Consider the following 112,767-nt stretch of genomic DNA (forward strand, 5'->3'; position numbering starts at 1 on the left):
AGACGTGCCGCGCCCCGGCCCCCGGGACGCACCAATTTCTGAGGAGAGACCGTGATCGAAGAAACCTTGCTCGAAGCCGGGGACAAGATGGACAAGGCAGTTGAGGTAGCCAAGGAAGACTTCGCCTCGATCCGGACCGGCCGCGCGACGCCTGGCCTGTACAACAAGGTCATCGTCGAGTACTACGGCACGCCGACGCCGCTGCAGCAGCTGGCCTCCTTCGCGGTCCCGGATGCCCGCACCATCCTCGTCACCCCGTACGACAAGACGGCCCTGCGCGACATCGAACGCGCCCTCAGCGACTCCGAGGTGGGCGCCAACCCGTCCAACGACGGCAACGTCATCCGGATCACCATTCCCGAGCTGACGTCTGAACGGCGCAAGGAATACGTCAAGATCGTCAAGTCCAAGGGTGAGGACGCGAAGGTGTCCATCCGCAACATCCGCCGCAAGGCCAAGGAGACGCTGGACAAGCTCGTCAAGGACGGCGACGCCGGCGAAGACGAAGGCGCCCGCGGCGAGAAGGAACTGGACGCCATGACCAAGGCACACGTGGACGGGATCGACGAGCTGCTCAAGCGCAAGGAAGCTGAGTTGCTCGAGGTCTGATGAGTCAGGCACAGGAGGCCTCCGGGCCGCGCGCCCGGAGGCGGGGGAAGCAGCGCGAGAACCCGACGCCCAAAGCGGGCCGGAACCTGCCCGCCGCCACCGTGGTGGGCGTTGGCATGCTGGTGTGCGTCCTCGGCGGCCTGCTGTTCCTCCCGCTGGGCTTCGTCCTGGTGACCGCTACCTTTGCGATCTTCGGCGTCTGGGAGATCTTCCGTGCGCTGGAGGCCGCAGGCACGCGCCTGCCGATCGTGCCGGTGATGGTCGGCACGGTCGCCATGCCGATCGCCGCCTACTTCGGCGGCCTCGAAAGCCTGCTCTTCGCGATGCTCGTCAGCAGCGTGGCTGTGCTGTTGTGGCGGACCCTGGAAGGCGCCGCCGGTTCGGCGCGGAGCATCTTCGCGGGGGTCTTCACCCTGTCCTGGGTGCCGTTCCTGATCAGCTTTGCGACGCTGCTGCTGCACACCGCCGACGGCGAGACACCGGTAGGCCTGTGGCCTGACGGCGTGATTCCGGCCGGTGCGTGGCAGATCGCCACCCTGCTGCTCCTGGTGGTGGCCAACGACACCTTCGGCTACCTCGTGGGCGCCTCCCTGGGCAAGCATCCGATGGCCCCCAAGATCAGCCCCAAGAAGACCTGGGAGGGCTTCGCCGGCTCGATCGCCGGCGCCGTCGTCGTGGGCGTGCTCGCCATGATCTTCGTGCTCGGCGAGCCGTGGTGGTTCGGCGTCGTGCTCGCGGTGGGCATGGTGGCAGCCGCCACCGCCGGCGACCTGGCCGAATCGATGGTCAAGCGCGAGCTCGGCATCAAGGACATGAGCAGCATCCTCCCCGGACACGGAGGCGTCATGGACCGGCTGGACTCGATTGTCTTCGCCTCGCCGGTGGCGTTCATTCTGTTCTCGGCCCTCACGGCCGCCTAGAAGCACACCGGACCAGCACTTCCGGCGCCTAGAATGGTGCCGAGCAAACCAGCCGAACGGCATCAAAGGAACAAAGTAACAGTGGACATTCAACGGCAGATTCCTGCGTCTTTTGACCGCGTGCAGCGGAACCAGTATGGCTACAACGCCAGGCAGGTCGACGATTTCCTGCAGCGCGCACGGGTGTCATTCGAAGCTCCGTCCTCGGCCTCCCGCGCCATCAAGAGCTCGGACGTCCGCGCAGTGTCGTTCGATCCCGTGAAGGGCGGCTACGCCGCGGCCGGCGTGGATGCCGCGCTGGACCGGCTCGAGGACGCCCTCGCCCGGCGCGAGCGCGATGAGCTGGTTGCCGAACGCGGCGAGGAAGCCTGGTTGCGCGAAATCGGCAGGCTCGCGGGCGTCCTGCGCGGGCGCCTGCACCGCCCGGACGGCCAGCGCTTCCGGCGCCCGTCCAAGCCCAAGGCCCGCAGCTACAACACCACCGACGTCGACGACCTCTGCCACGAGCTGATCGGCTACCTCGAGGAGGACCAGCCGCTGAGCGTGGACAACGTCCGGCGCGCCGTGTTCCGCCCCGCGGTGGGCCGGGAAGGCTACGAGGAAAGCCAGGTCGACGCATTCCTCGAGCGCGCCGTCGAGCTCATGGCGGCCATCGACTAGTAACGCCCCCACCCGGAGCCCACCGGCCCGGAACCCCGCTGCCGGGAACCTCACCCCGAGCCACCGACGCCGGATCCCCACCGCCCGGGTCGCCGACGCCGGGTCACCGTTCCGTCGCGAGCGGCCGTTCAGGGGTGTGCAGCCGGGTCATGAGGCGCGTCATCGTCCGCGGCACCCGGCCCCGCGTGGCCCGCGACACCAGGATCGTGACGGCGAACGCGGCCGGCACCGTCCACGCGGCCGGCTGCGCCAGCCACGACGGTGTCTGTGCCGCCCCCAGCACCGAACCGGCCACCATCGCGCTGCCGCAGAGCACGCCCCCGGTCGCCATGCCCGCGATTGCCCCGGCGTCCGTCAGTCCCCGCCACCAGATGCCCAGCAGCAGGACCGGGCAGATCGTGGACGCGGTAAAGGCAAACACGAGTCCCACGCTGCCGGCCAGTGCCAGCGATTCGGTCATCGACGCGATTCCCAGAGGCACCAGCGCCGAGATCAGCGCTGCCAGCCGGAAGCCCCGCACGCTGCCGCCGAACACGTCCTGGCTGATCACGCCGGCCAGCGAGACCACCAGGCCCGACGTCGTCGACAGGAACGCCCCAAACGCCCCGGCCACCACAAGCGCAGAAAGCAGGTCGCCGGCCGCCCCGCCCACCAGGCGGCCAGGCAGCAGCAGCACCAGGGCGTCGGCCGGCCCGCTTTGGGCGAGGTCGGGGGCGTAGGCCCGGCCGATCATGCCGTAGGCCGTGGGGAACAGATAGAAGACCGAGAGCAGGCCCAGGACAATCAGGGTGGTGCGGCGGGCCGACTGTCCGTCCGGATTTGTGTAGAACCGGACCAGCACGTGCGGGAGGCCGAGGGTACCGAAGAGCAGGGCCACGAGCAGCGAAATGACCTGATAGAGGCCCGAGGGTGCCAGCGCCGTCGGATTCACCGCGGGGGCTGCCTCCGCCGGGGAGGTGTTGCCGCCCAGCACCAGCAGCATGAACACGATGGGCACCGCCACCGCGGTCAGCTTCAGCCAGTACTGGAACGCCTGGACGAACGTGATGGAGCGCATCCCGCCCGCCACCACGGTGATGCAGACGACGGCGACCACCGCCACCGGGCCCACCCACGCCGGCAGCCCGGTGGTGATCCGGATGGCCAGTGCGGCGCCGTGGAGTTGCGGGACGATGTAGAGCCAGCCGACCAGGACCACCACCAGGCTTGTGACGCGGCGGACGGCACGCGAATCGAGGCGCGCCTCGGTGAAGTCCGGGATCGTGTAGGCGCCCGAGCGGCGCAGGGGAGCGGCGACGAACAAGAGCAGCATCAGGTATCCGGCCGTGTACCCCACCGGATACCACAGGGCGTCGGTGCCGGAGAGCAGGATGAGCCCGGCGACACCCAGGAAGCTCGCGGCCGAGAGGTACTCCCCGCCGATTGCTGAGGCGTTCCACCACGGCTTGACCGTCCGGGACGCCACGTAGAAGTCCCCGGTGGTGCGCGAGATCCGCAACCCGTAGAAACCGATCACAGCCGTGGCGAGGGAGACGGCGGCGAACGCCGCGACGCCGACGACGGGGTTCACTGTCCGTTCACCCGGCCGCGTGGGTGGCCGCCCGCCGGGCCCCGTACCTGGCCGCCCGCCGAGCCGTTCACGGGGGCCCTCACCTGTTCGGTCATTTGTCGCCGGCGAGGTCCCGGTAGCGGGCCTCGTTCCTGGCCGCGGTCCGCACGTACAGCCAGGCACTGAGGCCGATCACGGGATAGATCCCGGCCCCCAGCAGGACCCAGTCGAAGGGAAGGCCGGCAATCGTGGAGTCCGCCAGGCCCGGGACCAGCCCCAGCATCAGCGGGAAGGCGAGCATGATCAGCAGGAATCCCAGGGCCACTACCAGGCCCAGCCGGAGCTGGGACCGGATGAGCGAACGGACGAACAGCTGCCCGGCGTCGGTCTCCTCCTCCGCTTCGAGGGAGGCTGCCGCGGAGCGCCCGCCGTTCAGGGCGGTGCCGTTTGGTGTGACGCTGTTTGGTGTGACGCTGCGCGGCGCCGTGACCCGGACCCTTGTCATGCCTGCGGCCGGATACGGGTTGCGCCAAGCTTTTCCCGGACAGCTGGCAGGTGCCGGCGGCTGATAGGCAGTTCGGCTCCAGCCACCGTGACGCTGGGCCGGGCTGCGGCGAGCTTCAAGTGGCTGACGTGGCTCAGCGCGATCAGGTAGGAGCGGTGGATGCGAAGGAACCCGGCGTCGGCCCACTGCTGTTCGAGGTCCGCCAGCGGAACCCTGATGAGGTAGCTGGCATCGGCGGTGTGCAGCCGGGCGTAATCACCCTGGGCCTGGACGTAGGTCACGTCTTCGCGACGGATCATTTTCGTGGTCCCGCCCAGGTCCACGGTGATCATTTCGGGTGCAGGGGCACCGTCCTTGAGCAGTTCACTGATGCGTCCGATCGACTTGGCCAGCCTTTCGGCCCGCACGGGCTTGAGCAGGTAGTCCACGGCCGCGAGCTCGAAGGCCTCCAGCGCGCAGTCCTCGTCCGCGGTGACGAAAACGACGGCGGGCGGGCGGGCGCTGCGGGCGATGGCCCGGGCAATGTCCAGCCCGGACAGCGCCGGCATGTGGATGTCGAGGAACACGGCGTCGACGTCTTCGGCTTCGAGGGCACGCAAGGCCTCGGCGCCCGAGGAGGCCCGGTGGATGGCGCCGATCCGGTCATCCCGGCCGAGCAGGAAGGCCAGTTCCTCAACGGCGGGGAGCTCGTCGTCGGCGACGAGGACGTTAATCATGGCTCTAGCGTACTGCCGCGGACATTCTTGCCCGACCGGAATCAGGCGTCGTGCCGGGGCTGGGACTTGGGAACGCGCATCGTGATCAGGGTGCCTTCGCCGGGCGCGGTCTCGATCACGAGGCCGTTGTCGTCGCCGTAGACCTGGCGCAGGCGGGCGTCGACGTTGCGCAGCCCGACGTGGTCGCCGTCGCTGTGCCCGGCAAGGACAGAGCGCAGCTGGTCCGGGTCCATGCCCACGCCGTCGTCCTCGATCGTCACTTCCGCGAAGGCGCCGGAGTCGTTCGCCGTGATGGAGATGTGGCCCGGGCCCTCCTTGGCCTCCAGCCCGTGCCGGACCGCGTTTTCCACGAGCGGCTGCAGGCTCAGGAAGGGGATCACGGTGCTGAGCACCTCGGGAGCGATCCGCAGGCTGACCTGGACGCGGTCCCCGAACCGGGCCCGCTCCAGGAGCAGGTAGCGGTCGATGCAGCGCAGTTCCTCGGCCAGGGTGGTGAAGTCGCCGTGGCGGCGGAAGGAGTAACGGGTGAAATCGGCGAACTCCACCACGAGCTCCCGCGCCCGGACCGGATCCGTGTTGATGAAGGATGCGATCGCGTTGAGCGAGTTGTAAATGAAGTGCGGACTGATCTGGGCGCGGAGGGCGCGGACCTCGGCTTCCATCAGGAGCGTGCGGGAAGCGTCGAGCTCGGCCAGTTCCACCTGCGTGGCCACCCAGTCAGCCACCTCGCCGGTGGCACGGACCAGTCCCGCCCCGGCGGCCGGCGCGAAGGCGGCCACCACACCCACCACCCGCGTGCCGGTTTTGATCGGGGCGATCACGACGGCGCGCTCCACCTCCGGCGCCAGCATCACGCCGCCGTCGCCAGCGGCCAGGAGCTCGAGTTCGCCTGCCGGAATGACGGCGAGGTGGCCGCCGTCGAACACTTTTGACGCGAGCCCCATCAGGGCAGGCTTGAGCTCCTCGGCGGCGCCGTCCCACGCGAGCACGCCGGTTGTGTCGGTGATGGCGAGGGCATCGCAGCCCAGGATGCTGCGCAGCTGCCGGCTGGCCTTGGCCGCGCCGGCAGGGTTCAGCCCGGTCCGCAGGTACTGGCCGGCCCGGGAGGCGGCGTGGAGCGTTTTGTACGTGGCGCGCTCCGCATCGGTGCCGAGGTCGCGGAAGGAGCGGAGGACCTGGAGCCCGACGGCGACGACCACCGCGATCGCCATGGCGATCACCGCGACAGCGGCGGCGGTGAACAGGGGAGAGTCCGGCATGATGCCCAGCCTACCGCCGGTGCCGGGCTGACGGCTCTGGCACGTGCCCGGACCCCGATGGCCGCGAAACAGGTGTATCGGTCGCCGTTTGGCGCAACGCCGGGACCGCTGAGCGACGCAGCTCGCCCCGGCTGTAGTAGGCAACCCACGCCACGGTGCACAGTGATTGCAGTCACATCGGCAGATTGGGTTGTAGGGCGCGTCCCGCGCAGACCACGGCAACCGGTGTGGGCTCACCAGTCTCAATGAGGAGGAACCGATGGGTCACGACGCCCAAGAAACGGACGCTGCGGCGGCCGTGGACTTCAAGGAAGTCCAGTCGACGGAGCAGTTCCAGGAACTGCGCACACGTCACCGCAGCTTTGTCTTCCCGCTGTCCATTGCCTTTCTGCTCTGGTACTTCGCCTATGTCCTGCTGGCCGACTACGCGGTGGGATTCATGTCGATCAAGGTCTGGGGCAACATCACCGTTGGCCTGATCCTGGGCCTGCTGCAGTTTGTCTCCACGTTCGCGATCACCGGCTGGTACGTCAGCTATTCGAACCGCAAGCTGGACCCCATTGCCTCCGAGATCCGCCAGGAAATCGAGGGGCACGAATTCGACAAGCACGGCAACCCGGTTGGGGGGACAGCAAAATGACACTCATGGTTCCCGCAGTCAACGTTGCGGATCTCAAGGACACCACCCTGCTGAACATGGGCATCTTCGCCCTCTTCGTCGCGATCACCATGGTCATTGTGATCAGGGCCAGCCGCAACAACAAGACGGCGGCCGACTACTACGCGGCCGGACGTTCCTTCACGGGCCCGCAGAACGGCACCGCCATCGCCGGCGACTACCTCTCCGCAGCGTCCTTCCTCGGCATCACCGGCGCCATCGCCATCAACGGCTACGACGGCTTCATGTACTCCATCGGCTTCCTCGTCGCCTGGCTCGTCGCCCTGCTGCTCGTCGCCGAACTGCTCCGCAACACTGGCAAGTTCACCATGGCCGATGTCCTCTCCTTCCGGCTCAAGCAGCGCCCCGTGCGCATCGCGGCAGCCATCTCCACGCTGGCCGTCTGCTTCTTCTACCTGCTGGCCCAGATGGCCGGTGCCGGCAGCCTCATCTCACTGCTCCTGGGCATCAGCGACTGGGGCGGACAAGCCCTGGTGATCATCGTCGTCGGCGCCCTGATGATCATGTACGTCCTGATCGGCGGCATGAAGGGCACCACCTGGGTGCAGATCATCAAGGCCATGCTCCTGATCGCCGGAGCCGCCGTCATGACCTTCTGGGTCCTCGCGATCTACGGCTTCAACCTCTCCGACCTGCTGGGCGGCGCGGTGGAAACCTCGGGCAACCCGAACCTGCTCAACCCGGGACTGCAGTATGGCAAGACCGAGACCTCCAAGGTCGACTTCCTGTCCCTCGGCCTGGCTCTGGTGCTCGGCACCGCAGCCCTGCCACACGTGCTCATGCGCTTCTACACGGTTCCGACCGCAAAGGAAGCCCGCAAGTCGGTGGTGTGGTCCATCTGGCTCATCGGCATCTTCTACCTGTTCACCCTGGTCCTGGGCTACGGCGCAGCTGCGCTGGTGGGCGCCGACACCATCAAGGCAGCCCCCGGCGGCGTCAACTCGGCCGCGCCGCTGCTCGCCTTCCACCTCGGCGGTCCGCTGCTCCTGGGCTTCATCTCGGCGGTGGCCTTCGCGACCATCCTGGCCGTCGTCGCCGGCCTCACCATCACCGCGGCAGCATCCTTCGCACACGACATCTACGCCAGCGTGATCGCCAAGGGGAAGGCAGACGCCGCCACCGAGGTCAAGGTTGCCCGCCGCACCGTGGTGGTGATCGGCCTGCTGGCCATCGCCGGCGGCATCTTCGCCAACGGACAGAATGTCGCGTTCCTCGTGGCGCTCGCCTTCGCCGTGGCTGCCTCCGCCAACCTTCCGACCATCCTCTATTCACTGTTCTGGCGCCGGTTCACCACCCAGGGAGCCCTGTGGAGCATGTACGGCGGATTGTCCGCGGCCATCATCCTGATTGCGCTCTCTCCGGTGGTTTCCGGGGCCAAGACGTCGATGATTCCCGGCGCCAACTTCGCGATCTTCCCGCTGAGCAACCCCGGCATCGTCTCCATCCCGCTCGCGTTCTTCCTGGGCTGGCTGGGCACCGTGCTGGACAAGCGGAAGGAAGACGCCACGAAGCAGGCCGAAATGGAGGTCCGTTCCCTGACGGGTGTGGGCGCCGAAAAGGCTACCAACCACTAGAAAGGCCGCACCACCAGAGAGGCTCCCGTGCAGCAGCACGGGAGCCTCTCCCGTGGAAGGGCGTCCGATGCGAAGGTGTTTTCCTGGATCAGCGCTGAGGCCTCAGCCGAATGTTCACCATCTTCAGCTCGTCGTGGCCCTCGAAGCGGTAGGCCAGCTCCACACTCTTCGTGTCACAGTCGATCGTTCCGGCGACGTCGGCGGCGTTGGCGCCGTTGTTGGAGCTGACGTTGAGGGTTGAAAAGTTTGGTTTACAGCTGCCGTCAAGCTCCAGGCTCTGCACCCCCGCGGCGAACTCCTCCGGGGAAATCTTCCGCATGAGGGCCGGATCCAGGTACTTCTCGTAGGCGGTGCTGACCTCGCCCGCGATCAGCAGCCTGGTGAAATCGTCCGCGATGCCCCGGGCCTGGTTGGTGGCTCCGCCCAGCACGTTGAGGAGGACAACGACGCCGGCACTCACCAGCAGGAGCACACCGCCGACGATCCCGAGGACAATCCACAGGGCCTTGCGGCTCCTTTTCGGGGGCGGCTGGGCGCCGCCGCCGTAGTAGGGCGGCGGCTGACCCGGGCCTCCGTAGTACGGAGGCGCGCCGTTGGCCGGTGGCGGGTAGTTGGGTGCCGCGCCGTTGGCGGGTGGCGGGTAGTTGGGTGCCGCGCCGTCGGCGGGTGGCGGGTAGTTGGGTGCCGCGGCGTCGGCGGGTGGCGGGTAGTTGGGTGCCGCGGCGTCGGCGGGTGGCCCGGGCGTGGGCGCGTAGTACGGAACGGGCGGCTGGCCGGGCGCCGGGTGGCCGGCTGCAGGCTCATGCCCGGGCTGCGGCGGCACCGGGCGGTGTGGTTCCTCGGGACTGCTCACGGTTCAAGCCTTTCCGGCAGTCCAGACAAGCCACTGCCTGTTGCACTGGGCCGCGTGCGCGGACCCAAGGACTCAGGGGGACCCAACGGACACAGCCTAGCGCCGCGGCCGCCCACGGCACAGATGAAAAGCGGATCAGTTATCCGCGGATCCGCGCTCCAGCAGGGGCTGGATCCGGAACGGGATCAGCTCGCCCATCGCCAGTGCCGTATCGGTCCGGTCCACGCCGTCGCAGGCCAGGATCTTGCCGTTGATCCGGAACAGGTCCTCGGCGTCCAGCGCCACCACCCGCAGGAGCAGATCGGCCGAGCCCGTCAGGCCGTAGCCCTCCAGGATTTCCGGAATCCCGGCGAGCTCGACGGCGAGGGGACCGAGCTTCTGTTGCTGGACGTGGACGGAGATGAAAGCCATCAGCGGGTACCCCAGGGACACCGGATTGATCCGCCGCTCGAAGGAGAGGAACACGTGCTTCTTCTCCAGCTGGGCCATCCTGGCCTGCACCGTATTGCGCGAGAGCCCGAGCTTCTGGGCGAGGGCAACCACGGTCCGCCGGGGGTCCCGCGCCATGGCCGAAAGCAGGCGGGTGTCAGTGCCATCCAAGGTTTGCATAATGCGCAAGATTAGCACGGTTGGCGGATGCCAAACAGTGCATAATGCTCAACTTTTTTGCGGGTGGTTGTACCCGATGAGCATTGTGAGTAGGGTCACAATTATCCGGGGCAACGGCGCCCGGGCGGCTGGCGCGCCGCGGGATCACGAGTCCTGCGCGTTCCGGTCAGACGACGTCAGAAGGTGCGGACAACAGTGTTTACCGACGACGCGGGCAAGGGCGGCATTGCCGCCGGGGGCCCCGGAAACAGTGAAAATTCTATGCGGCGGACGGGCGGCGACCTCGTCCAGCTCATCACCCCGGCGGGCGAGCGCATCAGCCATCCCGAGTTCGATCCCTGGCTCCAGGACGTCAGCGATGAGCAGCTTTGCGCGCTCTATGAGGACATGGTGGTCATCCGCCGGATCGATGCTGAAGCCACCGCCCTCCAGCGGCAGGGCGAACTGGCACTGTGGCCGCCGCTGCTCGGCCAGGAAGCATCCCAGATCGGCTCGGCCCGCGCCCTGCGCGAGGACGACTTTGTCTTCCCGAGCTACCGCGACAACGGCGTCGCCTACTGCCGGGGAGTGAAGCCGGAGGACCTCGTCCGCGCGTGGCGTGGCAACGCGTCCGCCGGCTGGGACCCGTTCACCGTCAACGTTGCCACCCAGCAGATCATCATCGGTGCGCAGAGCCTGCACGCCACGGGCTACGCCATGGGCATCCAGAACGACGGCGCCGATTGCGTCGCCGTGGCCTACTTCGGCGACGGCGCCACGAGCGAAGGCGACGTCAATGAGGCCATGGTCTTTGCCGCGAGCTTCCAGGCGCCGGTCGTCTTCATCTGCCAGAACAACCACTGGGCGATCTCCGAGCCCGTCCGGCTGCAGTCCCACATCCAGCTTGCGGACAGGGCATCCGGCTTCGGCATCCCCAGCATGCGGGTCGATGGAAACGATGTCCTCGCCGTCATGGCAGCCACCCGCATCGCCCTGGACCGCGCCCGGCGCGGGGGCGGCCCCACCTTCATCGAGGCCGTGACCTACCGGATGGGCCCGCACACGACGGCGGATGACCCCACCCGCTACCGGGATGCCAACGAGCTCGAGGACTGGGCCGCCAAGGACCCGATCAGCCGGGTGAAATCGCTGCTGGAGCGCAAGGGGCTGCTGACCGCGGACCTCGAGGCCGCCGTCGCCGCGCAGGCCGACGCCGTGGCCAAGGACCTCCGGGCCGGCACCATCAACATGCCCGAGCCGCAGCCGCTGGATATCTTCAAGCACGTGTACAGCACGCCTCACTCCTGGCTGGACCGCCAGCAGGAGCACTACTCCCGTTACCTGGCTTCCTTCGGCGATCCCGCAGAAGCCGCTTCTGAAGAAGGTGCACGCTGATGACGCAGATGACCTTTGCCCGAGCCATCAATTCGGGCCTGCGCAAGTCCCTCGAAAACGATCCCAAGGTGGTCCTGATGGGGGAGGACATCGGCGCCCTTGGCGGTGTCTTCCGTGTCACGGACGGGCTGCAGAAAGACTTTGGGAAGCACCGCGTCGTGGACACCCCGCTCGCCGAGTCCGGCATCATGGGCACCGCCGTCGGCCTGGCATACCGCGGCTACCGTCCGGTGGTGGAGATCCAGTTCGACGGGTTTATCTACCCGGCGTTCGACCAGATCGTCAGCCAGGTCGCCAAGATGCACTACCGCACCCAGGGCGCGGTCAAGATGCCCATCACCATCCGCGTGCCGTTCGGCGGCGGCATCGGCTCGCCGGAGCACCACTCGGAATCGCCCGAGGCCTACTTCACCCACACCTCGGGGCTGCGCGTGATCAGCGTGTCCAACCCCCAGGACGCCTACACCATGATCCAGCAGGCCATCGCCTCCGATGATCCCGTCCTGTACTTCGAGCCCAAGCGGCGCTACCACGACAAGGGCGAGGTGGACGAGAGCGTCGACCTGAGCACTGCCCTGTCCATGGAAAAGGCCCGCGTGGTCACGGAGGGGACGGACGTCACCCTCGTGGCCTACGGCCCGCTGGTCAAGACCGCCCGCGACGCCGCCCTGGCGGCCGCCGACGAAGGCATCTCGGTCGAGGTCATCGACCTCCGCTCACTGGCACCACTGGACTTCGCCACCCTTGAGGCCTCGGTCCGCAAGACCGGCCGGCTGGTCATCACCCACGAGGCCAGCCAGTCCGGCGGCCTCGGCGCCGAAGTCGCCGCGAGCATCACCGAGCGTTGCTTCTACCACCTCGAGGCCGCTCCCGTCCGCGTGACCGGCTTCGACGTTCCCTACCCCTACTCCAAGCTGGAAATGCACCACCTGCCGGGCCTTGACAGGATTCTCGACGGCGTCGACCGTGCCCTCGGCCGCCCCAACTCCCTCAGCGGGCTGGAAGGATGAGCGCCACCATGATCAAGGAATTCAGGCTCCCGGACCTCGGCGAAGGACTGACGGAATCGGAAATCGTGGCCTGGAAGGTCGCGGTGGGGGACACCGTCACCCTCAACCAGATCATCGCCGAGGTGGAGACGGCCAAGGCCGTCGTCGAGCTGCCCTCGCCGTTCGCCGGCGTTGTTGCGGCCCTGCACGAACAGCCCGGCACCGTCGTGGAGGTCGGGAAGCCGATCGTCTCCTTCGAAATTGAGGGTGACGACGGTGCCGACGGCTCAGGCGGCGGCGCTGAGGCCGGCGGCAAACGTGAGCCGAACCTCGTGGGCTACGGCGCCGTCCTCGAAGCCTCCGGCCGGCCCGCCCGCCGGGCCCGCACGTTCGCTGCCCCGGCAGCTTCTCCAGCCGCGGCCGAGCCGGTGGCACCGGTCCGCGTAGTCGAGCCGGTCGCACCTTTCCGCGCACCAGAGCCGGTCGAAACCAAGCCGGCCGCTTCCGCACCGGGGGAGCGCCCGCGGTCCACGCCGCCGGTGCGCAAGCTGGCCAAGGATCTCGGCGTCGACCTCGAGGCCGTGACCGGTTCGGGGGAGCACGGGCTCATCACCCGCGACGATGTGCTGAACTTCGTCGGCGGCGGGGACCTGCCCTCGGCGGTGCAGGGACTTGGGGCCGAGGAAGCCGCCGGCGCGACAGCGCAGGCCGCAGGGCTTGTCCAGGCCCGGGGCGAGCGGGAGACCCGCACGCCCATCAAGGGGGTGCGGAAGTTCACGGCCGCCGCCATGGTGGCCAGTGCCTTCACCGCACCGCACGTCACCGAGTTCCTGACCGTCGACGTTACGCCCACCATGGAGCTGCTGGCACGGCTCAAGGCCAGCCGCGCGTTCGCCGGGTACAAGCTCACCCCGCTGACGCTCGTGTCCAAGGCGGTGCTGATTGCGCTGCGCAACCACCCGACGCTCAACGCCCGGTGGGACGAGGCCAACCAGGAGATCGTCCAGTTCAACTACGTGAACCTGGGCATCGCGGCCGCGACCCCGCGGGGGCTGACGGTTCCGAACATCAAGGACGCGGACCGGATGTCCCTCATGGATCTCTCCACCGCCCTGACGGAACTGACGGACACGGCCCGGGCCGGGAAGACGAGCCCCGAGGCGCTCTCCGGCGGCACGATCTCCATCACGAACATCGGCGTCTTCGGCATCGACGCCGGCACGCCCATCCTGAACCCGGGCGAGGCAGCCATCCTGGCCCTCGGCGCGGTGAAGAAGATGCCGTGGGAGTACCAGGACGAGGTCGCCCTGCGCCAGGTCATGACCCTCAGCCTCTCCTTCGACCACCGGCTGGTCGACGGCGAACAGGGCTCGCGGTTCCTCCAGGATCTCGGGGCCATGCTGGCCGATCCGGGCATGGTCCTCGCGATGGTCTAGGCCCCCTCTAGACAGCTGCCGGCTGCTCCGTCCGAAAGGAAGGGGCAGCCGGCAGTTTTTTGTGGGCGGGTGCTTCCGTCCGGGGGCACTTTGGGGATAATTTTCGACGGCGGCGGCCCAGTTGGCGGCGTGTCCGTGCCAAAGTCCCCCCGGGGCGCAGGCTGGATGGAGCGTGGTGGGCGGGTTCCGCGGCCCCGGAAGGGGTGCAGTCCGGCGGGGCGTCAGTCTTCCGGCAGCGTCGCCGGTGCCAGGAGCGCGGCCAGCGCCATGCTTTCCAGCAGCGGCCTGGCGCGTCGGACGCCGATCCGGCGCCCGTGGCTGCGCACGGAGTGCGGGGTCGAGTTGATCAGGCCGAAGGTGGCGTGCGCGCGCATCCGCAGTTCGGCGGCCTCCGTGCCCTCGTGCAGTCCGGCCAGCACGTCCACCCAGAGTTCAACGTAGTTGCGCTGGAGCGTGCGGACCTCGGCCTGGTCCTCGCCGGCCAGGTTGCTGAAGTCCTGGTCCTGGACCCGGATGACGTCCGGGTTGCTGAGGGCAAAATCGACGTGGAAGGCCACCAGCCCGCCCAGCGCCGCCAGGTCGCCGTCGGAATCGGCCACCACCTTGCGTCCGCCGTCGAGCAAGTCCTGGCTGACACTGAGCAGCAGGGCGCCGAGGACGGCCTGTTTGCCGGCGAAATGACGGTAGACGGCCGGCCCGCTGACGCCGGCAGCGGCGCCGAGATCCTCCAGGGAAACGCGGTTAAAGCCCTCCAAGGCAAAGAGCGCGGCGGCGGCGGACAGGAGGGCCTGCCGCCTGTTGGCCTTGGCCTGGCTGCGCTGGGTCGAGGCTGCGTGCGTTGAGGCTGCCTGGGCTGACGGAAGCTGGGCAGTCTGGCTGGGCTCGGTCACCGGAGCATCCCCTCGTTGCAAATGATCCCTGTGTTGGACATCACAGTTAATAGAGACTAACCTAAATCTCAGTTATGCGGTACTAACCGAAATAGCCGGGGCGGCCTGAGCTGCCGGTCCGGCGCGCAGGTCCGCGCAGGTCAGGGAACGGAAGCAGTCAATGGAGACAATCGCCAGCCGGGTGGATGCGACGAGCACCGCCTACGCCGCGAACCGGGAAGCCCAACTGGGGCTGGCCGGAGAGCTGAGGGATCGGCTCGCCACCGCCGCACTGGGCGGGCCGGCAAAGTCCCGGGAACGCCACGTGGCGCGCGGCAAGCTTCTTCCGCGCGAGCGCATTGACCAGCTGCTCGATGACGGCAGCCCCTTCCTGGAGATCGCCCCGCTGGCGGCGGACGGCATGTACGACGGCGACTCGCCCGGCGCCGGCGTCATTGCCGGCATCGGGCTGGTGCACGGCCGCCAGGTGCTGGTCATTTCCAACGACGCCACGGTCAAGGGCGGCACCTATTATCCGATGACGGTGAAGAAGCACCTCCGCGCACAGGAAATCGCGCTGGAAAACCGGCTTCCGTGCATCTACCTCGTGGACTCGGGCGGGGCGTTCCTGCCCAAGCAGGACGAGGTCTTCCCGGACAAGGAACATTTCGGCCGGATCTTCTTCAACCAGGCGAGGATGTCCGCGGCGAAGATCCCGCAGATCGCCTCCGTCATGGGCTCCTGCACCGCCGGCGGCGCGTACGTTCCCGCGATGAGCGACGAGACGGTGATTGTCCGCAACCAAGGCACCATCTTCCTGGGCGGCCCGCCGCTGGTGAAGGCCGCGATCGGCGAGATCGTCACGGCGGAGGAACTCGGCGGCGGCGACGTGCACTCGAAAATCTCCGGCGTCACCGACCACCTGGCCGAGAACGACGAGCACGCCCTCCAGATCGTCCGCGACATCGTCTCCACCCTGCCGAAGCCCGCCCCGCCCGTCTGGGACGTGGACACCGTCGTCGAGCCCGTTGCCGACCCGGACGAGCTCTACGGTGCCGTTCCCACGGACGTCAACGCCCAGTACGACGTGCGCGAGGTCATCGCCCGGCTGGTCGACGGCAGCCGGTTCCATGAGTTCAAGAAGAACTACGGCACCACCCTGGTCACGGGCTTCGCCAATCTGCACGGCCACCCGGTGGGCATCGTGGCGAACAACGGCGTGCTGTTCAGCGAGTCCTCCCTCAAGGGCGCGCACTTCATCGAACTCTGCGACCAGCGCGGCATCCCGCTGATCTTCCTGCAGAACCTCTCCGGCTTCATGGTCGGCAAGGACTACGAGCAGGGCGGCATCGCCAAGAACGGCGCCAAGATGGTCACCGCCGTCGCCACCGCCAGGGTTCCCAAGCTCACGGTGGTGATTGGCGGCTCCTTCGGCGCCGGCAACTATTCGATGTGCGGGCGGGCCTACTCGCCGCGCTTCCTGTGGATGTGGCCGGCGTCGCGGATCTCCGTGATGGGCGGCAACCAGGCCTCCAGCGTGCTCGCGACCGTGAAGCGGGACCAGTACGAGGCCCGCGGCGAGGAATGGTCCGCCGCGGACGAGGAAGCGTTCAAGGCCCCCATCAAGGCCCAGTACGAGGACCAGGGCAGCCCCTACTACTCCACCGCCCGGCTCTGGGACGACGGCGTGATCGACCCCGCGGACACCCGCACCGTCCTGGGACTGGCGCTCGACGTCGTCTCCCGCACCCCACTGCCGGAGACCTCCTTCGGCCTGTTCCGGATGTGAGCCAGCAATGACCATTTCTTCGCCCACCACGCCTTCCGTGGCCACCCCGCCAGCCGCCCCCACCACCGGCACCCCGCTGTTCGGCAGCGTGCTCGTCGCCAATCGCGGCGAAATCGCCTGCCGCGTCATCCGGACCCTGCGCGCCCTCGGGATCCGTTCGGTGGCCGTCTATTCCGACGCCGACGCCGGTGCCCGGCACGTGCGGGAGGCGGACGTCGCGGTGCGGATCGGCCCCGCCGCCGCCACCGAGAGCTACCTGAAGATTGACGCCATCCTGCAGGCCTGCCGCGACACCGGCGCCGAAGCCGTGCACCCGGGCTACGGCTTCCTGAGCGAAAACGTCGACTTCGCCCGCGCCCTGGAAGCAGCCGGGATCACGTTCATCGGCCCCGGCGTCGAATCCCTGAACGTCATGGGCGACAAGATCCGCTCCAAGAACCACGTCACCGGCTACGGTGTCCCGGTGGTCCCGGGCATCGCCGAACCCGGCATGACCGACGCCCAGCTGATCGAGGCCGCGGCCGGCGTCGGCTTCCCGCTGCTGATCAAGCCCTCCGCCGGCGGCGGCGGCAAGGGCATGCACATCGTCGAACGCGCCGAGGACCTTGAAGCCACGCTGGCCACCGCCCGCCGGGTCGCGGCGAGCGCCTTCGGCGACGACACCTTGTTCCTGGAACGGCTCGTGCTCACCCCGCGGCACATCGAGGTCCAGGTGCTGGCGGACAACCACGGCAACGTCATCCATCTGGGGGAGCGCGAGTGCTCGCTGCAGCGCCGCCACCAGAAGGTCATCGAGGAAGCCCCGTCCCCGCTGCTGGAGTCCCTCCCCGACGGGGCGGCTATCCGGGCCCGGATCGGCGAGGCTGCCTGCAACGCCGCGCGCAGCGTGAAGTACAGCGGCGGCGGCACCGTGGAATTCCTGGTTTCGGACGCCGCCCCGGACGAGTTCTTCTTCATGGAGATGAACACCCGCCTGCAGGTAGAGCACCCGGTCACCGAGATGGTCACCGGCGTGGACCTCGTCGAATGGCAGGTCCGCATCGCCGCCGGCGAGGAACTCACGGTGACCCAGGCCGACGTCGTGCTCACCGGCCACTCGGTGGAGGCACGCGTCTACGCCGAGGTGCCGGAGAAGAACTTCCTGCCCTCAGGCGGTGAAGTGCTGCTACTGGACGAATTGCCCGGCCCGGCCCAGCGCCCGAGCGCTCCGGCGCGCAACGAAGTCGAAACGGCCCGCGGCCGCGTCCGGGTGGACTCCGCCCTCGTCCACGGACTCGAGATCTCCTCCAGCTACGATCCGATGATTTCCAAGGTCATCGCCTGGGGCGAGGACCGGGCGGCGGCTTTGGATACCCTGGACGAGGCGCTCGCCGGGTACACAGTGCTGGGCGTCGACACCAATGTTGAGTATCTCAGGTTGCTGGTCAACGACGCCGACGTCCGCGCCGGCCGGCTCGACACCGGCCTGATCGAACGCAAGATGCCGGACTTCAGCTTCCGGCGGGTGGGCGACAGCGAACTTGTGGTCGCCGCACTGTACGCCTTGGCCTTGACGGAGGAAGCCAAGCAGGAGGAGCGTGAAGGCAGCCCGTGGCAGCGCCGCGACGGCTGGCGGATCGGTGCGCCGGCGCCGCGCCGGATCAGCCTGGGAACTCCCGATGGCGGTGTCGCCACAGTGGAGGTGAGGGGCCCGGCCGCGGGGGAGCAGGTCACTGTAAGCGTTAACGGAGGGCCGCAGCTCACCGCCTTCCTGGAGTACACCGCGCGGGATCGCCCGGTGCTCACCCTCGATGGCGGGGCCAGCAGCTATGCACTTGCCCCCGTTCGCACCGGTCCTGCCGCCCAGAGATGGATGGCTCCCGATCCCCGCGCCCTATCGGCACTCTTCCTCGGCAACGAGGGCTGGTCGTGCCGCCTCGAGGTGCTCACCCGCGAGGCGCGGCTGGCCAGGGTGCTGGCCGCGATCGAACGCGAGGAAGGCGCGGCTGACCCGGCCGTGCGCTCGCCGATGCCCGGCACCGTGGTATCCGTGTCCGTCGGCAACGGCGACACCGTGGAGGCCGGCCAGGTCCTGCTCTCCGTGGAGGCGATGAAGATGGAGCACCAGCTCGTGGCGCCCCTGGACGGAACCGTCCACATCAGCGTCGGCTCCGGCGACCTCGTCAAGGCAGACCAGGTGCTGGCGACGATCCACCCCGCCGTCCCGACTGAACCCTCGAAGGCGGAGGACACGATCGAGGAAGCCGTCATCGCGATGGGTGCGGCCGAATGACTGCACCGTACTGATCCACCGCGGGCTGGCCAGTCCCAGCCCAGCCAACACCCATTTTCAACAGACCACAGATGCACCTCAGACAAAGGAGTCACCCCATGCCAGATTTTGAACTCAGCGAGGACTACCAGATCCTTAGCGACACCGTCCGCGAATTCGCCGACGAGGTGGTGGCCCCGGTCTCCGCCAAGCACGACGAAGAGCACAGCTTCCCCTACGAAGTGGTCTCCCAGATGGCGGACATGGGCCTCTTCGGCCTGCCGTTCCCGGAAGAGTTCGGCGGCATGGGCGGGGACTACTTCGCCCTGGCCCTGGCCCTGGAGCAGCTCGGCCGGGTGGACCAGTCCGTCGCCATCACCCTCGAGGCCGGCGTCTCGCTCGGCGCGATGCCGATCCACCGCTTCGGCAACGAGGCGCAGAAACAGGGGTGGCTGCCGCTGCTGGCCTCCGGCAAGGCGCTCGCCGGCTTCGGCCTGACCGAGCCGGAAGCCGGCTCCGATGCCGGCGGCACCAAGACCACAGCCAAGCTGGGCGGCGGAGAGTGGGTCATCAACGGCAACAAGGAGTTCATCACCAACTCCGGCACGGACATCACCAGGCTCGTCACCGTCACCGCCGTCACCGGCCAGGAGGAGCGTGCGGACGGCAGCACCAAGAAGGAAATCTCCACCATCCTGGTGCCCACCAACACCCCGGGCTTCACAGCGGAAAAGGCCTACAACAAGGTTGGCTGGAACGCCTCCGACACCCACCCGCTGACCCTCGACAACGTCCACGTCCCCGAGGAGAACCTGCTCGGCACCCGGGGCCGCGGTTACGCGAACTTCCTCTCCATCCTCGATGAAGGCCGGATCGCGATCGCGGCACTCGCCGTCGGAGCCGCCCAGGGCTGTGTGGACCAGTCGGTGAAATACGCCAAGGAACGCAGCGCGTTCGGGCAGAACATCGGCAAGTACCAGGCCATCGCCTTCAAGATCGCCCGGATGGAAGCCCGCGCCCACACGGCCCGCCTGGCCTACTACGACGCGGCCGCCCGGATGCTTGCCGGCAAGCCGTTCAAGACGCAGGCGGCCATCGCTAAGATGGTCGCAGGCGAGGCAGCCATGGACAACGCGCGGGACGCCACCCAGGTGTTCGGCGGCTATGGCTTCATCAACGAATTCACCGTGGCACGCCACTACCGCGACTCCAAGATCCTTGAAGTCGGCGAGGGCACCACGGAGGTCCAGCTGATGCTGATCGCCCGCGAACTGGGACTGTAGCCGGCCGGAAGGATCACCGATGATCAACAAAGTTGTTGCCAGCGCCGCCGAGGCCGTCGCGGACATCCACGACGGCGCCTCCCTCGCCGTCGGCGGGTTCGGGCTGTGCGGCATCCCCGTGACGCTGATCGAGGCCCTGCATGAGCGAGGTGCCACGGACCTGGAAACCGTCAGCAACAACTGCGGCGTCGACGACTGGGGCCTCGGGATCCTGCTCAAGGACGGCCGGATCCGGCGCACCATCAGCTCCTACGTAGGCGAGAACAAGGAGTTCGCCCGGCAGTACCTTTCCGGCGAGCTGGAGGTGGTGCTCACCCCGCAGGGCACGCTGGCGGAAAAGCTGCGCGCCGGCGGCGCGGGCATCCCCGCGTTCTATACCCCGGCCGGCGTCGGGACCCAGGTCTCCGACGGCGGCCTGCCGCAGAAGTACGACGCCGAGGGCAACGTCGCGATTGCCTCCGCCGCCAAGGAAGTCCGCAGCTTCCACGGCGCCGACTACGTGCTGGAAGAATCGCTGACGCCCGACTTCGGCCTGGTGCACGCCTGGAAGGGTGACCGCCACGGCAACCTCGTCTTCCACGCCACGGCCATGAATTTCAACCCGCTGTGCGCCATGGCCGGGAAGATCACCATCGCCGAGGTCGAGGAACTCGTGCAGCCGGGGGAGCTGGACCCGGAGCACGTCCACGTCCCGGGGATCTTCGTCCAGCGCGTGGTCCTGGCCCCGCAGGGCGAGAAACGCATTGAGAAGCGGACGGTTGCGGTGGCCACCGGCGCCTCCGGCACACCAATTCTGTCGCCGGAGCAGGCAGGAGCATAGCCGTGGAAACGAACAAAGCCCCCGAGGCCCCACCCCGTCCCGAGGCCGTGCGCCACGAATACCGCCGCTCCGCCGTCGTACACGCCGCCGGCATTGACGGCAAGGGCTGGACCCGCAATGAACTCGCGGCCCGGGTGGCGCAGGAACTGCACAACGGCCAGTACGTCAATCTCGGCATCGGCATGCCGACGCTGATACCGAACTACATTCCGGCCGGCGTCGAGGTGGTGCTGCATTCGGAAAACGGCATCCTGGGCGTCGGGCCGTACCCGGCCGAGGATGAGGTCGATCCGGACCTGATCAATGCCGGCAAGGAAACCGTCACGGTCAACAAGGGTGCGGCGTTCTTCGATTCCGCCGTCTCCTTCGGCATGATCCGGGGCGGCCACGTCGATGTGGCCGTGCTAGGCGCCATGGAGGTCGCCGCCAACGGCGACCTCGCCAACTGGATGATCCCGGGCAAGATGGTCAAGGGCATGGGCGGCGCGATGGACCTGGTGTTCGGGGCCAAGAAGGTGATCGTGATGATGGATCACGTGGACCGCAACGGCAAACCGAAAATCGTGGAAACCTGCACGCTGCCGTTGACCGGCAAGGGCTGCGTGGACCGGATCATCACCGACCTCGCCGTGATCGACGTCGTGACCGAGGGCGGGAAGTCCCGGCTGGTGCTGCGGGAGCTGGCGCCGAACGTGTCCGTGGAGGACGTGGTGGCCGCCACCGGAGCCGAACTCTTTGAGGAAGACCAGGAACTGACCGTATGAGCGACGCAGACACGACTTCACCGGGCACAGGCGCACACCCGGGTACCGGCACCCCCCGGGTGATCGAGCAGCGCGGCCTCTATTTCGATGAGCTTCAGGAGGGCGTGGTCTACGCCCACCGGCCGGGCCGGACGGTCACGGAGACGGATAACGTCCTGTTCACCACCATGACCATGAACACCCAGGCCCTGCACCTCGACGCGGCCTGGAGCGCAGGGCAGCCCTTCGGCCAGCGGCTGATGAATTCGATGTTCACCCTTGCCACGGTGGTGGGCCAGTCCGTGCCGCAGCTGACCCAGGGCACCATCATCGCCCAGCTGGGCCTGACGGATGTGTCCTTTCCGCGCCCGCTGTACCACGGGGACACCCTGTACACGGAGACGGTGGTGACCGGGAAGAGACTGTCCGCGTCCCGCCCCGGCCAGGGCATCGTGACCATGCAGCACACCGGACGGAACCAGCGCGGGGACGTAGTGGCGCTCGCCGTCCGCAGCTGCCTGATGTGGACACGCGAGGCCCACGCCGCTGCCGAGCTGGAAGCGGCGCAAAAGGGGAGAATAGAGACATGAGTTTCCTGATGGGCCCTGCCCTGCTGTTCTGCCCCGCCGACCGCCCCGAGCGGTACCAGAAAGCCGCCGAACGCTCCGACACCGTGATCGTGGACCTCGAGGACGCCGTCGCCCCCGCCGACAAGCAGCGGGCCCGGGGCGCCATCCTCGCCCAACTCGGCGCCACCGGCGACGTCCCGGAACTGGATCCGTCCCGCACGATCGTCCGGGTCAACCCGGCGGGCACGGACGAGTTCGAGAAGGACCTGCACTGCCTCAAGCACACGCCCTACCGGCACATCATGCTGGCCAAGGCGGAGAGCGCGGCCCAGCTGAGGGTACTCGAGGGCTACAGCGTGATTGCCCTCTGCGAGACGGCCGCCGGCGTGCTCAACGCCGCCGCCATCGCCGCCGAGCCCAATGTGGTGGCCCTGATGTGGGGTGCGGAGGACCTGCTGGCGTCGCTCGGCGGAACCTCCAGCCGATCGGAGGACGGCAGCTACCGGGCCGTCGCGCTGCACGCCCGTTCCAGTGTCCTGCTGGCCGCCGGCGCCTTCGGCAAGGACGCGATCGACGCCGTGTACGTCAACATCCCGGATCTGGCCGGGCTGGCCCTCGAATCCCGTGACGCCGTGGCATCCGGATTCTCGTCCAAGGCCTGCATCCACCCGGACCAGGTGGCCGTGGTCCGCGAAGCCTACGCGCCCACCGAGGCCGACGTCTCAGCGGCCGCCGAGCTGCTCGACGCCGCCTCTGCCGCAGGCTCGGGCGTCTTCCAGTTCAAGGGCAAGATGATCGACGGGCCCATCCTCAAGCACGCCGCGTCCACACTGCGCCGCGCGGGCCGCGTCGGGTCCTGACCGCCGGGTCCTGGACGCCGTCACGTGCCCGCCGGGTCCTGGACGCCGTCACGTGCCCATCGGGTCCTGGACGGTCACGTGCCCATCGGGTCCTGGACGCGGTCACGTGCCCATCGGGTCCTGGACGCAGTCACGTGCCCACCAACGTGTGCCCGGGTGAAGCTCTGCCGTGTGAAACTCGTCGATTCGCCACAGATGGCCGGAATGGCTGGTCCTATTGCGGCCATCTGCGTCGAATGGGTGCCCTGTGGCTCTGAATCCTCGACCAGTCTCCGAGGCCCGTGCCCCGCATTTGTGCCACGTGTCTCTGGGTGGCTGCCGGCGTCCCGGGGCTGGCCGGGCATCTTCGCGGGTGCCGAGGTGGGACCCTGCCGGGCTGGGCTTCGTTGATTCGCCACAGATGGCCGGATTGGCTGGTCCTATTGCGGCCATCTGCGTCGAATGGGTGCCCTGTGGCTCTGAATCCTCGACCAGTCTCCGAGGCCCTGTCCCCGCATTGGTGCCATGTGTCCCGGGCTGCCCCATGAACTGGACATGCTCAGTGCTGCCTTCATGAGCTGGACATGCTCCGTGCGGCCTTCATGAACTGGGCATGCTCAGTGCTGCCTTGAAGAACTGGGCATGCTCAGTGCTGCCTTGAAGAACTGGACATGCTCAGTGCGGCCTTGAAGAACTGGACATGCTCAGTGCGGCCTTCAAGAACCAGACATGTTCAGCGGCGCCAGAGGTAGCGGTTCTCGGGCCGGCCCGCCGCTCCGTAGCGGGGCGTCAGCCGGGCATGGCCGTGAACCACGAGGTACTCGAGGTAGCGGCGGGCACTGACCCGGGACAGGCCCAGCTGCAGCGCCAGGCCGGCCGCGGAGACGTCCTCCGGACTGGCCTTCAGTGCCTCGACCACAGCGTCCAGGGTGGGCCGGGAGAGTCCCTTGGGCAGCCGCAGGACAGCCTGGCCCGGTTCCGGCTGGGCTGACTGTCCCGCCGGGGTGCGCGCCGGAGTTTCCGCCAGCGCGGACCGGCGGGAGGGAGCCACCAGGCGGTCGATGCTTGCCTGGTCCAGCTCTCCGGTGCCGCCGGAGGCCAGTTCCTCCCGCAGCATGACGTACTCGTCCAGCCGTTCGATCAATGCCTGCGAGGAGAAAGGCTTGACCAGGTAGTGCAGCACCCCGCCGGCCATCGCGCCCCGGACGGTGTCAAGTTCCCTGGACGCGGTGATCACGAGGACATCCACCGGCCGCCGGCGCCCGCGCAGCCGTTGCAGGACATCCAGGCCGGACATGTCCGGCAAGTGGATGTCCAGCAATACCAGCTCCGGCCCCAGCTCCGCGGCCAGATCGAGGCCCTGCTGCCCGGTGTGGGCCATGGCCACGACGTCGAATCCGCCGCGTGCCAGCAGGAACCCGTGATGGATCCCGGCCACTGCTACGTCATCGTCGATGATGAGGGTGCGTATGGCGCTCATTGCTTCTGTAGTTCCGCCTCTTTTGTCCTGAGCTCTACCGAGAAGCAGGCTCCACCCAACGCCGATGAGGATACCGCCGCCCGGCCTCCGCGCCGGAGGGCAACCCGCTGGACCAGGGCCAGCCCAAACCCGCGGCTGTTGATTCCCTCGGCCTCCTTGCTGGTCACGCCGGGCTCGAACACTTTAGCGCGTTCAGGAACCGGGACGCCGGGTCCGTCGTCTTCCACCACGATGGTCCGCCCGCCGTCGGCGCTCTCGCCCAGCCGGATGGCAACAGTGCTGTCGTAACCAACAGCGTCCACAGCGTTGTCGATCAGGTTGCCCAGCACCGTGATGACGTCGCCCGAGTCATCGGCCGAGCACAGCGAATCCGGGCTGACGATGATCTCGATGCCGCGCTCGGCGCAGACCGTGGACTTGGCGATCAACAGAGCCTGGACCCCGTGATCGGTGATTCCGGGCGCCAGCGGCCGGTTCGCGAAGACGGCGTCGTTGTGGCTGCGGCCCAGGTATTCGATGGCCTTGTCCTGCTTTCCGAGCTCCAGCAGCCCGGAAATGACGTGCAGTTTGTTGGCGAATTCGTGCGCCTGGGCACGGAGTGCCTGCGTCACGTCCACGGCGCCGTCGCGGTCACGCAGGACGGTGTGCAGTTCCGTGCGGTCACGCAGGATCAGCACCTTGCCGACCTCGCGGCCGTCGACGGTGGCCGCATTGACCTTGCCCAGCAGGATCCGCTCACCCGAGAGCACCAGTTCCTCCGTGGCGGACCCGGCCGAGAGCAAGCGGAGGACCGCCGGTTCCAGGCTTGCCGCTGCAGGGGTTCCGGTGATGTCCCCTGCCAGGGCTAGCAGGCGGCGTGCCTCATCATTGACCAGCGCGATCCTGCCGTCGGCGTCCACCGCCACCAGTCCTTCACCCAGGCCGTGGAGCATGGCGTCGCGCGTCTCCAGCAGGGCAGCAATGTCCTCCGGCTCGAGTTTGTAGATCCGCCGCCACACCAGTTTCGAGACATACATCGCGCCCAGCGAACTCAGCAGCGCCGCCCCGAGCAGCCAGCCGAACAGCTGCGGCATGTCCTCATGGAGGTCGGCGGCCAGGGTGCTCTCCAGCACCCCGACGGATGCGGAGCCGATCACCGCGCCGGCCGCATCGAAGATGGGAACCTTCACCCGCCAGGACTCACCGAGCGTGCCCGTCTGGGTACCCACGTAGATCTCCCCGGACAGGGGCACGGAAGGATCGGTGGAGACCGGCCGGCCGATTTCCGCCGGATTGGGGTGCGACTGCCGGACCCCGTGCCGGTCTGTCACCACCACATAGGTGACATTGGATGCCTGCCGGATGACTTCCGCGATCGGCTGGATGGTCTGGGCCGGCGACGGCGTTCCGAACGCGTTGATGACCGAGGGCAGCTGGGCAACACTTTCGGCCACGCCGATCAGCCGGCCCTTGTAGGCGTCCCGGAGCTGTTGTTCCTGCATCCGGATGGTCACGGCCCCCACCGCCGTGAGGACGGCCAGCACGATGCCCAGCTGCAACGCGACCAGCTGGTACCGAAGGGGAATCCTGTGAAACATGTCACAAGTTTCCCATTGGCAACGCAGTCCGCCCGCCAAAAAGGCGGCCGGGGCCGTGACCAATATGACCACTACTACCTCTAAGGCCAAATGCTGTTGCCCTTCTCCGGGCGCTCCTAGGGTCGGTGACGTGATTCCAATGATGTGCATCACATTCGCTCAAGGAGAAACCATGACTGCCCAGAACTTTTTCACCCGGCCCACCCACACCCGCCGCGCCGCCCTCATTGCCGGCGCCGCCGGAGTCGTCCTGGCCATGTCCGCCTGCGCAGGAAGCGGGACCGGCACGGCTGTCGGCGCGTCCGCGGGCGCCGACCCCATCAAGAAGCTCAGCATCATCGTCCCGGCCAACCCCGGCGGCGGATGGGACCAGACCGGACGCGCCATGCAGCAGGACCTGCAGACGAATAAGCTCGTCTCCTCCGCCCAGGTCACCAACATCGGCGGCGGCGGCGGGACCAATGGCCTCGCCAAGCTCGCCACCGAGAAGGACGTCAACACCCTCATGGTGATGGGCTACGTCATGGTGGGTGCGGTCGAGACCAACGGCGCCAAGACCCGGCTCGAAGACACCACCCCGATCGCGCGGCTGACCGAAGAGCCGCTGGTCCTCGTGGTGCCGGCGTCGTCGAAGTACCAGTCCGTCGCCGACCTCGTCGCGGACATCAAGGCCAACGGCAAGGGCGTGGCCATCACCGGTGGCTCGGCCGGCGGCGCGGACCACATCCTGGCCGGGCAGATCCTGAAATCCCAGGGCGTGGAGGCGGACAAGCTGAACTACATCGGCTACTCCGGCGGCGGCGAGTCCATCGCGGCGCTGCTCGGCAACAAGGTCCAGGCCGGTATCTCCGGCGTGGGCGAGTACGCCGAACAGGTCAAGGCCGGCAAGGTCCGGGCGCTCGCCGTCTCCGGAAAGGCCGAGGCCCCGGCCCTTCCCGGGATCAAGCCGCTCAAGGACCAGGGGATCGATGTCGTGCTGACCAACTGGCGCGGCGTGGTGGCTCCCGGGTCCATCGACGACGCCCAGCGCGCGAAGCTGACCGACGTCGTCACCAAGCTGCACGCGTCCGAGGCCTGGAAGTCCACCCTGACCAAGAACAACTGGGACGACGCGTTCCTGGCCGGTGACGGCTTCAAGACCTTCCTGACCGAGGACATCGCCAAGGTCAAGACCACCCTGACCCAGATCGGCCTGGTCAAGTAGCAGTGTCGTCCCTCGCATCACAGTCGTCTTCCGCCGCGGCGCCCGCCAAACGGCCGACCGGGGAGATCCTGTTCGCCCTGGTGTTCGTCAGCGTGGGCGTCGCGGGCCTGGCGACGGCGGGATCCATTCCGATTCCGCCGTCGGAGACCGGCATCGGCCCGCGCGCCTTTCCCTACATCGTGTGCGGCCTGCTGGTGCTGTGCGGCGCCGGCGTGGTCCTGCAGGTCCTCCGCGGCAAGGTCGGGCAGGCCGAGGACAGCGAAGACCTGGACGTGACCGCCAAGACCGACTGGGTGGCGCTGGCCAAACTGGTGGGCTTCGTGGTGCTGCACATCTTCCTGATCGAGCCGGCCGGCTGGCCGGTGGCCGCCGCCGTGCTCTTCAGCGGTGCCGCCTGGTCCCTGGACGCCAAACCCCTCTGGAAGGCGATCACCGTGTCCGTGATCCTGGCGCTGGTGCTGCAGTACGTCTTCGGTGGCCTGCTGGGCGTGTCCCTGCCGCCGGGGCCGCTGCTCGAGGGGGTGCCGTTCTTCCATGGATAGCTTCATGCTCCTGCTCGAAGGATTCAGCACCGCGCTGCAGCCCGTCTACCTGCTCTACGCGCTGGGCGGGGTCTTCGTCGGCACCGCCGTCGGAGTGCTGCCCGGCATTGGCCCCGCCATGACCGTGGCTCTGCTCATGCCTATCACCTATGCCCTGGACCCCGCGGCCGCGTTGATCGTGTTCGCCGGGATCTACTACGGCGGCATGTACGGCGGTTCCACCACCTCCATCCTGCTGAACACGCCGGGTGAGTCCTCCTCGATCGTCACGGCGCTCGAGGGAAACAAGATGGCCAAGGCCGGCAGGGGAGCGGCAGCCCTGGCGACGGCGGCGATCGGATCCTTCATCGCGGGCACTATCGCCACGGTCCTGTTGACCTTCCTGGCGCCCGTCGTGGCCGACTTCGCCGTCGGCCTCGGCCCCGTGGACTATGTGGCCCTCATGGTGGTGGCCTTCCTGACCGTCGGTGCGCTGCTGGGCGCCTCCGTCCTGCGCGGCCTGGCATCCCTGGCCCTCGGGCTGTTCATCGGCCTGATCGGCATCGATGACAGCACGGCGCAGCAGCGTTTCACGTTCGACAACCCCACCCTGGTGGACGGCGTCGACATGGTCCTCGTTGCCGTAGGCCTCTTTGCCCTCGGCGAGGCGCTTTATGTCGCTTCCAAGCTGCGGCACGGCCCCGTGGAGCTCATCCCGGTCAGCAAGGGCAAGAACGCCTGGCTGTCCAAGGAGGACTGGAAGCGGTCCTGGAAGCCGTGGCTGCGCGGAACTTTCATCGGGTTCCCGATCGGCACCGTCCCGGCAGGCGGCGCGGACGTCTCCACGTTCCTGTCCTACGCGGCCGAGCGGAAGCTGGCCAAGGGCGCCAACAAGGCCCAGTTCGGCAAGGGCGCGATCGAAGGCGTCGCCGGACCGGAAGCGGCCAACAACGCCGCGGCCGCCGGTGTCCTGGTGCCGTTGCTGACCCTCGGAATCCCGACGACGGCGACGGCGGCCATGATGCTCACGGCGTTCCAGCGCTACCAGATCCAGCCCGGCCCGCTCCTGTTTGAAAACCAGGGGGCGCTTGTCTGGACCCTGATCGCGTCGCTGTATGTCGGCAACCTCATGCTGCTGGTGCTGAACCTGCCGCTGGTGGGCCTGTGGGTGAAGATCCTGCAGATCCCGCGGCCCTACCTCTACGCGGGCATCCTGGTCTTCGCCGCCCTGGGCGCCTTCTCGGTGAACTTCTCCCCGAGCGACGTCGGCATCCTGCTGGTGGTGGGCATCCTGGGCTACTTCATGCGCCGCTACGGCTACCCTGTGGCGCCCATGGTGGTGGCGATGATCCTGGGACCGATGTTCGAGGTGCAGTTGCGGCGTTCGCTGCAGCTCTCGCAGAACGACCCCATGGCCCTGTTCTCCTCGCCGTTCGCCCTGGTGGTGTACGTCTCCATGGCGCTGATCTTCGTTGCCTCGTGGTGGCTGCGCCGCCGCCAGGCAACGTTGGAGGCTACGCCGGCGAAGGAAGAGGTGTCCGTCTAGGCGCGGGCGTTCCACTGAATTGCCGCAAATGGCCGGAATGACGACCCTCATTCCGGCCATTCGCGGCAAACGGGCCCAGGAGAACGCACCGCGGTCACTGGGTTGCCCGGGACAGTCCTCAGCCCTCCGACGTCGGGCGCGCAGCCGGAAGCCGCGACGGCGGGATGACGACATACAGCGGGGTCCGGATCCAGCGCTGGCCCGTCGCGCGGAACTCGGCCCGGGTGGAGAAACGGTAGAGGTAGCTGCTGGCACGCACCCAGTGCGGCCGTCCGCCGTCGAACGGGTCATGGCGCAGCAGCCGCAGCGTGGGCCGGTCCGCCGCCAGCAGTTTGGCCAGGAACGCGTAGAACCACTCCTCATGCACGGTACGCAGCGGCAGGAACCACATCAGCCAGTCCAGCCGCAGGTGGTATGGGGCGAACTGGCGCGGGATGCGCCGGACGTCGCCGGGCTTGCCCCTGAACCCGTACTCCCGCCAGTCCGCGTCGTCGCCGGGATCCGAGTCGAGCGTCCCCTCCACCACGATCTCGATCCGCCGCTTCGTGACGGTGCCGAACGCGCCGTAGGTGTTCACCAGCTGCCAGCGGTTGAAGGACGCGTTCATCAACTGGTGGTGGGAGAAGAGGTTCTCGATGGGCCGGTAGCTGAGCACCACCAGCAGCACGGTGGCAACCAGGACCACCACGAGCCACGCAACCGGCGCCTGGCTGCCCGCCCCGGCCCCTTCTGCTCCGGTTCCTGCGGACGCGGCTGCGGCATGCCAGTCCAGCGGGATCGCCGGGATCACGGCGTGCGCCACGGGATCGCTGACCGCAGCGAAGGCCAGGATGATCGCCAGCCAGTTCAGCCAGGCGAAGTTTCCGCTCGCCACCAGCCACAGCTGGGTGAAAATGATGATCCCGGCGGCGGCGCTGGCCAAGGGCTGCGGGGCGAAGAGGAAGAAGGGCACCACCAGCTGGGCGAAGTGGTTGCCCAGGACCTCCAGCCGGTGCCAGGCCTTGGGGAGCAGGTGCGCTTGCCGGCTCAGCGGCCCCGGCATCGGCTGGGTCTCGTGGTGGTAATACAGGGCCGTCAGGTCCCGCCATTCCGGGCCGCCCCGGATCTTGATCAGGCCGGCGCCGAACTCCAGCCGGAACACCAGCCAGACCAGCAGGATCAGGATGGTCCGCGGCGGGGGAGTCTGGTCGGAGCCGAGGAAGGCCACCGTGAACCCTGCCTCGAGCAGCAGCATCTCCCAACCGAAGCCGTAGAACGTCTGCCCCACGTTCACGATCGACATGTACAGCAGCCACAGGGCCAGGAACGCGATGAGCGGAACCCAGGGCGGCCCGAGCTGCGGCAGCCCGGCGACCAGCGTGGCGGCAATGGCCATGCCGCTCCAGCACGCTGTCCGCAACAGCCGGTCCGAGTATCGCCAGCGGAACAGGCTCGGCCGGCCCAAACGGTTGAAGCCCTCGAAGTACTCCGGCACCGGCAACAGGCCGCGCTCGCCGAGGAGGGCCGGGAACTGGTTGAGCGAGGAGAGGAAGGCCACGAAATACAGGGTGGCGGTGCTGCGCTGCAGCACCTGCCGGGCGAACTCGTACTCCGGCGCGTCGAACCACGCGGTCCACTCCACGTTTTCCACGTTACGCCTCCGCCCTGCTGCGTCAACGAGTGGCGGCAACCCGCCAGCGCGAGGAAAGCGGCAACCCGAGCACAGAACGCCGTGCGGGATACTTGAATCATGCAGCCGCGCAAAATCGTCCTCCTCGGGTCCACCGGTTCCATCGGCACACAGGCGATCGACGTCGTCGACGGCGCCCCGCACCTTTTTGAGGTCGTCGCGCTCAGCGCCGGCGGCGGCAACCTCGAACTTCTGGCCCGGCAGGCCGTCCACACCCGGGCCTGGGCCGTCGGCGTCGCCTCCGGGGAGGCCGCCGCCCTCCGGGACATGATCGACGACGCCGCCCGCGCGGCTTCAGTGACGGGCTACCGTCCCGAGATCATCACCGGCCCCGACGCCTCCACCCGGATCGCGGAAATCAGTGCCGACGTCGTCCTCAACGGCATCACCGGATCCATCGGACTTGCCCCCACCCTGGCCGCGCTCCGATCCGGTGCCACGCTGGCCCTGGCCAACAAGGAGTCCCTGATCGTCGGCGGTGCCCTGGTCAAGGCCGCGGCCCGCGAAGGGCAGATCGTACCTGTGGATTCGGAGCACTCGGCCATTGCCCAATGCCTGCGCTCCGGCTCAGCCGCGGAAGTGGACCGGCTGATCCTGACGGCATCGGGCGGGCCGTTCCGCGGCAAGTCCCGGGACGAACTGCACGATGTCTCGCCGCAGGACGCCCTCGCCCACCCCACGTGGGACATGGGCCTGATGGTCACCACCAACTCCGCCAGCCTGGTCAACAAGGGCCTGGAGGTGATCGAGGCGCACCTGCTCTTCGACATCCCCCTGGAGAAGATCGACGTCGTGGTCCACCCGCAGTCCGTGGTGCACTCCATGGTCCAGTTCGTCGACGGCTCCACGATCGCCCAGGCCTCGCCGCCGGACATGCGCCTGCCCATTGCCCTCGGCCTCGGCTGGCCGGACCGCGTGCCCGGCTCCGCCAGCGCCTGTGACTGGAGCAAGGCCACCAGTTGGACGTTCGAGCCGCTGGATGCCGTGGCATTCCCCGCCGTCGCCCTCGCCAAGGCTGCCGCCATGCAGGGCAGCACCTTCCCGGCCGTGTTCAACGCCGCGAACGAGGAAGCGGTGATGGCCTTCCACGCCGGGCAGATCCGGTTCACCGACATCGTGGACACCATCGATGCCGTCCTCAGCGAACACACAGGCTCCTCCGGGCTGACGGTGGAGTCAGTGCTGGATGCTGAAAGATGGGCACGCGCCCGCACCCACGAACGTTTAGCCGTCAGAAGCGTCTAGGAAGCAGCAGATCACAGTATGAGCCCCGTCCTCCTCTTTGTCCTCGGTGTCGTCTTCGTGGCGATCGGCATCGCCGCGTCCATTGCCCTGCATGAAGTCGGGCACCTGCTCCCGGCCAAGCTGTTCAAGGTCCGCGTGACCAAGTACATGATCGGTTTCGGACCCACCGTCTGGTCCAAGAGGAGGGGCGAAACCGAGTACGGACTCAAGGCCATCCCGCTGGGCGGCTACGTGTCCATGATCGGGATGTACCCGCCCAACAAGGAAGACGGCACCGTCCGCACCTCCAGCACCGGAATGTTCCAGTCGCTGGCATCCGATGCCCGCTCTCTGGCCCACGAGGAAATCGGCCCGGACGACGAAAACCGGGTCTTCTACCGGCTGCCGGTCTGGAAGAAGATCATCATCATGCTCGGCGGCCCCGCGATGAACCTGCTGATCGGCGTCGTGTTGACCGCGGTGCTGCTGATGGGATTCGGCACCGCCAGCCAAACCACCACCATCGCGGACGTCTCCAAGTGCCAGGTCAAGGCCGGCGAGACCGTGGACCCGGACTCCGCAGACTGCAAGCCCACCCCCGCCGCGGCCGCGGGCCTGTTGCCGAATGACACCATCACCTCCTTCGACGGCAAGGCCGTCACCAGTTGGGACGAACTCACCGGCTGGATCCGCGCCTCGGCGGGCCGGCAGGTCAGCATCACTGTGGAGCGCGGCGGTGCCGCCGTCTCCACCACTGTCACGCCCGTGCTCTCCGCCCGCCCGGTCCTCGGCCCCGACGGCCGGCAGGCCAAGGCCGCTGACGGCAGCCTCCAGTACCAGGACGTCGGCTTCCTGGGCATCGGCGCCCAGACGGCACTCGTGCAGCAGCCGTCGTCGTCCGTTCTGCCTATGGCGGGGGAGAACATCAAGCAGGTTGCCGGCGTCGTGGTGAACCTGCCGGAGCGCGTGGCCGGCGTGGCCAAGGCGGCCTTCAGCGAGGAACCCCGGGATCCCAACGGCCCCATCAGCGTGGTGGGCGTGGGCCGGGTGGCCGGCGAGGTCGCCGCGATGGAGGAGGTCCCGCTGCAGTCCCGCTTCGCCGCCCTGGTGGGTTTGCTGGCCGGACTCAACTTCGCCCTGGCCGTCTTCAACCTCATTCCGCTGCTGCCGCTCGACGGCGGCCACATCGCGGGCGCGCTGTACGAAGGGGCCCGCCGCCAGATCGCCAAGCTGTTCGGCCGCCCGGATCCCGGCGCCTTCGATATCGCCAAGCTGCTCCCGGTGACATATGTGGTGGCGGTGCTGCTGATGGGCATGGGTGCGCTGCTGATCTACGCCGACATCGTCAAGCCGGTCAACCTCTTCGGATAGTGCCGGCCGGCATTCCAGCCAAATCCCGCTGACTATCATTCATAAGCCTATTTCGGCTGATTTTAAATAATCAGTTGAAAATGATTGATTATCCATGATCACCTCCCTAGGCTGGGGTCATGTACGTCATGACAATCGACCAGCGCGGCAGCACGGGCGACATCGACCGGGTCCCCGGCCTCCTGAAGGGGCTCAGCGCACTCTCCACCGCCGGGCGCTTTGAGCGATCGGTCGGCGACGAGGTCCAGGGCGTCGTTGAACGGGCCGACGAGGTGGTGGAGATCGCCCTGCACGCCCTGCGCAGCGGCCGCTGGTATGTCGGCATCGGGGTGGGGGAGGTGGACCTGCCGCTGCCCGCCAGCCCGCGCGAAGGCTCCGGTCCCGCCTTCGTGGCGGCCCGGGCCGCCGTTGACCGGGCCAAGGGGGCGGCCGCCCATGTGCCCCTCGCCGTGGTCGCCGGCCGCGACCGCCGTCGGGCAAATGCAGCGAATGCGGCCGCGGACGCCGCTAACGGGTCCCAGGGGGCCAGGGCCTGCGCCAACGCGGAGGCGGTGCTCCGGCTGATTGGTCGCCTGGTCCAGGACCGGACCGCGGCGCAATGGAAGGTGGTGGACGTGCTGCGCTCGGTGCGGCAAGACACCCACGGAACCCACGGCAGCCAAAAAATAGCGGCACAGAAACTCGGAATCACGGAGCAGTCGGTGAGCCGCGCAGTCCTTCGCTCGGGCTGGCAGGAAGAATGGGCCGCGAGGCCGGCCGCAGAATTGTTGCTGACCCTCGCCCACGACAGCACCGAAGGAGAGAAGTGAACGCCCTCTGGATCACGCTGGCCCTGCTCACCGCAGGATTCGTCGGCTGGCCGGTCACCGCCTGGGTGTTCCGCCTCGCCCGGACCATTGATGACCGGGCCGACGCAAGCGGCACCGCCGACGCCGGAAGCGGCACCGCTGCCGGCGGGGACGCGGCTGAGGACCCCTCCGCGGACTCCACCACGGACCCCGACATCCAGCCGGCCGCGGAGCCGGCCGGGCCGGACACCGCAACGCCCACCCCGGCAGCGGCGGCCGCCGCGGAGTCCGCCGAGACCGTCAGCAGCGTGCGCATCCTGCGCGGCGGCGCCATTATCGGCATCCTGGAACGGTTCGCCGTGTGCCTGGCAATCCTGGCCGGCCAGCCCGTCGCCATCGCTTATGTCGTGGCCATCAAGGGCCTCGGCCGGTTTGCCGAGTTGAAAGCCACGCCGGTGGCCGCCGAGCGGTTCATCATCGGAACCCTCACCTCCATGCTCTGGGCAGCCGGTGTCGCCGCACTGGCCAAGGTCCTCTTCCTCGGCTGACCGCGTGCCCCGGCGCCTCCGGATGGGAACCGGGCAAACAGGGCGATAGTGTATCCATATGACTGTTTTTGCTGTGGAGTACGTGTACGACGCCGAATCATCCGAGGTCCGCGATGCCAGCCGCCCGGCACACCGCGAATGGACGGCGGGACTTGCCCGCGAGGGCGCCCTGCTGGCCAGCGGCCCCTACGGCGACGGCGCAGGCGCGCTGCTCATCTTCAAGGCGGCCGATGAGGCGGCCTTGAATGACCTTCTGCGGCAGGATCCCTTCGCAGCCGCCGGTGCCATCTCGGGCACCCGCACCACCGTGTGGGCGCCGCTGACCGGTCTTCTGGCCGGGCACGCCTAGCCCGTCCCGCCCGCACCTTCGCAACTTCGAATTCTACAAGGGAGTCCATGTGACCTCGGTCAGCCTGGGAATGCCGTCAGCACCGCCCCCCGTCCTTGCCCCCCGCCGGAAGACGCGCCAGATCAAGGTGGGATCAGTGGGCGTCGGCTCCGATTCGCCCATCAGCGTCCAGTCCATGACCACGACGCCGACGACCGACATCAACGCCACCCTGCAGCAGATCGCGGAACTCACGGCCTCCGGCTGTGACATCGTACGCGTCGCCTGCCCGTCCGCCGATGACGCCGAGGCGCTGCCGATCATCGCCAGGAAGTCCCAGATCCCGGTGATCGCGGACATCCACTTCCAGCCGAAGTACGTCTTCGCCGCGATCGAGGCCGGCTGTGCCGCCGTGCGCGTGAACCCTGGCAACATCCGCAAGTTCGATGACCAGGTCAAGGAGATCGCCCGGGCCGCAAAGGACCACGGCACCTCCATCCGGATCGGCGTCAACGCCGGATCCCTGGAACCGGGCATCATGAAGAAATACGGCAAGGCCACCCCGGAAGCCCTCGTGGAATCCGCCGTCTGGGAGGCCTCGCTCTTCGAAGAGCACGGTTTCCACGACTTCAAGATCTCCGTCAAGCACAACGACCCGGTCATCATGGTTGCTGCCTACGAGATGCTGGCTGAAAAGGGCGACTGGCCCCTGCACCTCGGCGTCACCGAGGCCGGACCGGCCTTCCAGGGCACCATCAAGTCCGCCACGGCGTTTGGCGCCCTGCTCTCCCGCGGGATCGGCGACACCATCCGCGTCTCCCTCTCGGCGCCGCCGGTCGAGGAAATCAAGGTGGGCAACCAGATCCTGCAGTCGCTCAACCTGCGCCCCCGCAAGCTGGAAATCGTCTCCTGCCCGTCCTGCGGCCGCGCCCAGGTGGACGTCTACACGCTCGCCGAGCAGGTCACCGCTGGCCTGGAAGGCATGGAGGTGCCGCTGCGGGTGGCAGTCATGGGCTGTGTAGTCAATGGTCCCGGCGAGGCCCGCGAGGCCGATCTCGGCGTTGCCTCCGGCAATGGCAAGGGCCAGATCTTTGTCAGGGGCGAAGTCATCAAGACTGTCCCGGAGGATCAGATTGTTGAGACACTGATCGAAGAAGCCATGCGTATCGCGGAAGAGATGGGGGACGCCGATGGCGAAGATGCTGTCAAGGGTAGCCCCGTGGTTAGCGTCTCGTAGGGACGACGCCGCTCCCGGCGTCGTCGTCCGCGTCCTTGGCGGCGCGGACACCGGACAACTGCTGGCGCTGGCGCACCGGGACGCCGTCGCCAACGTCTTCATCCTCTCGCACCTGGAGGCCGCCGGCACGGCGTCTCCCACGGCCGGGGGCGCCAGCATTCTTGGCGTGTTCGACGGCGGCACGCTCCTCGGTGCCTGCTGGGCCGGCGCCAACCTGGTGCCGATCGAGCTGGCGCCGGAACTCGCCGGCCTCATTGCCATGGCCGCGCACCGCTCCGGGCGCCGCTACGCCTCGATCTTTGGCCCCGCCGAAACTGTCCTGGCCATATACGCGGCACTGGAGCAGCTCGGCCAGACCGCCCACGAAGTCCGGGACCACCAGCCCTTGCTGACGATCTCGGGCCCGCCCGCTGTCCGGCCCGAACCCGCACTGGGCTTTGGCCAGCTGGCCGACTTCGACAAGATCCTGCCCGCCTGCGCCGCGATGTTCGAGGAAGAGGTGGGCTATTCGCCCTACCTCGGCGGCAGGGAGTATTACAGCCGGCGCGTCAAGAGCCTCATCCGCCAGGGCCATTCCCTCGTGCACGTGAACGCCGCCGGCGATGTGGTCTTCAAGGCCGAACTCGGCGCCGTCACGCCGGAAGTGACCCAGGTCCAGGGTGTCTGGATGAATCCCGAGTTCCGCGGACTGGGACTGAGCGCGGGCTACATGGCCGCCGTCGTCGTCCTCGCCCAGACCCTCGCACCGGTGACCAGCCTGTACGTCAACGGGTTCAACGCCAAGGCGCGCGCCACCTACGATCGGGTGGGCTTTCGCCAGGTGGGCACCTTCGCTACAGTGCTCTTCTAGCGGGCAAATGCCGGCTGCCGGTCTAGTTTATTGGGGGAAACATGAAGACATCAGTGCTGCGCATTTTCGGGGCCTCGGCGCTCCTCGCCTGGGGCGCCGTGGGATTGGCCGCATGTGGCACCCCCACCGGCTCGCCGGACACAGCCAAGAGTGCGCAAGCCCAGGCCGCAACCACGGTTCCCAGCGCGACCACGACGCCCACTCCCAGCCCGACGCAAGCCAAGGCTTACACGAGCGATGAACTGACGGCCCTCGTGACACAGTTGAAAGATGCGCAGGGCAAGCCGCTCACCGTGATGCGGCTTGCCGATCTCAAGAAGTCGGTCGAACAGGCAAAGTCCTTGCTGGCATCGATCTCGGTGGAACCCGCGGAGTGCGCGGCTCTGGCCCTTGGCGGCCAGGCAGCCTCGACCGAGGGCACGGCGGTTGCGGCGGGGGTGGCCCAGGATGCCGCGACGGGCGCTTCCACGGGGGTCTCCCTGGCTTTCCGGGCTGACGCCAAGCTCCTCGAGAAGGGACTCGCCCAGGGCGAGGACTTCAAGAAGTGCTCAGCCCTGTCATTCACGACCAATGGCACCAAAGTGGACCTCAAACTGACCAAGCTGGCCGGATTCGGCTCAACACCGGGCACCGTCGCGTACCGGACAGACACCGCTCTGCCGGGCGGCCGGAAGCAGTCCGCGATCACCGGACAGGTGATCCAGGACGGCGTTCTCATCACCGTCAGCGCGGCAGGTGGCGGCAGCGAGGCCGATGCCGTCTCCCGGGCCGGAAAACTGCTGGATCAGGCCGCCGCGCTCGTCGGGAAGTAGTCCGATTGCTGCCCCGCAGCGGATCTGTAACGACATGACCAAAATATCCGGTTGCAGACTATTGATTCCGGACCCCATGTCACATAGGTTCGACCTAGCCGTGTCGCACAGTCGAGCACATTCCCCAGCGCAGTGTCCGGGGAAGGCGACGCCTGGAGGCGACACCAAGTAGCTCGCAGCCTGAGATCTGGGGGTGCTGGGGCCACGGGAGCCACGCCATGACGGGATGACCAGCCGGAAACGGCCAGGGGCTTCCATCAGTTATGGCGTGGCTCTTCCATATGCTGCGCATCGCCCGCGCCTCACCGCAGCGGGGCCGCGGCAGGGCCGGCGCGGCAAACGGGTGCCCTCTGGACGGTAGATTAGTACCTAGATGCTTTTCTTAGGCTTTGCCCGCACTTCCCCAGAAACGGATACCCCACCTGTGGTCCTTCGACTCTCCAAGCTGTTCCTGCGCACCCTGCGCGAAGATCCCGCCGACGCCGAGGTGGCCAGCCACCGGCTCCTGGTCCGCGCCGGCTACATCCGGCGGGCCGCGCCCGGCATCTACACCTGGCTGCCGCTGGGGCTCAGTGTGCTGCGCAAGGTGGAGCAGGTCATCCGCGAGGAAATGACCGCCATCGGCGCCCAGGAAGTCCACTTCCCGGCTCTGCTGCCCAAGGAACCCTACGAGGCCACGAACCGCTGGACCGAATACGGTGAGGGCATCTTCCGGCTCAAGGACCGCAAGGGCAACGACTACCTGCTGGCCCCCACGCACGAGGAAATGTTCACCCTGCTGGTCAAGGACCTGTACTCCTCGTACAAGGACCTGCCCCTGAGCATCTACCAGATCCAGAACAAGTACCGCGACGAGGCGCGCCCCCGCGCGGGCCTGCTGCGCGGCCGCGAATTCATCATGAAGGATTCCTACTCCTTCGACGTCGACGACGCCGGCCTGGACGACAGCTACGCCGCCCACCGCGGCGCGTACCTGAAGATCTTCGAGCGCCTCGGCCTCGAAGTGATTCCGGTTGCTGCCACCGCCGGCGCCATGGGCGGGTCCAAGAGCGAGGAATTCCTGCACCCCACCGAGATCGGCGAGGACACTTTCGTGCGCTCGGCCGGCGGCTACGCCGCCAACGTCGAGGCCGTCACCACCGTCGTCCCCGCGGACATCGACTTCAGCAACGCCCCGGCCGCCGAAGTCCGGGACACCCCGGACACCCCCACCATCGAAACCCTCGTCGACGCCGCCAACGTCCTGGTTCCGCGCACAGAAGCCGACGGCGGTCCCTGGACCGCGGCCGACACGCTCAAGAACGTCGTCCTCGCCGTCACGCTGCCTACCGGCGAACGCCAGATCGTCGTCATCGGCCTCCCCGGCGACCGCGGCGTCGACCTCAAGCGCGTCGAAGCGAACATCGGGTCCTTCCTGCCGATTGCCGGCGAGATCACGCTCGAAGCCGCCAATGAGGACGACCTCAAGAAGCAGCCCCTGATCGTCAAGGGCTACCTCGGCCCCGGCATGTCCCTGGACGCGCCGCTGCTGGGCAGCGAGGGCGCCGCGAAGCTGCTCTACCTCGTGGATCCCCGCGTCGTCAGCGGCTCCGCCTGGGTCACCGGCGCCAACGAGGCCGGCAAACACGTCTTCGGCCTCGTCGCCGGACGCGACTTCGGCTGGGACGGTGTCATCGAGTGCACCGAGGTGCGCGCCGGCGACGAGGCTCCCGACGGTTCCGGTCCCCTCGAAACCGCCCGCGGCATCGAAATGGGCCACATCTTCCAGCTGGGCCGGAAGTACGCCGCTGCCCTGGACCTGAAGGTCCTGGACCAGAACGGCAAGCAGGTGGTGGTGACCATGGGCTCCTACGGCGTCGGCGTCACCCGCGCCGTGGCCGCCCTGGCCGAGTCCAACCATGACGACAAGGGCCTGGTCTGGCCGCGCGCCGTCGCCCCGGCCGACGTCCACGTCGTGGCCGTGGGACGCGGCGAGGAAATCTTCGCCGCCGCCGAAAAACTGTCCCTGGAGCTCGAGGCTGCCGGCCTGGACGTTATCTATGACGACCGCCCCAAGGTTTCCCCCGGCGTGAAGTTCGGCGACGCCGAACTCGTCGGCGTCCCCACCATCCTCGCCGTCGGGCGCGGACTCGTGGACGGCGTCGTGGAGATCAAGGACCGCCGCAGCGGCAATGCCGAGAACGTAGCCGTTGACAAAGCTGTTGACTACGTGGTCAACGCCGTGCGCAACAGCTGATGCTGCGCCGTCCCGGCCGAACTAGGTAATGGTCTCCGGACTCGAGTCGATCCAGCTCGGAACTGTCATCCTGATCGTCGTGGCCGGCCTGGCGGCGGGCTGGGTCGACGCCGTCGTCGGTGGCGGCGGGCTCATCCAACTGCCGGCCATGCTCCTGGTGCCGGGCATCAGCCCGGTCCAGGCGCTGGCGACGAACAAGATGGGCTCCATCTTCGGAACCAGTACGAGCGCGGCCACGTACTACCGCCGCGTCCGGCCCGATCTGCGCACCTCCCTGCCCATGGCCGCCATCGCGTTGGCGGGCAGCTACGGCGGGGCGGCGCTGGCCGCCAACCTGCCGGCCAGTGTGTTCAAGCCGATCATCGTGCTGGCCCTGATCGCCGTCGCGCTTTTCACCGCCTTCCAGCCCGGCATCGGCCAGCTGACGAAACTGCGCCACGCGGGGCACCGGCACTATGTGGTGGCCTGCCTGATCGGCGGCGTGATCGGCTTCTATGACGGACTGATCGGTCCCGGCACCGGTTCGTTCCTGATCATCGCCCTCGTCTCGGCCATGGGCTACGCCTTCCTCGAGGCCAGCGCCAAGGCCAAGATCGTGAACGTGGCCACCAACGCCGGTGCCCTGCTGTTCTTCGTGCCGCACGGCGCCGTGCTGTGGGGGCTCGGGCTGCTGCTGGGCATGGCGAACATGGCCGGCGGCTACCTCGGTGCCCGGACAGCGGTCCGGCAAGGGAGCAGGTTCATCCGGATCGTGTTCCTGGTGGTGGTGGGCGCGCTGATCATCAAGCTCGGCTCCGACGTCTGGCAGGACAACCTGTCCTAAGCCGCCTGATCCCGCAGCACCCGCACGGGACTCCCGGTCCGCTGGTGGCGGGCGTAGCATGCAGCTATGTCGGCAAGTGAGGAACGCTACCGGGATGCCCTCGAGGCCGCGGCCGGGCACGCACGCCGGTGGCTCGAGAGCCAGGGAACACGCCGGATCGGGCCGCAGGCCACGGCGGCCGGGCTCGCGGCCGACTTCGGCGGCCCGCTGCCCCAAACGGGGATGCCGGCCGCGGAGGTGGTGGACTATCTCGCGGCCAAGGCCGAACCCGGGCTGATGGCCATGCCGTCCGGGCGGTTCTTCGGCTGGGTCATCGGCGGCACACTGCCGGCCGCCTTGGCGGCGGACTGGCTGCTCAGCGCCTGGGACCAAAATACGGGGCTGCGCTTCGCCACGCCCGCCACCGCCGCGATCGAGGACGCCGCCGGCAAATGGATCCTTGAGCTGCTGGGTCTTCCCGAAGAGTCCGACGTCGGCTTTGCCACCGGCGCCACCATGGCCAACTTCACCGGACTCGCCGCCGCCCGCTGGCGGCTCATGGCCGATGCCGGCTGGGACCTCGACGGCGACGGCCTCGCCGGCGCGCCCCGGATCCGCTGCTTCGTGGGCCAGGAGCGCCACGAAACCATAGACCTCGGCCTGCGCTATCTGGGCCTCGGGCATCCCATCGTGGTGCCCTCCGACCGTCAGGGGCGCATCATCCCGGCCGAGCTGGACTGTGCCCTGGACCTTGCGCTCAGCACGGGGGAGGGCGGCCGCCCCGCCCCGGCCCTCGTGTGCCTGCAGGCCGGCAACCTGCATTCGGGTGCCTTCGACCCTTTCGCCGAGGCCATCGCCGTCGCGAAGGCGCACGGCGCCTGGGTGCACGTGGACGGGGCGTTCGGGCTCTGGGCGGCCGCCGTGCCCGAACTGTCCGCCCTGACCGCGGGACTCGGCCTGGCCGATTCGTGGGGAACGGATGCGCACAAGACCCTCAATGTCCCCTACGACTGCGGGATTGTGATCGTGCGCGACGCGCAGGCGCTGCGCTCGGCGATGGGGCTGCACGCCAGCTACCTGATCCAGGCCGCGGATGGGGCCGGGGACCCGTCCGAGCGAGTGCCCGAACTCTCCCGCCGGGCACGTGGCGTGCCGGTGTGGGCGGCGCTGAAATCCCTGGGCCGCGACGGCGTCGCCGGCCAGGTCCGCACGCTCGTGCACCGGGCCGCGCAGCTGGCCGAACAGCTCGCCGGGCTGGACGGCGTCGAGGTCCTCAACGACGTCGACTACACCCAGGTGTCCCTGGCGTTCGGCGACGACGCCGTGACCCGCGCCGTGACGGAGACGATCATGGGCGATGGCCGGGTCTGGATGTCCGGGTCACGCTGGCAGGACCGCGATATCCTGCGGATTTCGGTGAGCAACTGGAGCACGGACGACGCCGACGTCAGCGTCGCCGTCGACGCCGTCCGCGACGCCCTGGCGGCCGTGCGGGGCTGACTGCGGGTGGTATCCGGTTACGCCTGCGCGGAGATGCGGACCGCGGTCACCTTGTATTCAGGGCACCCCGTTACCTCGTCCTCCACGGCGGAGGTGAGGCTGTTGACTGTTGCGCCGGGGAAGTGGAAGCCCGCGAACACCTGGCCGGGTTCCACATCGTCCGTGATCCTGAGCCTCAGGACCGCCATTCCATGCCGGCTGTCCAGCCGGACAGTATCGCCGTCTTTCAGTCCCAGCGCCGCCGCGTCCCCGGGCTCGACGTCGATCGTTTCGTCGGTGAGCAGGACCAGGTTGTCGGTCCGGCGGGTCATGCTGCCGGAGTTGTAGTGCTCCGCCCTGCGCCCGGTGACGAGCAGGTACGGATACGCTGCGTCGCACTGCTCGCCCGGCGGCAGGTACGGACGCGCGGCCAGGTGTGCCAGGCCGTCCGGGGTGGCGAACCGGTCCTGATAGAGCCGGGGTGTTCCGGGGGAATCGGCGGACCCGCACGGCCAATGCAGCGGGCCGTCCCGGTCCAGGCGTGCGTGGGATATTCCGCCGAACAGCGGCGCCAGGCTGGCGCACTCCGCCATGGCCTCCTCCGGTGTGGGGCATCCAAGGTCCGCCCCCATGCCGGCCGCGACGGCGTGCAGCACCGCGAAGTCCGTGCGGACGCCGGCCGGGGGCGCCACGGCGGCCCTGACCCGCTGGAAGCGCCGGTCGAAGTTGACGAACGTGCCGTCCTTCTCGAGCCACGCGGCCACGGGAAAGACGACGTCCGCTGCGGCGGCCGTAGGGGAGAGGAACAGATCGTTGCAGATCACCAGCGGGCAGGCTTCCAGGGCCGCCCGCACCGAAGCGCTGTCAGGATCGGTGGCGAGCACGTCCTCCCCGATCACCCACAGCGCCTGCAACGCCCCGTCCCGGGCGGCCGCGAACATCTGCGGGATCCGAAGCCCTGGCCGCGGCGGCACATCGGCCCGCCAGGCCTCGGCGCAGCGGGTCCGCGCTGCCGGGTCCAGGACCTTCTGGTAGCCGGGCAGCAGGTCGGGCAGAGCCCCCATGTCAGACGCACCCTGGACGTTGTTTTGCCCGCGCAGCGGGTTCACCCCGCCCCCGTCACCCGGCCCGACGGCGCCGCGCAGGAGTGCCAGGTTGGACAGGGTCCGGACACCGTCCGTGCCGTGCCGGTGTTCGGTCACCCCGAGTCCGTAGAAGATTGCCGGGACCAGTGCCTGTCCGTACATCATGGCGGCGCGCACGAGGTCGTGCGCCGGGACACCGGAGATTTCGGCTACACGTTCCGGCGGGTAGTCCTCGAGCAACCCGAGCAGCTCGTCGTAGCCGCTGGTGTGGGTTTCAAGGAAGGCGGTGTCCACGAGCCCCTCGCGGACCAGGAGGTGGGCCAGGCCGTTGAACACGGCCACGTTGGTTCCCGGCCGTGGCCGAAGGTGGACATCGGCGTGCCGGGCCAGGTACGTGCGCCGGGGATCCACCACCACCAGGCGGGCGCCGTCCATGACCCGCTGGAAGATCCGTGAACCGACGACGGGGTGCGCCGCCGTCGGATTCGCGCCAACCAGGAGGATCACGTCGCACCGGTCGAGGTCATCGAATGCATTCGTGCCGCCGCCCAGGCCAAACGTGGCGGCCAGGCCGGCCGCCGAGGGGGCGTGGCAGAGCCGGGCGCAGTTGTCCACGTTGTTTGTCCCTATGACTGCCCGGGCGAATTTCTGGGCCAGATAGTTCTCCTCGTTGGTGGCCCGGGCCGAGGAAATGACGGCGAATCCGCCCGGGTCCGCGTCCCGGATCCCGGCAAGCCTGGCGGCCACGTAACCCGTTGCGGCCTCCCACGACGCGGGCGCCAGGGTTCCGTTCCTGCGGATTAGCGGGGTTGTCAGACGGTCTGCTGAACCCAGGAACCCATGGGCGAACCGTCCTTTGACACACGCGTGGCCGCGATTCACTGAGCCCTCACCGGCGGGCCGGACGGTCATGATCACGTTGTCACGGGTGGAGACCTCCAGGCTGCAGCCGACGCCACAATACCCGCAGGTGGTCCGGGTCTGCCGTTCGATCGGCAGCATGTTGAGCAGCCCGGGCTCGGACAGGGCGCCGGTGGGACACGTATCCACGCACGCCCCGCACGAGACACAGTCGGACTCCGCCCAGGGACCACCGGTGCCCGGCGCCACCACCGTGCCGGCTCCGCGGCCCGTGAGGGTCAGGGCGAACGTGCCCTGGATCTCCGCGCAGGCGCGGACACACCGCCCGCAGGCGATACAGAGATCGCGGTCAAGCTTGACGTACGGGTGGGAGTGGTCAAGTCCGCGCTCCGGCGGCGTGACGGCACCAGACGGGGCTGTCACCCCGTAGTCGGCGCATTGCCGGGCCAGTTCGCTGCGGTCGGCCGGGACATCCAGCGCCCGCGTCGGCAGCCCCGCGACGATGGCCCGCAGGGCATCCCGCCGCAACGCCCGGGACGCCTCGACGGCGACGCGCAAGCCGTCCTCCGCCGGGGTGCTGCAGGCGGCGGCCGGGCCCCGGCCGGCGACGTCGACCAGGCACGTACGGCACGAGGCCACGGTGGTGAGCCGGTCATCGTGGCACAACGTCGGGAGGGCCAGGCCGGCCGCCCGCACAGCGTCGAGCAGCGTGGCGCCGGCCGCGACCTCGACCAGTCGGCCGTCGACAACGAGTTTCACGACGGCCATCCGTCCAGGCCGTAGACTCGGGCGAGGCTTAGCACCGCGGCCGGCACCCGGCGGCCGAAAGCGCACAGGCTACCCGCCGCCATCGTGCGCAGCACCTCGCCGCGTTCCCGGCGGATATCCGGCCCGTCAGGCCGCTCCGACAGGGCCCGGCCACGCCATGTCCCCACCCGGCAGGGCGAGCATTGCCCGCAGCTCTCCGCCGCCGCAAAGTCCCACAGGTTCCGCAGCACTTGCTCGCCCGAAAGCCTGTCATCGAAGGCGACGATCCCTGCGTGGCCGAGGGCCGCTCCCCGGCTGGTGAGGGCGGCATCGCTTAGGGGCACGTCCAGATCGGCGGGGCCGAGGAAGCCGCCCAGGGGGCCGCCGATTTGCAGGGCACGCATCGCTGCCCCGTCCCGAAGCCCGCCGCCGAGATCTTCCACGATCCGCCGGACCGGCGTGCCGATCTCCACCTCGTAGGCGCCGGGCCGGAGAAACCGTTCGGAGAGGCAGGCGATTACCGTGCCGGCCTCGTCCGCGGTCCCCATCGCCGCGTATGCGGCTCCGCCGTGCTGCACTATCCACGGCACCGCACTGAGTGTTTCCACGTTGTTGACCACCGTGGGCCGTCCGTGGAGCCCCCGTGCGGTGGGAAACGGCGGGCGGGGCCGCACGACGCCGCGCAGACCTTCGAGCCCGTTCAACAGGGCCGTTTCCTCGCCGGAGACATACGAGCCCGCGCCAACAGCTACGTGGATCTCCAGGCTGAATCCGCTGCCTCCCGCGTCCGGGCCGACGTGCCCGGCAACGCGTGCCTCGCGCAGCGCTTCCTGCAGGCGGGCGACGGCGTGGGGATACTCCGAGCGGACAAACACGACACCGGTTTCCGCGCGGACAGCGAAGCAGGCCAGGGCGAGGCCTTCGAGCACGCGGTGCGGGTCCTGTTCCATGAGCAAGCGGTCCGCAAAGGAACCGGGGTCGCCCTCATCACCGTTGGCCACCACCACCCGCGGTGCAGGATGCTCCAGTGCGGCGCGCCATTTGGCGGCGACGCGGAAGCCGGCTCCGCCCCGCCCCTTCAGCCGGGCGGATTCGACCTGGCTGAGGACATCGTCAGGTGTTCCGGCGGCGACGACGCCGGGCCAGGCCGACCATGGCGTCGAGGCTCCCAGCACTCCGGCAGTCACCACGGGGAACGCACTGTCGCAGGACACCGGGATGGGCGGAGCCTTCCGCGGTGACGACCCCTGCAATTGGGCCGCCAGGTCGGCCCCTGCACACGCGTCCTCGCCGTCGAGGGCTGCCGGTCCGCCGAAGCAGTAGCCCAGGCAGCGCACTTCCTGGAGCGATACGGCGCCGTCCGCGCTTCGGCTTCCCGCCTCCACTCCCAGCGCCGCTTCCACTTCCGCCATGTGCCTGCCGCCGGACGCCGCGAAGCAGGCGGCTGCACCGCAGGCCCGGATGTGCCGGGTTCCGCGCGGCGCGGAGAAGTCGGCGAAAAACGATGCCGGTCCCTCGGCCGCTGCGGCGGGCAAGCCGATCGCACGGGCGATCTCGGCCGGGGAGGTAACGGAGCCGCGGAGCAGATTCTTGATGTCCACGATGGGCCGCTCGAAGCGGGCGGCATACCGGAGGAAAGGATCGTCATTGTCCCGACCCTCCTGCCCAGCAGGTTCGGCGGCTGAGCGCCCGCCACGGGGTTCGTGCATGTGTCCAGCCTTCTCCCCGGCACCCCCGGTCGGGGAAGAGCCAAAAGTCCCCGGATCACCAAGTGCTGAAGGAGCCGGCTGCGGCTAGCGCTGGTCCGCCGCCCAGTGGACGATGTCCTGGCCCGGATCGGGAAGCTCCTGCGGGGAGGGCAGGCCGGGAAGCGTCCGGCCCGCCAGCGTGCTCGCCACCCACAGCGATCGGGCCAGATCGCCGTCATGGTGGCGCTGCGAGGCGTACCAGAGGGCGTTCTCCACCTCGCGCGCCAGGCTCCACTGCCGGGCGGCCTCGGCGTCGAGACCGGCTGCGGCACTGAAATCCCCGCACCGCGCGAGCAGGGCCCGCCCGGGATCCTGCTGCGGCAGTTCCCGGAGCCTGTTCCACAGCACCGGGGCCACCGCGAACTCCGCCTCCCCGATCATGGGCTGGGGATCAATCGCAGCGTACTCCAGCGGCGCGGGTGTTTCCTTCCGGGTTCCCGGGGCCGGCACGCCGGGACGGGCCAGGACGTTCAAGTAGTGCAGGTCCGCGTGGACCAGGACGTCCTTGCCGGACCGCCGGCCCACGGCGCCGCGGGTCTGGCAGACCTCCAGCGCCGCCTCGAGCAACCATCGCGGGAACGGCCGCCCCAGTTGCTCCCACGCCTCAGGGAATTCGTCGCTCCACCGCTCGGCCTGTGCCGCCACGTGGTCGATTTCCAGCCACTCCGGCCGGCCGTCCGGGACGACGCTGAGCTGGCGGACCACGCCGCCCCACGCGGTCACCGCCGTGTCCAGCGGGACATCCAGGAGGGAGCGGCAGGCGTCCAGGCGCTCGAGCAGCAGGGCGCAGGATCCGGCGTCGGCGGCCAGCAGCCTGACGGCGCCATGGCCTCCCCACAGGGCGAGGGCGTGGTGTTCGCGGGTCGCCTCCTCGTGCGGAAACGCCAGCTTCAGCACCGCTGCGTCGCCCTTGCCGGGGGACCCGTCCCCGTCCCGGCGCCGCACGGGGATGACGACGCCGCCGTGACCGTTCCAGGGAAGGGCGCCCGGTTCCAGGTCCGGCTCCAGGTCCCACTGATCGAGAAACTGTCCGATCAGGCCAGGAAGTGACGCCAGCCAGGCGCGTCCCGCAGGGGTACGGGCGTAGCGGCGGGAGAGATCGTGCGGGATGGGGACGTCTGGGATCGGGCTCACGGGACCTATCGTAGGTCCCCGAACGGATGCCGCCGCGTTGGCGGGCTTCTGGTGGGCCGATGGTGGGCCGCGGGAGCCTTTAGACGATGCCGCTCGCGCCGAGCGCGCTGCCGATCGCGAACGTGGCCACCAGCGCCGCGGCGCCGCCAATCACCACGCGGATCGCTGCTTTGAGCTTTGAGCCGCCGCCAATCCACGCGCCCACGGCGCCGGTGGCGGCCAACGCCACGAGCACGGCCACGAAGGTCAGCGGAATCCTGATGCTTTCCGGCGGCAGCAGGATGGCCAGCATGGGCAGGATTGCACCGGCGAGGAACGCGATGGCAGAAGCGAACGCCGCGTGCCACGGGCTCACGATGTCGGTCTCGTCAATATGGAGTTCGGCTGAGAGGTGCGCGCCGAGCGCATCGTGCGCCGTCAGTTCCTTGGCTACCGTCCGTGCGGTCGCGGGGCTGAGACCCTTGCCCTGGTAGATCGCCGCGAGCTCCTCGAGCTCTTCCTCCGGCTGTTCCTCCAGCTCCCGGCGCTCCTTTTCGATCAAGGCGTGCTGGCTGTCCTTCTGGCTGCTGACGGAGACATATTCCCCGAGCGCCATCGAGATAGCGCCGCCCACCACGCCCGCGGCGCCCGCAAGCAGGATTGCTCCGGTGTCGGTGGTGGCGCCGGCGACGCCGACGACGATCGCGGCGACGGAGACGATGCCGTCATTGGCCCCCAGGACGCCCGCGCGGAGCCAATTGAGGCGGTGTGCGATGTCATTGTGGTGCGGCTCGTTCTCGTGCTGGGTTGCGGTGCCGGTCGTGTCCATGCCTACAGCAAACCACCCGGGCCGGGGCCCCGCCAGTATTCCAAGGCTTACCAAAATTAGCCGAGGCTTTCTCCGGCGTTCAGCCTGCGGGCTGCGACGGCGTTTCGGCTGCGGGCTGCGTTGGCGTCGACGCCCTGTCCAGGCCCGGCAGGGCGCCGGGATCCGCACCCCACCGCACCGCCCGCTTCGCGGACCCGAACAGGGCCGCAATGGCCCACTGCCGGGTCCCGCCCTCGCTCAGCGCCACGAGGTCGCCATAGACCGGCAGCGCGGCGGCTTCCAGGTCGGCGAGGCCGGCGGCGGGGGAGGCCAGGAAGGACGGGCCCAGCGCGTAGCCCGCCTCGCGTGGCGGCACCGCGAAACAGTGCAGCCGGCTAAGGGATTCCGCACCCTCGAGGAGCGCGTCGTGGCGGGCCAGTTCCTCGGCCGCGGATTTCGCCGCGTCGCCGCCCAGCCGGGTCAGCGCCACCTGATAGCCGTACATGGTCTGCGCTTCGGTCCGGACAGCCGCCGCCAGGGCACCGCTGAGGCTGGCCGCGGCCGCAGACGGCTCTGCTGCGGACTCCCCAGCGGCTGGCACCGCCGGGGACGCGGACGGCGACGGGCAGGTGCCGGACAGCTGTGGCGGGGTTACGTCGGCCGCTGGGGCCGCCGTTCCGGTTTCGGCGGCGAGGGCGGACGCCTGCAGCAGCTGCGCGGTGCCGATGGCGGCCAGCAGCCGTGCCATGCCGCCGTCGGCCTTGGCAGCGTCCGCGAGGCGCTGGCGGCCACTGTCCGCCAAGGCCAACACCAGCCCGGCGGCGGTCGCCGGCAGGGGTGCGGCGGAGGAGGTTGCCGGGGACGTTGCAGGGGACGTTGCCCGGCCGGAGGCGGAAGCTGCGCTGGCCGCGTCTGCAGGACTTTCGTCCGGCGCCAGCAGCGCTTGCGCCTGGAGTGTCAGCAAGGTCACAGTCCGCTCGACGGCGGGATTCCCGGCAGCGGCCGAACGGCCATCCGCGCTCTCCGCCGAGTTGTCTTTGGAACCGTCCCGGGCCGCGGTGCCCAGCTGGCTGCCGGCGTCCAGCAGCTGCCGGGTTTCGGCCAATGCGGCGGCGCGCGCCTGTTCGGAAAAGGGCGGCTCCGCAGGTTCCGGCGGCCTGGCCGGCGTCAGGACCACCCCCAGGCTCACCACCACCAGGGCGAGGCACGCCATAAGCACGTAGCGGGGGAGCGACCGGGGAAAGTGATCCTGCCATCGCTTTTCCCTGGTGTCGTCTTTCACAACAGACCATGTTGTCATGCCGGCCCGGAACTGCGTGCACCACGCCGCCCGGAAAATCGCTAGGCTAGTACACACAACATTATCTAGCGGGAGGCGGCCGGCATCATGACCAACGCAGAAGCCACGACTTCAACAGACCGGACCGGGACGGGTAAGGCTGAAGCCGCAACCGTTCAAAATGTCGAGGCCGAGCGCCTTCACGCACTCCTGGAACCCGCAGTGCTGGCGAACCGGCTGTACCTGGAGGACGTATCCATCCATGTCGCCGGCGCCAACCGGGTGGTCCACGTAGTGGTGGACCTGCCGCAGGAGGAGACCGGGGGCGTCGGGCTCGACGTCATTGCCGAGATCTCCAAGACCCTCTCGGACACCCTGGACAACGATCCCAGCATGGACGCGCGCCCTTATGAGCTCGAAGTCTCATCACCCGGTGTCGGCCGTCCACTGACCGAGGAGCGGCACTGGCACCGCGCCCGCGGGCGGATGGTCAACGTGAACGTGATCCAGGGCGACAACGTCACCGGCAGGGTCCAGTCCGTGGACGATGGGGGAGTCACCCTCGTCCCGGAAATTGCCGTCAAGAAGGGCATGAAACCCAAACAGGGCGAGCCCGTCAAGCTTCCTTTCGACAGGATCCGCAGCGGAAAAGTCGAGATAGAGTTCAGCCACCTCGAAGAGGCCGGCCTGGAAAAAGCAAACAATGGACCTTCTGAGGAGGCCTGATGGATATTGACATGAGCGCACTGAGACTCCTGGAGCGTGAGCGTGAAATCCCGCTGGATCTCCTGATTCCAACAATCGAGCAGGCACTGCTGGTGGCCTACCACAAGACCCCCGGCGCCTTCGAAAAGGCCCGGGCCGAGCTCGACCGCAAGAGCGGCCACGTGACCATCTGGGCCACCGAGATCGACGACGACGGCGCCCCGATCGGCGAGTTCGAGGACACCCCCGCGGGCTTCGGACGCATCGCGGCGAGCACCGCACGGCAGATCATCCTGCAGCGCCTCCGGGACGCTGAGGACGACAACGTCCTGGGCCAGTTCAAGGGCCGTGAAGGTGAGCTCGTCGCCGGCACCATCCAGCAGGGCAACAACCCGCACATGATCCAGGTGAACCTGGGCACGGTGGAGGCACTGCTGCCGCCGCCCGAGCAGGTTCCAGGCGAGAAGTACATCCACGGCAACCGGCTGCGCGCCTTCGTGATCGACGTCCACCGCGGCACCAAGGGCCCGTCCATCACGCTGTCCCGCTCCCACCCCGGGCTCGTCCGGAAGCTCTTCGAGCTCGAAGTTCCCGAAATCGCGGACCGTTCGGTCGAAATCGTGGCGCTTGCCCGCGAAGCCGGCCACCGCACCAAAATCGCCGTGAAGGCAAACACCCCCGGCGTGAACGCCAAGGGCGCCTGCATCGGTGAAATGGGTTCGCGCGTCCGGGCGGTCATGACCGAACTGAACGACGAAAAGATCGACATCGTTGACTACAACGACGATCCGGCAACTTTCATCGCCAGCGCCCTCTCGCCGTCGCGCGTGAATTCGGTCACGATCACCGACGAGGCGACGCGTTCGGCGCGGGTGGTCGTTCCCGACTACCAGCTCTCCCTCGCCATCGGCAAAGAGGGCCAGAACGCCCGTCTCGCCGCCAAGCTCACGGGGTGGCGAATCGACATCGTCTCCGACGCCGCCGTCAACACCGGCAAATAGCACGCAAGCGCGCAAGCGCACGAACACGGGTACTGACAGGCGCTGGGGGGGGGGGGGGGGGGCTAACGGCCGGTATCCGTGTGTCTTTGGCGCGTCTGGGTTTTTCCCGGATTCCCGGGACGCGGTGATTCACCAAGCAGTTGTACTGGCAGGAAGATACTCGAACGTGGCACATGTGCAACACCTCGGGAATCAGCCGCAGCGCACCTGCATCGGATGCCGACAAAAAGGGTCGCGGTCGGAGTTACTCCGGCTCGTCGCCGGCGCCGGTGGTTCGTCCGCCGTCGTGGTCGATGAACGACGCCGGATGGCTGGCCGGGGAGCATGGCTGCACCCCAGCGAAAAGTGCCTGGCACTGGCGGTCAAACGCCGAGCGTTCGGCCGCGCCCTCAACGGCGCAGCCGGTACAGCTGACGTTGAACGCCGGATCACTGCCGGCACGGAAGCCGTGGGCACCCCGGTGGCCACAGCAACAACCGTCCAACCTGAAAGCGGGTCAGAAAACTGATGGAAACCCGATGAGTTCCCAGCGATGAGTGCGCAACGATGACAACTTTGTTGCGCTCTGCAATGGGCCTTTCAGCTGCATTCGCGGCGGAGGCCCGCAGTAAGAAGTAGACGGTTCGTGCCTGGCTCGGTGCGGACCGAGACAGGAGAAATGTGGCCAAGGTCCGCGTACATGAGCTTGCTAAAGAGCTCGGTATTACTTCCAAAGATGCAGTAACCAAACTGCAGGAACTGGGCGAATTCGTTCGCTCCGCCTCGTCAACAATCGAGGCTCCCGTTGTGCGGAAACTGCGCAACGCTTTCCCCGACGCCCCCGCAGCTTCGAAGTCCGAAGCTCCGGCGTCCGCCCCCCAGGCATCTGCCAGCCCGGCAGCGACCCGTCCGGCGCCTGCGCCTGGCCCCGCTGCGCCCAAGGCTGCCGAGCCCAAGGCTGAAGCTCCGGCTCCGGCCGCTGCGGCACCTGCCGCCGCGCCCGCCGCTCCGGCAGCCCCCGCCGCGCAGGCTCCGGCAGCCCCTGCTGCCCAGGCCCCGGCCGCTCCCTCGACGGGCGTCAAGCCCGGCGCGCGTCCGGCTCCCAAGGCTGAAGCCCCGGCTGCTCCGGCACGCCAGGGCGGTTCTGCACCGCGTCCGGGCGGTCCCCGTCCCGGCAACAACCCGTTCGCCACGTCCCAGGGCATGCCCCGCGGCCGCGGCGGCGACAACGAACGTCCCTCGCGTCCGGGCAACAACCCGTTCGCTCCTTCGCAGGGCATGCCCCGTCCGGGCGGAAGCCGCACCGAGGGTGAACGCCCCGGTGGTCCGCGCCCCGCAGCAGGCGCAGGCGGCCCCCGTCCGGGTGGTCCCCGTCCGGCAGCAGGCGCAGGCGGCCCCCGCCCCGGCGCCCCGCGTCCGGCCGGCGCTCCCGGCGCTGGCCGTCCGGCAGGAGCCGGCGGCAACCGCCCGACTCCGGGCATGATGCCTAACCGCACCGAACGTCCCGCACCCGCTGGTGCCGGCCGTCCCGGCGGCGGCGGCCGTGGTCCGGGCCGTCCGGGTGGCGCTCCGGGTACCGGTGCTCCCGGTGCCGGTGGCGGCGCTCCGGCCGGTGGTGGCTTTGGTAAGGGCGGTCGCGGTCGCGGCGGCACCCAGGGCGCTTTCGGTAAGGGCGGCGCAGGCCGTGGCAAGCAGCGCAAGTCGAAGCGTGCCAAGCGTCAGGAACTGGAGCAGATGAGTGCTCCGTCGCTGGGTGGCGTGAGCGTACCCCGCGGCGACGGCAACACCGTAGTCCGGCTTCGCCGTGGCTCGTCCATCACGGACTTCGCCGACAAGATCGAGGCAAACCCGGCAGCACTGGTGACGGTCCTCTTCCACCTCGGCGAAATGGCCACGGCCACGCAGTCGCTGGATGAAGAGACCTTCGCCCTGCTCGGCGAGGAGCTTGGCTACAAGCTTCAGGTCGTGTCCCCGGAGGACGAGGAGCGCGAGCTGCTCTCCACCTTCGACATCGACTTCGACGCCGAACTGGAAGCCGAAGGCGATGAAGACCTCGAGGCACGTCCTCCGGTTGTCACCGTCATGGGTCACGTTGACCACGGTAAGACCCGGCTGCTCGATGCCATCCGCAAGTCCGACGTTATGGCGGGCGAGCACGGCGGCATCACGCAGCACATCGGTGCCTACCAGGTCACCCACGCCCATGAAGGCATCGATCGGAAGATCACCTTCATCGATACTCCGGGCCACGAGGCGTTCACCGCCATGCGTGCCCGTGGTGCGAAGGTCACCGATATCGCCATCCTGGTGGTCGCAGCGGACGACGGCGTCATGCCGCAGACCGTTGAAGCCCTCAACCACGCCCAGGCGGCCAACGTGCCGATCGTCGTGGCCGTGAACAAGATCGACAAGGAAGGCGCTAACCCGGACAAGGTCCGCGGCCAGCTGACCGAGTACGGCCTGGTTCCGGAAGAATACGGTGGCGACACCATGTTCGTGGAGGTCTCTGCCCGCCAGAACCTGAACATCGACGAGCTCCTCGGCGCCGTTCTGCTCACCGCAGACGCTGCCCTGGACATGCGCGCCAACCCGAACAAGGACGCCCGCGGCATCGCGATTGAAGCCAACCTGGATAAGGGCCGCGGTTCCGTGGCCACCGTCCTGGTTCAGTCCGGTACCCTGCACGTCGGCGACACCATCGTGGCAGGCACGGCCCACGGCCGCGTCCGTGCGATGTTCGACGACGACGGCAGCGCCCTGACCGAGGCCGGCCCGTCCCGCCCCGTGCAGGTCCTGGGTCTGTCCAACGTCCCGCGCGCCGGTGACACCTTCTTCGTGACCGCTGACGAGCGCACCGCCCGCCAGATCGCCGAGAAGCGTGAAGCTGCCGACCGCAACGCCGCCCTGGCCAAACGCCGCAAGCGCATCAGCCTGGAAGACTTCGACCAGGCCGTCGCCGATGGCAAGATCGACACCCTCAACCTCATCCTCAAGGGTGACGTGTCCGGTGCCGTGGAAGCCCTCGAGGACGCGCTGCTCAAGATCGACGTCGGCGAGGGTGTCCAGCTCCGCGTCATCCACCGCGGTGTCGGTGCGATCACGCAGAACGACGTCAACCTGGCAACGGTCGACAGCGCCGTCATCATCGGCTTCAACGTCAAGCCCGCCGAGCGTGTTGCCGAACTGGCAGACCGCGAAGGCGTGGACATGCGCTTCTACTCCGTCATCTACGCAGCAATCGATGACATTGAGGCAGCCCTCAAGGGCATGCTCAAGCCGGAGTACGAAGAGGTCCAGCTTGGCACCGCCGAGGTCCGCGAAGTGTTCCGTTCCTCCAAGTTCGGCAACATTGCAGGCTCGATCGTCCGCTCCGGTGTCATCCGGCGCAACGCCAAGGCCCGCATCAGCCGCGACGGCAAGATCATCGGTGACAACCTCACCGTTGAGACGCTCAAGCGCTTCAAGGACGACGCCACCGAGGTCCGCACGGACTTCGAGTGTGGTATCGGTCTTGGCTCGTTCAACGACATCACCGAAGGCGACATCATCGAGACCTTCGAGATGCGCGAGAAGCCGCGCGTCTAAGTCGGTCCACCTTCGGGTGAATGAGTAGTAAAGGTGCGGGGCCGTTGGATTTATCCGGCGGCCCCGCGCTTCGCGATTGAGGGGGCCCCGCCCCTTCGACGGACGGCCAGCGATCTTCGATCGTGGCCGCCCGTCTCCGGCAGGCCCGATGCCACTCCCGGGCCCCCCCCAACCGCTACGCGCTATGGTGATAATGTCACCCGGCGCTCCCCAAAGTTTCTAGAATTTAGGAGGATGTCATGGCTGATCCCGCACGGGCTGCCAAGTTGGCGCAGCGGATTAAGGTTGTCGTTGCTGAGGCGCTGGGCCGGAGGGTGAAGGATCCCCGTCTGGAAGGCGTCACCGTGACCGACTCGCGGGTGACCAACGACCTGCAGCACGCGACTGTCTACTACACCGTGTTCGGTGACGAAGTGGCCCAGGCCGATGCCGCCAAGGGACTGGAGAAGGCCAAGGGCGTGCTGCGGCAGGAAGTCGGCCGGAACATTACCGTTCGGCTGACTCCGACGCTCGAGTTCGTGGCCGACCAGATCCCCGTCAACGCCTCGAACCTTGAGGAACTGCTCCGGGCCGCGAAGAAGCGCGACGCCGAGGTGGCCGCGCTTGCCGAAAGTGCAAAGCACGCCGGCGACGCCGATCCTTACAAGAGCGACACGCCGCAGGACGTGGAGCTGGACGAGGACGACTTTGACGAAGAGGACCTGGACCTCATCGACAACGACGCCATCGATGAGGACCGCAACAAGTAGGAATTCTTTCCACAGCAGGGGCCGGAACCGGTAACGGATCCGGCCCCTGCTGTTTTCGTTGGCGTTCCGGTTGCCTGTTCCGGCGAAGGACACGGTGGCTGCCGTGACGAGGGGCGGCGGCGGGCCGGGGGACCTTCGACCCTATGCCCTTTCGAGGGCGGGGAGTCCCATGGAACCATGACTGCAGGTATGCGGGGAGGCGCCGGAGCGCCGTGGATTCCAGCCTGACCAAGTGCCCGCACTGCGGGAAGACCAACCGGATTCCTGCGGCCGCGGCCGGGCATCCGCGCTGCGGCAGCTGCCGCCGGGACCTGCCGTGGATCGTGGCGGCGGGAGATGCCGACTTCCCGGTGGTTGCGGAGCAGTCGTCCGTTCCGGTGCTCGTCGACTTTTGGGCGGCGTGGTGCGGCCCGTGCCGAATGGTCAGCCCGGTGCTGGACAAGCTGGCGCAGGAAAGGGCGGGGACGTTCAAGCTCGTGAAGGTTGACGTCGACACGTCCCCGGGGCTGTCCCGACGGTTCGATATCCAAGCCATTCCAACGTTGCTGCTCATCAAGAACGGCGCGGTGGTGGCGCGCCAGGCCGGGGCGCCGCCGGCCGCGGCCCTTCGCAGCTGGTTGGATGCCGCACTGTCCGCAAGCCCGAGGTGAGCACCCGGTGCCGGCATCATCTGGGCTGCATCAGCCCGACTGAACAGTACGCTGAAATGGAGGACGCAATGACCGAGATCCTGCGCTATGAAGTCGGGTCGGGGACAGTGCTGGTGGAGGTCGAGGACAACAGCTTCGGGGTGGAGCGGCCCTCCCGCAACGAGCAGGGAATCCTCGACGCCGGGCGCCGCCTCGAGGACGCGCTCTCGGCGGTCCGGCCGGCGGCCAACGCCGCCGCTGAAGTGATGAAGGAACTAGGTCCAGAACACCTGGAGCTTCAGTTCGGCGTGAAGCTGGCGGGAGAGGCCGGCGCCATCATCGCCAGGAACTCCGCCGAAGGCCACTTCATCATCCGGATGTCCTTCACCAAGGCTTCCGTGACGGCCGAGGCGCCAGAGGAAGAAATCATGCTCTGAATTCGTCTGGACCTGTGTCCGTCGCCGCCGCTAAATGCCGTCCCGAGTGCTATCACGCGGCGATTGGGGGCGCTGCACGTCAGCCGGCCTAGCGGCGTTTTGAGCGCCCTCGGGCTCCCAGGCCGCCGCCCAGCACGGGGGATCCCATGCCCAGCAGGTAGCCGAAGTCGTACCAGTTCCCCGCACGGGCGGAGTTATAGAACGGGAATTCACTCCAGAACCCGAATACATGGGCGATCAGGACGATCCATGCCGTCAGCCCATTCCAGAAACCCCACAGCAGGTCTTGCCACCACACGATGTACTCCCTCGGCTGGAAATCCACGGCGCCCTGACGGGCCAGGGCGGCCCGACGCCAGGTTGGCGGGCCAGCCCGGAAGCGCCGTGAGCTCAGGCTAGGGCGCCGGCGGGTCCGGCGATAGGGCCGGTGGACCTGTCGCTGCCCGCTGCCGGCATACGTGCAGGGATGCGCCCGAGGCCCTCCACCAGATCGGCCTGGCTGCCGCAGAGCGCGATCCGAATCCAACCCTCCCCGATGGAGCCGAACGCCGTGCCGGGGGCGAAGGCCACGCCGGAGTCCGCCAGGAAGCGGCGCGTCCATGACCGGACATCCCCGCCGCTGGCATGCGAGACGTCCGCCCACAAATAGAACGCGCCTTGGGCCGCGAGGTAGGGGATGCCGTGGGCCCGCAGCACCGCCGAGGCCGCGTCGCGGTTGGCCCGGTAATGGGCATGGGCGTGGCTGACGTAGTCCTGCGGGCCGGTCAGCGCCGCCAGCGCGGCGTACTGCGACGGCGAGGCCACGCAGGACACGATCGACTCCATGACGTTGTTCATCTTCTGCTCCAGCCCCGGCGGGCAGATCAGGGCGCCGATCCGCAGCCCCGTCAGCCCGTAGGTTTTGGAGAGCGTGAGCGAGGTGAAAACGCGTGCTTCGCCCGGGACGTCGCTGTCGAAGCGGGCGGCGCTGACGTGCGGGACATCGTAGGTGAACGCCTCGTAGCATTCATCGGAGATGACCCACAGATCGTGCCGCCTTGCCAGCTCCACGAGGCGGCGTGTCAGGTCCTCGCCCAGGACAGCGCCGAGCGGATTGGACGGAGAATTCAGGACCAGCACCTTGGTCCGGGGCGTGATGAGCGCCTCGATGTCCTCGATCCGCGGCTGGAAATCGTGCCCCGGGTACAGCGGGTAGCGGACCGGGACGGCGTGCAGCAGGCTGCTCGTCATCGCGAAGGTGGGGTAGCCGGGATTGGGGATAAGGATCTCGTCCCCGGGGGAGAGCAGCAGGCTCATGGCGAAGTGCAGGCCCTGCTGGGCGCCGTCGACCACGTAGACGCGCTCGGCGCCGACCGGCGTCGCATTGTGTTCACGGAAGCGGGCGGCGAAGGCCTCCCGCAGGGCGGGGATCCCGGCGTTAGGTGTGTAGTTGGTCTCGTCCCGGTCGAGGCACGCCATGCCGGCCTCGAGGACGTGGCGGGGCACTGCGAAGCCCGGCTCCCCGATACTCAGCACAATCGCACCGGGCGTTCCCCAGGCGGCTTCGGTGATCTCACGGATCTGGTTGATCGGGACATCGCGGACATGTGCGGCAAGCTCGGGCATGTGTGCCATCCTAACGCCCGGCGTCCGCGGTGCCGGCGGGACGGTGGGCGTCGGGGCAGGGCTGGCCCGCATATACTGGGAGGCGTGCTTTCTGGACTGGTGATAGTAGACAAGCCGCAAGGTTGGACCAGCCACGATGTGGTTGGACGGATGCGGCGGATCGCCGGTACCCGAAAGGTCGGCCACGCCGGGACACTGGATCCGATGGCCACCGGCGTTCTGGTGGTGGGCATCAACAAGGCCACCCGTCTGCTGACCTACATCGTGGGCACGTCCAAGACCTACACGGCCACCATCAGGCTCGGTGAATCCACCGTGACTGACGACGCCGAAGGCGAGGTCACGGCCACCCGCAGCGCCGCCGGGGTCACCGAAGACGCCGTCCGCGCAGGCGTCGCGGCACTGACCGGGGAAATCGAACAGGTTCCCAGCAGCGTCAGCGCCATCAAGGTCAACGGGGAACGCGCCTACGCCCGGGTCCGGTCCGGCGAAGAGGTCAAGCTCGCAGCCCGGCCCGTGACGATCCACCGATTTGAGATCCACGAGACCCGTCCCGTCCACGACGGGGAGGCCCTCGACGTGGACGTCACCGTGGAGTGCTCCTCCGGAACCTACATCCGTGCCCTGGCCCGCGACCTCGGTGATGCTCTCGGCGTCGGCGGCCACCTCACGGCACTGCGCAGGACCCAAGTAGGTCCGTACACCCTTGACCAGGCGCACACCCTCGAACAATTGGCCGAGAAGCTGGACGTCCTGGAGATCTCGGACGCCGCCCGGGCACTGATGCCGAACCGTGAACTGAGCGAGGCGGAAACCACCGAGATTTCCTTCGGCCGCAGGATCGCCGCTGGAGCCTCGGCCGGCACGCCGGAGGCGGCGACGGCCGACAAACCCGCAGCGGCGTTCGCGCCGGACGGTTCGCTCGTGGCCCTCCTGGCCGATGCGGGAAGCTACGCCAAACCTGTGCTGGTGTTCGCACCGGACAATGAAAAGCACGGCAACGACAAGCCTGGCAACGACAAGCCAGCCACAGAAAAGCAGCCCACGGAAAAGCTGGCCGGCCAGTAGTGGACGCGTATTTCTACATCATTCTGGTGGTGGGCCTGCTCTCCAGCGTCATCTGCGTCGTCGCAGGCATCCTGAAGAAGGCGCCCAACGACACGACGATACTGTCGGTGGCCGCCGTCGAACTTGCCCTCCTGGTCTATCTGGTGGGTTCGATTGTCCGGGTGGCCAGCGGCGAGCGGATCGCGGGGGAGTCTTGGGAGTTCTGGGGCTATCTGGCGACGGCGATGATCCTCCCGATCGGGGCCGTGTACTGGTCCATCCTGGAGCGGACCCGCTGGAGCAACTTTGTCCTGGCCGCCGTCGGCGTCACCGCCCTGGTGATGGCGGCCCGCATGAACCAGATCTGGTATTGAGATGGAAGAGGCAGAAAACGTGAGCGCAAACTCCCCGCACGACGGCACCGGAAACCCGGCGGGGCCGGCGTCCCGGACCACACGGCCGGCGACTACCGATACCCGCAACACCGGGCCGGGACGGCTGCTGATTGCTGTCTATGCCATCTTCGCGATTTCGGCGACGGCCCGGGCCGGCTACCAGATTCTCACGAAGTTTTCCGAGGCACCGCTGGCGTACCTGCTGTCCGCGTTCGCCGCCGCCGTGTACGTCGTGGCCACCGTGTCCCTGGCGAAGCCGGGGCGCACCGCGTTCAAGGTTTCCGTCGCGGCAGTCCTGGTGGAGCTTGTGGGCGTCCTGGTCGTGGGAGCACTCAGCGTGTTCGACTCGGTGAACTTCCCGCACGAGACCGTGTGGTCCCTGTTTGGCCGCGGCTACGGATTCATCCCGCTCCTGCTGCCGATCCTGGGACTCATCTGGCTTTACCGCCGCCGGCCCGCGCCCCGCAAGGACTAGGGCGGGTTGGTCCGCGGCGGGACTAAGGCGGTTCGTGCCGTCCCGCGCCGTGACTTCACCTAACGGTCAGCGGGGGTTGCCCCTTGCTCCGGACTGGTCAGGCGCAGTGCCTCGGTGAGCCTGCTTCGCAGCCCGGGCCAAGCCGCGCCGAATCCCGGGTGCAGTTGCTTGCTGCCGACGGCGTCAATCCCCACCCACTGAAGTTCGAGGCTTTCCGGATCACTGATTGCGACATCGAAGGGCTGCAGTGCTTCGGCGACGACGGTCGTGTACGTCCAGTAGCCGACGTCGAACACTGACGTAAACAGGACGCGGACGTTCTCCGGCGGCACGGCCGCTTCCTCCTGTGCTTCCCGCAGCGCGCCGTGGATGGCCTCTTCCCGTTGGTGCAAGGCGCCGCCGGGGAGCCCCCACGTGCCGCCTTGATCGCTCCATAGCGCGCGGTGCTGGAGCAGGACCCCCTTGGCGGGGTCGTGGACCAGGAGCCCGGCGGATCCGAACCGACCCCAGAACCGCCCCCGGTCGCCTTCGACCCAGGCATCGCCCGGATCGCGTGGACCCAACGGGCGGCGCGGATCGCCCGGCAACGGTGGTGCGAACGATGATTCCCCGGCTTGGGGCGCGGCTGTGCTGTCCATCCCTACAGCTTGCCACGCACCGGTCCTTGGGAGGGCGGGCGGCGTACGCAGTGTTACGTGCACGACGTGCACTGAGGTGCACTGAGGTGCACTGAGGTGCACTGCCGAGGGTCGCTCCACTATGAGTCGCGCGCGAGAGCAGAATCGCTTCCGCTATTTCTGTCTTCCGCCTGGACTGACCCCGCGCCTCTTCACCCCGCGTTGCGCCAAACCTTCCGGCACGGCTACTTCTGCGCGGGGGAGGTTACGGTCGGGGACGTTTCGAACGGGAGGGGCGTGCCGACGTCGAACGGAACGGCACCCTGCGCCGGCGTCACGGTAAACCAGTAGCCGTCCTGCCCGGTGGCATAGATCAGCATCCGCCGGCGCCCGTCGAGTGGATCGCCTTCCGGATAGGACACCCCTCCGGTGCACGTCACCGGCATCGAAGCGATACGGAGCGGCCCTGGCCCCGGATCGCCCTTCAGGACGTCCTCGACCTCCACGACAGCATCCTGCCATCAGCATGCAAAGGATCCATCCCACCCACCCGAGCTGCACCGGCCACCGCATCTTCAGAACCTAGCGGCTCGGAGCGGGAACGGTCCAGAGTAGAGGCGGCGCCCATCCCTGCACCGGGCCGAAAGCCCCAAGCATGCGCGCCCGGGCGGGCCTAGGGTGGAGGCATGGACCAGCGCAGTCTGATGCTGCGGGCAGTGAAGACGATCCACACCCTTGCCTGGCTCGTGATCGAGGCCTGTATGGCCTACGTCCTGTACGCCGGCATCACGGGCCGCAATGACCGTAAGACCAGGGCTGCCGCCGTCGTGGTCGCCGGCGAATCGCTGATCTTTGCAGGCACCGGCTTCCAGTGCCCGTTGACCGTCGTCGCGCAAACTCTTGGTGACGGCTCGGGCTCCGTCACGGACATCTACCTGCCGCGGTGGTTGGCGAATATCCTGCCCGGGCTCCACGTCCCCCTCATCCTCGTCGCCGTGCTGCTGCATTGGCGAAATTGGCGGAAACAGGCGGTGCGCGATAGCGAGCGGCGGCTTCTGCTCGGGCGATAGTGCGCGCCCGCCTCACACCTTCGACCTGCCGCCGATTAACCCTGGTCCCGCCGGCGGGGCCTTTGCGAGGCTGCCCCGGGAGCCCGGCGGACCGTCCGGGAGTTGCCCGGATTGCGGGTAATCTTAGAGAGTTCCGGAGCCGGCACGGTCGCTCCGGAGGAGTTCATGGCAGGCAGCAAAAGGCGAGGTTGATGGTCCACATCTGGAACGATCTGTCCGAGGTCCCGGCGGACTTTGGTCCGTCGGTGGTCACGTTCGGCAATTTCGACGGCGTGCACCGCGGCCACCAGCAGGTGCTTTCGCAGCTCATCCGTACCGCCCGGTTGAACCACGCACGCGCCGTCGCCATCACCTTCGACCCGCACCCCGCGCAGGTACACCGCCCGGAATCGGCTCCCGAACTGATCATGGGGCTGGAGGACAAGCTCGTGGCCCTCGGAGAGCTCGGCCTCGACGCCGTGCTGGTCATGAAGTACTCGCTGGAGCTCGCCAGCCTCACTCCCGAGGAATTCGTCGCGACAGTGCTGGTCGACAGCCTCAAGGCCAGCCATGTGGTGGTCGGCCACGACGCCCGGTTTGGCCGCGGCAATTCCGGCGACCTCTCCACCATGCAGCAGCTGGGCAAGAAGCTCGGGTTCGAGGTGCTGGTCATCAGCGAGTTCGGCTCAGAGGGCTTTCCCATCCACGACGACGACGGCACGGACCGCCGCTGTTCGTCCACGTGGGTGCGTGAGGCCCTGCGCGCGGGCGACGTAGCCACCGCCGCTGCCGTCCTCGGCAGGCCGCACCGGATGCGCGGCGAGGTGGTGCACGGTGCCGCACGCGGCCGCGACCTCGGCTTCCCCACCGCGAACCTCTCCTCGACGGCTACCGGGTACATCCCCGCGGACGGCATCTACGCCGGCTGGCTCGTGGACCAGGCCGGCACGCGCTGGCCCGCCGCCATCTCCGTGGGCTCGAACCCGACGTTCGACGGCGTGAGCCGCCAGGTCGAGGCCCACGTGATCGACCGCCCGGAAGAGTCTCCCGACGACTTCGATCTGTACGACCAGACAGTTGTGGTGGAATTTGTCGCCAGGCTCCGCGGCATGGTGGCGTACCGTGGGGCTGAAGCTTTGGTGGAGCAGATGCGCCTGGACGTCGTCCAGGCCCACGACCTCCTGTTCGCCCGCTGAAAACCGGGCCGGATCGGCGTCGGCCCCCGCGCTGACAATGTTCTGATTCACTGGAGCCGCGCGCTGATTGGCAGCCATGTGGCAAGGAAGGCAAGACACATGACCATCGAGAAAAACACGAGGGAACTGGACCAGGACATTGTCCGGGACTTCAGCGCGCGGATGAGCTACTCGTCCTACCTGCAGTTGCCCACCCTGCTCAGCGCCCAGCAGCCGGTCAGCACCCCGGAACACCACGACGAGATGCTGTTCATCATCCAGCACCAGACCACGGAGCTGTGGCTGAAGCTGGTACTGCACGAGCTTCGCAGCGCCGCCGCGTGGCTGCGGTCGGACGACCTCGGGTCCGCCCTGAAGGCGATCGCCCGCGTTAAGCACATTCAGAAGACGCTCACCGAGCAATGGTCCGTGCTGGCCACCCTGACGCCCACCGAGTACTCCCAGTTCCGCGGGTTCCTCGGCAACTCGTCCGGATTCCAGTCCAGCCAGTACCGTGCGGTCGAGTTCCTTCTCGGCAACAAGAACGCCAAGATGCTTCCGGTGTTCGAATCGGACCCCGAAGCCCACGAGATGCTGCGCGAACTGCTCGAAGCCCCCAGCATCTATGACGATTTCCTCGCCTATCTCAAGCGCCAGGGCTTTGACGTCCCGGCCTCCGTGCTGGAGCGCGACGTCACCAAGGCCCACGAGTTCTGCCCCGAACTGGTCCCGGTGTTCAAGTACATCTACGAGAACGCCGCCGACAACTGGGGCGCGTACGAGGCCTGCGAGGAACTTGTGGACCTTGAGGACAACTTCCAGCTGTGGCGTTTCCGCCACCTGCGCACCGTCCAGCGGACCATCGGCATGAAGGCCGGCACCGGCGGATCCAGCGGCGCCGCGTTCCTGCAGAAGGCCCTCGAACTGACCTTCTTCCCCGAGCTCTTCGCCGTGCGGACGGAGATCGGCCAGTGAGCGTCTCCGCCAACACCGAAGCGACGGACATCCTGTGGCAGCGCGCCCTGGCCCTCGACGCCGCGGATCCGCTGGCAGGCTACCGCGACCACTTCGTGGGCACGGACACGGACCTGTCCTACCTTGACGGCAACTCCCTGGGCCGTCCGCTCAAGCGGACCGTCACCGACATCGGCAGCTTCATCCAGAACAGCTGGGGCGGCCGCCTGATCCGGGGCTGGGACGAGGAATGGCTCGAACTGCCCCAGAAGATCGGCGACCAGCTCGGCCGCGCCGTGCTCGGCGCGGCGCCGGGGCAGACCATCATTGCCGATTCCACCACCGTGGTGCTGTACAAGCTCATCCGCGCCGCGCTGGCAGCCGTCACTGATCCGGCCCGGACCGAAATCGTCCTGGACACGGACAATTTCCCCACCGACCGCTACCTGGTGGAGGGAATCGCCCGCGAAGAAGGCCTGACCCTGCGCTGGATCGACGCCGATCCCGCCTCCGGTGTCACCGTCGAGCAGGTGCGGGACGCCACCGGCCCGGCCACCGCCGTCGTGGTCCTGAGCCAGATCGCCTACCGCTCCGGCTTCCTCGCGGACCTGCCGGCCATCACCGCCGCAGTCCACGACGCCGGAGCCCTTGTCGTGTGGGACCTTTGCCACTCCGCCGGGTCAGTGGAGATCGCTTTGGACGACGCCGACGTCGACTTCGCGGCAGGCTGCACCTACAAGTACCTGAACGGGGGACCGGGCTCGCCCGCGTTCGCCTACGTCAACGCCCGGCACCTGGCCGGACTGCAGCAACCCATCTGGGGCTGGATGGGACGCAAGGACGCGTTCGAAATGGGTCCCGGCTACGAGGCCGCTCCCGGCATCCGCGGCTTCCTCAGCGGCACTCCGGCAATCTTCGGGATGCTCGCCATGCGCGGCACCCTGGACCTGATCGAGGAAGCGGGGATGGCGTCACTGCGTGGGAAGTCACGGTTGCTGACGGCGTATGCCCTCGAACTCTACGATGCCTGGCTGGCGCCGGCCGGCGTGCAGCTGTCCACCCCGCGGGACGCGGAACTGCGCGGCAGCCATGTGACAATCGACCACCCGGCCTTCCGTGAAATGACGGCCACGCTGTGGGACCAGGATGTGATTCCCGATTTCCGCGCCCCGCAGGGCATCAGGATCGGGCTGTCGCCGCTCAGCACGTCCTTCGCGGAGCTGTACCGGGGCGTCGAGGCAATTCGTGCGCTGCTCGCAGGCCAGGAAAGCGGAACACCGCAACCGCCGCAGGCAGCCGGCACAGCGGCGGAGCCGGCGGGCGCGTCCGCCGGTTTCGACAAGACCGCGGACGTGCCACTAAACTGAACGTTGGATCCGGCTGCAGTCCGTGGCGGCTGGCTCCTGTTGTGTACGGAATGCCCGGCTTCGGCGGGGGATTCCGGGACGGCACCCCCGGCAGTGCATTACTGATTCGGGCCTCACGGCACATCTCTAGGAGTTATTGTGGCACTTGAAGCCGCTGTAAAGCAGTCCATCATCAAGGATTTCGCAACGTCCGAGGGCGACACCGGTTCGCCGGAGGTCCAGGTTGCAGTCCTGACTCAGCGGATCAAGGATCTCACTGAGCACATGAAGGAGCACAAGCACGATTACCACACCCAGCGCGGTCTGCTGGCCATGGTTGGTCGTCGCAAGCGCATGCTCACCTACCTCAAGAACACTGACATCACCCGCTACCGTAAGCTCATCGAGCGCCTCGGCCTGCGTCGCTAGTCAGTTTTAAGGGGCGGCCCCTTCCGGACCGGAAAGGGCCGCCTTCTTCAGGAAAAAACTAAACAGGAGGATCAACCGCATCACGCATTCGCGGTCCTCGGTAGTGATCCCCGGGAACGGCCTCAAGGAATGAGGCCCGGCCCGTGGGTCTCGATCGATGACCGGGTGCAGTGCAGGCCAGTAGACAGATGCTGGACTGGGTTGATGCGGCTGGGCTCCGTGAACCAAGAAACGGAGGTGACTCTCTATGGAGGGTCCCGAAATCCAGTTCTCAGAAGCAGTCATTGACAATGGCCGCTTCGGCAAGCGTGTAATCCGCTTTGAAACCGGCCGCCTTGCCAAGCAGGCAGCCGGCGCAGCGATGGTCTACATCGACGAAGAGACCGCGCTGCTGTCCGCAACCACCGCCGGCAAGCACCCGCGTGAAGGTTTCGACTTCTTCCCGCTGACCGTCGACGTCGAAGAGCGTATGTACGCCGCCGGCCGCATCCCGGGCTCGTTCTTCCGCCGCGAAGGCCGTCCCTCTACGGAAGCCATCCTGGCCTGCCGCCTCATGGACCGCCCGCTGCGCCCCGCGTTCGTCAAGGGCCTGCGCAACGAGGTCCAGATCGTCGTCACCGTGCTGTCCATCAACCCGGACGAGCTCTACGACGTCGTCGCGATCAACGCGTCCTCGATGTCCACCCAGCTTTCCGGCCTGCCCTTCTCCGGCCCGATCGGCGGCGTCCGCGTTGCCCTCGTCGCCGACGAGAACGGCTCGCAGTGGGTTGCGTTCCCGAAGCACTCCCAGCTCGAGAACGCCGTCTTCAACATGGTTGTCGCCGGCCGCATCGCCGGTGACGACGTCGCCATCATGATGGTTGAAGCCGAAGCGACCGACAACTCCTGGAACCTCATCAAGGAACAGGGCGCCACCGCCCCGACCGAAGAGGTTGTCTCCGAAGGCCTCGAGGCTGCCAAGCCGTTCATCAAGGCCCTTTGCGAAGCACAGTCCGACCTGGCAGCCCGCGCCGCCAAGCCGACCGTCGAGTTCCCGGTCTTCCTGGACTACCAGGACGACGTCTACGCCGCTGTGGAGTCCGCTGCCGCCGAGAAGCTGGCCGCTGTCTTCCAGATCGCCGACAAGCAGGAACGCGACACCGCGTCCGACGAGCTCAAGGACGAGGTCACCTCCTCCCTGGCCGGCCAGTTCGAAGGCCGCGAGAAGGAGCTGTCCGCAGCCTTCCGCTCCGTCACCAAGCAGGTTGTGCGCCAGCGCATCCTCAAGGACCAGATCCGCATCGACGGCCGTGGCCTGACGGACATCCGCCAGCTCACCGCCGAGGTTGAGGTTCTGCCCCGCGTCCACGGCTCGGCCATCTTCGAACGCGGCGAGACCCAGATCATGGGTGTCACCACGCTGAACATGCTCAAGATGGAACAGCAGATCGACTCGCTGTCTCCTGTGACGCGCAAGCGCTACATGCACAACTACAACTTCCCGCCGTACTCCACCGGCGAGACCGGCCGCGTCGGTTCCCCGAAGCGCCGCGAAATCGGCCACGGTGCCCTCGCAGAGCGCGCCATCATGCCGGTGCTGCCGTCCCGCGAGGAATTCCCCTACGCCATCCGCCAGGTGTCTGAGGCTCTCAGCTCCAACGGTTCGACGTCGATGGGTTCCGTCTGCGCCTCCACGCTGTCCCTGCTCAACGCAGGCGTGCCGCTGAAGGCTGCCGTTGCCGGTATCGCCATGGGCCTGGTCTCCGACCAGGTTGACGGCCAGACCCGCTACGCCGCCCTGACCGATATCCTCGGCGCCGAAGATGCCTTCGGCGACATGGACTTCAAGGTTGCCGGTACTTCCGAGTTCGTCACGGCCATCCAGCTGGACACGAAGCTCGACGGCATCCCCGCCTCGGTCCTGGCCGCCGCCCTGAAGCAGGCCCGCGAAGCCCGTCTGCACATCCTGGACGTCCTGAACTCCGCGATCGACACCCCGGACGAGCTCTCCGAGTTCGCGCCGCGCGTCATCGCGGTCAAGATCCCGGTTGACAAGATCGGCGAGGTCATCGGCCCGAAGGGCAAGATGATCAACCAGATCCAGGAAGACACCGGAGCCGACATCTCGATCGAGGACGACGGAACTGTCTACATCGGCGCCACCAACGGCCCGTCTGCCGACGCAGCACGGTCCGCGATCAACGCCATCGCCAACCCGCAGATCCCGGAAATCGGTGAGCGCTACCTGGGCACGGTCGTCAAGACCACCACCTTCGGCGCCTTCGTTTCCCTGACCCCGGGCAAGGACGGCCTGCTGCACATCTCCGAGCTGCGCAAGATCGCCGGCGGCAAGCGCGTGGACAACGTCGACGACGTCGTCTCCGTAGGCCAGAAGATCCAGGTGGAAATTACCAAGATCGACGATCGCGGAAAGCTGTCCCTGTCGCCCGTAGTGGCTGACGAGGCAGGAGCAGACAACGCAGAAAACGCAGACAACGCTGAGGTCTCCGAGGAGTCCGCACAGTAGTCTCGTGCATCAAAGAGCGGGGCCSGTGGATCAACCACCGGCCCCGCTGCTGTTAAAGGTAGGATGGCAGGCAGATTTGGCATGTGTTCAATGAAAGGCCTTGATGACTGTCGTCCCCCTGCCGCTAGAGCAGAACCAGCACGCTGACACCCTGATCCACGGCGCCGACGGCGGCTCCGAGGTGCGACGCTCGGTCTTGCCCGGCGGCGTCCGCGTCCTCACCGAAGCGATGCCCGGCCAGCGCTCTGCCACGATCGGTTTCTGGGTCGGAGTCGGCTCCCGCGACGAGGCCCCCGGCCAGCACGGCTCTACCCACTTCCTGGAGCACCTGCTCTTCAAGGGCACCAAGCGCCGCACCGCGCTGGAGATCGCCTCGGCCTTCGACGAGGTCGGCGGGGAATCGAACGCCGCCACCGCGAAGGAAAGCACCTGCTACTTCGCCCGCGTGCTGGACACGGACCTTCCTATGGCGATCGACGTCATCGCGGACATGATCACCGGAGCGGTCCTGGACCCGCAGGAGATGGAGCAGGAACGGGACGTCATTCTCGAGGAAATCGCCATGGACAGCGACGACCCCACCGACGTCGCGCATGAGAACTTCGTTGCCGCCGTGCTGGGAACGCACCCGCTGGGCCGCCCCATCGGCGGCACCCCGGCAGCCATCCGGGCCGTGGCGCGCGACTCGGTGTGGGACCACTACCGCCGCTACTACCGTCCCGACGAGCTCGTGGTCACCGCTGCCGGCGGGCTGGACCACGACGTCGTCTGCGGGCTCGTGGTGGAGGCCCTGCACTCCGCCGGCTGGAACCTTGAGGCCGCGGCCGCCCCGGTGCAGCGCCGCTCCACCGAGCGTGCCGCCATCACCGGCACGGCCGGCCTGCATGTGGTCAAGAGGCAGGTAGAACAGGCCAACATCATTATGGGTTGCCCCTCGCTGGTCGCCACGGACGACCGGCGCTTCGTCATGAGTGTTCTCAACGCCGTCCTCGGCGGGGGCATGTCCTCCCGGCTCTTCCAGGAGGTCCGGGAAAAGCGCGGCCTCGTCTACTCGACCTACTCGTTCGCCTCCTCCTACGCCGACGCCGGCTATTTCGGCATGTACGCCGGATGCACGCCGTCGAAGGTCCGGCAGGTAATTGATCTGCTGGGCGCCGAACTGGACAAGCTGGCTGCCGACGGCATCTCGGACGAGGAGCTCCGCAAGGCGGAGGGGCAGCTGTGCGGCGGAATCGTGCTGGCGCTGGAGGACACCGGTTCCCGGATGTCCCGGCTGGGCCGCGCGGAACTGGTCTCCGGCGAGTACCAGGACATCGATGAGACCCTCCGCCAGATCAAGGCCGTCACAGCCGCGGAAGTCCAGGAGCTCGCCCGTGAGCTCGCGGCAGCCCCGCGGACCGTCACGGTGGTCGGCCCGTTCGAGGAAACCGAGACGTTCGGGCTCCTAGCCTAGACATTCCAGCTGGCGCGGCGTCATGATGGTGGCGGGGTCACTCGGGAGGAACTCCATATGGGAGAAACTGTGGACCGGCCACTGCCAGGCAGTGCATGCGAAGCGCTTGAGGGGTTCCTGGGCCATTGGACCGGGATGACGCACTGGGAGGCAACGGCGTGGGGTCCGGCGCGCAGCGCGGACACCGAGATCATCTTTTCCCGGGCGGCCGCCGGGCTCGCCGTCACCCAGAGCTACCGGCACACGGACGCGGACGGGAACCGCTCCGAAGGCCATGGTGTCTTTACGACGGACCCGGACCACCCCGACACCTTCTGGTACCACGTCAACAGCCTCGGACTGCCGCCCGAGGCGCCCGCGCGCGCCAACATGGAGGGTGGCACATTGACCGTGGAACGGCGCAGCGACCGCGGCACCGCACGGCACACCTTCCGGGTGGACGACGGCGAACTGACGCACGCCGCCGGTCTCCGCCTGGGCAGGGCGAGCGACTTCACCCCCTTCATGACCACCGTGTGCCGTCGCGTCGCTGAGGGCGCCGCCGTACCGGCATAAGCCCTCGTCCCCGCATAAATTCTCAGGAGGCTGCCTGCAGGATCCGGGTCTTCGGAGTTCCCTCAAGGGCGGGTGCCGCCTCGGCGGAGTTCCACACCTTCGCCTGAAGATTGGCCAACAAGGCCTCCGCCTGCTCGCGCTGCTCGAAGTCCAGCTCAACGACTACAGAGTGCGGGTCGTCCACGGGTTGGTTGATGCGGTACGCGGTGACGCCCGACGCCGCGCGGTTCACCGGATCACGGTCGAACGCCGCTTTCCACATGGCGAAATCCTTGATCTTATGCTCGATCTGCAAGGTGAACATGCTGCCCTCCTCGTTGGTGTTAGTTGCCCGCCGCGGCGGATATTCCACACTCTAGAACCGGCCAGCTGAACGCGATACCCCGGAATTTCTGGACCCGACATACCGGCTTCATGGCGCGGGCGAGCCCGCTCTACCCGCCGGCGAACGGCGGCAGTACGTCGACGACGTCGGCCGCCTTGAGCACCGCGGCATGGTCCCGGACGGCAACTTCGTTGAGCAGGAAACTGGAGCGGGACAGGAGACGGGCCAGCGGCGGCGTACCGGCCGGCGGTTCGGGGCGCTCGACGGCGAGGATCGCCTCCAGCAGCGAGGCGAGGGTGTCGCCGTCGGCGAGCTCGTAGCGTTCCTCATCCACGCCGGCAGCAGCGCGCGCGGCAGCGAAGTAGCGTACATTCACGGAAAAATCAGCCTCCGATGGCGCTCATGCTGCGGTCCGGCTGGACGAAGTCGGGCGCGTCGAGGCCCACATGGTCCATGCCGTGGGCCTTGGGCTTGATCCACATGGCATCCTGCCAGCGTTCGGCGAGCTGTTCGTCGCTGGCGCCCTCGCGCAGCAGCCCCAGCAGATCCACTTCCTCGCGCGAGAACAGGCAGCTCATGATCTTGCCCTCGGCGGTAATGCGCGTCCGGCGGCAGTCTGAGCAGAACGGCTCCGTGACGGAGGCGATGATGCCCACGGTGCCGAGCACGGGGCCGGTGGCCTGGTCGGTGCCGGGAACGCGGGCCCGGACTTCGAACCTTTCCGCCGGGGCGCCGTCGCGGTCCCGCGGGTCGGAACTGAGCACGTAGTCGGCGGAAAGCAGTTCGCGGATCTCCGCGGCGGTGATCATGTTCCGCCGGGTCCAGCCGTGGTCGGCGTCGAGCGGCATCTGCTCGATGAAGCGCAGTTCATAGCCGCGGTCCAGTGCCCAGGCCAGCAGGGCCGGGGACTCGGCGTCGTTGATCCCGCGCATGAGCACGGCGTTGAGCTTGACCGGGCCGAGGCCCGCGGCCCAGGCGGCGTCGACACCGGCGAGGACCCTGTCCAGGAAGGGCCGGCGGGTCAGCTTGGCAAAGGTTTCCTCGTGCAGGGAGTCCAGCGAGACGTTGATCCTGGACAGTCCCGCCGTTTTGAGCCCGGCGGCTTTCTTGTCCAGGCCGACGGCGTTGGTTGTCATTGAGATCGGCAGCTCGGGGTGGGCCTGGCGGAGCGCGGAGATGATGTCGAGCAGGTCCGCGCGTACCAGTGGTTCGCCGCCGGTGAGCCGGAGTTCGCGCACGCCGAGCATGTCGACGCCGATCCGCACGATCCGGACGATCTCCTCCGCGGACATCACCGCCTGCTTGGACAGCCATTCCAGGCCCTCGGCCGGCATGCAATAGGTGCAACGCAGGTTGCACTTGTCCGTCAGTGAGAGGCGCATGTCCGTGGCCCGGCGCCCGTAGCGATCCACGAGCCCGGCAGGCAGGCCCTCCGGACGCCCGGACAGCGCGGCTGCAGCAGGCATTCCCGCTCCGGGACTGCCTGCCACGCGGGGCTGGGGCATACCCAGTTGAACTGTCATAGAGTCAGGCTACGCCACCTCGCGGCCCACGTCACAGCCGCATGACGGTACGGATATTACGGATTCGGGAACGATGTCCTGCAGGGATCCGGAGCCCTGCCCGGAGCATGGCGGCGAACCTATGCTGGAAGCGTGAACAAGACCCAGCCGGCCCCGGACGCAACGGAGCACCGGCGCATCCTCCTCGTCGAGGACGAACCGACCATCGCCGGAGTGGTCCGGGACTACCTCGTCCAGGCGGGATTCCAGGTGGTCCTCGCCGCCGACGGGTTCACGGCCCTGCGCCTTGCGTCCGAGCGCCGCCCGGACCTCGTCCTGCTGGACCGGATGCTGCCGGGCCTGGACGGCGTGGAAGTCTGCCGCCGGCTACGTGCCGCACACAATGTCCCGGTCATCATGCTCACCGCCCTCGGAACGGAAGACGACCGGATCCTGGGCCTGGAAGCGGGCGCGGACGACTACGTCACCAAGCCGTTCTCGCCCCGGGAGCTGGTACTGCGGGTCCGTTCGGTCCTGCGCCGGAGCATGCCTGAATTCAGCCCGGAGCCCTCCGTCGAAGTGGGCGGTTTCGACCTCAACCCGGCCGCGCGCACCGTCTCCCGTTACGGCAGGCCCTTGGCGCTGACGGCCCGGGAGTTCGACCTGCTGGCCTTCATGCTCCGCCGTCCCCGGCAGGTCTTCAGCCGCGAGGAACTCATGAAGGCCGTCTGGGGCTGGGACTACGGGGACCTGTCCACCGTGACGGTGCATGTGCGGAGGCTGCGGGAGAAGATCGAGGACGACCCCACCCGCCCCTCCGTCCTGAAAACGGTCTGGGGCGTGGGTTACCGCCTGGATCCCAGCGACGAGGAGGAGTCCGCCGATGCAGACCTCTGAACTCCTGACCATCATCGGCTGGGCCGTGGCCTGGGGGGCCGTGATCGGGGCCGCGTCGCTGCTGATCCTGAAATCCCTGCGCAGGGCCTCGTTCGCGGTCCAGATCTGTGTGGTGGTGCTCGCCGCCGTGGCGGTCCTGACAGCCGGAATGGTCAGCGCCTTCAACGCCATGTTCATCTCGGCCCGGGACCTCGAAGTGATGTGGTACGTCCTGGCGGTGGCCTCCGCCGTGGCTGTTTCGATCGCGCTCGTGCTGGGATCGAGGGTCTCGCGGAACGCGAAGGCGCTGGTCGAGGCTGCGCGGAGCATCGGCCGCGGCGAGAGCCCCGGGATCCAGTCCCCGGTGATGAGCCACGAACTTGCCGCCCTCGCCGCCGAGCTCGAATCCAGCAGCCGGATGCTGGAGGCCTCCCGGCAGCGTGAGACCGCCGTCGAGAACGCCCGCCGCGAACTGGTCAGCTGGATCTCCCACGACCTCCGGACACCGCTGGCGAGCATGCGCGCCATGACCGAGGCCCTGGAAGACGGCATGGCCGCGGATGTCCCCGGCTATTACCGCAAGATCATCGCGCAGACCGACCTCATGGCCGGCATGGTCAACGATCTCCTGGAGCTGTCGAAGATCCACGCCGGAACGATGCGGCTCAGGGCCGAGCCGTTGGACCTGTACGACCTCGCCAGCGACGCCATTGCCGACCTCGCCGCGCTGGCGGAGCAGCACGGCATTACGCTCGACGGCGGCGGCCAGCGGGAAAGTCTCGCCCTCGCCGACGGCCCCTCGATGGGGCGCGCCATCCGGAATGTGGTGCTCAACGCGATCGTCCACAGCGCTCCAGGCTCCCGGGTCACCGTGGAAGTCGGCCGGGACGGTGACCGGGCCGTCGTCGCGGTCACCGACGGCTGCGGCGGGATCCCCGAAGCGGACCTCCCGCATGTGTTCGAGACCGGCTGGCAGAAGGACCCGGCCCGGCGGCAGCCCGGCCGTTGGACCGCCCCCGACGACGGCCCGGACGGTAGTGCCCCTGATGGCGGAGCCCCGGGCGAAGGCTTCCGGGTGCCCGGGCCGGATGAGCCGGCAGGCGTCATGCGCTACAGTGGCGCCGGACTTGGCCTGAGCATCGTCGCCGGAATCGTCAGCGCCCATCAGGGCACCGTCACCGTGGAGAACGTCGACGGCGGATGCCGGTTCGCCTTGCTGCTCCCTGGCCAGGGAGCAGCCGGCCAGGAGCCAGCTGCCGGGGGAGCTGCAGCCCAGGCAGTATCAGCCCAGGGGGCACACAACAGGATTCCGCGCGACGCAGTAGAGGAAAAACTCCGGACGGGACGGGCACAGTGAGCAGCGGCGTCGGCTTTGACGGGCACGGGAAGGAAATGGACGGGACACTCGCCGGCAGCGAACAGCGCCAGGGGGAACCGCGGGCCCGGCAGCGGCGGTCCCGGGACCTGTGGGCCGCCGGGGCCGGACTGGTGGCCGTGGGGACCGCTGTGGTCCTCGGCGAGCTCACGGCCAGCCTGGTGAGCCCTACGGTGTCTCCTGTGACGGCCGTTGGCGGGGCCGTGATCGATACCGTCCCGCCGGGCGTCAAGGAGTGGGCGATTTCCTTGTTCGGCACGGCGGACAAGGTGGCACTGCTGGGCGGCATGGCACTGGTCATTGCCGCACTCGCGGCACTCTCCGGCGTCCTTGAAGTGCGGCGCCGTTTCGCCGGCGTGATTCTCATTGCGGTGTTCGGCGTTGTGGGCCTGGTGGCCGTGGTGAGCCGGGCCGACCCGACCGCCAACGCCATCCCCGTCCCGGTGCTTGTCGCACTGGTGGGGATCGCGTTGTTGCGGTGGCTCATCCGGAAACTGTTGGAGTGGCAATCCGTTGCGGGCGGCCGACCCGCCGGGGCGTCCGCCCCGGCGGAAACACCCCCGGGGGCGYCCSCCCCGCCGGMCGCCCCGGCCGCGGCGCCTGCAGATACTGCAGCCAATCAAGCCGGGCCCGCCCGGCGCCGGTTCCTGCTGGCCCTGGGCGGGACAGCCGCGGTTGCCGCCGTCGCCGGTGTGCTCGCCTCCACCCTCAGGGGAGCGGCCGCCGTCGTCAGCGACGTGCGCAGCAAGCTGGTCCTCCCGGTGCCCGCCGCTCCCGCGCCGCCCATCCCGGCCGGCGCCGAGATCCGGCTGGACGGGCTGGGCGCGCTCGTGACGCCCAACAGGGATTTCTACAGGATCGACACTGCCCTGCGCGTCCCGCTGGTGGACCCGGCGGAATGGACGCTGAAAGTCACGGGCCTGGTGGAACGCGAAATCGAGCTCGACTTCGCCACCCTCCTGGCCAAACCCCTGACGGAACGGCACGTGACCATCGCCTGCGTCTCCAACCAGGTGGGCGGGGACCTGATCGGCAACGCCCGCTGGCTCGGCTGGCCGGTGCGCGAACTTCTCGCCATGGCCGGGCCCAAGCCCGGGGCGGACATGGTGCTCTCCCGCAGCACGGACGGCTGGACGGCAGGGACGCCGCTTGAAGCCCTCACGGACAGCCGCGACGCGCTGCTGGCCGTCGCCATGAATGGGGAACCGCTCCCGCTCGAACATGGATTCCCGGTCCGGCTGATCGTGCCCGGGCTGTACGGCTACGTCTCGGCCACGAAGTGGGTCACCGAGCTGAAAGTGACCCGCTACGCGGACGACGTCGCCTACTGGACTCCCCGCGGCTGGAGCGAGCGCGGGCCCATCAAGACATCGTCCCGCATTGACGTGCCGCGCGACGGGGCCAACGTGACGGGCGGGACGGTGGTCTTCGGCGGCGTCGCGTGGGACCAGCACACGGGCATCGGCAAGGTGGAGCTGCGCGTCAACCGCGGCGATTGGCGCCAGGCCGAGCTGGCCCCCGGCATCTCCAAGGACACCTGGTACCAGTGGAAGCTGGCCCTGCCGCTGGAGCCGGGACTGTACGAGGTCCAGGTCCGGGCCACAGCCCTCGACGGTGTGCCGCAGGTCGAGGAATCGGCCCCGGTCGCGCCGAACGGAGCCACGGGTTACCACACGGTTAGAGTTGACGTGAAGTCCTAGCGAGCCGAGCAGAGGTCAGGAAAAGCATGCACCGCACCGAGACAAGGCATGTCAGCGTGGAAGCCCACCGGGACAAGGTGCGGGCCCTGCTGGCCCCGTTGCGCACCGAGGCGCGGGTGGAACGGGTCCCGCTGCTCGAAGCCCTGGGCCGGGGGCTGGCCGCCGACATTCTGTCGCCGCTGGACCTTCCCCCTTTTGCCAACTCGCAGATGGACGGCTTCGCGATCCGCAGCGCCGACGTGCCCGACGGCGGCAGGGAACTCCGCGTCGTCGCGCCCGTCCCGGCCGGTGCCGCACCGGCGGAACTCGCCGCCGGCACGGCAGCCCCGATCATGACCGGCGCGATGATGCCGGCCGTGGCTGACGCCGTCGTTCCCATCGAACAGGCGGTGCCCGATTCCTTCCCGGTGCCGGGGGAGCCCGCCACGGTCCACTTGCCGCCCGCTGCCGTCGGAACGTTCGTGCGCGACGCCGGCAGCGACATCCGTTCCGGCGAGCTCGCCCTCGGCGCCGGGGCCTTCCTCGGCCCCGGCCAGCTGGGACTGCTGGCGGCGATGGGCTACACGGAGGTGCCCGTCCGTCCCTCCCTCCGGGTCCTCCTGGTCACCACCGGCGACGAGGTGGTGGAACCGGGCAGTCCGCTGGGACCGGGCAAGATCTTCGACTCCAACGGCACGCTGCTTGAGTCCTCCATGCGCCAGGCCGGGCTCCAGGTCACACGGACCGGCGTCTCCACGGACCAGCCGGACGAGCTCGCCGCCTTGCTGCGCCGGCACGGCCCTGCCGTGGACCTGATCGTCACCACCGGCGGCGTCAGCAAAGGAGCCTATGAGGTGGTCCGGCAGGCGATGGCGGGACACGACGTCGAGTTCGGCGCCGTGGCGATGCAGCCGGGCGGCCCGCAGGGGATCGGCAGCTTCGACGGCGTCCCTGTGTTGGGGTTCCCCGGTAATCCGGTGAGCTGCCTCGTGTCCTTTGAAATGTTCCTGCGCCCGGTCCTCACGGAGCTGTTCGGCGCCCCGGCGCCCCGGCCCGCCGTCCGAGCGCGCCTCGCCGAACCGCTGACATCCCCGGCGGGCAAGCATCAGGTCCGGCGCGGCACGCTGGCTCCGGACGGCACGGTCAGGCTGGAGGGCGGGGCGGGCTCCCACCTGGTTCATGCCCTGGCCCGGTCCAATGCCCTGGTCCACGTGCCTGAGGGAACAGCGGCGCTCGCAGCGGGCGACGAAGTGGAAGTATGGATCCTGTGAATGATGTAGAAAACCCTGAAGCGGATGCCGCACCAGCGGATAGCGGCGAAACGGACAAAAGCGCAGTGGGCAACACCCGCCTGACCCACCTCCGCCACGACGGCACGGCCCAGATGGTGGATGTGTCCAACAAGGCGCAGTCCACCCGGGAAGCCACGGCCACCGCGACCGTCCGCAGCACGGCCGAGGTCCTCTCCCTCCTCGGCGGCGGTGAACTCCCGAAGGGCGACGCCCTGGCCGTGGCCCGCATCGCCGGGATCATGGCCGCCAAGAAGACGCCGGACCTGATTCCGCTGTGCCACCCGCTGCCGATCGCCAAGGTCACCATCGACTTCGAGCTCGACGCCGACGCCGTGACAATTTTCGCCACCGTCAAGACCCGCGGCGTCACCGGGGTCGAGATGGAAGCCCTGACCGCGGCGACGGTCGCGGCACTGAGCGTGTACGACATGATCAAGGCCGTGGACAAGCACGCGGTCCTGACCGACATCAAGGTGCTCGCCAAAAGCGGCGGCAAGAGCGGGGACTGGACCCTATGAACATGCCCGAACCCCACCGCCACGGCGAAGCCACGGGCCGGAAGGCCGGCGTCGTGATCGCCTCCACCCGGGCGGCCTCCGGTGTCTATGAGGACCTCACGGGTCCTGTCATCATCGATTGGCTCACCGAACACGGCTTCGAGCCGTTCCCTGCCATGGTGGTGCCGGACGGGGCGCCGGTGGGGGCCGCGCTGAGGGCCCTGCTGAGCCAGCAGCCGGCCGTCATCATCACCAGCGGCGGCACCGGGCTGAGCCCCACCGACGCAACGCCGGAGCAGACGCTGCCCCTGCTGGACCGGGAAATCCCGGGCATCATGGAGGGCATCCGGAACGCCGGAACGGCCAAGACGCCGATGGCCATGCTCAGCCGGGGCCACGCGGGCGCGGCCGGCCGGACGTTCGTCGTGAACCTGCCCGGATCCCCGAAGGGTGTGATGGACGGCCTGGCCGTACTGGATCCCATCCTCGGACACCTTTGCGACCAGCTGGAAGGCAGCCATGGGCACTGACACCGGATTTGAAATCGTGCACGCCGTGCTGAGCGCCGAGCCCATCTCGGTGGAGCAGGCCATCGCGGCCGTCGAGTCGGACACCGCCGGTGCGGTGGTCAGCTTCAGCGGCGTCGTCCGCAACCACGACGGCGGCAAGCAGGTCTCCCGGCTCAGCTACAGCGCCCACCCGACGGCGCACCAGGTGATGGCCGACGTCGTCGCCCGGCTCGTGGCGGAGCACTCCGTCCCGGCCGAAGACGGCGCGACCGGCGGATCTCCGGAGGACGCCGCCGGCGGCGCCCAGGAAGAGCGGCAGCCGGTGCGGATCTGGGCGGCCCACAGGATCGGCATGCTGGAGATCGGCGATCCTGCCCTGGTGTGCGCCGTCTCGGCGGCCCACCGCGGCCAGGCCTTCGCCGTGTGTGCAGAACTTGTCGACCGGATCAAGGCCCAGGTGCCGATCTGGAAGGAACAGTTTTTCGCCGACGGCAGTGTGGAGTGGGTCGGCGCCGGCGAGTAGGCGCGGTGGTGGCCGGCAGGAAGCCGGCTCGGGATCAGGAGGAAAGGACCCTGCGCCGGACCTCGGCCCGGTCGACCCCTAGTTCCTTGAGCAGCGCGGCTGCCGGGTCGTGTTCCTCGCGGTCCAGCAGCGACAGCAGAAGATGCGCGGTGGTGATCTGTCGTGACTTCTGGTCCATGGTGTACCGAAGCATGCCTTCCATTACCGACCGGGCGCCCGAGCTGAAGGGCGGCTTTTTCCCCCGGCTGGGCATGGGGACGCGCTCAAAGCCTTGGGCATCGATACCGATTGACGCGAGTGCCGTGCGGTCAAGCCTCGCCGCCGCTGCCCGTGCCTGATCGAGCGTGACTCCCAGAACGCCGGCCGGACCGGGATCGTGAAGCGCCCCCAGCAGCAGATGATCCGTGCCCAGCCGCTTGTCGCCGCTGCAGCGGGCCTCGTCCATGGCGAAGCCAACGACTTTTCGGGTGTCGCCGGCAAATCGTTCAAACATGGTTTGATCTCACTCTCGGTATTTTGCGTGGACGGACTGCCGCGAAACGCCCAGGGCGTCCCCGATCTGCTCCCAGGTCCATCCCTGCTGGCGGGCAGCTCGGACCTGCGCTGCCTCGACCTGTTCTGCGAGGCGATGGAGGGCGCCGACCGCCCGAAGACCGACGGCGGGGTCGAGTGAATGAATATGCGCGGACAGGTCGTCAGTCTCCATGCCTGTCAGTTTAGATTGACACATCCGGCCCGTCAAGCCAGCCTGACAGATTTGGGGTTGGTGTGACCATCGGGTCCGCGGGTCTGGCATTGCGGAACGTTGCTCACACGGCATAGCGATCTGGCTGTCCCCACCGACGGCGGGCCTGTAACCCAAGGCCGCCGGTTCCGGAACGCAACGGCCCCGGCGGTAGGGTTGATGGCATGACCGAACAACTCTCCGTCGCCGTGCTGGGCGCCAGCGGGCGCATGGGCGCAGAGGCCGTGAAGGCCATCGACGCCGCCGCGGACCTGACCCTCGTCGCGGCCCTTGGCCGCAACCGGCTGGGATGCCGGCCGGCTCGCGGGGCTGCAGGCACTCCTCGCCGACCGGCCCGAAGTGGGTGTCCTGATCGCCCCGAACTTCGCCCTCGGCTCGGTCCTGGCCTCCGCCTTCGCCGCCAAGGCGTCCAAGTACTTCGAATCCGTTGAAATTATTGAGCTGCACCACCCGGACAAGGTCGATGCGCCCTCGGGCACGGCCGTGCGCACGGCGCAGCTGATCTCGGCCGAGCGGTCCGACGCTGGCGTGCCGTCCAGCCCGGACGCCACCACCTCGGAACTCGCCGGTGCCCGCGGCACCGACGTCGACGGCATCCGGGTCCACAGCGTCCGGCTCGCGGGCCTTGTTGCGCACCAGGAGGTCCTGCTGGGCGGGCCGGGGGAGCAGCTGACCATCCGCCACGACTCCTTCGACCGCGCCTCCTTCATGCCCGGAGTGCTGCTGGGGATCCGCAACGTCGCCGCTCACCCCGGTCTGACCGTGGGACTCGACGGCTACCTGGACCTGGGACTCTGAGCCCGATGTCCGCTGCCTTGACAGCCCTGAAAGCGAACCGCACCAAGATCTGGGTGGGGGCCGTCACGCTGCTGCTCGTGTTTTACCTGGTGGTGTCCCTTCAACGTTCCGTGCTGCTGATGTCCGACCCCAACCTCGTGGCGAAGGCGATCGGCGTCGCCTACCTGGTGCTGCCGGTCATCGGGGCCTGGGCCTTGATCCGGGAACTGCTGTTTGGCGCCCGCACTGAGCGGTTGGCGAAGATCCTCGAAGCCGAGGGAGGCCTGCCGGAGGACACGCTGCCGCGCACGCCCGCCGGCCGGATCGTCCGCGAAGCCGCCGACGCCGAATTTGAGAAGTATCGCGCCGAGGCCGAAGCCGCCCCCGAGGACTGGCGTTCCTGGTTCCGGCTCAGCTGTGCCTACGATGCTGCTGGAGACCGCAAGCGCGCCCGCGCCTCAATGCGCGACGCCGTGCGGATGTTCCGTGCCGGGGCGCAGAAACCCTAGCCGGACACCCATCGCCGATGAGGCCGGATCCGGCCGTGGCACCTGCCGCGCCGGGTCCGGCGTCGGACCTTAGCGGAGGCGTGGAGGCTGGCGGACCCGGGCCGGCTGATAGCTGCCAACCTGGTTGGCCGCATGCGTCGCCCACTCCAGCGGCCCGCGCCACGCCATCGCCGCGAAGACTCCGCCGGCCACCAGCATCCCGACAGCCTGCGCGAAGTACACCCCCTCCACGGTCCAGCCCGGCATCAGCGGCTGATCGTGCAGGGCAGCCATGATGCACAGATGAGCCGTGTAGAGGCTCAACGTCATGGCCCCGGCGCCGCGCAGCGGGAGCAACAGATCCAGTTCCAGCCATTCACCCAGCCGTCCCAGCAGCAGGCACAGACCGATCACGGCGGCAGCGGCCCCCGATGTGTGCAACAGATCCAGCGTGGTGCCGGAGTGCGGTGCGCTCGTGGCCAGCCACCACACCGAGCCTGACTGGTCGACGCCGGCAAGGTTGACCTGCAGCAGACTCTCCAGCGGGTAGGCGGGATCGCCGATGTGCGCCTGCAGGGCCTGCCGGCCGCCCCAGTCCTCCATCATGAGCGTCCCCAGCCACTTGGACATGACGGCTACAACCGTTCCGGCAGCCAGCAGCAGGAACGGCACGGCCGCTTTCCACAGCGCCATCCGGCCGATCACCAGCCCTACAAGGAGATAGGCGATCCACTGCAGGACAGGGTAGTAGCCCGTGAGGAAGAGGTCGCCCAGCAGCCTGGCCGGCGTGGTCAGATCCTCCCAGCTGGGGTTGTGACCCAGCCGCAGGGGCGGATCGGCGGACAGCAGCCACGGCCGCAGGAGGTAGGCCAGGGCGGGCGCAGCCAGTATCCAGAGGACCGCGAGTGCGGCCAGGCGTTTCACCCCGAGCCCGATAAAGGGCAGCACGCACAGGAACAGGAGGGCGTAGTGGACCAGAATTATCGCGATGTTGACTTCCAGCCCGCCCAGGGAGAGCCCGACGGCGCCGATCACGAGCGCCCGCAGGGCGATGCCCCTGCGGGCCGCCCCCAGTTCGGGGCCCTCGAGCGGCTGCTGTTTCCCCGTGGACAACGCGAGGCCGACTCCGGCCAGCACGGCGAACAGCGCGGCTGCCCGTCCGGAAAACGCCAGGCCGATCCAGGTGGGCGTGAGCTGCGGGTCCGGTTCAAAGGTCGCCAGCACGTGCGTGGCCATCATGGCCAGCAGGGCCAGGCCGCGTGCGGCGTCGATACCGGCCAGCCGGGCGCCGGAGGAAGTGCCCCGGACGGTCCGGGAAGCAGTAGTCATTCCGCGCGCGGTCATCATCCGATCGTCTCACGATCGTTCGGGTAATCGTTCCATCTACGGCCTGCCCACAGCTTCGGTCCTCCTCCGGACAGGCCTTGTATTCGAATATATGTTCGAATACGATGAGCGCATGAACGACGCCGCAGAGCCCGCCTTCCCGAAACCCCAATTCACCGGCCGGGATTCCACAAACCGGCAAATACCGGGCACGGATCCGTCGGGCCCGGAACGGACCAGCACGACGCCGGGCGGACGGGCCGGCGGTGGCGAGTCGGCGGCCGGCGTCCTCAAAGCCATGAGCCCGGGCGTCGTGGACTTCCTCTTCCGGCGCCTGGTGGCCGGCGAACCGGCCGAGGACGTCCAGTGGGGGAACGAAGGCACGGCGCTGGCTGCGGTGCCGCCGGGGGCTGAGCTGGCCCGGCGGCTGGCCGAGACGGACTTTGACGCCCTCACTCCAACAGAGTTGTTCGACTATGTGCGGGCGGCCCAGCGCCTTGCCGCCTGGGCAGAGGCCCTTCGCGAAACCGCCGTTGGGCGTTACTGCTCGGCACCCTCCGGTGAAAGATCGGCGCCCTCTGGCGAAAGATCCGCACCCTCCGGCGAAAGGCGGGGTGCATAGGATGGCAGGGTGACCACTGGCTCAATCACCGCTCTGACGCTGTCCGCCGTCCAATACCAGGCCCTGGATGGTGGCGTTGCCGCCAACGTGCCCGAGCACATCCGGCTCATCGAAGACGCCGAGTCGCACGGGGCCCGGCTGGTCATCTTTCCCGAACTCTCGCTGACGGGGTACCGGCTGGACCTTCTGGAGGGGGCAGGGGAGTGGCTGAGTGCGGCGGACGGGCGGTTGGACGGCATCCGGGAAATCTGCCGGCGCACCGGAATAACCGCGGTGATCGGGGCCGCGTTCAAAGAACCGGACGGTACGCCGCGGCTGGCCTCCCTCGCAGTCCACCCAACAGGCTCCATCGAGACCAGCTTCAAAACGCACCTGCACGGACCGGAACAGGATCTCTTCGTGGCCGGCAGCAATCCCGCGGTCCTGGAGATCGACGGCTGGAAGGTCGCCCTGGCGACCTGCTTCGACGCAGCCCGCCCCGGCCATGCGGAATGGGCCGCGGACGCCGGGGCGGACATCTATGCCGTCTCGGCCCTCTACACGGCCGGCGAAGACCACCGGCTGGCACTGCATCTTGGCGCCCGGGCCATGGACAACCGGATGTTCTCCGTCCTGGCGAACCTGGCAGGCGCCACGCCGCTCGGCCCTTCGTGTGGCCTGAGCGGATTCTGGGGTCCTGACGGGCTCCCGCTCCGGCAGGCGGCCGGCACCGGCACCGAGGTGCTGACCGAGAGTCTCCAATACGGTGTGCTGGCGCGGTTTCGGCGGCACTGAGTCCGGCCGGGCCGCCGAAAAGTGACGCATGGCCGCCGAGTTTGACGTTCGTCACACCGCCGCCATTGTCCTAACATGCCGCAGACAAGGTAACGTTTTTCATATGGCTGACTCTGATATTCGCTCTTACACGTTCGGGACCCTCGTGACTGCCATGGTCACGCCTTTCACACCGGACGGTGAGGTCGACTACCGGCTGTCGGCGGAACTGGCGAGCAAGCTCGTCGACGACGGCAATGACGCCCTCGTGATCTCCGGCACCACGGGGGAGACCTCCACGCTCGAGGACGACGAAAAAGAGAAGCTCTTCCGCGTCATCGTCGAGGCCGTGGGCGACCGGGCCAAAGTCATCGCCGGAACCGGGACCAACCACACCTCGCACTCGGTCGAGATGGCCAAGCGCGCCGCCAAGGCCGGAGCGCACGGCCAGTTGATCGTCACGCCGTATTACAACAAGCCGAGCCAGGCCGGCATTCAGGCACACATCGAGGCCGTGGCCGACGCCGCCGACCTCCCCGTCATGGTCTACGACATCCCCGGACGCGCCGGCGTGCCCATCCTGCCCGAGACCATGATCCGGCTCGCCGACCACCCCAGGATCGTCGCCCTCAAGGATGCCAAGGCCGACTTCAACGCCGTCACGCGTGTCCTGGCGAACACCGATCTTGATGTCTACTCCGGCGACGACGGCCTCACGCTGCCGTGGATGGCCGCCGGCGCCGTCGGGCTGGTCAGCGTTTCCGCGCACGTCGCGACCCGGCAATTCCGTGCGCTGATCGATGCCGCACTTGCAGGCGATTTTGCTACCGCCCGCACCCTACATTTCGAACTGGACCCCGTGGTCCGCGCAGTGATGACCCACATTCAGGGTGCTGTCGCTGCCAAGCAGGTTCTTAAGTGGCAGGGAGTCCTGCCCAACTCGGTTGTCCGTTTGCCCCTCGTGGAGCCGGGCGAGGCCGAGATCGCAACCATCCGCGAGGATTTGGCGGAAGCGGGGATGGTCTTTTCCTGATCGGGAGCCAATCCTGATCGTTAAGAACCAGCCCGGCTTCAGCCTGGAAAGTAGTGCACTATGACCCAAACTGCCCTTCCCGGCCTTGTCACGCCGCCCCGCCTCCCGAAGAACACCCTGCGGATCGTGCCGCTCGGCGGACTCGGGGAAATCGGTCGCAACATGACCGTTTTCGAGATCGATGGCAAGCTCCTCATCGTTGACTGCGGCGTGCTCTTCCCCGAAGAGACCCAGCCCGGTGTCGACCTCATCCTGCCGGACTTCTCCTACATCGAGAACCGTCTCCAGGACATCGTCGCTGTAGTCCTGACCCACGGTCACGAAGACCACATCGGCGCCGTCCCCTACCTCCTGCGCCTGCGCGCCGACATCCCCATCGTCGGTTCGCAGCTGACACTGGCCCTGATCGAGGCCAAGCTGCAGGAACACCGGATCAAGCCGAACACGAAGATCGTCGTCGAGGGCCAGGTCGAGAAGTACGGGCCCTTCGAATGCGAGTTCGTAGCCGTCAACCACTCCATCCCGGACGCCCTGGCCGTGTTCCTCCGCACCTCGGGCGGCACCGTCCTGCACACCGGTGACTTCAAGATGGACCAGCTGCCGCTTGATGGCCGCATCACCGACCTCCGCCACTTCGCCAAGCTGGGCGAAGAAGGCGTGGACCTGTTCATGTCGGATTCGACCAATGCCGACGTCCCGGGGTTCACCACCGCCGAGAAGGAAATCGGACCCACCCTGGACCGGCTGTTCGGGCAGGCCTCCAAGCGCATCATCGTCGCGTCCTTCTCCTCGCACGTGCACCGCGTCCAGCAGGTTCTCGATGCCGCCGCCAACCACAACCGCAAGGTTGCCTTCGTGGGCCGCTCCATGGTCCGGAACATGGCCATCGCCGCGAAACTGGGCTACCTGGAGGTCCCGGCCGGGATCCTGGTCGACATCAAGAACATCGACAACCTGCCGGACAACCGGGTTGTGCTGATGTCCACCGGCTCCCAGGGCGAGCCCATGGCCGCCCTGTCCCGCATGGCCAACGGCGACCACCGCGTCGTCGTCGGCGAGGGTGACACGGTCATCCTCGCGTCGAGCCTGATCCCGGGCAACGAAAACGCTGTCTTCCGCATCATCAACGGCCTGCTGAAGCTCGGCGCCGACGTCATCCACAAGGGCAACGCCAAGGTGCACGTCTCCGGCCACGCTGCCGCCGGCGAGCTGCTGTACTGCTACAACATCCTTGAGCCGCTCAACGCCATGCCGGTGCACGGCGAAACCCGCCACCTCATCGCCAACGGCAAGATCGCCCTCGAATCCGGAGTGCCGGAGGAAAGCATCCTGCTCGCGGACAACGGCACCGTGATCGATCTTCGCGACCACCAGGCCGACATCGTGGGCCAAGTCGAGGTTGGGTTCGTCTATGTCGACGGCTCCAGCGTCGGCGAAGTCACGGAAGCAGACCTCAAGGACCGCCAGACTCTCGGCGATGAGGGCTTCATCTCCATCATCACAGTCATCCACCGTGCCACCGGCAAGGTGGTGTCCGGTCCGGAGATCCACGCCCGCGGTGTGGCCGAGGACGATTCCGTCTTCGACGAGATCATCCCCAAGATCAACGAGGCCCTCGAGGAAGCCGTGCTGAACCGCACGGACCACACGACGCACCAGCTGCAGCAGGTCGTCCGCCGGGTCGTCGGCACGTGGGTCAACCGCAAGCTGCGCCGCAAGCCCATGATCATCCCGGTGGTCCTTGAGGCGTAAGCCTCAGTTGGTTCACCGGGCGTAAGCCTCAAGTGGTTCACCGGGCGTAAGCCTCAGGTGGTTCACCGGGCGTAAGTCCTCCACCCGTACCCGGCGCACGCCTGGTCAACGGCCTTCCCGGCCAACCCGCAGCCGTAGCGCCGCGGGAGGCGGGGGAGGCCGTTCCCGTTGGGTCCGGCGGCAACATGATCCCGGACGCCCGGAAATTCGGGGTTTTCGGCCCGGCATCCGGTACCGTGGCGGGTATGGCGACTCGTACTTCTTCCGCGCCTAGAGGAAACTCAAGCGGCAAATCAGGCAGTTCTCCCGGCCGGGGGTCCAGTCCCGCCGCATCCAAATCCGCCAGGCCGCGGGGCGCCGCAGGTGGCACCGCGGGTAGAACTGCAGCCACCGCCCGGACCCGGCAGTTGGCCGTTGTTGAGCCGCACCAGCCCTGGGTGGTGAGGGTGCTGGCCGGAGCCTGGCTGGGCGTCGCCCACGTGATCGGCGCCGGCATCCGCCGGGTCGGCCACGACGTCAGCGACCTCGCCCCCGAGGACCGCCGCGACGGCGCCGCCCTGTTCAATCTCGCCCTGGGAGTATTCGTCGCCACCTTCGCGTGGTGGGGATTCCAGGGCTGGCTCCCCGATCTCATCTTTGCGATCGTCAACGGCACATTCGGCTGGATGGCCCTGCTGCTGCCGCTCATGCTGTTCGTGTGCGCCTTCCGCCTGTTCCGCCAGCCCGACGACGGCCGCGGCAACAACCGGATCGGCATCGGCTTCCTCATCATGACGTTCGCCGGTTCCGGGCTGGCCCACATCATCGGCGGCCAGCCGACCGTCGCCGACGGCTTTGACGGCCTGCGCCGGGCCGGCGGCATGCTCGGCTACCTCGCCGCCGCCCCGCTGGCCGCCGTGCACACCGCCGTCCCCGTCGCGGTCTACGGCCTGCTGGCCTTCACCTCGCTGCTGATCGTCACCGCCACGCCCTTCGGCGCCATCCCCGGCCGCCTGCGCGACGCCTACGAGCACCTGATGGGCATCGACCTGCAGGACGACGAAGACGGCGACCGCCACGACCGCAGCTACCTGTACGAGAACGACGCACCGGCCCCGGCCAGGAAGAAGCGCAAGCGCCTGTTCGGCAAGGACCACGACGACGAGTCCGGCCTGGAAGGCTACGTCGGCGACGAAGCCTTCGAGCGCGCCCTCATCGCCGATGAGGAAGCAGCCGACGCACCTCAGGCCAAGGGTGCCAAGGGCAAAGCGCGCCCTGGCGCCGCTCCCGATGTCGCGCCCGGCGTCCGCCGTCCCACCCAGGCCGAGATCGCCGTCGAAAAGATCAAGGCCGCCCAGGGGCTCGGCACGGCAGGATCCGCCGGCGCTGCGGCGGAGTCCAGCGGCGACGCCACCGAGGCCATCCCGCTGGTCACTCCGGGGATGGTGGCCGCGGGATCGCTCAATGCCGCCGCCGCGGCCGCCAAGGTCCCCTCCAACCCGGTCGCGCCGGCACCGCTGCCCACCCCGATTCCGCAGCGCACCGAACAGCTCTCCCTGGCCGGCGACGTCACCTACACCCTGCCGGCGTCGGACGTGCTGACACCCGGTTCCATCCCCAAGGAACGCACCGAGGCCAACGACGCGATTGTCGCCTCGCTCACCGAGACCCTCAACCAGTTCAACGTGGAGGCGCAGGTCACCGGCTTCAGTCGTGGCCCCACCGTGACCCGCTACGAAATCGAACTGTCCCCGGGCACCAAGGTGGAGCGGGTCACCGCCCTGTCCAAGAACATCTCCTATGCCGTTGCCAGCTCGGATGTGCGCATCCTGAGCCCCATCCCGGGCAAGTCCGCCATCGGCATCGAAATCCCCAACACGGACCGCGAAACCGTGTCCCTGGGCGACGTGCTCCGCAGCCAGAACGCCCGCCGCACCGACCACCCCATGGTCATGGGGGTCGGTAAGGACGTCGAGGGCGGGTACGTCGTGGCCAACCTGGCCAAGATGCCGCACTTGCTCGTGGCCGGCGCCACCGGTGCCGGCAAGTCCTCGTTCGTGAACTCGATGATCACCTCGATCCTGATGCGGGCCACCCCGGACGAGGTCCGGATGGTCATGGTGGACCCCAAGCGCGTGGAACTCACGGCCTACGAGGGGGTCCCGCACCTCATCACCCCGATCATCACCAACCCGAAGAAGGCGGCCGAGGCCCTGCAGTGGGTGGTCCGGGAAATGGACGCCCGCTACGACGACCTCGCCAATTACGGCTTCAAGCACATCGATGACTTCAACAAGGCCGTCCGGGCCGGCAAGGTCCACCCGCCCGAGGGTTCCAAGCGCGTCATCAAGCCGTACCCGTACCTGCTGGTGATCGTGGACGAACTCGCCGACCTCATGATGGTGGCCCCGCGCGACGTCGAAGACTCGATCGTCCGCATCACGCAGCTGGCCCGTGCTGCCGGCATCCACCTGGTCCTGGCCACCCAGCGCCCGTCGGTCGACGTCGTGACCGGCCTGATCAAGGCGAACGTGCCCTCCCGCATGGCCTTCGCCACCTCCTCCGTCACCGACTCCCGCGTGGTCCTGGACCAGCCGGGCGCCGAAAAACTCATCGGCCAGGGCGATGCCCTGTTCCTGCCGATGGGGGCGTCCAAGGCGATGCGTGTCCAGGGTGCCTGGGTCACCGAATCCGAAATCCACAAGGTCGTCGAGCACGTCAAGGGCCAGCTCAAGGCCGTCTACCGGGACGATGTCGCGCCCGAGGCGCAGAAGAAGCAGATCGACGACGACATCGGGGACGATCTCGAGGTTCTGCTCCAGGCAACCGAGCTCGTGGTCACCACCCAGTTCGGCTCCACCTCGATGCTCCAGCGTAAGCTCCGTGTCGGCTTCGCGAAGGCCGGCCGCCTCATGGACCTGCTCGAGTCCAGGGGAGTGGTGGGGCCCTCCGAAGGTTCCAAGGCGCGCGATGTGCTGGTGAAGCCCGATGACCTCGCCGCCGTGCTGGCCGCGATGAAGGGGCAAGACGGTCCGGTGTCCGCCGACTCGCAGACCGCGGCACTGAGTGATAACGCCAACGCAAACATCGCCCAGGGCGGTTACGCCGAGGACCTCGTGGCGGCCGACCTGGAGAACCGCACCCAGGCGATCGACTACCACGACGGCGCCGACGGCGGTTCAAGCGACGAGGACGGTTCGGAGGACGCCTGGTCGCTCACCGGCCGGTAGCGTAGACGGTAGCCTAGGAAGGTGAATAGCGCCGAAGCCAACGCCGGATCCGCCTCGCGGATCTGGAACCTGCCGAATGTCCTCACGATGCTGCGGATAGTGCTGGTGCCGTTCTTCGTCTGGTTCCTCCTCCTCGACGCGCCGGGACTGCAGGCCCAGAACGGCGTCTGGCGCTGGGCGGCCGCCTTCGTCTTCGCGGTGGCCATCTACACGGACAAGCTCGACGGCGACATCGCCCGGTCCCGCGGCCTCGTCACCGACTTCGGCAAGATTGCTGACCCGATCGCCGACAAGCTCCTGATCGGTTCCGCGCTGGTCATGCTCTCGTTGCTCCAGGAACTGCCGTGGTGGGTCACGATCCTGATCCTGGTCCGGGAGTGGGGCATCACCGCGCTGCGCTTCTTCGTGATCCGCTATGGCGTCATCCCGGCCTCGCGCGGCGGCAAGCTCAAGACCGTGGTGCAGACGGCGGCCATCTTCCTCTACGTCCTTCCGCTGGCGTCCCTCGCCCCGTGGCTGGGCGTTGTGGCGTTCGTCGTGATGATGGCTGCCCTGGTCATTACCCTGTGGACCGGTGGCGAATATGTCATTGAGGCGCTCAAGCTGCGGGCCGCCGGCATCAGGGCAGAGAAACAACGCTTAAGGGAGAACAAGCCATGAACCAGCCGGACCCCGCTCCTCATCCCCAGCTGCATCCCAACCTCCACCCCAACCTGCACCGCCTGGCGGAGCAGGCCGTCACCGGCGCCCTCGGCCGCGGCATGACCGCCGCCACCGCCGAATCCCTCACCGCGGGGATGGTCACCGCCGTGCTGGCCGACACGCCCGGCGCCTCCGGGATGCTGCAGGGCGGCGTGGTCTCCTACGCCAACAAGGTCAAGGCCGACGTCCTGGGCGTCCCCGCTGAGCTGCTCGACGCCGTCGGCTCCGTGGACGGCCAGGTAGCCGCAGCTATGGCCGACGGTGCGCGGCGCATCTGCGGCGCCGACATCGGCGTGTCCACCACCGGCGTGGCCGGTCCCGAACCGCACGACGGCAAAGCGGTCGGCACGGTCTTTATCGGCATCGCCACGGCGGAAGGATCGACGTCGTACCCCTATTCCTTTGACGGCAGCCGCGCCGAGATCCGCGCCCTCGCGTGCGGCGCCGCGCTGGAGCGTCTGCTGGAGGCCCTATCTTCCGAAGGCTACCGGGCGTAAAGTTGCCGGGAACAAAAGTTGATTCCGAATAGTTGTTACATTGTGTCGCTTCCAAATGAGGGAGGCGCCTAGGATGAAGTCATCAGCAGAGTCCGCCCCACCGGCGGACTCGACAGTACGAGGAGCAAGGCGATACAGATGGTAAAGCAGCCCGTATCCGTTAACGGCGTTGTCCGCTGGAAGGATGTGGGCCTCGCCGATCAGGCCAAGAGCGAACAGAAGGAGCGCAAGATGGTTGTTCTACGTCACGAAATCGGTGATGTCCTGCGCGACGTCCGCCAGCGCCAGGGCCGTACGCTCCGCGAAGTCTCGCACAGTGCCCGTGTTTCCCTGGGCTACCTGAGCGAAGTGGAACGCGGCCAGAAGGAAGCCTCCTCGGAGTTGCTCTCCTCGATCTGCTCGGCCCTCGATGTTCCGCTTTCGAGCATGCTCCGCGAAGTCAGCGACCGCGTCGCGGTCGCCGAGGGCGTCGCGGTTCCGGACACCGTTCCCCAGGAGTTCGCGCAGCGCTACGGCCGCGACCTCGACCGGGAGCTCAACTCCGACCTCACCGACGAGCTGGCCAAGGGCCTCCTCTCCGGAGCACGCTAAACCCCAACTCACTTAAGACCTAAGACACACAAGAGGACCTCCGGCCCCGGCCGGAGGTCCTCTGACGTGTTCCGGGGACCTGGATTCCCGCCGGGGGAGTCAGGCGGGCTCGTCCCGGGGGAACCCGTCGCGTTCGTAGGTGGCATTGAGCTTGGCCATGTACATGGCCAGCGCCTGCAGATCCTCGGCGGGCCATTCCGCCAGGCGTTCCCGAAACACCTCACGCCGGGCGTCCTGGACCTGGTGCATCCTTTCCTCGCCTTCGGGCGTCAGCCGGATGGCCTGCGCCCGGCCGTCCAGGGGGTCCGCCTCCTTGGATACCAGCCCGAGGCCCTCGAGGAAGGCGATCTGCCGGCTCACCGAAGGCTTGCCGACACCGATGCAGGAGGCGAGATCCGTCAGCCGGATGGGACCCTGCTTGCGGATCACGCTGAGCAGCCCGTAGGCGGCGGGTTCCATGTCCGGATGGACCTGGCGCGAGAGCTGATGGGAAATCGACCGGCCCCGGCGCCAGAGCAGGCTCAGCTGGTTCTCGACGGCGTCCAGGGCGGCGTCCGCGCCGGCGGGATCGGGAGCGGCATCTCCCGCGGACTCAGTTGGGTTGCTCATGGCAACCATTCTAGAGTCCCGGGCCGTGAGAGACTTTACTCGTGCGAATCAGTGACTTTTGGCGGCTTATGGACGACGAGTTCGGCGCGGGATACTCCCGCGTCCTGAGCAGTTCGCTGGTCCTGGCAGGGGTTGGAGGCCGCACCGCGGAGCAGGCCCTCAGCGCCGGCGTTCCGCCCCGCCAGGTGTGGCTTGCCCTGTGCGACGTCCAGGACGTCCCGCCGGAGCGCCGCCTGGGCCGGGACGTCAAACCCCGTGACACCACCGGGCCCCGCTGACGCCTGCGACGTCGCGCTGACGCCTGCCGGGCCCCGTTGGCGCCTGACACGCCGCCCGCTTGTTCGAATATCTGTTCGGATAGCGATATGCTTTTTTTCAGACCGTTTTCCACATAAGTGGTTCTCTCGACAACTTTGTCGGAGGGTGCCAGTAGCGTCAGTGATGACAGACAAAGGCCTCCACGGCCACTCCACAGCGAGAAAGTATTAGAGGTGTGAATCATGGCCGCAGCCCCGGATCGCCAGAAGGCGCTCGACGCAGCGCTTGCCCAGATTGACAAGCAGTTCGGCAAAGGCTCGGTTATGCGCCTCGGCGATGAAGTCCGTGCGCCCATCGAAGTCATCCCGACCGGTTCCATCGCACTGGACGTCGCCCTGGGAATTGGCGGCCTGCCCCGCGGCCGCGTCGTGGAAATCTACGGTCCGGAATCATCCGGTAAGACCACGGTCGCGCTGCACGCCGTTGCCAACGCCCAGCGCCAGGGCGGCATTGCCGCCTTCATCGACGCCGAGCACGCCCTCGATCCGGAATACGCCGCCAAGCTCGGCGTCGACACCGACGCGCTCCTGGTCTCCCAGCCGGACACCGGCGAGCAGGCACTGGAAATCATGGACATGCTTATCGGTTCCGGCTCCCTTGACGTCATAGTCATCGACTCCGTGGCCGCCCTCGTTCCCCGCGCGGAAATCGAGGGCGACATGGGCGACAGCCACGTGGGCCTGCAGGCCCGCCTGATGAGCCAGGCCCTCCGTAAGATCACCGGCCGCCTGAGCCAGACGAAGACCACGGCCATCTTCATCAACCAGCTGCGTGAAAAGATCGGTGTCTTCTTCGGCTCCCCAGAAACCACCACTGGTGGTAAGGCGCTGAAGTTCTACGCCTCCATCCGCATCGACGTCCGCCGCATCCAGACCCTGAAAGAGGGCGCCGATTCCGTCGGCAACCGCACCAAGGCAAAGATCGTCAAGAACAAGATGGCCCCGCCCTTCAAGATCGCCGAGTTCGACATCATCTACGGCCAGGGCATTTCCCGTGAGGGCGGCATCATCGACATGGGTGTCGAGCACGGCCTGATCAAAAAGTCGGGCTCCTGGTTCACCTACGATGGCGACCAGCTGGGCCAGGGCATGGAGAACTCCCGCCGCTTCCTGCGCGACAACCCGGAGCTGGCGGCGGAACTCGAGCGCCTGATCAAGGAAAAGCTCGGTGTCGGCGTCAAGGCCCCGGCCGAGACCGAGGAATCACCGAAGCTGAAGGCCGTTGACGGCTTCTAACAGCCGGCGGCGCAAGGGGGCAGGATTTCCATCACGGAATCCTGCCCCCGGCTTTGTCGGCCCCGACCAGCCCGCGGACAGCGCCCCTGGCGCGGGTGCGTCGGCCGAACAAGACCGGGACGCGGACCCCGCGGCCGTGGCGCGTGCCATCGTGCTGCGGCAGCTGACGAATTCGCCCAAGAGCCGGCTGCAGCTCGCGCGCAAACTGGCCGAAGGCAACGTTCCCGAGGACGTCGCGGAGGCCGTGCTGGACCGCTTCGAGGAAGTGCGGCTGGTTGACGACGCCGAGTTCGCCGACATGTGGGTCCGCAGCAGGTCCCAGACCCGCAAGCTCGCCAAGGGGGCCTTGCGGCGCGAACTTGCGGACAAGGGCATCGACCCGGAGACTGCTGCCGGCGCGCTCGATCAGCTCAGCGACGCCGACGAGGAAACGGCCGCCCGGGAGCTCGTGGAGCGCAAGCTGCGGGGATTCACCGGCGGCGAAGACCGTGCCGAACGCGACAAGGTGACGCGCCGCCTCGCCTCCATGCTGGCCCGCAAGGGCTACCAGCCGTCGCTCGCCTTCCGGGTGGTGGGTGAGGTGCTCGATGCCGCCGCCGGCCATGCAGGGGACGGGGACTAGAGCCGCCAAGCCGGGGTCTGCGCGGACCAGCCGCTGCCCGCCACCCATACCCGTTACCCTTAACAGGTGAGTTTTACCATTCCTTCCCCAGCAGCCGGCACGACTTCTCCAACAGCGCCACCGGCGGTGCAGCCAGCAACCAGCGCAGACCCCGGCGGCGCACCGGAAAGTCCCGCCCCGGCCCAGCCCCGCACCTACCAGGTGCGCACTTTCGGCTGCCAAATGAACGTGCACGATTCCGAGCGGATGGCCGGCATGCTGGAAGCCGCAGGCTACGTCCCCTCCGCCGGCGAGCTGGCCGACGTCGTGGTCTTCAACACCTGCGCGGTCCGGGAAAACGCCGACAACAAGCTGTATGGCAACCTCGGCATCCTCGCCCCGGTCAAGGCAGCCAACCCTGGCATGCAGATCGCCGTCGGCGGCTGTCTCGCGCAAAAGGACCGGGAGACCATCCTCAAGAAAGCCCCGTGGGTGGACGCCGTGTTCGGCACCCACAACGTCGGGGCCTTGCCGGCGCTGCTGGACCGGGCACGCCACAACAATGAGGCCCAGCTGGAGATCCTCGAATCGCTGGACGTCTTCCCCTCCACCCTTCCCACCAAGCGGGACTCCGTCTACTCAGGCTGGGTATCGATCTCCGTGGGCTGCAACAACACCTGCACCTTCTGCATCGTCCCGGCCCTGCGGGGCAAGGAAAAGGACCGCCGCCCCGGCGAGATCCTGGCCGAAATCCAGGCGCTCGTGGACGACGGTGCCATCGAGGTAACACTGCTGGGCCAGAACGTGAACTCCTACGGCGTCGAATTCGGCGACCGGCAGGCGTTCTCCAAGCTCCTGCGTGCGTGCGGCGACATCCCGGGCCTGGAACGGGTCCGGTTCACCAGCCCGCACCCGGCCGCCTTCACCGACGACGTCATCGACGCCATGGCCGAGACCCCCAACGTCATGCCGCAGCTGCACATGCCCCTGCAGTCCGGCTCGGACAAGGTCCTCAAGGACATGAAGCGGTCCTACCGCTCGACCAAGTTCCTCGGCATCCTGGACAAGGTCCGCGAGAAGATCCCGCACGCCGCCATCTCCACGGACATCATCGTCGGGTTCCCCGGCGAGACCGAGGAGGACTTCCAGGCCACCCTCGACGTCGTGAAGAAATCCCGGTTCGCCACCGCCTTCACCTTCCAGTACTCCAAGCGGCCAGGCACGCCCGCCGCGGATTTGCCGGACCAGCTGCCCAAAGCCGTGGTCCAGGAACGCTTTGAGCGCCTCACGGCCCTGCAGGACCGGATTGCCGCAGAGGAAAACGCCCGGCAACTCGGCCGCCGCGTCGAGGTCATGGTGACCGCCCAGTCGGGCCGTAAGGCTGGGGAAACCCACCGCCTCTCCGGCCGGTCCCAGGACCAGCGGCTGGTGCACTTCTCCGTGCCCGCGGGAGCCGAAGTGCCCCGGCCCGGCGATCTGGTGACCGTCACCATCACGGAGGCGGCGGCATTCCACCTCGTCTCGGACCCAGCCTCGGCCGAGGACTACAGCCTGCGCCGGTCCCGTGCCGGTGACGCCTGGGACCGTTCGCAGGCAGATTCCTGCGGAGCCCCGGCCAGCCCCGCGGGCAAGACCAGCGAGTCGGGCACCTCCGGCGTGTCGCTGGGCATGCCCAGCCTCCCGGTCCGCGGACGTTAGCGCCGTGCCCGGCCCGCAGGGTGCCGCGCACGACGCAGCAGCCCAGGCCACACGAGTCGAGGACACAGCCCAGCGGGACGCAGCCCAGCGGGACGCAGCCCAGCAGGACACAGCCCAGCGGGACACTGCCCAAAATGCGGCGGTGCCGGCGGTGCCGGGGGCGCCGCCGGTGATCGCCGTCGTCGGGCCGACGGGGTCCGGCAAATCAGACCTGGCAGTCTCCCTGGCCCTCGAGCTCGACGGTGAAGTCATCAACGCCGACTCGATGCAGTTCTACCGTGGCATGGATATCGGCACTGCCAAGATCACCGAGGCCGAGCGCCGCGGTGTGCCGCATCACCTGCTGGATATTCTGGACGTGACCGAGGAAGCGAGCGTCTCGGACTTCCAGCAGCAGGCCCGCGCGTTGATTGCCGACATCCACGGGCGGGGCAAGCGGGCCATCCTGGCCGGCGGCTCCGGACTCTACGTCCGCGCTGCCCTCGATGTCCTCGAGTTCCCCGGCACGGATCCGGAGATCCGCGGACGGCTTGAGGCGGAACTGGCCACCGCGGGACCCGCGCCCCTGCGGGAACGGCTGGAAGCAGTGGACCCCGTGTCCGCGGGCAGGCTCGGCGACGACCGCAGGATCATCCGAGCCCTGGAAGTTTTCGAGCTCACCGGGCGGCCATTCAGCTCCTTCATGCCGGCCCGCGAATACTTCCAGCCTGCCGTCCAGATCGGACTCGAGGTGGACCGGGAACTGCTCCGGCAGCGCCTCGCCGACCGGGTCCACGCAATGGTTGACCAGGGGCTCCTGGACGAAGTCCGCCGGCTGGACGCCGCAGGGCTCCGCAACGGCCGGACGGCGCCACGGGCCCTTGGCTACGCCCAGTTCCTCCGGGTGCTCGACGGTGCCTCCAGCCTGGAGCAGGCTGCGGACGACACCATCATTGCCACCCGGCAGTTCGCGCGCCGACAGCTGACCTGGTTCCGTGCGGATCCCCGGGTCACGTGGCTGGGCTGGCACGATCCTGATCTGGTGGCAGAGGCCTCCGGCCTCTGCCGGGCGACGCCGGTTCCGCCTCCGGCGTAGCGCTTGGGTCACGGTACCGGAGCGGTCAGGACGGAACGGTAACCTTGGAGCATGGACGAATCCCAAGCCGTAGCCGCTGACCGTACTGCAGGCGACACCGCACCCCTGAGCGGTCTGAAGTTTTCCAAAGGCCACGGAACGGGCAACGACTTTGTCCTGATCGCAGACCCCAACGGCGCGCTCGAGCTCAGCCCGGAGCACGTCGCGGCGCTCTGCGACCGGCACCGCGGCATCGGCGGCGACGGCCTGATCCGCGCCGTGCCTTCCCGGCTCCTGCCCGAGGGACAGGATTTGCTGACCGCACACCCCGACGCCGAGTGGTTCATGGACTACCGCAACGGCGACGGCTCGCTCTCTGAGATGTGCGGCAACGGAGTCCGCGTCTTCGTGCACTTCCTCATCGCCGAAGGCCTCGTGGACCTGCCGGCCGGCGAATCCCTCGTCATTGGAACCCGGGGCGGTGCGAAGACGATCGTCCGGACAGCTTCGGGCTACGCCGTGGACATGGGCCCCTGGGAGTTCATTTTCCCGGGCGAAGCGACGGCGCGGGCCATGGATTCGCTCGTCAGCGCCGACGGGCTCGAAGTCGCGCGCCCCGCCCTCTCCGTCAGCATGGGCAACCCGCACACCGTCGTGGCCCTGGCCGAAACGGCCGAACTGGAAGCCACGCAGCTGTTCACGGCCCCCCGGGTGGACCCGACGCCGCCGCACGGCACCAACGTCGAATTCGTTGTGCCGTCCGAACCACTGGTCCACGACGGCACCGGCACCATCACCATGCGGGTCCACGAGCGCGGGGTGGGGGAGACCCAGTCATGCGGCACGGGCGCCTGCGCCGCCGCCGTCGCGATTCGCCACTGGGCCGGCCAGGGCGCACCGGACGCGTGGAACGTCCACGTCCCCGGCGGCGTCGTCGGCGTGAAATTCTTCCTGGGCCCGGAGGGGCACGAACACGTCGAACTCAGCGGCCCGGCCGTGATCGTCGCTAGCGGGACGCTTTCCTGATTCGAAGGATCCGGAATGACTTCGACGTGCTCTCCCGGGTCACGCTGAAGCTGGAGTCGAGCTCCGCCGAGAGCCAGCGCTGCAGCGAGTCCGAGCCGAGGTTTTTCTGGACCACGAGCCAGGCCGATCCGCCCGGCGCCAGCCTGGGAATCCACAGGCGCAGGAGGGCGTGAAGCTCGTCCTTGCCGATCCTGATCGGCGGGTTGGACCAGATGGTGTCAAAGCGCAGTTCGGGGTCGACAGCGTCCGGCGTGCTGGCGGTTACGTTGTTCAGCCCCAACAGCCCCGCGTTTTCGTTGGTCAGGGTCACGCAACGTTCGTTCACGTCCACCGCGTAGACCTGTGCGTGCGGTGCCCGCAGGGCCATAGTCAGGGCGATCGGTCCCCAGCCGCAGCCGATATCCAGCAGGTTGCCCTGCGGCGACGGAGCCGGGACGTCGGCGAGCAGCACCGCCGTCCCCTTGTCTATCCCGTCCGGACTGAAGATCCCCGAGGACGTCTGCAGCCGGCGCGTCTCACCGGCAAGATCCACGGTGAGCGGCTTACGGGTGAACGGCCCGGCCGGCTGGGCGCTGAAATAGTGTGCAGACTCCATAATGGGCCAGATTAGTTCGCGGCCAGCCCGTATGGGAAACCGGGTGGGAGCGCCGGCGTCTGCTACGCTACGAAACATGATCTTGATCTCCAAGTAGCCGGCACGGGTCCCGTCCCGTCCTTGAGTCGACTCCGTAGCGACACCGCAGCGACTCCGTAGCGCCGCAGGTACACGCCTTCCGCTGAGTGCCCCATCTTCAGGGTGAGTTTCCTCACCCGCGGGCACTCGAACTACTTGGACTTCCAGCCGCTGTCCCAGACACTCTGTTTCCCAGACGTGTGTTGCCCGGTGCCCGTGTTTCTCAGACACCGTGTTTCAGGGGCGCGGCACTCCTTGGCTGATCCGAGGCCCGGCTCAGCGGATGGCGACTACGTCACTATGTTCCCGACAGCCGCACGCTCCCCACAGCCGCGCGCATTTCTTGCCGCTCCCATCCTCACCCAGCCGCCGCTCCGCACGGAGCCAGCCCTGCCCCGGCACCGTTGCCGCGGGCAATCCAGGAGGCCTGCATGACCCCTCGCCGTCAGCCCAGCGCGAATACCGCCCCACAGAGCATCAATCGGCACTATTCTGAAAGAGCCGAACCTTTAAAGGAGACCATGACCAGCCATCCCAACACCGGACCCGATTCAGCAGCCCAGGACATGAGCCCTGAGGAGATCCAAGCTGTAATCGACCGGATCCTTTCCAAGGACACCCCCGCCCCAGGCCGCGGCGGCGGCTCCGGCACCAGCCATGGCACCGCCGCCGGTGCCGGTACCGGCGGCCCGACGTCGGTGCTCGGCAAGGCACAGGCCATCTCCCGCCTGGACGAGGTGTACACCAACTTCGACGGCGACCAGCAGGACCTTGAGGAACGCCACGCGCTGCGCCGCAAGGCCGGCCTGTCCACCGAGCTCGAAGACGTCACCGAGGTCGAATACCGGCAGTTGCGCCTTGAGCGCGTCGTCCTGGCCGGCCTTTGGACCGAGGGCACCCTCGCGGACGCCGAGAACTCCCTGCGTGAACTTGCCGCCCTCGCTGAGACAGCCGGCTCCGAGGTCCTCGACGGGCTCGTCCAGCGGCGCGCCAAGCCCGATCCCGGGACCTTCCTCGGCTCCGGCAAGGCGCAGGAACTGAAAGCCATCGTGATGTCCACCGGCGCCGACACCGTCGTCGTCGACGCCGAACTGGCCCCGTCCCAGCGGCGCGGCCTGGAGGACATCGTCAAGGTCAAGGTCATTGACCGTACAGCGCTGATCCTGGACATCTTCGCCCAGCACGCCAAGAGCCGTGAAGGCAAGGCGCAGGTGGAGCTCGCCCAGCTCGAATACCTGCTCCCGCGCCTGCGCGGCTGGGGTGAATCGATGTCCCGCCAGGCCGGTGGCCAGGTGGGCGGCGCCGGTGCCGGCATGGGCTCGCGTGGTCCCGGTGAGACCAAGATCGAACTGGACCGCCGCCGGATCCGGACCCGGATGGCCAAGCTGCGGCGCGAAATCGCCGCCATGAAGCCTGCCCGGGAAACGAAGCGGGCCAACCGCCGTCGCAATGCCGTGCCCTCGGTGGCGATCGCCGGGTACACCAACGCCGGGAAGTCCTCGCTGCTGAACCGGCTGACCGACGCGGGGGTGCTGGTGGAAAACGCCCTGTTCGCCACCCTGGACCCCACCGTCCGCAAGGCCGAAACCGCTGACGGGCTGGGATACACCCTGGCCGACACCGTGGGCTTTGTCCGTTCCCTGCCCACCCAGCTCGTGGAGGCATTCCGCTCCACGCTGGAAGAGGTGGCCGACTCTGACCTGATCCTGCATGTCGTGGACGTCTCGCACCCGGATCCGGAAGGCCAGATCGCCGCTGTCCGGACGGTCTTCAGCGAAGTCGACGCGCGCAAGGTTCCGGAAATCATTGTCCTGAACAAGGCCGACGCCGCTGACCCGTTCGTGGTCGAACGCCTCAAGCAGCGCGAGCCGCGCCACGTGGTGGTCTCGGCCCGCACCGGCGAAGGCATTCCGGAACTGCTCAAGGCCATCAGCGACGGCATTCCGCGGCCCAGCGTCAAGCTGGAACTGCTGATCCCGTACAACCGCGGGGATCTGCTCAGCAAGCTCCACGAGACCGACGCCGAGATCCTCAGCCTCGACCACGAGGAAACCGGGACCCGTGCCGTGGTGATGGTGCGTGAAGGACTCGCCGCCGAACTGGATCCCTTCATCAGCAATGACTGAGGCGGCGGTGACCAGGGCCGACGCCGATCCAGCCGACGCCGAACCAGCGGATGGTGGATCGGCCGAGCCTGATACCGGTTCGGTTGCCGGCGCGGCCGGCGAGGAGTTTGTGGTTAAGCTGCTCGACCGTGCCGTGTCCGGCATGGGCGGGCAGAGCCGCGATGGCCAGCACGAAATGGCCCGGCAGGTGGCGCGCGCGATAGACAGCGGCGACCACCTGCTGGTCCAGGCCGGCACCGGCACCGGCAAGTCCCTGGCCTACCTGATTCCGCTCATCGCGCATTCGCTGACCAGCAACAAACCCACCCTGGTCTCCACCGCCACCCTGGCGCTGCAGACCCAGATCGTGGGCCGCGACCTGCCCAGGCTGCTCAAGACCATCACGCCTGCCCTGGAACGGCCCGTCAAGGTCGCCCTGGTCAAGGGCCGGTCCAATTACGTCTGCCGGCACAAACTCGAGGGCGGCTTCCCGTCCGAAGAACCTTCCGAGGGACAGCTGTTTTCCCTTGGCGAGGACACCAGCGTGCCGCATTTCGCCGCCGCACTGGGCGGGCCGTCCTCCCAGCTGGGCAAGGAAGTCGTCCGCCTGCGCGAATGGGCCGAGGAGACCACGACGGGGGACCGCGACGAGCTCATGCCCGGCGTCACGGACCGGGCCTGGCGCCAGGTATCGGTCACCTCCATGGAGTGCCTCGGCGCGCAGAAATGCCCGCTCGCGGCCGAATGCTTCAGCGAGCTGGCACGGCAGAACGCCGCCGATGCCGACGTCGTGGTCACCAACCACGCCATGCTCGCCGTCAGCGCCTTCGAAGGCCTGGCGGTGCTGCCCGAATACGACGTCGTGGTGGTGGATGAGGCGCACGAACTCCAGGACCGCGTCACGGGCGCGGTCTCGGGCCAGCTCTCCGTGGCGATGGTGCACGCCGCCGCGTCCGGGGCCCGGAAGCACACGGGCATCACCGTGGATGCGCTGAACAATGCCGCTGCCCACCTGGAGCTGGCCATCGACGGCGTCCCCAGCGGGCTGATGCCCAATGGCCTGAACAGCGAGCAGCTGGACTGCATCGACCAGCTGCGCGACGCGTGCCGCGCCGCCCTGTCCGATTCCAAGGGGGACAGCTCCGCGACGGCCGACGGCGGACGCCAGCTGGCCCGTTCACGCCTCATGGTCATCCTGGAACTCTGTGAACGCCTCCTTGCAGCGCGCGAAAACCGCGAAGTCGTGTGGTTCTCCCGCAACAGCAGCTTCGACCCGGCGCAGGGCTACTCACAGCCGGACGAGAGCGCGCCGGCCTTGATCAATGTGGCCCCGCTGAGCGTCGCGGGACGGTTGCGCGAAGGCCTGTTCGCGGACCACACCGTCATCCTGACCTCGGCCACACTGGCCATCGGCGCTGCCTTCGAACCCGCCGCCGGAGGCCTGGGCCTGGTTGGCAACGGCGCCCCGAGCTGGACCGGCGTCGACGTCGGATCCCCGTTCGACTACCCGAAACAGGGCATCCTCTACGTCGCCCGGCACCTGCCAAAACCCGGCCGCGGAACGTCCCCCGAGGCTTTGGACGAACTCGAGAAGCTGATCCGCGCGTCCGGCGGCGGTGCACTGTGCCTGTTCTCCTCGCGGCGTGCGGCCGAGGAAGCAGCCGAGGCCATGCGGCCCCGGCTGGGCCTCAGCATCCTGTGCCAGGGGGAGTCGACCATGACGGCGCTCGTGCGGCAGTTCGCCGACGAGCCTGATACGTGTTTGTTCGGCACCATGTCCCTCTGGCAGGGCGTCGACGTCCCTGGCGTGTCCTGCCGGCTGGTGGTCATCGACCGGATTCCCTTCCCGCGGCCGGACGACCCGCTGATGACGGCACGTTCGCGGGCTGTGGCCCAGGCCGGCGGCAATGGCTTCATGGCCGTCTCGGCCACGCATGCCGCCATCCGCCTCGCGCAGGGCGCCGGACGGCTGATCCGTTCGACCTCGGATAAGGGCGTGGTGGCAGTGCTGGATTCGCGGCTCTCCACGGAGCGCTACGGCGGCTTCCTGCGCGCGGCGCTGCCGCCGTTCTGGCCCACCACCGATTCATCGATAGCCATGGCGGCCCTGAAGCGCCTGGCGAAGGACTCCGCGAAAGACTAAACCCCAGGCCGGGCCGCCACCCTGCGCCGGAAATCCGCGCGGGGTGGCCGCTACTGGCGGCCTGGCCCGGGATGGCTAAAGGGAGCGCAGCTTAGAGGGAGCGCAGTACCGAGACGACCTTGCCCATGATGACGGCGTGGTCGCCGAGGATGGGCTCGTACTGTGTGTTTTGCGGCAGCAGCCAGGTGTGGCCGTCCCGCTGGCGGAATGTCTTGACCGTGGCTTCGTCGTCCAGCAGGGCGGCAACGATGTCGCCGTTCAGGGCATCACCCTGGCGGCGGACAACCACCCAGTCGCCGTCGCAGATGGCGGCGTCGATCATTGAATCGCCAGCGACCTTGAGCATGAAGAGTTCGCCATGGCCCACGAGCTGGCGGGGCAGCGGCATAACGTCCTCCACCACCTGGTCCGCGAGGATCGGCCCGCCGGCGGCGATGCGTCCGACGAACGGCACCATTACCGTGTCAGTGGCGCTGGCGAGCTCGGTTACCGACAGGCCGCCGACGGCCCGCAAGGGACTGGACTTCTCGACCCCCGATATAGGCGTGGTCCCCTCGTCCAGGGTCAGCGGCATGAGCACTTCCATGGCCCGGGGCCGCTTCGGATCACGCCGCAGGTAGCCAAGCTTCTCGAGCTGGGAGAGCTGGTGGGTCACGCTCGAGAGGCTGGCGAGACCGACGGTGTCGCCGATCTCGCGCATCGACGGCGGGTAGCCCTTGTCCGTGACGGACCGCTGGATGGTCTCCAGGATTTTCTTTTGCCGGACGGTAAGGCTCTTGGGGGCCCGGGCGGGCTGCGGGCTCCGTGGGGTGGCCCTGCCGCCGGTGGCTTGTGCTGCCATGTTCGCCAATGCCTTTCCGTTCCGCCCGGCTGCCGTGGCTGCTGTCACCGGGAACTTCCGGCCTGAAATGTCAGACCCTGCTGATCAACTACGAATGGATTCCCACGGGGAGTTCGAAAGTGGGAGTTCAAAGTGGTTGTCCTGTCCCTCAAAAATAGGCCAGCCGCAGACCTTTTTCAAACATTTGTTCTAGCGAGTCTCGACATCGTTCGTTAGTAAGTGCTAAAACAGAACAAGCAAGATTCGAATATGTGTTCGATTTCGCTGACCTGGGTTCGCAAGCGATGTTCGGTTCTATGTTCGAAGGTTCGGCCGGTTGGCGGCGAGTACGTGAGTACGCCGGGCGGCAACTATGGTCCAGGAGGGCTCAGTTCATGTCAGTTTCAAGCGCGTTTCACGGCACTAGCATTCAGGGCATCACGCCCCGCCGCCGAGGTGTTGTTCCGGGCGGCGCGGCGGATCTCCGCAGCATCGGGCACGGCATCGTCGGAAACGGCGACATCAGCGAAAGCGGCATGGGCCAGGACAGTTCCCGTTACGGCAACGTCTACCCGCTCAATGCCAGGCGCCGCACGTCCGCGACCTCGCAGGTGCCGCAAGGGGCCGCGGGCGCGGTTTCCGCCGGCCGGCCGAAGCAGCCGCCGCTGCGGCTCACCCGGCGCGGACGCTTCGTCTTTTTCGGTGTCCCCCTGATCCTGCTGGCGGCGTTCATCCTGTCCTTCAGCGGATTCCTCAACGCCCCCGCCAAGGCGGCAGATTCCGCGGACCAGCTCTCGGTGACGCCGACCGTTTCCGTCACAGTGCAACCGGGGGAGTCCCTCTGGGCCATTGCGGGGTCGGTGGCTCCGGAGCGCGATCCCCGCGACGTCGTGGCGGACATCGTGCAGCTGAACAATCTGGACGCCGCGGGTGTCATGCCGGGCCAGCAGCTGTTCGTCCCGTCCAAGTAACCTCCCCCAGATGCCGTCGCAGGCGTCACAGTTTCAGCGCCCGTCCCGCTACCACTTAAACTGGTCACGTGACTGACCAGCTTGAGCGCCTCAACCGACTGCCCCTCCGAGCCAACCTGCGTGGCCTGCGTCCGTATGGCGCGCCGCAGCTGGACGTCCCCATCCTGCTCAACGTCAACGAGAACACCCATGGGGTCCCGGCCGATGTCCGCGCCGCGATCACCGAGGCCGTGAGCGCCGCCGCTGCCGGGCTGAACCGCTATCCGGACCGCGAGTTCACCGAATTGCGCGAAGCTCTCGCCGAATACCTTGGCCATGGCCTGGGCGCGGAGAACATCTGGGCCGCGAACGGTTCCAACGAAGTCCTTCAGCAAATCCTCCAGGCCTTCGGCGGCCCCGGCCGGACGGCCCTCGGGTTCCCTCCCACGTATTCGATGTACCCGCTGCTGGCCTCCGGCACGGATACGGAATACATCGTCGGGGCCCGCGCCTCGGACTATGGGCTCAGCGCGGAATCGGCGGCACAGCAGGTCCGCGAGCTTCAGCCCAACATCGTCTTCCTCTGCTCCCCGAACAACCCGACCGGTACTGGGCTGGGCCTCGATGTGGTCGAGGCGGTCTATGACGCCGGCGAGGCCAGCCAGACCATCGTGATCGTCGACGAGGCCTACCACGAGTTCGCCCACGACGGCACGCCCAGCGCGCTCACCCTGCTGCCTGGCCGGGAACGGCTCATCGTCTCGCGCACCATGAGCAAGGCCTTCGCCCTCGCCGGCGCGCGCCTCGGCTACATGGCCGCGGCCCCGGAGGTCGCGGACGCCCTGCGGCTGGTCCGTCTCCCGTACCACCTCTCGGCCATCACCCAGGCCGCGGCCCTGGCCGCCCTGAGCCACCGGGAGGCGCTCATGGCGGACGTCGAGGACATCAAGCGCCAGCGCGACCGGATCGTGTCGGAACTGACGCGCCTGGGCCTGACGCCGGCCGCGTCCGATTCCAACTACGTGTTCTTCGGCGGTCTGGAGAACCCCCATGAGGTCTGGCAGGGCATGCTGGACGCCGGTGTCCTCATCCGCGACGTCGGCATTCCGGGCCACCTGCGCGTCACCGCCGGCACTGAGACAGAAACCACAGCCTTCCTGGAGGCCCTTGAACTCATCCTGGCCGGCTCCGCAAAGCCGCAGGCCTAGACTTGGTGGGGAGCCCGATCGTCCCCGCCAGAGTGCCCAACACCCTGCCTTCTTCCAAAGGACACATCTACATGAGCAACACCGGATCCACCACCGCCGAGGGCCGGACCGCACGCATGGAACGGACCACCAGCGAGTCCTCGGTCCTGGTCGAGATAAACCTGGACGGTACCGGCGTTTCAGACATCAGCACGTCGGTCCCGTTCTATGACCACATGCTGACGGCCCTCAGCAAGCACTCCCTGATCGACATGACCGTCAAGGCCACCGGTGACACCCACATCGATGTCCACCACACTGTCGAGGACGTAGCCATCACCTTCGGCGAGGTCCTGCGGACCGCCCTGGGCAACAAAGCCGGGATCCGTCGTTTTGGCGAGGCGACCGTGCCCTTGGATGAGGCCCTCGCTCAAGCTGTCGTGGACGTCTCCGGCCGTCCCTACCTGGTCCACGCCGGTGAGCCGGCAGGCCAGGAATACCACCTGATCGGCGGGCACTTTACGGGCTCCCTGACCCGCCACGTCTTCGAGGCGATCACCCTTCACGCCGGGATCTGCCTGCACATGAACGTCACTGCCGGGCGCGACCCCCACCACATCGTCGAAGCCCAGTTCAAAGCCTTCGCCCGTGCCCTGCGCGCAGCCGTCGAACCGGATCCCCGGGTCGAGGGCATCCCGTCGACAAAGGGTGCCTTGTGACCGGCCCGCTGCTCCGCGACGGGGCCATCATCGACCCCGCCGCCGCGGCCAAGCCGGTCTCCCCGGAGGGAAAGCCCACTGTTACGGTGCTGGACTACGGCTCCGGGAACGTCCGGTCCGCCGTCCGCGCCCTGGAGCGGGCCGGCGCCGAAGTCATCCTCAGCGCCAAGCCTGAGGATGTCCTCAACGCCGACGGCCTCGTCGTCCCCGGTGTCGGCGCCTTCGAAACCGTCATGCGCGAACTGAAGGCCGTTGACGGCATCCGCATGATCGGCCGGCGTGTCGCCGGAGGCCGCCCCGTGCTGGCCATCTGCGTCGGACTCCAAGTGCTGTTCGAGGCCGGCGTCGAGCACGGCACCGAAGCCGAAGGCATGGGGGAGTGGCCCGGCAAGGTGGAACTGTTGCCTGCCGACGTCGTGCCCCACATGGGCTGGAACACCGTCTCCGTCCCCGAAGGGTCCAAGCTCTTCGCCGGGGTTGAGGGCGAGCGTTTCTACTTCGTGCACTCGTACGGGGTCCAGCAGTGGGACTTCGACGTCATCCAGCCGCGGATGGCTGCGCCGCTGGTGACCTGGTCCGACCACGGCGCCCCGTTCATCGCGGCCGTGGAAAACGGCCCGCTGTGTGCCACCCAGTTCCACCCGGAGAAGTCCGGCGACGCCGGGGCCCGGCTGCTGCGCAACTGGGTCCAGGGCCTGCGCCCAGCATCCGCGGAACAAACCGCAGCCGCGGAAGAAACCGCCTAGATGTGGTCCCTGGTGCTCATGGGCGTCGCCGGCCTGCTGGTTGGCGGCGCGATCTCCTTCCGCCAGCAAAAAAGCCCGCTCTGGGTGCAGATCGTTTTCTACATCCTCGCCGGCATGTCGCTGCTGGCCGCCTACCTCCTGACCCTGCCGGCGTCCTGACGGCACCCGCTCCCACCACCATCCCCAAGCTGAGGACTCCACGATGACCACCGAAACCCCGCTGCCCGTACTCGAGCTCCTGCCCGCCGTCGACGTCGTCAACGGACAGGCCGTCCGGCTCGTGCAGGGCGAAGCCGGCAGCGAGACGAGCTACGGCACCCCGCTGGAGGCCGCCCTCAACTGGCAGCAGCAGGGGGCTGAGTGGGTGCATCTGGTCGACCTGGACGCCGCGTTCGGGCGCGGTTCCAACGCCGGGCTCCTGCGCGAGGTCGTAGGCCGGCTCGATATCAAGGTGGAGCTCTCCGGCGGCCTGCGCGACGACGAATCCCTCGAGACGGCCCTCGACCTCGGCGTCGCCCGCGTCAACCTGGGCACGGCGGCACTGGAGAACCCGGAGTGGACGGCCCGGGTGATCGAGCGCTTCGGCGACAAGATCGCCGTCGGCCTGGACGTCCGCGGCACCACCCTCGCCGGCCGGGGCTGGACCAAGGAAGGCGGGGACCTCTGGGACGTGCTCGGCCGCCTCGAGGACGCCGGCTGCGCCCGGTACGTCGTGACCGATGTGACCAAGGACGGCACCCTCCAGGGCCCCAACGTCGAGCTCCTGCGCCAGATGGTCGAGAAGACGGGCAAGCCGGTGGTCGCCTCCGGCGGCATTTCCAGCCTCGAGGATCTCAAGGTCCTGCGTTCCCTGGTGCCGCTCGGCGTCGAAGGCGCCATCATCGGCAAGGCCCTCTACAACGGCAACTTCACACTGCCAGAGGCCCTCGACGCCGCCGGCCGCCGCTAGGGGCGAAGGTGCCCATGACGCACACCCACGAGCCCCACAACCCCCATGAGGCAGTGCAGGCAGGGACCGGGGCAGGTCCCGTCCGGCATCTGCCCGGGCACATCGCGGCGGCCCKCGCCGGCGCCGGCGGGGCCACCGACTCCGCCGGCCAACCCTGGGCAGGCCGCAGCCTGTCCGGCGATGACGCAAAGATCCACAATTTCGACGACGACGACGGCGCCGCCGACGCCGGCTATCTGGCGGCTTTGTCCGACCTCGCCGCGGGCACGGGTGACGAGGCCGCCGTGGTGGCCTCGCTTGCCACCGCCCGGGTGTTCGTGCCAATCCTCGCCCAGCTCGCCGAAGAGGGCGAGGCCGCGGCCGGGCCCAACGGGGACCAGTTGCACTCGGACAAACAAGCCGACATGGCCCTGGTGACGCTCAAGGCGCCGGACGGGCGGACGGCTATGCCGGTGTTCACCTCGGCGGCGTCACTGACGGCGTGGCACCCGGAGGCCCGGCCGGTCGCTGTGTACGCGGCCCGGGCCGCCCTGTCAGCGGTTGCGGAAGGCGCCGAGCTGCTCGTGATTGATCCCGGCTCGGAAGTGACATTCGTGGTCCGCCGGCCGGCAGTGTGGGCCCTCGCCCAGCAGCGGGCCTGGACGCCGTCGTACGCCGATCCCGATCTCGCGGGGGCCCTCGGGGAAGGCGCGGTTGGCTTTCCGGCGGTCCGCCGTGTTGAAATTCATCCGGGGGGTGGAGTTGCCTCGGCCACGGCCGATGGCAGGCGGCTCCCCGGTGGGGGAGCCGGCCCGGAACTCCGTGTGGTCCTCTACCTTGAAGACGGTCTCGACGCCGCCGGCGTGCAGTCGATCGTCGCCGGCCTCAATGATGCCTGGGCCCGGAATGAAATCTTTGCCGAGCGGGTTGATTCGATCGAGGTCAAGCTGCAGCGCGCAGCACCATAGCTGACGGCCCAACGGGGGGACCTCCCGGTGCTGCCGTGGGCAGTACCAGAAGGATGTAGTCCGTGAATTTCGCGCTTTACCGTGAGCTGCTGGCCGTCCGGCCCATCAGGCGCCTCCTGTTGGTCGGCATGATCGCCCGCATACCGCACTCAGCGGCCGGAGTCCTGCTGACCCTCCACATCGTCCTGACCCTCGGCCAGGGCTACGCCGCCGCGGGCGCAGCCGCCGCCGTCATGACGATCGGAATCGCCGTCGGCGCGCCCTGGCGCGGGCGTCGGGTCGACACCGTGGGGCTGCGCAAGGCGCTCATTCCGTCCGTCGTCTCCGAGACCGTGATCTGGTCGATCGTGCCGCACGTGTCCTACGAAGCCCTGCTGCCCCTGGTGTTCGTCGGCGGCCTGCTGACCCTGCCCATTTTCAGCGTGGTGCGGCAGTCGCTGGGCGTGCTGGCTCCCGGGGAACAGCGCCGCACGGCCTTTGCCCTGGACGCCATCGCCACCGAGCTGGTCTTCATGATCGGCCCCGCCGTCGGAGCCGTCGTCGCCACCAGCGGCCAGTCCGTCCTGGGCCTGACGGTCGTGGGCGTGGCGACATCCGTCTCAGGACTCTTCCTCATGTGGTTCAACCCGCCCACCCGGAGCGCCTCCCCGGACGCCAGCCTTGAAGCGCAGGAGCTGGAATGTGCGGAAGCCGCCGTCGTTGCTGCGGCACCGGCCCACCTGCAGGAGGCCGCAGCCGAACTGGCACCCCTGGCAGCCGCCGCCGAGGAACGGCGACGGCGTGGCTCCGGCCTGCGCCACCGCGTCATCCACAATTTCAGCTGGTTCACCGCCGCCGTGGCCGCCGTCTTCGCTGTCGCGGCCGGCGCCGGCATGGTCCTCAGCGGCACCGACGTCGGGATCGTCGCGGCGCTCCAGACCGGCGGGCACGAGGCCGAAATCGGCATCGTGTTCCTGTTCTGGTGCGCGGCCTCGGTGGTGGGCGGCATCCTCTACGGCGCCATGCACCGGCCCATCTCCCCGGTTCTCCTGTTGCTGGGGATGTCAGCGCTGACCGTCCCGATGGCCTTCGCGACCGACGTCTGGACGCTCAGCCTGCTCGCGTTGCTACCGGGTCTGCTGTGCGCGCCGGTGCTGTCTGCGGCCTCTGAAAAGGTGGCCGAACTGGTGGATGAAAGCCGGCGCGGGGAGGCGATGGGCTGGTACGGTTCATCGCTCACCGGCGGGGTGGCCCTGGGCGCGCCGCTGGCCGGGCTGTTCATCGACCTCATCGGACCGTCGGCCGGCTTCGTCTCGGTGGGTCTGGCGGGCGTGGCCCTTTGCCTGGTGGGACTGGCCCTGCAACAGGTCCGGCGCAGCCGCCTGGCCCGCGTCTGAATGCGGGCCGGGCCCAGCGCGCCAAGCTGGGCACGCACTTGGCCCGTGCGAACGGAGAATCGTGCGAACGGAGTTAACGACGCCGGCGGGCGGACCTGGGTGGTCCGCCTTGCCCGGAGCGTCCGGAATGATAGATTCCTCGCGGAAGGCCAGCTGGAGCGAGCGGAGGCCATCGCGCAACGGTCCAGCGTGCTGTGAGCCGATTTCCGGCGCCGCCGCGGTCACCAGGCCGGCAAGGGCGGTGATCAGCTTGCGGGCCTCGTCCAGGTCCTTGAGTTCCTGGGCATTTTCCTCGGCGGCAAGGCCGAGCTTCACCGCTGCGGCGCTCATCAGGTGCACGGCGGCCGTGGTGATGACCTCGATCGAGGGGACTTCCGAGATGTCGCGGATCTGCTGCGAGACGTCCGCCTGGTCGGCTGCGGGCTCGAAGACGTGGGAATTACTATCTGAAGTGCTCATGCTGGTAAGCTTGTCACAGACCGACTAAATGTCGTTATTCTCAAGCTTTTATAGGATGCAGTGTTCTGACTGCCAGTGCTAGTCACTGAAGTTGGCGCCCGGCGACGCATACGTGCGTTGAACGGGTTTCTTTCTGTAGAGTTGGCTTTAGTTTGCAAGCGGAGTTCTCTCCCACCCGCGTCAGCCGCGAAACTTCCTTCGGGAAGCCCCTCCTATCCAGGAGTCAAGGTTGCCGGGTACCTGGTCGGGCACTGCCTCGGACTCCGGTCCGCAGGAAGTGCATGTCGCCCCATTGAGGGCGGCAGCTCCGATCTCGAGGCCTCCGATTGCTCCGGCAATTGGGGGCCTTCTCTTTTTGCCGGTGGAATACCCCTCACGAACACAGGAGCTTTAACATTAGCGAGCCAAGAATCAATGAGCGTATCCGCGTCCCCGAGGTGCGGCTGGTCGGCCCTGCAGGCGAACAAGTAGGAATTGTCCGTATTGAGGATGCCCTGCGTTTGGCTGCCGAGTCCGATCTTGATCTCGTTGAAGTTGCACCGCAGGCGAAGCCTCCGGTGTGCAAGCTGATGGACTTCGGCAAGTACAAGTACGAAGCCGCTGTCAAGGCACGCGAGGCCCGGAAGAACCAGACCAACACGGTCCTGAAGGAAATCCGTTTCCGCCTGAAGATCGACACCCACGACTACGAAACGAAGCGCGGCCACGCGCTCCGCTTCCTCGGTGCCGGCGACAAGGTCAAGGCCATGATCCAGTTCCGCGGCCGTGAGCAGCAGCGCCCCGAGATGGGCATCCGCCTGCTCCAGCGCTTCGCCGACGACGTCGCCGAAGTTGGTGTGGTGGAGTCCAGCCCGCGCATCGATGGCCGCAACATGGTCATGGTGGTTGGCCCGCTGAAGAACAAGGCCGAAGCCAAGGCGGAGGCCCGCCGCGCAACGCAGCGCGCAGAAGCCAAGGCCGAGAACGAAGCCAAGGCCTCGGGACGCGTCGATGTCTCCGGTGGCAACGCCCCGCTGACCCAGACGCTGTCGGACCTCCTGCCGGAAGGCTACGTCGTATCGCCGGAGGCTCCCGCAACGGAGGCCCCGGTCGAAGAAGCCAAGGTTGAAGAGACCAAGGTTGAAGCGGCCCCGGCCGAAGAGACCAAGGTTGAAGCGGCCCCGGCCGAAGAGACCAAGGT

General features: G+C 68.0%; 108 protein-coding genes and 2 pseudogenes (1 of these 110 cut by a window edge). 81 read left to right on the forward strand and 29 right to left on the reverse strand.

Annotated features, from left to right (window positions below):
• The first annotated feature begins 51 nt into the window (after positions 1 to 51).
• The 3 genes from frr to AC1DXI_RS02225 are packed head-to-tail and all read left to right on the forward strand — an operon-like array spanning position 52 to position 2,189.
• The gene (gene frr / locus AC1DXI_RS02215; protein ID WP_018774548.1) at positions 52 to 609 is read left to right on the forward strand and encodes a ribosome recycling factor; all 558 of its coding nucleotides are present in this window, start codon (positions 52 to 54) and stop codon (positions 607 to 609) included.
• Positions 609 to 1,529 carry a phosphatidate cytidylyltransferase gene (locus AC1DXI_RS02220; protein ID WP_018774547.1) on the forward strand — a complete coding sequence of 307 codons (921 nt, stop codon included), beginning with the start codon at positions 609 to 611 and terminating at the stop codon, positions 1,527 to 1,529. Before frr ends, AC1DXI_RS02220 begins: the two co-directional genes overlap by 1 nt.
• A 33-nt stretch (positions 1,530 to 1,562) precedes the next feature.
• On the forward strand, positions 1,563 to 2,189 hold the full coding sequence (locus tag AC1DXI_RS02225; protein ID WP_476937259.1) for a DivIVA domain-containing protein: 627 nt from the start codon (positions 1,563 to 1,565) through the stop codon (positions 2,187 to 2,189).
• 103 nt (positions 2,190 to 2,292) lie between these two features.
• On the opposite strand, the gene AC1DXI_RS02230 is transcribed toward AC1DXI_RS02225, so the two are convergent.
• The 4 genes from AC1DXI_RS02230 to AC1DXI_RS02245 form a co-directional block, all read right to left on the reverse strand.
• Entirely contained in the window at positions 2,293 to 3,759 is a 1,467-nt protein-coding gene (locus AC1DXI_RS02230; protein ID WP_476937260.1) for a sodium/solute symporter, read from the reverse strand.
• A gap of 91 nt (positions 3,760 to 3,850) precedes the next feature.
• Positions 3,851 to 4,243 (reverse strand): DUF485 domain-containing protein, encoded by a 393-nt coding sequence (locus AC1DXI_RS02235; protein ID WP_476937261.1) that lies wholly within the window; start codon positions 4,241 to 4,243, stop codon positions 3,851 to 3,853.
• A complete protein-coding gene (locus AC1DXI_RS02240; protein WP_476937262.1) occupies positions 4,240 to 4,959 on the reverse strand; it encodes a LytR/AlgR family response regulator transcription factor in 720 nt (239 codons plus the stop codon). Before AC1DXI_RS02240 ends, AC1DXI_RS02235 begins: the two co-directional genes overlap by 4 nt.
• 41 nt (positions 4,960 to 5,000) lie before the next feature.
• Positions 5,001 to 6,218 carry a sensor histidine kinase gene (locus tag AC1DXI_RS02245; protein ID WP_018774542.1) on the reverse strand — a complete coding sequence of 406 codons (1,218 nt, stop codon included), beginning with the start codon at positions 6,216 to 6,218 and terminating at the stop codon, positions 5,001 to 5,003.
• A 259-nt stretch (positions 6,219 to 6,477) separates the two neighbouring features.
• On the opposite strand from AC1DXI_RS02245, the gene AC1DXI_RS02250 reads away from it, so the two are divergent.
• Positions 6,478 to 6,858, forward strand: coding sequence for a DUF485 domain-containing protein (locus AC1DXI_RS02250; protein WP_018774541.1), 381 nt, complete (start codon positions 6,478 to 6,480; stop codon positions 6,856 to 6,858).
• Positions 6,855 to 8,471 (forward strand): solute symporter family protein, encoded by a 1,617-nt coding sequence (locus AC1DXI_RS02255; RefSeq protein WP_026266623.1) that lies wholly within the window; start codon positions 6,855 to 6,857, stop codon positions 8,469 to 8,471. The genes AC1DXI_RS02250 and AC1DXI_RS02255 overlap by 4 nt, the downstream gene beginning before the upstream one ends.
• A gap of 88 nt (positions 8,472 to 8,559) precedes the next feature.
• Here the strand turns inward: AC1DXI_RS02255 and AC1DXI_RS02260 are convergent, their stop codons facing one another.
• Positions 8,560 to 9,324, reverse strand: a complete 765-nt coding sequence (locus tag AC1DXI_RS02260) for a hypothetical protein (protein ID WP_476937263.1) — start codon at positions 9,322 to 9,324, stop codon at positions 8,560 to 8,562.
• Positions 9,325 to 9,459: 135 nt separating this feature from the next.
• On the reverse strand, positions 9,460 to 9,933 hold the full coding sequence (locus AC1DXI_RS02265) for an Lrp/AsnC family transcriptional regulator (RefSeq protein WP_026266622.1): 474 nt from the start codon (positions 9,931 to 9,933) through the stop codon (positions 9,460 to 9,462).
• 195 nt (positions 9,934 to 10,128) lie between these two features.
• Here AC1DXI_RS02265 and pdhA point away from each other — a divergent pair, with 195 nt between their 5' ends.
• The 3 genes from pdhA to AC1DXI_RS02280 are packed head-to-tail and all read left to right on the forward strand — an operon-like array spanning position 10,129 to position 13,732.
• On the forward strand, positions 10,129 to 11,307 hold the full coding sequence (pdhA, locus tag AC1DXI_RS02270; RefSeq protein WP_476937264.1) for a pyruvate dehydrogenase (acetyl-transferring) E1 component subunit alpha: 1,179 nt from the start codon (positions 10,129 to 10,131) through the stop codon (positions 11,305 to 11,307).
• Positions 11,307 to 12,317, forward strand: coding sequence for an alpha-ketoacid dehydrogenase subunit beta (locus AC1DXI_RS02275; RefSeq protein WP_476937265.1), 1,011 nt, complete (start codon positions 11,307 to 11,309; stop codon positions 12,315 to 12,317). The genes pdhA and AC1DXI_RS02275 overlap by 1 nt, the downstream gene beginning before the upstream one ends.
• Entirely contained in the window at positions 12,314 to 13,732 is a 1,419-nt protein-coding gene (locus AC1DXI_RS02280; RefSeq protein WP_476937266.1) for a dihydrolipoamide acetyltransferase family protein, read from the forward strand. The genes AC1DXI_RS02275 and AC1DXI_RS02280 overlap by 4 nt, the downstream gene beginning before the upstream one ends.
• Positions 13,733 to 13,953: 221 nt before the next feature.
• Here AC1DXI_RS02280 and AC1DXI_RS02285 read toward each other — a convergent pair whose 3' ends face one another.
• Positions 13,954 to 14,622, reverse strand: a complete 669-nt coding sequence (locus AC1DXI_RS02285; RefSeq protein ID WP_018774534.1) for an SACE_7040 family transcriptional regulator — start codon at positions 14,620 to 14,622, stop codon at positions 13,954 to 13,956.
• Positions 14,623 to 14,782: 160 nt separating this feature from the next.
• Between AC1DXI_RS02285 and AC1DXI_RS02290 the strand changes: the two genes are divergently transcribed.
• The 7 genes from AC1DXI_RS02290 to AC1DXI_RS02320 all read left to right on the forward strand — a co-directional run bounded on the left by AC1DXI_RS02290 (position 14,783) and on the right by AC1DXI_RS02320 (position 22,916).
• Positions 14,783 to 16,390 carry a carboxyl transferase domain-containing protein gene (locus tag AC1DXI_RS02290; RefSeq protein ID WP_476937267.1) on the forward strand — a complete coding sequence of 536 codons (1,608 nt, stop codon included), beginning with the start codon at positions 14,783 to 14,785 and terminating at the stop codon, positions 16,388 to 16,390.
• 7 nt (positions 16,391 to 16,397) lie between these two features.
• Positions 16,398 to 18,662, forward strand: coding sequence for an acetyl/propionyl/methylcrotonyl-CoA carboxylase subunit alpha (locus tag AC1DXI_RS02295; protein WP_476937268.1), 2,265 nt, complete (start codon positions 16,398 to 16,400; stop codon positions 18,660 to 18,662).
• A gap of 98 nt (positions 18,663 to 18,760) precedes the next feature.
• A complete protein-coding gene (locus AC1DXI_RS02300) occupies positions 18,761 to 19,924 on the forward strand; it encodes an acyl-CoA dehydrogenase family protein (protein WP_476937269.1) in 1,164 nt (387 codons plus the stop codon).
• A gap of 19 nt (positions 19,925 to 19,943) precedes the next feature.
• A complete protein-coding gene (locus tag AC1DXI_RS02305; RefSeq protein ID WP_476937270.1) occupies positions 19,944 to 20,744 on the forward strand; it encodes a CoA transferase subunit A in 801 nt (266 codons plus the stop codon).
• A gap of 2 nt (positions 20,745 to 20,746) precedes the next feature.
• Positions 20,747 to 21,508 carry a CoA transferase subunit B gene (locus tag AC1DXI_RS02310; RefSeq protein ID WP_476937271.1) on the forward strand — a complete coding sequence of 254 codons (762 nt, stop codon included), beginning with the start codon at positions 20,747 to 20,749 and terminating at the stop codon, positions 21,506 to 21,508.
• Positions 21,505 to 22,077, forward strand: coding sequence for a MaoC family dehydratase (locus AC1DXI_RS02315; RefSeq protein WP_476937272.1), 573 nt, complete (start codon positions 21,505 to 21,507; stop codon positions 22,075 to 22,077). Before AC1DXI_RS02310 ends, AC1DXI_RS02315 begins: the two co-directional genes overlap by 4 nt.
• Positions 22,074 to 22,916 carry an HpcH/HpaI aldolase/citrate lyase family protein gene (locus tag AC1DXI_RS02320; RefSeq protein WP_476937273.1) on the forward strand — a complete coding sequence of 281 codons (843 nt, stop codon included), beginning with the start codon at positions 22,074 to 22,076 and terminating at the stop codon, positions 22,914 to 22,916. The genes AC1DXI_RS02315 and AC1DXI_RS02320 overlap by 4 nt, the downstream gene beginning before the upstream one ends.
• A gap of 712 nt (positions 22,917 to 23,628) precedes the next feature.
• On the opposite strand, the gene AC1DXI_RS02325 is transcribed toward AC1DXI_RS02320, so the two are convergent.
• Both AC1DXI_RS02325 and AC1DXI_RS02330 read right to left on the reverse strand, forming a co-directional pair.
• Positions 23,629 to 24,375, reverse strand: a complete 747-nt coding sequence (locus tag AC1DXI_RS02325) for a response regulator (RefSeq protein ID WP_476937274.1) — start codon at positions 24,373 to 24,375, stop codon at positions 23,629 to 23,631.
• Entirely contained in the window at positions 24,372 to 25,952 is a 1,581-nt protein-coding gene (locus AC1DXI_RS02330) for an ATP-binding protein (RefSeq protein ID WP_476937275.1), read from the reverse strand. Before AC1DXI_RS02330 ends, AC1DXI_RS02325 begins: the two co-directional genes overlap by 4 nt.
• 172 nt (positions 25,953 to 26,124) lie before the next feature.
• On the opposite strand from AC1DXI_RS02330, the gene AC1DXI_RS02335 reads away from it, so the two are divergent.
• From AC1DXI_RS02335 to AC1DXI_RS02345, 3 genes are read left to right on the forward strand one after another with little or no spacing between them, the layout of a single operon-like run.
• Positions 26,125 to 27,156, forward strand: a complete 1,032-nt coding sequence (locus AC1DXI_RS02335; RefSeq protein ID WP_476937276.1) for a Bug family tripartite tricarboxylate transporter substrate binding protein — start codon at positions 26,125 to 26,127, stop codon at positions 27,154 to 27,156.
• Between the two features lie 2 nt (positions 27,157 to 27,158).
• Positions 27,159 to 27,698, forward strand: a complete 540-nt coding sequence (locus AC1DXI_RS02340) for a tripartite tricarboxylate transporter TctB family protein (protein ID WP_476937277.1) — start codon at positions 27,159 to 27,161, stop codon at positions 27,696 to 27,698.
• A complete protein-coding gene (locus AC1DXI_RS02345; RefSeq protein ID WP_476937278.1) occupies positions 27,691 to 29,223 on the forward strand; it encodes a tripartite tricarboxylate transporter permease in 1,533 nt (510 codons plus the stop codon). The genes AC1DXI_RS02340 and AC1DXI_RS02345 overlap by 8 nt, the downstream gene beginning before the upstream one ends.
• 118 nt (positions 29,224 to 29,341) lie before the next feature.
• On the opposite strand, the gene AC1DXI_RS02350 is transcribed toward AC1DXI_RS02345, so the two are convergent.
• Positions 29,342 to 30,844 (reverse strand): lipase maturation factor family protein, encoded by a 1,503-nt coding sequence (locus AC1DXI_RS02350; protein ID WP_476937279.1) that lies wholly within the window; start codon positions 30,842 to 30,844, stop codon positions 29,342 to 29,344.
• Between the two features lie 108 nt (positions 30,845 to 30,952).
• Between AC1DXI_RS02350 and dxr the strand changes: the two genes are divergently transcribed.
• From dxr to AC1DXI_RS02405, 11 genes are all read left to right on the forward strand, one after another.
• Entirely contained in the window at positions 30,953 to 32,137 is a 1,185-nt protein-coding gene (gene dxr, locus AC1DXI_RS02355) for a 1-deoxy-D-xylulose-5-phosphate reductoisomerase (protein ID WP_476937280.1), read from the forward strand.
• An 18-nt stretch (positions 32,138 to 32,155) separates the two neighbouring features.
• Entirely contained in the window at positions 32,156 to 33,487 is a 1,332-nt protein-coding gene (locus AC1DXI_RS02360) for a M50 family metallopeptidase (RefSeq protein ID WP_476937281.1), read from the forward strand.
• A 119-nt stretch (positions 33,488 to 33,606) separates the two neighbouring features.
• On the forward strand, positions 33,607 to 34,296 hold the full coding sequence (locus tag AC1DXI_RS02365) for a hypothetical protein (RefSeq protein ID WP_018774518.1): 690 nt from the start codon (positions 33,607 to 33,609) through the stop codon (positions 34,294 to 34,296).
• The gene (locus tag AC1DXI_RS02370; RefSeq protein WP_476937282.1) at positions 34,293 to 34,823 is read left to right on the forward strand and encodes a hypothetical protein; all 531 of its coding nucleotides are present in this window, start codon (positions 34,293 to 34,295) and stop codon (positions 34,821 to 34,823) included. The genes AC1DXI_RS02365 and AC1DXI_RS02370 overlap by 4 nt, the downstream gene beginning before the upstream one ends.
• A 58-nt stretch (positions 34,824 to 34,881) precedes the next feature.
• Entirely contained in the window at positions 34,882 to 35,172 is a 291-nt protein-coding gene (locus tag AC1DXI_RS02375) for a YciI family protein (RefSeq protein WP_018774516.1), read from the forward strand.
• 49 nt (positions 35,173 to 35,221) lie between these two features.
• Positions 35,222 to 36,388 carry a flavodoxin-dependent (E)-4-hydroxy-3-methylbut-2-enyl-diphosphate synthase gene (ispG, locus tag AC1DXI_RS02380; RefSeq protein ID WP_476937283.1) on the forward strand — a complete coding sequence of 389 codons (1,167 nt, stop codon included), beginning with the start codon at positions 35,222 to 35,224 and terminating at the stop codon, positions 36,386 to 36,388.
• Positions 36,351 to 37,238, forward strand: coding sequence for a GNAT family N-acetyltransferase (locus tag AC1DXI_RS02385; protein ID WP_476937370.1), 888 nt, complete (start codon positions 36,351 to 36,353; stop codon positions 37,236 to 37,238). The genes ispG and AC1DXI_RS02385 overlap by 38 nt, the downstream gene beginning before the upstream one ends.
• Positions 37,239 to 37,279: 41 nt before the next feature.
• Entirely contained in the window at positions 37,280 to 38,050 is a 771-nt protein-coding gene (locus AC1DXI_RS02390; RefSeq protein WP_476937284.1) for a hypothetical protein, read from the forward strand.
• Between the two features lie 424 nt (positions 38,051 to 38,474).
• Entirely contained in the window at positions 38,475 to 40,286 is a 1,812-nt protein-coding gene (locus tag AC1DXI_RS02395) for a proline--tRNA ligase (RefSeq protein WP_018774512.1), read from the forward strand.
• 28 nt (positions 40,287 to 40,314) lie between these two features.
• Positions 40,315 to 41,109: a sulfite exporter TauE/SafE family protein gene (locus AC1DXI_RS02400; protein ID WP_476937285.1), complete on the forward strand. Its 795-nt coding sequence runs from the start codon at positions 40,315 to 40,317 to the stop codon at positions 41,107 to 41,109.
• A 66-nt stretch (positions 41,110 to 41,175) separates the two neighbouring features.
• A complete protein-coding gene (locus tag AC1DXI_RS02405; protein ID WP_476937286.1) occupies positions 41,176 to 42,588 on the forward strand; it encodes a pyridoxal phosphate-dependent decarboxylase family protein in 1,413 nt (470 codons plus the stop codon).
• A gap of 17 nt (positions 42,589 to 42,605) precedes the next feature.
• Here AC1DXI_RS02405 and fdhF read toward each other — a convergent pair whose 3' ends face one another.
• The 5 genes from fdhF to AC1DXI_RS02430 form a co-directional block, all read right to left on the reverse strand.
• Positions 42,606 to 45,281: a formate dehydrogenase subunit alpha gene (gene fdhF / locus AC1DXI_RS02410; protein ID WP_476937287.1), complete on the reverse strand. Its 2,676-nt coding sequence runs from the start codon at positions 45,279 to 45,281 to the stop codon at positions 42,606 to 42,608.
• Positions 45,269 to 46,969: an NAD(P)H-dependent oxidoreductase subunit E gene (locus AC1DXI_RS02415; RefSeq protein WP_476937288.1), complete on the reverse strand. Its 1,701-nt coding sequence runs from the start codon at positions 46,967 to 46,969 to the stop codon at positions 45,269 to 45,271. The genes fdhF and AC1DXI_RS02415 overlap by 13 nt, the downstream gene beginning before the upstream one ends.
• 84 nt (positions 46,970 to 47,053) lie before the next feature.
• Positions 47,054 to 48,142: an aminoglycoside phosphotransferase family protein gene (locus AC1DXI_RS02420; RefSeq protein ID WP_476937289.1), complete on the reverse strand. Its 1,089-nt coding sequence runs from the start codon at positions 48,140 to 48,142 to the stop codon at positions 47,054 to 47,056.
• Positions 48,143 to 48,221: 79 nt separating this feature from the next.
• Entirely contained in the window at positions 48,222 to 48,950 is a 729-nt protein-coding gene (locus tag AC1DXI_RS02425) for a VIT1/CCC1 transporter family protein (protein ID WP_476937290.1), read from the reverse strand.
• A gap of 79 nt (positions 48,951 to 49,029) precedes the next feature.
• Entirely contained in the window at positions 49,030 to 50,211 is a 1,182-nt protein-coding gene (locus AC1DXI_RS02430) for a DUF4439 domain-containing protein (protein WP_476937291.1), read from the reverse strand.
• A gap of 105 nt (positions 50,212 to 50,316) precedes the next feature.
• Here AC1DXI_RS02430 and AC1DXI_RS02435 point away from each other — a divergent pair, with 105 nt between their 5' ends.
• From AC1DXI_RS02435 to AC1DXI_RS02465, 7 genes are all read left to right on the forward strand, one after another.
• Positions 50,317 to 50,934: a ribosome maturation factor RimP gene (locus tag AC1DXI_RS02435; RefSeq protein WP_028277119.1), complete on the forward strand. Its 618-nt coding sequence runs from the start codon at positions 50,317 to 50,319 to the stop codon at positions 50,932 to 50,934.
• Entirely contained in the window at positions 50,934 to 51,914 is a 981-nt protein-coding gene (gene nusA / locus AC1DXI_RS02440; RefSeq protein WP_018774503.1) for a transcription termination factor NusA, read from the forward strand. Before AC1DXI_RS02435 ends, nusA begins: the two co-directional genes overlap by 1 nt.
• Positions 51,915 to 52,089: 175 nt before the next feature.
• Complete coding sequence (locus tag AC1DXI_RS02445; protein ID WP_476937371.1) at positions 52,090 to 52,422, forward strand: YlxR family protein; 333 nt, start codon at positions 52,090 to 52,092, stop codon at positions 52,420 to 52,422.
• A 152-nt stretch (positions 52,423 to 52,574) separates the two neighbouring features.
• Positions 52,575 to 55,478 (forward strand): translation initiation factor IF-2, encoded by a 2,904-nt coding sequence (infB, locus tag AC1DXI_RS02450; protein WP_476937292.1) that lies wholly within the window; start codon positions 52,575 to 52,577, stop codon positions 55,476 to 55,478.
• 239 nt (positions 55,479 to 55,717) lie between these two features.
• Positions 55,718 to 56,227 (forward strand): 30S ribosome-binding factor RbfA, encoded by a 510-nt coding sequence (rbfA, locus tag AC1DXI_RS02455; RefSeq protein WP_018774499.1) that lies wholly within the window; start codon positions 55,718 to 55,720, stop codon positions 56,225 to 56,227.
• 212 nt (positions 56,228 to 56,439) lie between these two features.
• Positions 56,440 to 56,877, forward strand: a complete 438-nt coding sequence (gene trxA / locus AC1DXI_RS02460) for a thioredoxin (RefSeq protein WP_476937293.1) — start codon at positions 56,440 to 56,442, stop codon at positions 56,875 to 56,877.
• A gap of 68 nt (positions 56,878 to 56,945) precedes the next feature.
• Entirely contained in the window at positions 56,946 to 57,293 is a 348-nt protein-coding gene (locus tag AC1DXI_RS02465) for a CU044_2847 family protein (RefSeq protein ID WP_476937294.1), read from the forward strand.
• 88 nt (positions 57,294 to 57,381) lie between these two features.
• Here the strand turns inward: AC1DXI_RS02465 and AC1DXI_RS02470 are convergent, their stop codons facing one another.
• Positions 57,382 to 57,591 (reverse strand): hypothetical protein, encoded by a 210-nt coding sequence (locus tag AC1DXI_RS02470; RefSeq protein ID WP_026266615.1) that lies wholly within the window; start codon positions 57,589 to 57,591, stop codon positions 57,382 to 57,384.
• A 92-nt stretch (positions 57,592 to 57,683) separates the two neighbouring features.
• A complete protein-coding gene (locus AC1DXI_RS02475) occupies positions 57,684 to 58,898 on the reverse strand; it encodes a pyridoxal phosphate-dependent aminotransferase (RefSeq protein WP_476937295.1) in 1,215 nt (404 codons plus the stop codon).
• Between the two features lie 84 nt (positions 58,899 to 58,982).
• Here AC1DXI_RS02475 and truB point away from each other — a divergent pair, with 84 nt between their 5' ends.
• The 3 genes from truB to AC1DXI_RS02490 are packed head-to-tail and all read left to right on the forward strand — an operon-like array spanning position 58,983 to position 60,815.
• Positions 58,983 to 59,966 carry a tRNA pseudouridine(55) synthase TruB gene (gene truB, locus AC1DXI_RS02480; RefSeq protein ID WP_476937296.1) on the forward strand — a complete coding sequence of 328 codons (984 nt, stop codon included), beginning with the start codon at positions 58,983 to 58,985 and terminating at the stop codon, positions 59,964 to 59,966.
• Positions 59,966 to 60,319 carry a hypothetical protein gene (locus tag AC1DXI_RS02485; protein WP_018774493.1) on the forward strand — a complete coding sequence of 118 codons (354 nt, stop codon included), beginning with the start codon at positions 59,966 to 59,968 and terminating at the stop codon, positions 60,317 to 60,319. The genes truB and AC1DXI_RS02485 overlap by 1 nt, the downstream gene beginning before the upstream one ends.
• A 1-nt stretch (position 60,320) precedes the next feature.
• Positions 60,321 to 60,815: a hypothetical protein gene (locus AC1DXI_RS02490; RefSeq protein WP_476937297.1), complete on the forward strand. Its 495-nt coding sequence runs from the start codon at positions 60,321 to 60,323 to the stop codon at positions 60,813 to 60,815.
• Positions 60,816 to 60,874: 59 nt separating this feature from the next.
• On the opposite strand, the gene AC1DXI_RS02495 is transcribed toward AC1DXI_RS02490, so the two are convergent.
• Both AC1DXI_RS02495 and AC1DXI_RS02500 read right to left on the reverse strand, forming a co-directional pair.
• Entirely contained in the window at positions 60,875 to 61,453 is a 579-nt protein-coding gene (locus AC1DXI_RS02495) for an NUDIX domain-containing protein (RefSeq protein WP_476937298.1), read from the reverse strand.
• A gap of 224 nt (positions 61,454 to 61,677) precedes the next feature.
• Complete coding sequence (locus AC1DXI_RS02500) at positions 61,678 to 61,938, reverse strand: hypothetical protein (protein WP_476937299.1); 261 nt, start codon at positions 61,936 to 61,938, stop codon at positions 61,678 to 61,680.
• 180 nt (positions 61,939 to 62,118) lie between these two features.
• Between AC1DXI_RS02500 and AC1DXI_RS02505 the strand changes: the two genes are divergently transcribed.
• From AC1DXI_RS02505 to AC1DXI_RS02540, 8 genes are all read left to right on the forward strand, one after another.
• Entirely contained in the window at positions 62,119 to 62,502 is a 384-nt protein-coding gene (locus AC1DXI_RS02505; RefSeq protein WP_018774489.1) for a hypothetical protein, read from the forward strand.
• 191 nt (positions 62,503 to 62,693) lie between these two features.
• On the forward strand, positions 62,694 to 63,677 hold the full coding sequence (locus AC1DXI_RS02510; protein ID WP_018774488.1) for a bifunctional riboflavin kinase/FAD synthetase: 984 nt from the start codon (positions 62,694 to 62,696) through the stop codon (positions 63,675 to 63,677).
• Between the two features lie 99 nt (positions 63,678 to 63,776).
• A complete protein-coding gene (gene kynA / locus AC1DXI_RS02515) occupies positions 63,777 to 64,631 on the forward strand; it encodes a tryptophan 2,3-dioxygenase (RefSeq protein WP_018774487.1) in 855 nt (284 codons plus the stop codon).
• The gene (gene kynU, locus AC1DXI_RS02520) at positions 64,628 to 65,977 is read left to right on the forward strand and encodes a kynureninase (RefSeq protein ID WP_476937300.1); all 1,350 of its coding nucleotides are present in this window, start codon (positions 64,628 to 64,630) and stop codon (positions 65,975 to 65,977) included. Before kynA ends, kynU begins: the two co-directional genes overlap by 4 nt.
• A gap of 138 nt (positions 65,978 to 66,115) precedes the next feature.
• Complete coding sequence (gene rpsO, locus AC1DXI_RS02525; protein WP_018774485.1) at positions 66,116 to 66,385, forward strand: 30S ribosomal protein S15; 270 nt, start codon at positions 66,116 to 66,118, stop codon at positions 66,383 to 66,385.
• 247 nt (positions 66,386 to 66,632) lie between these two features.
• Positions 66,633 to 68,891, forward strand: coding sequence for a polyribonucleotide nucleotidyltransferase (locus AC1DXI_RS02530; protein WP_026538296.1), 2,259 nt, complete (start codon positions 66,633 to 66,635; stop codon positions 68,889 to 68,891).
• Positions 68,892 to 68,994: 103 nt separating this feature from the next.
• Positions 68,995 to 70,344, forward strand: coding sequence for a M16 family metallopeptidase (locus AC1DXI_RS02535; RefSeq protein WP_476937301.1), 1,350 nt, complete (start codon positions 68,995 to 68,997; stop codon positions 70,342 to 70,344).
• Between the two features lie 57 nt (positions 70,345 to 70,401).
• Positions 70,402 to 70,899: a DUF1579 domain-containing protein gene (locus tag AC1DXI_RS02540; protein ID WP_476937302.1), complete on the forward strand. Its 498-nt coding sequence runs from the start codon at positions 70,402 to 70,404 to the stop codon at positions 70,897 to 70,899.
• A 22-nt stretch (positions 70,900 to 70,921) separates the two neighbouring features.
• On the opposite strand, the gene AC1DXI_RS02545 is transcribed toward AC1DXI_RS02540, so the two are convergent.
• The 3 genes from AC1DXI_RS02545 to moaA all read right to left on the reverse strand — a co-directional run bounded on the left by AC1DXI_RS02545 (position 70,922) and on the right by moaA (position 72,747).
• Positions 70,922 to 71,203: a hypothetical protein gene (locus AC1DXI_RS02545; RefSeq protein WP_476937303.1), complete on the reverse strand. Its 282-nt coding sequence runs from the start codon at positions 71,201 to 71,203 to the stop codon at positions 70,922 to 70,924.
• Positions 71,204 to 71,333: 130 nt separating this feature from the next.
• Positions 71,334 to 71,600, reverse strand: a complete 267-nt coding sequence (locus AC1DXI_RS02550) for a MoaD/ThiS family protein (protein ID WP_026538299.1) — start codon at positions 71,598 to 71,600, stop codon at positions 71,334 to 71,336.
• A 7-nt stretch (positions 71,601 to 71,607) separates the two neighbouring features.
• Positions 71,608 to 72,747, reverse strand: a complete 1,140-nt coding sequence (gene moaA / locus AC1DXI_RS02555) for a GTP 3',8-cyclase MoaA (RefSeq protein WP_476937304.1) — start codon at positions 72,745 to 72,747, stop codon at positions 71,608 to 71,610.
• A 132-nt stretch (positions 72,748 to 72,879) separates the two neighbouring features.
• On the opposite strand from moaA, the gene AC1DXI_RS02560 reads away from it, so the two are divergent.
• The 7 genes from AC1DXI_RS02560 to AC1DXI_RS02590 are packed head-to-tail and all read left to right on the forward strand — an operon-like array spanning position 72,880 to position 79,477.
• Positions 72,880 to 73,623, forward strand: a complete 744-nt coding sequence (locus AC1DXI_RS02560; protein ID WP_476937305.1) for a response regulator transcription factor — start codon at positions 72,880 to 72,882, stop codon at positions 73,621 to 73,623.
• Entirely contained in the window at positions 73,610 to 74,959 is a 1,350-nt protein-coding gene (locus tag AC1DXI_RS02565; RefSeq protein WP_476937306.1) for a sensor histidine kinase, read from the forward strand. Before AC1DXI_RS02560 ends, AC1DXI_RS02565 begins: the two co-directional genes overlap by 14 nt.
• A 35-nt stretch (positions 74,960 to 74,994) precedes the next feature.
• On the forward strand, positions 74,995 to 76,677 hold the full coding sequence (locus AC1DXI_RS02570; RefSeq protein ID WP_476937372.1) for a molybdopterin-dependent oxidoreductase: 1,683 nt from the start codon (positions 74,995 to 74,997) through the stop codon (positions 76,675 to 76,677).
• Positions 76,678 to 76,703: 26 nt separating this feature from the next.
• Complete coding sequence (locus AC1DXI_RS02575) at positions 76,704 to 77,927, forward strand: molybdopterin molybdotransferase MoeA (protein ID WP_476937307.1); 1,224 nt, start codon at positions 76,704 to 76,706, stop codon at positions 77,925 to 77,927.
• Positions 77,924 to 78,466 carry a cyclic pyranopterin monophosphate synthase MoaC gene (gene moaC / locus AC1DXI_RS02580; protein ID WP_269320028.1) on the forward strand — a complete coding sequence of 181 codons (543 nt, stop codon included), beginning with the start codon at positions 77,924 to 77,926 and terminating at the stop codon, positions 78,464 to 78,466. The genes AC1DXI_RS02575 and moaC overlap by 4 nt, the downstream gene beginning before the upstream one ends.
• The gene (locus tag AC1DXI_RS02585; protein ID WP_018774473.1) at positions 78,463 to 78,975 is read left to right on the forward strand and encodes a MogA/MoaB family molybdenum cofactor biosynthesis protein; all 513 of its coding nucleotides are present in this window, start codon (positions 78,463 to 78,465) and stop codon (positions 78,973 to 78,975) included. The genes moaC and AC1DXI_RS02585 overlap by 4 nt, the downstream gene beginning before the upstream one ends.
• Complete coding sequence (locus AC1DXI_RS02590) at positions 78,965 to 79,477, forward strand: molybdenum cofactor biosynthesis protein MoaE (protein WP_476937308.1); 513 nt, start codon at positions 78,965 to 78,967, stop codon at positions 79,475 to 79,477. The genes AC1DXI_RS02585 and AC1DXI_RS02590 overlap by 11 nt, the downstream gene beginning before the upstream one ends.
• Positions 79,478 to 79,511: 34 nt before the next feature.
• Here AC1DXI_RS02590 and AC1DXI_RS02595 read toward each other — a convergent pair whose 3' ends face one another.
• Together AC1DXI_RS02595 and AC1DXI_RS02600 are read right to left on the reverse strand one after the other, a co-directional pair.
• Positions 79,512 to 79,970, reverse strand: coding sequence for a Clp protease N-terminal domain-containing protein (locus AC1DXI_RS02595; protein WP_476937309.1), 459 nt, complete (start codon positions 79,968 to 79,970; stop codon positions 79,512 to 79,514).
• Between the two features lie 9 nt (positions 79,971 to 79,979).
• Positions 79,980 to 80,183 carry a helix-turn-helix domain-containing protein gene (locus tag AC1DXI_RS02600; RefSeq protein WP_026266610.1) on the reverse strand — a complete coding sequence of 68 codons (204 nt, stop codon included), beginning with the start codon at positions 80,181 to 80,183 and terminating at the stop codon, positions 79,980 to 79,982.
• 203 nt (positions 80,184 to 80,386) lie between these two features.
• Between AC1DXI_RS02600 and dapB the strand changes: the two are divergent.
• Positions 80,387 to 81,020: pseudogene (dapB, locus tag AC1DXI_RS02605) on the forward strand (4-hydroxy-tetrahydrodipicolinate reductase).
• A gap of 5 nt (positions 81,021 to 81,025) precedes the next feature.
• Positions 81,026 to 81,508, forward strand: coding sequence for a hypothetical protein (locus tag AC1DXI_RS02610; RefSeq protein WP_476937310.1), 483 nt, complete (start codon positions 81,026 to 81,028; stop codon positions 81,506 to 81,508).
• Positions 81,509 to 81,577: 69 nt separating this feature from the next.
• On the opposite strand, the gene AC1DXI_RS02615 is transcribed toward AC1DXI_RS02610, so the two are convergent.
• Positions 81,578 to 82,831, reverse strand: coding sequence for a heparan-alpha-glucosaminide N-acetyltransferase domain-containing protein (locus tag AC1DXI_RS02615; RefSeq protein WP_476937311.1), 1,254 nt, complete (start codon positions 82,829 to 82,831; stop codon positions 81,578 to 81,580).
• A 115-nt stretch (positions 82,832 to 82,946) separates the two neighbouring features.
• On the opposite strand from AC1DXI_RS02615, the gene AC1DXI_RS02620 reads away from it, so the two are divergent.
• From AC1DXI_RS02620 to AC1DXI_RS02655, 8 genes are all read left to right on the forward strand, one after another.
• The gene (locus tag AC1DXI_RS02620) at positions 82,947 to 83,435 is read left to right on the forward strand and encodes a hypothetical protein (protein WP_476937312.1); all 489 of its coding nucleotides are present in this window, start codon (positions 82,947 to 82,949) and stop codon (positions 83,433 to 83,435) included.
• Between the two features lie 9 nt (positions 83,436 to 83,444).
• On the forward strand, positions 83,445 to 84,209 hold the full coding sequence (locus tag AC1DXI_RS02625) for a carbon-nitrogen hydrolase family protein (RefSeq protein WP_476937313.1): 765 nt from the start codon (positions 83,445 to 83,447) through the stop codon (positions 84,207 to 84,209).
• 103 nt (positions 84,210 to 84,312) lie between these two features.
• Positions 84,313 to 85,221, forward strand: a complete 909-nt coding sequence (dapA, locus tag AC1DXI_RS02630; protein WP_476937314.1) for a 4-hydroxy-tetrahydrodipicolinate synthase — start codon at positions 84,313 to 84,315, stop codon at positions 85,219 to 85,221.
• 60 nt (positions 85,222 to 85,281) lie between these two features.
• Positions 85,282 to 86,973, forward strand: a complete 1,692-nt coding sequence (locus tag AC1DXI_RS02635) for a ribonuclease J (RefSeq protein ID WP_018774464.1) — start codon at positions 85,282 to 85,284, stop codon at positions 86,971 to 86,973.
• 245 nt (positions 86,974 to 87,218) lie between these two features.
• A complete protein-coding gene (locus AC1DXI_RS02640; RefSeq protein WP_476937315.1) occupies positions 87,219 to 90,182 on the forward strand; it encodes an FtsK/SpoIIIE family DNA translocase in 2,964 nt (987 codons plus the stop codon).
• A 21-nt stretch (positions 90,183 to 90,203) separates the two neighbouring features.
• Positions 90,204 to 90,842 carry a CDP-diacylglycerol--glycerol-3-phosphate 3-phosphatidyltransferase gene (gene pgsA / locus AC1DXI_RS02645; RefSeq protein WP_476937316.1) on the forward strand — a complete coding sequence of 213 codons (639 nt, stop codon included), beginning with the start codon at positions 90,204 to 90,206 and terminating at the stop codon, positions 90,840 to 90,842.
• A complete protein-coding gene (locus AC1DXI_RS02650; protein WP_476937317.1) occupies positions 90,839 to 91,381 on the forward strand; it encodes a CinA family protein in 543 nt (180 codons plus the stop codon). Before pgsA ends, AC1DXI_RS02650 begins: the two co-directional genes overlap by 4 nt.
• A 138-nt stretch (positions 91,382 to 91,519) precedes the next feature.
• Positions 91,520 to 91,972, forward strand: coding sequence for a helix-turn-helix domain-containing protein (locus AC1DXI_RS02655; protein WP_026538316.1), 453 nt, complete (start codon positions 91,520 to 91,522; stop codon positions 91,970 to 91,972).
• 99 nt (positions 91,973 to 92,071) lie between these two features.
• On the opposite strand, the gene AC1DXI_RS02660 is transcribed toward AC1DXI_RS02655, so the two are convergent.
• On the reverse strand, positions 92,072 to 92,581 hold the full coding sequence (locus AC1DXI_RS02660) for a MarR family winged helix-turn-helix transcriptional regulator (RefSeq protein ID WP_370119711.1): 510 nt from the start codon (positions 92,579 to 92,581) through the stop codon (positions 92,072 to 92,074).
• Between the two features lie 41 nt (positions 92,582 to 92,622).
• Between AC1DXI_RS02660 and AC1DXI_RS02665 the strand changes: the two genes are divergently transcribed.
• From AC1DXI_RS02665 to dapF, 6 genes are all read left to right on the forward strand, one after another.
• Complete coding sequence (locus AC1DXI_RS02665) at positions 92,623 to 92,859, forward strand: DUF3046 domain-containing protein (protein WP_476937318.1); 237 nt, start codon at positions 92,623 to 92,625, stop codon at positions 92,857 to 92,859.
• A gap of 222 nt (positions 92,860 to 93,081) precedes the next feature.
• Positions 93,082 to 94,134 carry a recombinase RecA gene (recA, locus tag AC1DXI_RS02670; protein ID WP_018774457.1) on the forward strand — a complete coding sequence of 351 codons (1,053 nt, stop codon included), beginning with the start codon at positions 93,082 to 93,084 and terminating at the stop codon, positions 94,132 to 94,134.
• 136 nt (positions 94,135 to 94,270) lie between these two features.
• The gene (locus AC1DXI_RS02675) at positions 94,271 to 94,756 is read left to right on the forward strand and encodes a regulatory protein RecX (RefSeq protein WP_476937319.1); all 486 of its coding nucleotides are present in this window, start codon (positions 94,271 to 94,273) and stop codon (positions 94,754 to 94,756) included.
• A gap of 66 nt (positions 94,757 to 94,822) precedes the next feature.
• Positions 94,823 to 96,433, forward strand: a complete 1,611-nt coding sequence (miaB, locus tag AC1DXI_RS02680) for a tRNA (N6-isopentenyl adenosine(37)-C2)-methylthiotransferase MiaB (RefSeq protein WP_476937320.1) — start codon at positions 94,823 to 94,825, stop codon at positions 96,431 to 96,433.
• Between the two features lie 142 nt (positions 96,434 to 96,575).
• Positions 96,576 to 97,508: a tRNA (adenosine(37)-N6)-dimethylallyltransferase MiaA gene (miaA, locus tag AC1DXI_RS02685; RefSeq protein WP_476937373.1), complete on the forward strand. Its 933-nt coding sequence runs from the start codon at positions 96,576 to 96,578 to the stop codon at positions 97,506 to 97,508.
• A gap of 51 nt (positions 97,509 to 97,559) precedes the next feature.
• Complete coding sequence (dapF, locus tag AC1DXI_RS02690) at positions 97,560 to 98,513, forward strand: diaminopimelate epimerase (protein WP_026538322.1); 954 nt, start codon at positions 97,560 to 97,562, stop codon at positions 98,511 to 98,513.
• Here the strand turns inward: dapF and AC1DXI_RS02695 are convergent.
• Positions 98,494 to 99,108 (reverse strand): class I SAM-dependent methyltransferase, encoded by a 615-nt coding sequence (locus AC1DXI_RS02695; RefSeq protein WP_018774452.1) that lies wholly within the window; start codon positions 99,106 to 99,108, stop codon positions 98,494 to 98,496. The genes dapF and AC1DXI_RS02695 overlap by 20 nt on opposite strands.
• A gap of 599 nt (positions 99,109 to 99,707) precedes the next feature.
• Between AC1DXI_RS02695 and hflX the strand changes: the two genes are divergently transcribed.
• Together hflX and AC1DXI_RS02705 are read left to right on the forward strand one after the other, a co-directional pair.
• The gene (gene hflX, locus AC1DXI_RS02700; protein ID WP_476937321.1) at positions 99,708 to 101,312 is read left to right on the forward strand and encodes a GTPase HflX; all 1,605 of its coding nucleotides are present in this window, start codon (positions 99,708 to 99,710) and stop codon (positions 101,310 to 101,312) included.
• Entirely contained in the window at positions 101,305 to 103,434 is a 2,130-nt protein-coding gene (locus tag AC1DXI_RS02705; RefSeq protein WP_476937322.1) for an ATP-dependent DNA helicase, read from the forward strand. The genes hflX and AC1DXI_RS02705 overlap by 8 nt, the downstream gene beginning before the upstream one ends.
• A 91-nt stretch (positions 103,435 to 103,525) precedes the next feature.
• On the opposite strand, the gene lexA is transcribed toward AC1DXI_RS02705, so the two are convergent.
• Positions 103,526 to 104,275 carry a transcriptional repressor LexA gene (gene lexA, locus AC1DXI_RS02710; RefSeq protein WP_476937323.1) on the reverse strand — a complete coding sequence of 250 codons (750 nt, stop codon included), beginning with the start codon at positions 104,273 to 104,275 and terminating at the stop codon, positions 103,526 to 103,528.
• A gap of 374 nt (positions 104,276 to 104,649) precedes the next feature.
• Here lexA and AC1DXI_RS02715 point away from each other — a divergent pair, with 374 nt between their 5' ends.
• The 8 genes from AC1DXI_RS02715 to AC1DXI_RS02750 all read left to right on the forward strand — a co-directional run bounded on the left by AC1DXI_RS02715 (position 104,650) and on the right by AC1DXI_RS02750 (position 111,128).
• A complete protein-coding gene (locus AC1DXI_RS02715) occupies positions 104,650 to 105,225 on the forward strand; it encodes a LysM peptidoglycan-binding domain-containing protein (RefSeq protein ID WP_476937324.1) in 576 nt (191 codons plus the stop codon).
• A 68-nt stretch (positions 105,226 to 105,293) separates the two neighbouring features.
• Entirely contained in the window at positions 105,294 to 106,412 is a 1,119-nt protein-coding gene (locus AC1DXI_RS02720; protein WP_476937325.1) for a histidinol-phosphate transaminase, read from the forward strand.
• Positions 106,413 to 106,483: 71 nt separating this feature from the next.
• Entirely contained in the window at positions 106,484 to 107,110 is a 627-nt protein-coding gene (hisB, locus tag AC1DXI_RS02725) for an imidazoleglycerol-phosphate dehydratase HisB (protein WP_026538327.1), read from the forward strand.
• Complete coding sequence (hisH, locus tag AC1DXI_RS02730) at positions 107,107 to 107,856, forward strand: imidazole glycerol phosphate synthase subunit HisH (RefSeq protein WP_476937326.1); 750 nt, start codon at positions 107,107 to 107,109, stop codon at positions 107,854 to 107,856. Before hisB ends, hisH begins: the two co-directional genes overlap by 4 nt.
• A complete protein-coding gene (locus AC1DXI_RS02735) occupies positions 107,857 to 108,015 on the forward strand; it encodes a hypothetical protein (protein ID WP_197026145.1) in 159 nt (52 codons plus the stop codon).
• A gap of 43 nt (positions 108,016 to 108,058) precedes the next feature.
• The gene (priA, locus tag AC1DXI_RS02740; RefSeq protein WP_476937327.1) at positions 108,059 to 108,805 is read left to right on the forward strand and encodes a bifunctional 1-(5-phosphoribosyl)-5-((5-phosphoribosylamino)methylideneamino)imidazole-4-carboxamide isomerase/phosphoribosylanthranilate isomerase PriA; all 747 of its coding nucleotides are present in this window, start codon (positions 108,059 to 108,061) and stop codon (positions 108,803 to 108,805) included.
• A gap of 14 nt (positions 108,806 to 108,819) precedes the next feature.
• Complete coding sequence (locus AC1DXI_RS02745; RefSeq protein WP_476937328.1) at positions 108,820 to 109,752, forward strand: SseB family protein; 933 nt, start codon at positions 108,820 to 108,822, stop codon at positions 109,750 to 109,752.
• A 62-nt stretch (positions 109,753 to 109,814) separates the two neighbouring features.
• Positions 109,815 to 111,128, forward strand: a complete 1,314-nt coding sequence (locus tag AC1DXI_RS02750) for an MFS transporter (RefSeq protein WP_026538331.1) — start codon at positions 109,815 to 109,817, stop codon at positions 111,126 to 111,128.
• Positions 111,129 to 111,200: 72 nt separating this feature from the next.
• Here AC1DXI_RS02750 and AC1DXI_RS02755 read toward each other — a convergent pair.
• Positions 111,201 to 111,587 (reverse strand): annotated as a pseudogene (locus tag AC1DXI_RS02755) (DUF1844 domain-containing protein); the annotation flags it as partial.
• 437 nt (positions 111,588 to 112,024) lie between these two features.
• Here AC1DXI_RS02755 and infC point away from each other — a divergent pair.
• Positions 112,025 to 112,767, forward strand: the 5' portion of a protein-coding gene (gene infC / locus AC1DXI_RS02760) for a translation initiation factor IF-3 (RefSeq protein WP_476937329.1). The gene runs 373 nt beyond the window's last position; only the first 743 of its 1,116 coding nucleotides appear in the window; it begins with the start codon at positions 112,025 to 112,027; its stop codon lies off the right edge, out of view.

It is taken from the genome of Arthrobacter sp. P1_H7 (genome assembly GCF_056405215.1).

Coding starts and splice junctions, on each gene's coding strand:
- AC1DXI_RS02220 (WP_018774547.1), top strand. CDS start 609: ATGAGTCAGGCACAGGAGGCCTCCGGGCCGCGCGCCCGGAGGCGGGGG.
- AC1DXI_RS02225 (WP_476937259.1), top strand. CDS start 1,563: ATGGTGCCGAGCAAACCAGCCGAACGGCATCAAAGGAACAAAGTAACA.
- AC1DXI_RS02235 (WP_476937261.1), bottom strand. CDS start 4,243: ATGACAAGGGTCCGGGTCACGGCGCCGCGCAGCGTCACACCAAACAGC.
- AC1DXI_RS02240 (WP_476937262.1), bottom strand. CDS start 4,959: ATGATTAACGTCCTCGTCGCCGACGACGAGCTCCCCGCCGTTGAGGAA.
- AC1DXI_RS02245 (WP_018774542.1), bottom strand. CDS start 6,218: ATGCCGGACTCTCCCCTGTTCACCGCCGCCGCTGTCGCGGTGATCGCC.
- AC1DXI_RS02250 (WP_018774541.1), top strand. CDS start 6,478: ATGGGTCACGACGCCCAAGAAACGGACGCTGCGGCGGCCGTGGACTTC.
- AC1DXI_RS02255 (WP_026266623.1), top strand. CDS start 6,855: ATGACACTCATGGTTCCCGCAGTCAACGTTGCGGATCTCAAGGACACC.
- AC1DXI_RS02265 (WP_026266622.1), bottom strand. CDS start 9,933: ATGCAAACCTTGGATGGCACTGACACCCGCCTGCTTTCGGCCATGGCG.
- AC1DXI_RS02275 (WP_476937265.1), top strand. CDS start 11,307: ATGACGCAGATGACCTTTGCCCGAGCCATCAATTCGGGCCTGCGCAAG.
- AC1DXI_RS02280 (WP_476937266.1), top strand. CDS start 12,314: ATGAGCGCCACCATGATCAAGGAATTCAGGCTCCCGGACCTCGGCGAA.
- AC1DXI_RS02290 (WP_476937267.1), top strand. CDS start 14,783: ATGGAGACAATCGCCAGCCGGGTGGATGCGACGAGCACCGCCTACGCC.
- AC1DXI_RS02295 (WP_476937268.1), top strand. CDS start 16,398: ATGACCATTTCTTCGCCCACCACGCCTTCCGTGGCCACCCCGCCAGCC.
- AC1DXI_RS02300 (WP_476937269.1), top strand. CDS start 18,761: ATGCCAGATTTTGAACTCAGCGAGGACTACCAGATCCTTAGCGACACC.
- AC1DXI_RS02305 (WP_476937270.1), top strand. CDS start 19,944: ATGATCAACAAAGTTGTTGCCAGCGCCGCCGAGGCCGTCGCGGACATC.
- AC1DXI_RS02315 (WP_476937272.1), top strand. CDS start 21,505: ATGAGCGACGCAGACACGACTTCACCGGGCACAGGCGCACACCCGGGT.
- AC1DXI_RS02320 (WP_476937273.1), top strand. CDS start 22,074: ATGAGTTTCCTGATGGGCCCTGCCCTGCTGTTCTGCCCCGCCGACCGC.
- AC1DXI_RS02325 (WP_476937274.1), bottom strand. CDS start 24,375: ATGAGCGCCATACGCACCCTCATCATCGACGATGACGTAGCAGTGGCC.
- AC1DXI_RS02330 (WP_476937275.1), bottom strand. CDS start 25,952: ATGTTTCACAGGATTCCCCTTCGGTACCAGCTGGTCGCGTTGCAGCTG.
- AC1DXI_RS02335 (WP_476937276.1), top strand. CDS start 26,125: ATGACTGCCCAGAACTTTTTCACCCGGCCCACCCACACCCGCCGCGCC.
- AC1DXI_RS02345 (WP_476937278.1), top strand. CDS start 27,691: ATGGATAGCTTCATGCTCCTGCTCGAAGGATTCAGCACCGCGCTGCAG.
- dxr (WP_476937280.1), top strand. CDS start 30,953: ATGCAGCCGCGCAAAATCGTCCTCCTCGGGTCCACCGGTTCCATCGGC.
- AC1DXI_RS02360 (WP_476937281.1), top strand. CDS start 32,156: ATGAGCCCCGTCCTCCTCTTTGTCCTCGGTGTCGTCTTCGTGGCGATC.
- AC1DXI_RS02365 (WP_018774518.1), top strand. CDS start 33,607: ATGTACGTCATGACAATCGACCAGCGCGGCAGCACGGGCGACATCGAC.
- AC1DXI_RS02375 (WP_018774516.1), top strand. CDS start 34,882: ATGACTGTTTTTGCTGTGGAGTACGTGTACGACGCCGAATCATCCGAG.
- AC1DXI_RS02385 (WP_476937370.1), top strand. CDS start 36,351: ATGCTGTCAAGGGTAGCCCCGTGGTTAGCGTCTCGTAGGGACGACGCC.
- AC1DXI_RS02390 (WP_476937284.1), top strand. CDS start 37,280: ATGAAGACATCAGTGCTGCGCATTTTCGGGGCCTCGGCGCTCCTCGCC.
- AC1DXI_RS02400 (WP_476937285.1), top strand. CDS start 40,315: ATGGTCTCCGGACTCGAGTCGATCCAGCTCGGAACTGTCATCCTGATC.
- AC1DXI_RS02405 (WP_476937286.1), top strand. CDS start 41,176: ATGTCGGCAAGTGAGGAACGCTACCGGGATGCCCTCGAGGCCGCGGCC.
- fdhF (WP_476937287.1), bottom strand. CDS start 45,281: ATGGCCGTCGTGAAACTCGTTGTCGACGGCCGACTGGTCGAGGTCGCG.
- AC1DXI_RS02415 (WP_476937288.1), bottom strand. CDS start 46,969: ATGCACGAACCCCGTGGCGGGCGCTCAGCCGCCGAACCTGCTGGGCAG.
- AC1DXI_RS02425 (WP_476937290.1), bottom strand. CDS start 48,950: ATGGACACGACCGGCACCGCAACCCAGCACGAGAACGAGCCGCACCAC.
- AC1DXI_RS02435 (WP_028277119.1), top strand. CDS start 50,317: ATGACCAACGCAGAAGCCACGACTTCAACAGACCGGACCGGGACGGGT.
- nusA (WP_018774503.1), top strand. CDS start 50,934: ATGGATATTGACATGAGCGCACTGAGACTCCTGGAGCGTGAGCGTGAA.
- rbfA (WP_018774499.1), top strand. CDS start 55,718: ATGGCTGATCCCGCACGGGCTGCCAAGTTGGCGCAGCGGATTAAGGTT.
- AC1DXI_RS02465 (WP_476937294.1), top strand. CDS start 56,946: ATGACCGAGATCCTGCGCTATGAAGTCGGGTCGGGGACAGTGCTGGTG.
- AC1DXI_RS02475 (WP_476937295.1), bottom strand. CDS start 58,898: ATGCCCGAGCTTGCCGCACATGTCCGCGATGTCCCGATCAACCAGATC.
- AC1DXI_RS02490 (WP_476937297.1), top strand. CDS start 60,321: ATGGAAGAGGCAGAAAACGTGAGCGCAAACTCCCCGCACGACGGCACC.
- AC1DXI_RS02495 (WP_476937298.1), bottom strand. CDS start 61,453: ATGGACAGCACAGCCGCGCCCCAAGCCGGGGAATCATCGTTCGCACCA.
- AC1DXI_RS02505 (WP_018774489.1), top strand. CDS start 62,119: ATGGACCAGCGCAGTCTGATGCTGCGGGCAGTGAAGACGATCCACACC.
- AC1DXI_RS02510 (WP_018774488.1), top strand. CDS start 62,694: ATGGTCCACATCTGGAACGATCTGTCCGAGGTCCCGGCGGACTTTGGT.
- kynA (WP_018774487.1), top strand. CDS start 63,777: ATGACCATCGAGAAAAACACGAGGGAACTGGACCAGGACATTGTCCGG.
- AC1DXI_RS02530 (WP_026538296.1), top strand. CDS start 66,633: ATGGAGGGTCCCGAAATCCAGTTCTCAGAAGCAGTCATTGACAATGGC.
- AC1DXI_RS02535 (WP_476937301.1), top strand. CDS start 68,995: ATGACTGTCGTCCCCCTGCCGCTAGAGCAGAACCAGCACGCTGACACC.
- AC1DXI_RS02540 (WP_476937302.1), top strand. CDS start 70,402: ATGGGAGAAACTGTGGACCGGCCACTGCCAGGCAGTGCATGCGAAGCG.
- AC1DXI_RS02545 (WP_476937303.1), bottom strand. CDS start 71,203: ATGTTCACCTTGCAGATCGAGCATAAGATCAAGGATTTCGCCATGTGG.
- moaA (WP_476937304.1), bottom strand. CDS start 72,747: ATGACAGTTCAACTGGGTATGCCCCAGCCCCGCGTGGCAGGCAGTCCC.
- AC1DXI_RS02565 (WP_476937306.1), top strand. CDS start 73,610: ATGCAGACCTCTGAACTCCTGACCATCATCGGCTGGGCCGTGGCCTGG.
- AC1DXI_RS02575 (WP_476937307.1), top strand. CDS start 76,704: ATGCACCGCACCGAGACAAGGCATGTCAGCGTGGAAGCCCACCGGGAC.
- AC1DXI_RS02585 (WP_018774473.1), top strand. CDS start 78,463: ATGAACATGCCCGAACCCCACCGCCACGGCGAAGCCACGGGCCGGAAG.
- AC1DXI_RS02590 (WP_476937308.1), top strand. CDS start 78,965: ATGGGCACTGACACCGGATTTGAAATCGTGCACGCCGTGCTGAGCGCC.
- AC1DXI_RS02595 (WP_476937309.1), bottom strand. CDS start 79,970: ATGTTTGAACGATTTGCCGGCGACACCCGAAAAGTCGTTGGCTTCGCC.
- AC1DXI_RS02600 (WP_026266610.1), bottom strand. CDS start 80,183: ATGGAGACTGACGACCTGTCCGCGCATATTCATTCACTCGACCCCGCC.
- AC1DXI_RS02610 (WP_476937310.1), top strand. CDS start 81,026: ATGTCCGCTGCCTTGACAGCCCTGAAAGCGAACCGCACCAAGATCTGG.
- AC1DXI_RS02615 (WP_476937311.1), bottom strand. CDS start 82,831: ATGACCGCGCGCGGAATGACTACTGCTTCCCGGACCGTCCGGGGCACT.
- AC1DXI_RS02620 (WP_476937312.1), top strand. CDS start 82,947: ATGAACGACGCCGCAGAGCCCGCCTTCCCGAAACCCCAATTCACCGGC.
- dapA (WP_476937314.1), top strand. CDS start 84,313: ATGGCTGACTCTGATATTCGCTCTTACACGTTCGGGACCCTCGTGACT.
- AC1DXI_RS02635 (WP_018774464.1), top strand. CDS start 85,282: ATGACCCAAACTGCCCTTCCCGGCCTTGTCACGCCGCCCCGCCTCCCG.
- AC1DXI_RS02640 (WP_476937315.1), top strand. CDS start 87,219: ATGGCGACTCGTACTTCTTCCGCGCCTAGAGGAAACTCAAGCGGCAAA.
- AC1DXI_RS02650 (WP_476937317.1), top strand. CDS start 90,839: ATGAACCAGCCGGACCCCGCTCCTCATCCCCAGCTGCATCCCAACCTC.
- AC1DXI_RS02655 (WP_026538316.1), top strand. CDS start 91,520: ATGGTAAAGCAGCCCGTATCCGTTAACGGCGTTGTCCGCTGGAAGGAT.
- AC1DXI_RS02660 (WP_370119711.1), bottom strand. CDS start 92,581: ATGAGCAACCCAACTGAGTCCGCGGGAGATGCCGCTCCCGATCCCGCC.
- recA (WP_018774457.1), top strand. CDS start 93,082: ATGGCCGCAGCCCCGGATCGCCAGAAGGCGCTCGACGCAGCGCTTGCC.
- dapF (WP_026538322.1), top strand. CDS start 97,560: ATGGACGAATCCCAAGCCGTAGCCGCTGACCGTACTGCAGGCGACACC.
- AC1DXI_RS02695 (WP_018774452.1), bottom strand. CDS start 99,108: ATGGAGTCTGCACACTATTTCAGCGCCCAGCCGGCCGGGCCGTTCACC.
- hflX (WP_476937321.1), top strand. CDS start 99,708: ATGACCAGCCATCCCAACACCGGACCCGATTCAGCAGCCCAGGACATG.
- AC1DXI_RS02705 (WP_476937322.1), top strand. CDS start 101,305: ATGACTGAGGCGGCGGTGACCAGGGCCGACGCCGATCCAGCCGACGCC.
- lexA (WP_476937323.1), bottom strand. CDS start 104,275: ATGGCAGCACAAGCCACCGGCGGCAGGGCCACCCCACGGAGCCCGCAG.
- AC1DXI_RS02715 (WP_476937324.1), top strand. CDS start 104,650: ATGTCAGTTTCAAGCGCGTTTCACGGCACTAGCATTCAGGGCATCACG.
- hisB (WP_026538327.1), top strand. CDS start 106,484: ATGAGCAACACCGGATCCACCACCGCCGAGGGCCGGACCGCACGCATG.
- AC1DXI_RS02735 (WP_197026145.1), top strand. CDS start 107,857: ATGTGGTCCCTGGTGCTCATGGGCGTCGCCGGCCTGCTGGTTGGCGGC.
- priA (WP_476937327.1), top strand. CDS start 108,059: ATGACCACCGAAACCCCGCTGCCCGTACTCGAGCTCCTGCCCGCCGTC.